Genomic DNA, 111695 nt, shown 5'->3' with positions numbered 1-111695 from the left:
GCAAGGACCTGTGGGGCCTCAAGGAGGCGGAACGGCGCGCGCTCGTCGGGTCGAACGTCGGCATGATCTTCCAGGACCCGGCCACGGCGCTCAACCGGCGCCTGCCCGTCCGGCAGGTGCTGCGCGATCCGCTCAACGTGCACCGCCGCGGCACGCCCGCCCAGCGCGACGCCCGCGTACGCGAGCTGATCGACCTGGTCGGGTTGCCGTCCAGCGCCGCCGACGCGCTGCCCAGCCAGCTGTCCGGCGGCCAGCGCCAGCGCGTGGCCGTGGCCAGGGCGCTCGCCCTCGAACCCGAACTGGTCGTGGCCGACGAGCCCACCAGCGCGCTCGACGTGTCCGTCCGCGCCCAGATCCTCAACCTGCTGCTCGACCTCAAGGAACGGCTCGGGCTGGCCCTGGTGTTCGTCTCGCACGACATCCAGACCGTGCGCAGGATGAGCGACCGCGTCGTCACCATGTACCTGGGCCGGATCGTCGAGCAGACGCCCGCGCAGGCCGTGCCGCTGAGCGCCCGGCACCCGTACACGCGGGCGCTGTTCTCCGCCACCCCCGGGCTGATCTCGCCGATCAACCCGATCCCGCTCGTGGGCGCCGTGCCCTCGGCCACCAGGCCGCCGAGCGGCTGCCCGTTCCGCACGCGGTGCTGGCGGGCGGACGACGCCTGCGCGGCGGAGATGCCCGCGGCGCGGACGGACGACGACCATCTGTTCCACTGCCACCATCCGGTGGCGGCAGGAGCGACCGACCTCGAACTGATCCAGGAGCGCCCATGAGGCTTACCGGTGTGATCCCCCCGGTGTGCACCCCCATGACCCCCGACTACCAGGTGGACACCGCGTCGCTCACCCGGCTGGTCGACCACTTGCTGGCCGGGGGAGTGGACGCGCTGTTCGTGCTGGGCTCCTCGTCGGAGGTGGCGTACCTGACGGACGCGCAGCGGCGGGTCGTGCTGGACACCGTGGTGGGGCACGTGGGCGGTCAGGTGCCGGTGCTGGCCGGGGTGATCGACATGACGACGCCGCGGGTGCTCGAACACGCCCGCGTCGCGCGCGAGGCCGGAGTGTCGGGGCTGGTGGCGACCGCGCCGTTCTACACGCGCACCCACCCCGACGAGATCCGCACGCATTTCCGTACGATCGCCGCGCGGGGCGGGCTGCCGGTCTACGCCTATGACCTGCCCGTGTCGGTGCACACCAAGCTGAGCGCCGAGCTGGTGCTCGACCTGGCCGCGGAGGGCGCGCTGGCCGGGGTCAAGGACTCCAGCGGCGACGACGGCGGCCTGCGCGCGGTCATCATGGGCCGTACGGCGCCGTTCAGCGTGCTGACCGGGTCGGAGGTGACCGTGGACTCGGCCCTGTGGATGGGCGCCGACGGAGTGGTGCCCGGGCTGGGCAACGTCGACCCGCACGGCTACGCGGAGCTCTACCGTTGCGCCTCCCGTGGCGACTGGGAGGCGGCCAGGGTCGAGCAGGAGCGCCTGGTCAGGCTGTTCGAGATCGTCCGCGTCGGCGGCTCGCGCATGGGCGGCAGCTCGTCCGGCCTCGGGGCGTTCAAGGCCGCGCTGCACCTGCGCGGCGTCATCGACTGCCCGATCACCGCGCTCCCGCAGACCCCGCTCAACGACGACGAGACCGGCAGGATCGGCAAGCTCCTGGCCGCCGCCGGCCTGCTCTAGCTCCGAGACGGCCGGCCAGACCTGCGGGTCAGGCAGTGCCGGACAGCTGGGCGACGTCCTCCGCGCCGTCCTGGATGAGCTTGGCCGACAGGTCGGACAACGCCCGCCCGACGGCCAGCTCGTCCCCGATCCCGGGTACGGGCCGGTCGACGGGATTGCGCCGGGCGCGTCCCACGCTCTCGTGCCGCTTGCCGTCCGCCGTGAACAGGACCGCCGTGGCCGTGGTCACGGCGTCCTCGTCGTCCTCGTGGATCCAGATCTGCACGTTCCACTGCTTGTCATCCATCGTGGGCACCTCCCTCCGCCCGAGCCCTACCCCCCAGAGGGCCGGACATAAAGTGGCAGGTCAGCGCTCGGCGTGCGCGGCGCGCTCGTTCGGCACGCAGTGCGTCATCTTCAGGCCCTCGACGTCGCGAGGGCCGTTCCTGCCGAGCTTGGCCAGCCGGTCACGGTCCTCGTCGGTGAGGTCCTGGCTCTTCAACGGCTCCAGCTCCGCCACGTCGTCGGGGCTGATGCCCAGCCCCTCGCCGACGCGCAGCCCGAGCTCGTCCTCGGCGAGCAGGAAGTGCCAGACCATGCGCTCCTGGATGCCCCGGTCGCACTGCCGCAGCGCGGAGACGAGATTGTGCACGAGGTCGTCGCGCTCCCACTGCTCCATGAGCAGGTAGCGCTGCCCCGGCTGGACGTAGTCGTTGGCGCGCGGGATGCGCTTGCGGGTGAGCCTCCCCCTGACCTCGGGGCCGACCTCGTCAGGATGCGGGTACTCGGCCTCGCGCAGGCCGCCGCGCAGCGACGGCTCGTAGTTGATGTGCGGGTCCTCGCCCCCGGTGTCGACGAAGTACGTCATCAGCCCGTCGCGCTGGTTGGTGCGGATGGCGGCGTTCCTGGCCTGGTTGACCGGCAGCTGCAGGTAGTTGGGCCCGACGCGGTAGCGCTGGGTGTCGCTGTAGGAGAACGTCCGGCCGATGAGCATCTTGTCGTCGGAGAAGTCGAGCCCGTCCACGAGCACGCCGGTGCCGAACGCGGCCTGCTCGTTCTCGGCGAACTGGTTGTCCACGTTCCTGTCGAGCACCAGCCGGCCGACCGGCATGGCGGGGAACTCGTTCTCCGGCCACACCTTGGTGTCGTCCAGCGGGTCGAAGTCGAGCTCGGGATGCTCGTCGTCGCTCATCAGCTGGACCAGCAGCTCCCATTCCGGGTAGTCGCCGCGCTCGATGGCGTCGTGCAGGTCCTTGGTGGCATGCCCCAGGTCGTTCCCCTGGATGACCGAGGCGTCGGCCTCGGTCATGCTGCGCACGCCCTGCTTGGGCATCCAGTGGTACTTCACCAGGAACGACTCGCCCTGCCGGTTGACCCACTTGTAGGTGTTCACGCCGAACCCCTGCATGTGCCGGTAGCCGGCGGGGATGCCGCGCGGGCTGAACAGGTTGACCAGCATGTGCAGGCTCTCGGGCGTCTGCGACATGAAGTCGAAGATGCGGTTGGGATCCTGCCGGAACGTGACCGGGTCCGGCTTGAGCGAGTGGATCACGTCAGGGAACTTGATGGCGTCCCTGATGAAGAAGACCGCCAGGTTGTTGCCCACAAGATCCCAGTTGCCGTCCTCGGTGTAGAACTTGATCGCGAAACCGCGCGGGTCCCGGGCGGTCTCCGCGGAGTCCCGGCCGCCGATCACGGTGGAGAAGCGCAGGGCGACGTCGGTGCGCCTGCCCGCCTCCTGGAAGAGCTTGGCCCTGGTGAACCGGCTGATCGGCTCGTCGCCGAGCTTGCCGTACGCCTCGAAGAAGCCATAGCTGGTCGTGCCCCTGGCGTGCACCACGCGCTCGGGAATGCGCTCCCGGTCGAAGTGGCTGATCTTCTCCAGGAACTGGTAGTTCTCCAGTGTCGCGGGGCCGCGCGGGCCGATCGTCCGCTGGTTCTGGTTGTCGTAGACCGGGTGTCCCTGCCGGTTGGTGAGCACCTCGCGCTCGTCGTTCGGCCCGGAACCCATGCCGGAAACATCAGTCATCGTCGTTCCTTCCCCCGGACGAGTCCTCCCCGCCTGCCCCCAAGCCCGTAGCGGAAACAGGGAAAGGAATGGCCCCGATGACGCGGGCGCCCGATCCGGCCTGGGGCTGCTCGCTAGGCCCGGTCGTGCCGCATCGGCCCCGCTGACAACCTGCGGCGAGGCGGCGTGATCACCTGCTCACACCGTCGGCGGGCCGCCGCAGCAGGCTCAGGTCGGCCCGCCGTGGCAGGCTCTCCCAGTCGCCCTGCGAGGTCACGGCGAACGCCCCCGCCGCGCACGCCGTGCTGAGCCGCTGCGCGGGCTCCGCCCCGGCCAGCCAGTCCGCCAGCCAGCCGGCCGCGAACGCGTCGCCGGCCCCCACGGAGTCGACCTCGGTCACGGCGTAGGGCTCCGCCCGCCGCTCGACGCCGTCGGACAGCTCCATGGCGCCCTCGGCCCCGAACTTGATCAGCACGTGCCGCGGCCCGAGCTTCGCCAGCGCCCCGGCCAGCTCGGTGGCGCCTTCGACGTCGGCGATCAGCCGGCCCTCGGCCTCGGTCGCGAACAGCACGTCCACGTCGCCGACCGTCTCGCGCAGCCACGCCCCCGCCTCGGCGGGCGTCCACAGCGCCCTGCGGTAGTTGACGTCGAGCGAGACGAGCACCCCCTCGGCCCGGGCTTCGGCGATCGCGTGGTGTACGGCCTCGCGGGCCGAGCCGGAGAGCGCGGGCGTGATCGCTGAGACGTGCAGCACGCGGGCCGACCGGATGAGCTCCGGGTCGAGGTCGGCGGCGCGCAGCCGCGAGCCCGCGCTGTCCTTGCGGTAGTAGCGCACGTCGATGAGGTCGGCCGTGCGCCTGCCCTTGATCATCAGCCCGGTCGGCGCGTCGGGGTCGGCGATGGCCCGCACGTCCACGCCCTCGCCCTGCAGGGTCGAGCGGATCAGGTCGCCGAACTCGTCGGCCCCGACCCTGCCGACCCAGGTCGCGCGGTGGCCGAGCCGGGCGACGCCGATCGCGACGTTCGACTCGGCGCCGCCCAGACCCAGGTCGAAGTCGCGGGCGAAGCGCATCGGCCCCGTGCGGCGGGCGGCGAACAGCGCCATGGTCTCGCCGAAGGTCACCAGCTCGGTCGTCGGTACGGTCGTCGGCCCGGTTTTGCGTTCTGGCACGTGGGCCAACATACCGACAGAACCACCTTTGCAGCACATCGTCCTGACATGCAGGACAGGTCGGCCGGCCCCAGGACGACGTCACGATCGGGAAAGGCCGTCCGCGACCGCGATCGCGTGCTTGTCGTCCGGGGCCAGGAACTCCAGCAGCCGTCGGCCCTCCTCCTCGGCCCCCTCCATGTCGGAGATCGGCTCCCACTGGTGGAGGGTGAGCGTGGAGGTGCCCTTGGCGCGGGTGACCGTCCAGTCGCCGGCCGTGACACCGTCGGCGAGGATGACCCGGGGCAACATGGCGTTCTTGCCCATGAAGCCCTTGATGAAGGCGGCCCCGCGCTCGGTGATGACCCTGGACCGGTCGGCGTGCGACAGGAACAGGTTGTCGAAGTCGTACATCAGGCGGACCGGCGCCGGGGTGTCCTCGGAGGGGCGGGCCGCGCCGGGCAGGTCGTACAGGGTCCTGCCGTTCTCGTCGGTGAACCGCGCCAGGTCCATCGACTCGACCACCTCGCCCAGCCGCGTCAGCCCCGACCACGTCTGCACGTCCATCACCGACGCGGGGCCGAACGCCGCCAGATAGCGCAGCACCAGCTCCGCCGCCGTCATCGGCGGCGCCTCGAAGCCCAGCCAGCACGCGGCCGTCGTGTGGGCGATGGGCCCGCTCCTGCCCCAGAGCCCGCGTGGCGGCACCTGCACCAGCGGCAGCAGCCACCGCACCCCCTGGCCCAGCGCGTGCGGATCGTGCGACGGCCACCGCTCGGCCAGCGCCCGCCCCAGCTCGGCGAACGTCATCGGCCGCGCCTCCAGCAGCTCCCGCCCCGCGGCCGCCAGCTCGTCCAGATCCACCCCTTCCAGCCGCTTGGCGAACGCGCCCTTGCCGTTGCGCTCGCCCACGATCTGCAGCAGGGGCCGCATGGCCAGGCAGTCGCGGGCGGTGACGAGGTGGATGGTCGAGCGCTGCAACGCGATGCGTACGAGCTGGCGCGAGGACAGCAGGCCGGCCGCGTCGTCGGGCTTGAAACCCTCGATGCGGTTCCACAGGCCGGTGTACCAGGTGTGCGGCGTCTGGGCCTGGAGGCCGCCCAGGTGCTCCACCACGTCGATCACGGAACGGCCGGTGCGGCGCAGCAGGAACTGCCTGTCCAGAGTGGCCCTGTTGAGCGCCCTGCGGCTGATGAGGGGATGCATGGCTCCCAAGGTAGGCGCCATTGCGGCCGGTTCCGGACCGCGATTGCCGGTGATGGATGGCAAGGGCCCGCGATGGACCGCAACGGCCGTTCGCTCGGGCGCGGTGCTGTCGTACCGTGTCAGCATCGTGCTGACCTTCCGCGTGCTCGGCCCGCTTGCCGCCCATCTCGACGGCGAGCCGGTCGCGCTGGGCAGGCCCCGCCAGCGTTCCGTGCTCGCCCGCCTGCTGGCCGCCGGTGGCCGGGTGGTGCCGGTCGACCGTCTCATCGACGACCTCTACGCCGACGAGGCGCCGCCCAAGGCGCTCGCGGCCGTCCAGTCGTACGTGTCGAACCTGCGCCGGGCCCTGGAACCGGGCAGGTCGCCCCGAGCGCCCGCCGGCGTGCTCGTCACCCAGCCACCCGGATACGCGCTGCGCCTGGAGGCGGGGGCGGTGGACGCGTGGAGGTTCGAGAGCATCGTGAGCGACCCGGCGGCCGGCCACGAGCGGCTGGCCGAGGCGCTGGCACTCTGGCACGGCCCCGCCTACCAGGAGTTCGCCGGCGCCCACTGGGCCGACGCCGAGGCGGGGCGGCTGGAGGAGCTGCGCCTGTCCACGATCGAACGCCACGCCGACGCGGTCATCCGGCTGGGCCGGGCGGCGGGGGCCGTACCCGATCTCGAACGGCTGGCCGGGGAGCACCCGCTGCGCGAGGCGGTGTGGGCGCTGCTGGCCAGGGCGCTCTACCGCTGCGGCCGGCAAGGTGAGGCGCTCGGCGCGCTGCGCAGGGCCCGCGCCCACCTGGCCGAGGAGCTCGGCGTCGATCCCGGCCCCGAGCTGCGGCGGCTGGAGGAGGACATCCTCGCCCAGGCCGCGCACCTCAGCGAGGCCGCGCCGCCGCCCGCCCCCGCCGCGCGCCCCGCCGCGGTCGCGCAGCCGTACGTCGGCAGGCGCGCCGAACTCGAAGGCGTGACCGCGCTGGACGGCGGCGTCGTCCTGGTCAGCGGGGAGCCAGGCGCCGGCAAGACGGCGTTCATGGAGCAGGTGCGCGACACGCTGGAGGCCAGGGGCTGGACCGTCGGGTGGGGCCGCTGCCCCGAGCACGAGGGCGCACCCGCCGGCTGGGCCTGGGCCGAGCTCCTGCGCGAGCTCGCCGCCCGCTTCCCGCCCGGAGATCCTGAGGCGCTCGCGCCGCTGCTGTCCGACACCCCGGTGCGCGGCGACGTCCCGGGGGCCAGGTTCCGGCTGCACCGGGCGGTCGGCGCGTTCGTCACGTCGATCGGGCGGCCACTGCTGCTCGTGCTCGACGACCTGCACCGGGCCGACGCCGAGACGCTGGCCATGCTCACCCACGTGATCGGCGCCAGCGCCGGGCTGCCGGTCCTGGTCGCGGGCGGCTACCGGCACACCGAGCCGAACGACCACCTCGCCGACGCGCTGGCCGCCATCGCCGCCCGCGAGCCGTACAGGGTGGAGCTCGACGGCCTGGCGGCGCCCGAGGTGGGCGAGCTGATCCGCCTGACCTGCGGCCGTCCGGCGGACGCCGCCACGGTCGCGCAGGTCGCCGAGCGCACCGGCGGCAACCCGTTCTTCGTCAGGGAGACCGCGCGCCTGCTCGACGCGGAGGGCGCGGCCGCGGTGCCCGCGGGCGTGCGTGACGTGCTGCGCCGCCGCGTGGCCAGGCTGCCCGCGCAGGCCCAGACGATCCTGCGGCAGAGCGCGGTCATCGGCCGCGAGAGCGACATCGACGTGCTGACCGCCGTCAGCGGCGCCGACGAGGAGTCCGTGCTGGCGGCCGTCGAGTCGGGGCTGGTCACCGGGCTGCTGACCGAGCCGGAGGCGGGGCGGCTGAGGTTCGCGCACGTGCTCATCCGCGACACCCTCTACGACGACCTGTCCCGCATCCGCAGGGCCCGCCTGCACCTGCGCGTGGCCCGGGCCATCGAGGAGCACGACCCCGGCGACGTGGCCGCGCTCGCCCACCACTACGCCGCCTCAGCCGCCGACCCGGCCAGGGCCGCGCGCTACGCCGGGCTCGCCGCCGAGCAGGCCGAGCGCCGCTTCGCCCACCACGAGGCCGCCGCGCTCTGGCAGCAGGCGCTCGACGCGACCGGCGACCCGCGCCGGCGCCTGGAGCTCACCCTGTCCTTGGTGTCCGCCCTGGCCAACACCGGCCGGCTCGTCACGGCCCGCACCCACAGGGAACGCGCGCTCCGTGACGCGCTGCCGTTGGACGACCCCGACCTGCTGGCCCGGGTGATCGTCTCGTTCGAGGTGCCGACGTTCTGGAGCAGCCGCGAGTACGGCACCCTCGACACCGCCCTGATCGAGGCCGTCGAGCAGGCACTGACCCGGCTGCCGCCCGGCGACGGCACGACCCGCTGCCGGCTGCTCACCACGCTGGCGTTCGAGCTGGAGGGCGAGCCGACCGAACGCGGCTACCTCGCCTCCCAGGAGGCCGTCGCGATGGCCCGCCGCCTCGGCGACCCCGCGCTGCTCGTGCTCGCCCTCAACGGCCGCCTGCACCAGACCTTCCGGTACGGCGGCCACGCGGAACGCGCCCGGATCGGCGGCGAACTGCTGCGCCTGTCGGGCTCCGACGTGACCGTCGAGGTGCTCGGCCACCTCGTCCTCATGCAGGCCGCCATCAACCGCGCCGAGCTCGCCGTCGCCGACCGGCACGCCGCGAGGGCCAGGCAGCTGGCCGACCTTCATGACATGCCGCTGCCCCTCGCCGTGACCGGCTTCTACGACGGCCTGCGCGCCGCGCTCGCCGGTGACTTCGACACCGCCGAATCCCGCTATCGTGCCGCCGCCGAGCTCGCGGGCCGGCTCGGCATGTGGCAGCACGAGGCAGGGCTGCTGCTGCTCAGCAGGTACGCCATGTGCCTGATGCGCGGCGACCTCACGGCGATCCTGCCCGACCTGGAGCCGTTCGCGACGGCGGGGCCGTGGCGCGAACAGTGGCTGGAGCTGTACGCGCTCGCGCTCTGCCACGCGGGCCGGGCCGGCGAGGCTCGCGCTCTCGTGCCCGCCGAGCCGCCTCCCGTCCGGCGCGACTACTTCTGGCACCTGCTGACCGCCGTCCGGGGACTGCTCGGTGTCGCCCTGGGTGACCGAGGGCGGGCGCAGGGGGCGTACGACGCGCTGCTGCCGCTCTCGGCCGAGCCCGTGGGGAGCACCGGCTACCTGGCTGTCTGGCCCACCGCTCAGGTGCTCGGCGACCTGGCCGCCTTCCTGGGGCGCCCGCAGGAACCCCACTACCGGGAAGCGCTGGAGGTCGGTGAACGGGCGAACGTCCGGCTCTGGATGGACGCCGCCCGCGCACGGTTGACCCCGCCCCGCTGATGAGCGAAATGGGCGAACTCGTGGTGAAACGCTAAGATCGGATCACCATCGGGGGGAGCGTCATGACTGAGGTGCGGCCGAAAACCCTGCTCGCCATGGGGCGGCAGGTGGCGGGACGGCTCTTCACGGGGCAGGCGCGCGACCGGCTGACCGCCATCGCCGACACCGACCCCGGCCTGGTCGCCGACGACTTCGCCGACCCGGCCGTGGCCGGCGCGCTGGCCGAGGCCGAGGTGCTCTGCACGAGCTGGTGGTGCCCGCCGATCACCGGCGACGTGCTGGCCAGGGCGCCGCGGCTGCGGGCGATCGTACACGCGGCGGGCAGCGTGAAACACCACGTCACCGAGGCGTGCTGGGAGCGCGGCATCCTCGTCTCCTCCGCGGCGGCGGCCAACGCCGAACCCGTCGCCGAATACACGCTGGCCTCGATCCTGTTCGCCAACAAGCGCGTGCTGGACATCGCCAGGCTCTACCGCGAGCAGCGGACGTCCCTCGACCTGGAGGGCCTCTTCCCCGGGTTCGGCAACTACCGGCGCACGATCGGCATCGTCGGCGCCTCCTGGATCGGCCGGCGGGTCATCGAGCTGCTGCGGCCGTTCGACCTCGACGTGCTCGTCGCCGACCCCTACCTGACGGAGGACCTGGGCGTGCCGCACGTCGAGCTCGACGAGCTGTTCGAGCGGTGCGACGTGATCAGCCTGCACGCGCCCGCGCTCCCCGAGACCAGGCACCTCGTCGACGCCGCCCGCCTCGCGCGGATGCGTGACGGCGCCACCCTGATCAACACCGCCCGCGGCGCGCTCGTCGACCACGACGCGCTCGTCGCCGAGCTGTCCGGCGGCCGGCTGTACGCGGTGATCGACGTGACCGAGCCCGAGGTGCCGCCCGCCGGCTCACCCCTCTACGACCTGCCCAACGTGCTGCTCACGCCGCACATCGCCGGCTCGCTCGGCGGCGAGCTGGGGCGCATCGCCGACCTGGCGATGGACGAGCTCGCCAGATACGCCCAGGGCCTGCCCTTCCAGTACGGGGTCGAGGCGGACGCGCTGGCCACGAGTGCCTGACAGCGGGAGGATAATCTGCTCCTCATGCACAAAGGCGCTCAGGATGTTCCCTGACGACTAACCGAAGGCCGCGCGCTCGCGCCTGGCGTACCGTCCTCTGACCAGGGCGACCAGCACCCGCAGCGGCGCGCCCGCGCCCGCCAGCAGCCGCTCCGCCTCGTCCTCGGTGGCGTGGCGCAGCAGCCACGGAGCCGTGAAGCACAGCTGCCCGAACGACGCCCGCTTGGCGACCTGCCTCTCCGTCCAGGCGTAGGCCTCGTAAGGCACGAACCTGGAGATGATCGGGAAAAGGTCGGACTCCTCCTCCGCGATGTGCTCGTCCAGGAACTCGACCAGCTCGGCCAGGGCGCGCTTCAGCACGTGGCGGTCGCCGTGCAGCGCGGCGCGGCAGCGGTCGAGCACGGGGCCGAGCGCCTGGTGGTCGTCGGTGTACGGGCTGAGGTCCACGGCGTGGCCGGCCGTGCGCTCCACGATCGGCCACAACAGGTCGTCCTCGTTGGCGTGGTGGTGGTGCACCTCGGTCAGAACCGAGGCCGCGTACGCGCGGGCGGCCCGGTTCCTGGCGCCGGTGAGCGGGGCGGTCCCGCCCAGCACGTCGATGAGCCGCCGCAGGTCGGCGAGCATGGCGCGGTGGATGACGTACATCGACGTGAGGTCGGGTTCGCGCTCCCCGTCCTGGCGGGGGGCGACGGCTGGGATTCGCACGGTGTCCATGCGGCCAGCATGGGCGGGACCGCTTTGCGTTCTCTGGTCGCCGGCTTGTCGCCCGAGTCAGCAGATGTCTCTGTAGCCGCTCTCCGGGATGAGGCGGCTCCACTCAGCCTCGCTCAGCGGGCCGTCGGCCCTGGCGCACACCTCCTGCGCCGTGAGCGCGGGGTCGACCGGGGTCTCGCGTACGGTGCCATCGAGTGCCACCCCGCGCAGCCGCCTGCCGTCCTGGCTGAACGCCGGTCCGGCGGCCCACGATCCCAGCTCGCCCACCTCGCGCAGCGCCCGCACGTCCCAGAGCGACGTGCGGGCGGCGTCGATCGCCAGCAGGTCGCCCTTCGGCGAGAAGCGCAACTCGTCCACGGGTGTCGTGCCGGCGCCGATGGTGCCGCGCGGCTCGCGTTCGTGCACGTCCCAGAGGAGCACCCGGCCGCCGTCCAGCCCGAACGCCAGCGTGCGGCCGTCGGGGGAGAAGGCGAGCGCGGTCGGCGTGGTCCGGGCGTTCCGCGCCGCCGCGAGGTCGAGCGGGGTGATCCCGCCGGTACGGAGGTCGAGAAGGTTGGCGCCCGCGGCCAGCGTCGAGCCGTCGGGGGAGAAGGCCAGCGCCAGGTCTCCCGCGCCCTCGTACACCTTGATCCGCCGCCCCTCGCGCACGTCCCACGTCTCCAGGGTGCTGCCGCGGGCGGTGGCCAGCGTGCCGCCGTCGGGGGAGAGCGCCACGGCGAGTACGTCGCCGCCCGCGTCGATGGAGGTCACCTGCCTGGCGCCGGCCACCTCCCACACGGTCACCGGGTCGCCCGTGACGGCGAGCAGGCGCCCGCCCGCGTCGAAGGCCAGGTCGCCGGCGGCGGCGATCCGGCCGAGCGTCCTGCCCGCGACGGTGTCGGTGAGCTCGATCGTGTCGCCGACCTCCTTGGCCGCGAACCGGCCGTTGCCGCTGAAGGTGGCGGTGTGGCCCGCGTCGGAGGGGGCGGGGAGACCTGCGACGTCCAGCGAGACGACCGAGCCGGTGCCGCTCAGGTAACGCAGGCTGCGCCCGTCCGCGGAGAACGCCAGGCCCTGCCCGGGGGCCTTGAGCGGGTAGGAGCCGGAGACACGGCGTTCGGCCACGTTCCAGACCCGCACCTCGCCGGAGCCCGGCAGGGCCAGCAGGCGGCCGTCCGGGCTGAAGACGGGCGGTCCGTCCAGCGGGCCGTCCACCGTGCCCAGGGTCAGGGTGCCGGTCTCGGTCGGTGCCCGCTGCTCCTCCGCACGGAACATCTCCGCGCCGTTCTCGGGGCTGGGACTCTTGACCCCGTCGACACCGCCAGGCCTCGTGCCTTCCTCGCCGGGCACCTCCACCTGCGAGAACCGCACGCTGTCCGCACCCGGTCGCCCCTCCGGGGAGGTTCGTACGCCGCCGCCGCCGGGAAGGGCGCCGGTGGAGGGACGTCCGTCGCCCGTGGCCGGCGGGTTCTCAACCGAGGAGGGCGGGGTGGAGGGCGCGCCGGCGGGTGAGGAGGAATGCAGGGCGGAGGGGCGCGAGGAAGGCGGAGTGGAAGGCCGGGCGGAAGGCACGGGGGACGGCGGGGCTGTGGCGGTGGTCAGCGGCCCGGAGGGCTGGGAGCGCGGCGTGCGGGCGGCGGCGCGGGCGGCGGCGACGAGCGTGACACCCTCGCGCCCCGCCACGGCCAGCGTGGTCCCGTCAGGGCTGAACGCGAGGGCGGGCGCCGCGGCGCCCGGGCCGGTGAGCGGCTGGACCTCGATCGTCCCCGTCCGGGTCTTCGGCGCCAGCTCCCAGAGCTCGACCCGCCCGTCCAGCCGGGAGAACGCCGCCCTGGACCCGTCACGGGCGAGCGCCACCGTGCGGTCGGCGACGTCGAACAGCACCTGCGTCCCCCGGTAGACCCGCGTCCTGCCGGCCCTGGTGATCGCGAACGTGGCGGCCGGGGACGGCGGCCGGCCGGTCGTCACGTCGAACGGGCGCCCACCCGCCCCCTCCGCGTAGCGCCCGTCGTCGCTCAGCGTCACGCTCCCCGCGGGAAGCCGGTACGAGGCGAGCCGCCGCCCCCGAGCCATGTCCCAGACGGTGACCGTGCCGGTGTCCCACCGGATCAGCTCGTCGCCGCGCAGCAGGTAGCGGGCCCGCAGGTCGGCGGCCGGGTCGGTGAACACGCCCAGCTCCGGCTGGACGAGCGAGGCCTGCAGCGCGGCCCGCGCCTCGAAGACGGGTGACAACCGCCAGGCGGCCACGCTGAGCCGCATCGCCGTGCGCGGGTCGCTCGACCGCATCGCCTCGGCCCTGGCGGCCACGGCCCGCGCGTCGGCGTCGAGGAGCCGGTCGCGCAGGTCGTACTGGCCGTACACGGACACCACGGACATCATCACCGCCGCGGCCAGCAGCGCGCCGAGCGTCGCCACGGAGGGGGTGAGGAGCTTCCTGCGCTGTTTGGACAGGGCCACGCTGTCGTTGATGAAGTCGCGTTCGAGCTGGTTGAGCCGCAGGTGGCGGCGCTTGGTCGCGGCCCAGCCGAGCGCCGAGTCGAGGGTCTCGCCGCGCAGGAGCCGGCTTCGGCCCCGCTGGTGCTCCGACCACTGCCGGGCGGCCAGCCGGATCCGGCGGTGCACGTGCATGCTCTCGCGCTCGTCCGCGGCCCAGCCGCGCAGCCTGGGCCAGGCGCGGTAGAGCGCGGCGCTGGCCGGGGCCACCCGGTCGTCGCTGAGGGCCACGAGCTTGCCCATGGACGTCTCGACCGGCGCCACGCGCATGCTCCGGCGTACCAGCAGGCCGGCGTCCATGAGGGAGCCGAGCACGTCGCCCTCGTCGTGCGGGTTGTCGCCGTCGAGCAGGCGCAGCAGCAGCCCGGGCACCTCCTCCTGCTGCCGGGGCGTGAGCGACTGGTAGACCTCCTCGGCCACCTCGCCGAGCGAGCGCGCACGCGCGTGGCCTTCCGGGGGCCGCAGCACCTCTCCGGCCCCGATCAGCAGCTCGGCCGCCGCCGGCCGGTCGGCGGGATCCTTGGCCAGGGCCCGTCCCACCAGGCCGCGCAGGGGCTCGGGCAGGCCGCTCAGGTCGGGGTCGAAGGTGAGCAGCCGGTGCATGATGCCGCCCAGGCTCTCGCCGCGGAACGGATCTCGCCCGGTGGCCGCGTACACCACCACCGCGCCCCAGGCGAACACGTCGGCAGGCGCGCCCGCCTCCTCCCCGGTCAGGACCTCAGGAGCGAGGTAGGTGCACGTCTCGCCCACCGGCCGGCAGGCGGGCAGGCCGAGCTCGATCACCTTGGGACCCCCGGCGGCCAGGAGCACGCTCTCCGGGTTGATCCCCTGGTGCGTCAGCTTCGCCTCGTGCAGCGCGTCGATCGCGGCCCCCAGCGAGCCGGCCAGTGCCAGCAGCTCGTCGCGTTCGTACGGCCCGTGCAGGGCGATCGCCTGCCGCAGGTCGGGCCCGTCGACGAACTCGCTCACCACATAGGGGACACCGCCGTCGACCCCCGCGTCGACCACCTCGGCCAGGTGGCGGCAGGTCACCCGCTCGAACCGGCGCCCCGCCTCGCCCCGCGACTCGGGCTCCGCCTCGCCGCGCGGCACCGTGACGGCGAACCTGCGCCCGTCGTCGTCGTAGGCGTCGTAGACGACGCCGCGCCCGCCCGCGCCGAGCCTGGCGGCCAGCCAGTAGCCGCCAAGCCTCTCGGGGTCACCAGGCACCAAGCGCATCGTCACTGATGCTTAGATGCACGACACCGTCCAATGGTTGTCCGAAATGACGCGACAGGTCCCCCGCGCGCCTCGGGGGACCCATGCGTCATGATCATTATGCCAGGCTTCCGGATCTTGCCTGCCATCCGGGGCGGAGTATCGCCATGATCACGCAGTCGTGCCATGTGCCGCCCCACAACAGGGAGTCACGTTTCACGCCCTCCTCCACGAAGCCGATCTTCTTGTAGACGTGTCGTGCCCGGTCGTTGAAAGCGTAGACCTCCAGCTCGATCCGGTGCAGCGGGGTCGTGCCGAAGGCGTGCCCGAGGACCAGCTCGATGGCCTCCGTGCCGTAGCCCCTGCCGAACGCCCGGGGGCCGATCAGCGCGATGCGCAGGTTGCAGGACAGGTTGGCGGGGTCGAGCGCGTTGAGGACCACCTCGCCCGCGTAACCGTCGCCGGTCATGATCGCCAGGTCGAGCCGGTCGGCGTGCTGCGCCCGGCTCGCGCACCACCGGCGGGCGCCCTCGAAGTCGAACTCGCCGTGCGAGCCCGTCAGCCGCCGCACCTCCGGGTCGCGAACCAGCTCATACAGGCCTTCTGCGTGCTCGGGACCGACCGGGCGCAGCGTCACGCGCGCACCCTCAAGCACGGGTTTCTCGGCGAACATCTCCCTTGCCTATCGGTCGCGATCACCGGCGGGCAAACCCATTTCCCGCACCACCTTGTCGCGCACCTGCTCGGGGCTGAGCTCGCTGACGTCGCAGACCGTGCTCGCCACCTCACGGAAATAGCCCTCGCGGCGGGCCCGCATGGCCGCCGGGTCGAAGTCGGGACGGTGATCGCTCGAACGCATCCGCTCGGCCAGCACCTTGTCGGGGGCGTCGACCCAGACCACGAACGCGGCCCGCATGGCCGCCCGGACCTCGGGGTCCTCGACCGTGCTCGCCGCCGCCGCGATCACCTTGGGCGGGCCGGCCAGTTCGAGCAGCACGTGCTCGGCCTCGTAGAGGTGCAGCGCGGCCGCGCCCTCGCGGGCGGCGATCTGCGCGGCGGTGCCGCCGTACCTTGACTTCAGGAACGGATCGCTGTCGCTGAACCCCAGCCCCAGCGCCTCGGCGATCAGCACGCCCGCCGTCGTCTTGCCCGATCCCATGAGCCCGATCACCACGACTGGTTTGTTTTTCGACATGTGGATAGAGGTCCTTCTTGTTAAGGAGGTAAATCAGATGACCATCGCCGGAAGCATCATCCTCATCATGCTCGGTGCGATCCTCACCTGGGCCGTCGAGTTCGACCTCGCCGGCCTCGACATCAACGTAGTGGGTCTGGTCCTCATGCTCGGAGGCCTGGTCGGACTCGGGTTCGGCATCTACCGGATCCGCGTCACCCGCCGGGCGGTCGGCCCCATCGACGAGCCGGTCCACCGTCACGAGATCTACGAGGAGCCCGAGACCAGAAGGACGACCGTGTACGAGGAGCGGCGTCACTACAACGACCCACCGCTGTAGGAGGTGAAGCGACATGCCAGCAGTCGAAGAACTGCCGTCGACCATCAGGCGCTCGCCGAAGAAGGCGCAGAACACGTGGATCAAGGCGCACGACTCGGCAGTGCAGGAGTACGGCGAGGGGCGGCGCGCCCACATGACGGCGTTCGCGGCGCTGAAGCACTCCTTCGAGAAGGTCGGCGACCACTGGGAGCCGAAGTCGAAGAAGGGTCCTTCCGACAAGGGCGCCACGGACCGGTCCGGCAGGACGGCCGAGGGCGTCGACGCCAACGCCAGCAAGGAACACCTGCAGGGCGTGGCCGCCAAGCTGGGCGTGCGCGGCCGGTCGAAGATGACCAAGCAGGAGCTGGTGTCGGCCATCAAGAAGGCCAACAGGAAGGCCACGGCGAAGGCTCGCTGACCGGCACCGGAGGCGGCCGGCTCGTCACGAGGCCGGCGGGAGAGCGAGGCGGCACCGCGCCACCCCCTCGACCGCCGGCCTTTCCATGCCCCACACCTGCTCGCACGTCCGAGCGTCCGGACGTGCGAGCAGCTCGAGCTGAGCGGGTCACAGCAGCCGCTTGACGGCCTCCACGATCGCGCGGCGGTCGATGCGGGCGTCGGCGAGCTGCTCCTCCGGCTTTGCGGACCCCGGCAGCTCGGTCACGGCCAGCTTCACCACGCGCGGCCCGAGCTCGCTGACGGCGTCCAGCACCGCGTCGCCCAGCCCGCCTTCGAGCCGGTGGTCCTCCACCGTGATCAGGTTGCCCGTGGTGGTGGCCGCCTCCACCAGCACCGCCGAGTCGACCGGCTTGACCGAGTACAGATCGATCACTCCCACGGGGACCCCTGCCGTCTCCAGCTCTCCGGCCGCCGCCAGCGCCTCGTGCACGGTCACCCCGGCGGCCACGATCGTGGCCCGGTCGCCGCTCGACTGCCGCAGCACCCGTGACCCGCCCACGGGGAACCGCTCGCCCGGCGGATAGATCACGGGCGTGCTGCCGCGCGTGGTCCTCAGGTAGGACACGCCCTCGACACCGGCCATCTCGGCGATCAGCGAGGCCGTCTGGTTGGCGTCGCACGGGTAGAGCACGGTGCTGCCGTACAGGGCCCGCATCATGGCCAGGTCCTCCAACCCCATCTGCGAGGGGCCGTCCTCGCCGATCGACACCCCGGCGTGCGACCCGATCAGCCGGATCGACGCCCGGCTGACCCCGGCCATCCTGATGAAGTCGTGCGCCCTGGTCAGGAACGCCGCGAACGTGGCGGCGTACGGGATCCATCCGCGGATCTGCATCCCGACGGCGGCGGCGACGAGCTGCTGCTCGGCGATGAACATCTCGAAGAACCGCTCGGGGAAGCGCTGCGCGAAGGCCTCGGTCTTGGTGGAGTCGGCCACCTCGCCGTCCAGCGCCACGACCTCGCCGCGGGCCGCGCCGAGCGCCGCCAGCGCCTCCCCGTACGCCGTCCGCGTCGCGACCTGCTCGCCCACCTCGTACGCGGGCAGCTCCAGCGGGCCGGAGCCGAACCGGTACGGCTCGGCCGCGTCCGGCCTGCGCACGGTGACGCGTACGTCCCGCGGCCCGCCCAGCTCGTCGACGGCCTTATCGGCGTCCTTGAGCGGCTTGCCGTGGGCGCCCTCGCGGTTCTCGACCTCCAGCACGCCTTCGCCCTTGCGGGTCTTGGCCAGGATGACGGTGGGGCGCCTGCGCGTCTTGCAGGCGTCCTGAAGAGCGAAGTCGATCTCGCCGGGGTCGTGCCCGTCGATCTCGATCGTGTGCCAGCCGAACGCCGCGAAGCGACGGGTGTACGCGCCCGTGTCCCACCCGTGCCGGGTGGGTCCCCTCTGGCCGAGCCTGTTGACATCGACGATCGCGGTCAGGTTGGCCAGGCCCTCGCCGCCCGCGTGCTCGGCGGCCTCCCAGATGGACCCCTCGGCGAGCTCGCTGTCGCCGCAGAGCACCCACACCCGGTACGGCATCCGTTCCAGCCGCCCGGCCATCGCCACCCCGACGCCTACCGGCAGCCCCTGCCCGAGCGAGCCGGTGGCCACGTCCACCCAGGGCAGCCGCGGTGTCGGGTGCCCTTCCAGCCGGCTGCCGCGCCGCCTGAACGTCAGGAGCTCCTCGTCACCGATGGCACCGGCCGCCTTGTAGAGCGAGTACAGCAGGGGAGAGGCGTGCCCTTTGGACAGGATCACGTGGTCGTTGGCCGGGTTGTCCGGCCGGTCGAAGTCGTAGCGGAGGTGTCTCGCGAACAACACGGCCATCAGGTCGGCCGCGGACATGGATGACGTGGGATGTCCCGAGCCCGCCGCGGCGGCGGCGCGGACGGAGTCGACGCGCAGCTGTGCCGCCAGCTCCGCCAGGAACTGCAGATCGTGTTCGGCCATCATGACCTCCTGGAGAGTTTCGGCCCGCCCTACCCCCGCCGGCCCGCTCAAAGCGGGCGGCCCCCGTCGTGTGTGGCGCTGTCGCGGACGGTCAGCGCCGCAGGCGCCGGCCGAGGGCGGCGAGGGCGCCGGCGGCCGTGCCCGCGGCCAGCGTGAGCAGGACCGGGCGGCGGTGCCAGGAGAGCCAGACCTGGGGACTGTGCGCGTGGGAGCGCTGGTCGAAGGTGCCGTGGGCGCCGTAGTCCGTCGTCTCGTCGGCCGGGTCCCAGAGGTTGGACACGTCGCTGGGGGGTTTCTCGTCCGTCTGCTGCGAGCTCACTCCCGTTCGCGCCAGATAGCGGTCCACCAGGGCCGGAGCCACGCGCTGGGCCAGGAGGGTGGCCGCGGTGCTCATTCCCACCCAGTACTCCTTGCGCTCCGGGTGCTCGGCGGCGTACACGATCGCCCGCGCCGCGACCTCGGGCTGGTAGATCGGGGGGACCGGCTGGGGATGGCGGCGGAGTTTGGACAGCACCCACTCGAACTGGGGGGTGTTGACGGCGGGCAACTGGACGAGCGTGACCTGGATGTCGCTCCCGTCCCCCAGCAGCTCCGTGCGGACCGATTCCGAGAAGCCCTTGATCGCGTGTTTCGCGCCGCAGTAGGCGGACTGCAGCGGGATGCCGCGCTGGGAGAGCGCCGAGCCCGTCTGGACGATGGCGCCGGTGCCGCGCGACCGCATCAGGTCGAGGGCCACCTTGGTGCCCCAGACGTAGCCGAGGTAGGTGACGGCCGTCGTACGGCTGAACTCCTCGGGGGAGATGTCCTTAAATTTCGCGAAGACGGAGGAGAAAGCGGTGTTGATCCACACCGAGATCGGGCCCATCTCCGCCTCGATCTTCTCGGCGGCCTTGCGCACCTCGTCATAGTCCGCCACGTCCGCCTCGTAGACCTGCCCACTGCCTCCCTCGACCCCCACGTCCACCGCGGCCGCGCCCAGCCCGGCCGTGCCCCTGGCGATCAGGGCCACCCTGGCCCCCCGCCGTCCGAGCTCGCGGGCGACCGCGCGCCCGACCCCGCCACTCGCGCCCGTCACCACCACTACTCGCCCGCTCAACCGCGCCATGTCGAGATCAGCCCGCCTCTCCGTCGCTCCGCTGCTTCTGGCGGCGTACGGCCAGCGTGATGTCGACCACCGTGAGCACCGCCAGCACGGCTGCGATGCCCGTCATGACCGGGGCGCCCGCGATGAGCCCGAGCACCGCGACCGCGAACAGGAACACCAGCAGGAACGAGCCCACCCTGATGTGCACCACGTCGCGCGGGGTGGCGGGCACCATGGCGTGACCTCTGCTGGACTTCTCCTCGTGCCACTCTCCATGTTCAGACATGCCGCTCACCTGCCCGTCCCGTTTGCGAGGTAACGTCCTGGGTAGTCGTGCCCGGTGCCCGAGCCCGACCCGAACGTGGATTCGCGACCCCGCGCCGGCGGTCCCGACCTGCGGACCAGCGACCAGAACGAGCCGGGGATCGTACGACGGCGGTGCGGCCGGGGGTTCTCCTACGTGGCCCCGGACGGCCGGCCGGTGCGCGACCGCGCCACGGTGGAGCGGATCAAGTCGCTGGCCATCCCGCCGGCCTGGAAAGACGTGTGGATCTGCGCTTCACCCGACGGGCACCTCCAGGCGGTCGGCACGGACGCGGCAGGGCGCAGGCAGTACCGCTACCACGACGTGTGGCGCGAGCAGCAGGACCGGGAGAAGTTCGACCGGGTGCTGGAGGTGGCCGAGCGGCTGCCCGCGTTCAGGAAGGCCGTGGACGACCAGCTCCAGGGCCGCGGCCTGACCCGGCAGCGGGTGCTGGCCGCCGCCGCCCGCCTGCTCGACATCGGCTTCTTCCGCATCGGCGGCGAGAGCTACGACACCTACGGGCTGGCCACGCTCAGGATGGAGCACGTCACCTGCACCCGCGGCGTCGTCGTCTGCTCCTACCCGGCCAAGGGCGACATCGCCCGCGAGGTCGAGCTGGCCGATCCCGGGGCGTGCCGGGTGCTCAGGTCGCTCAAGGCGCTCGGGGAGGACGGTGAGTTGCTGCGCTACCGGAACGCGGGCGGCTGGAGCGACATCAGGAGCGAGGACATCAACGACTACCTGCGCGAGACCATCGGGTACGAGGTCACGGCCAAGGACTTCCGCACCTGGCACGCCACGGTGCTGGCCGCCGTGGGGCTGGCGGTGTCCAGGCCGGCTGTCGCGGAGGGGCGGACGAAGAAGCAGAAGGCGATCGTGCGGGTCATGCGCGAGGTCGCCGAGTACCTGGGCAACACCCCCACCGTGGCGCGCGCCTCGTACGTGGATCCGCGCGTGGTCGAGGCGTACGAGCGGGACAGGACCATCACGGCGGTGCTGACCGAGCTCGGGGCGGACGCCGACTTCGGGCAGCTGGCCACGGCGGGCACTGTGGAACGGGCGGTTATAGACCTAATTCGTGCCGTTTGATGGGTTTATACCCGGGAATGCGGCGACAGGGAAGGAGGCAGTGATGGAGGCTCCGCAGTATGTCGCGGCCCGCGTCCAGCAGGCGCTGGCCGAGGACGGGCGCACCAACGAGCTGGGCATCCGCGTGGACATCAGAGGCGACCAGCTGTTCCTGCGCGGTCAGGTGAGCGAGGCCGAGCAGCGCACGCGGCTCGGCCAGGTGGCGCACGAGACCGCGCCCGAGCTCCGCGTGCACAACGAGATCAACATCGTGGACGCCACCGAGCCAGGAGAGGATGAGCATCTTGACTGACCTGCGCATCGCCGCAGTGGGCGACATTCACCTGGGCGAGGACGGCAGGGGCCACTACCGGCGCAGGCTGGAGGGCATCGAGGAGCGCGCCGACGTGTTCATGCTCGCGGGCGACCTCACCAGGCACGGCACGCTGCAGGAGGGCAAGGTGGTGGCCGACGAGCTGCGCGACCTGCCGATCCCGGCCGTCGCCGTGCTCGGCAACCACGACTACCACTCCGACCTGCAGGACGAGATCGCGGATGAGCTCCGCGACGCCGGGGTGATCGTGCTCGACGACGACGGCGTCGTGCTCCAGTGCGGTGACACGAAGCTGGGGATCGTCGGCGGGAAGGGCTTCGGCGGCGGGTTCGCCGGCAAGTGCGCCAGCGAGTTCGGCGAGCGCGAGATCAAGAACTTCGTCGCCCACACCCGCCACATCGCCGAGGCGTGGAAGGTCGCGCTGAAGGAGATCGTGGCCGACGAGCGCGTGGTGCTGTCGCACTACTCGCCCGTCAAGGAGACTCTGGAGGGCGAGCCGCCGGAGATCTACCCCTTCCTCGGCAGCTATCTCCTGGCGGAGGCCGTCGACACGGCCGGCGCGGATCTGATCCTCCACGGGCACGCGCACAAGGGCAGCCCGAAGGGCATGACGCCGGGCGGCATCCGGGTGCGTAACGTGGCCCTGCCGGTGCTCGGCCGGGCGTACGGCGTTTACTGCCTTGAATACGAGAACGGGTTCTGACCCGCAGGTTGAAGGCCACCGCCCGGCAGGACGAGTTGAGCCCGGTGAGGTGCCGCCGGTGGCCCTGCTTGGGGGCGGTGGAGACGCTGCGCAGTCCGCTGCGGAGGCCCAGCTCGGTGGCCTCACGACGGCTGCCGGCGACCACCGAGCGGGCGGTTTCCGTCAGCGATGTAGAACTTTCCGGGTGTGATGACGGACCGGGGTTGGAATGAACAGTCTGGACTCAGTTTCTCCGCGCACATAGAACGTACGCGTACTCCGATTGTTTGTTGCGTTATTCCGGCAAGGAGAACCGCTGGGCCATTCTCGGGGATCGGCCCAGCGGCCGGGTCGAGCGGGGAGCCATGCGGGTGGCGCCCCTAGACATTGAAGATGCTGACACCGCCGGGCCCGACCAGGAAACCGAGCACGATGAGCACGATCCCCCAGAGGAGGTCGCGGCGGGCCAGGATCACATAGATCCCGGAGATGACGAGAATTACCGCGATGATCCAGAGCAAAGTAGCCATGACTCCGCCTCTGCCCTGAGGGGTGGCCGCTTAACATCTTTTTCCGCTCGGAGGCGAGAAGGAGAAACATCGGGCGGCGCCTTTATCGCCGCGTCATTCATGAGGCGGCGAACGGCGCCCGGAGCGGGCTGGTGACGAGGTCCTTCGCCAGCCGCCGCGACACCTTGTGCGTGCGGGCCGCCCAGGGCGTACTCGCATGAGAGGCCCCATAACACAAACGCCTAGTGGAGGATCGTGTGGGTAGCCCGAAACCATGAGCAGCCACGGTCACGCGGTCACGGACGCGATCCTCGACACCCTCAAGCGCGCCAGCTCCGGGCTGAAGGACGCCGGAGTGAAATTCGCGCTGGCCGGCGGCTGCGCCGCCTACGCCAGAGGGGCCGCGCCGTCACTGCACGACGTGGACTTCGTGGTCACCGAACACGACGTGCCCGCCGCCCTGGAGGCGCTGCGCGGGCTGGGCTTCCAGACGGCCAAGCCGCCGGAGGACTGGCTGGTCAAGGCGTACGACGAGGGCCGCCTGGTGGATCTGATCTTCCGGGTGTCGGACCTGGCGATCACCGACGAGCTGCTCGACAGGGCCGAGCCGCTGAAGGCGTCGGCGGTGATCGTTCCCGTGCTGGAGGCCACCGACCTGGTGATCTCGTGGCTGCTGCCGCTGTCGGAGCACGCCTGCGACTACGGCGCGCTGCTGTCGCAGGTGCGCGCGCTGCGCGAGCAGGTCGACTGGCCGCGGGTCGCGGCCGTGATCGAGGACTCGCCGTACGCGATGACGTTCCTCACCCTGCTGGAGCGGCTCGGCGTGCTGGAAGGGCCGGTCGTGCCGTCGGGCGACCCCAAGTGGCCCTGACGGTCTCTTGTGACGCGCTCAGCCGCGCCGGGTGGCGGCGGTGACGCGCTTGAGGATGCGGTCCCACTCCGTGCCGAACGGGTTGTCCTGGACGAGGTAGGTCCACGTCGCCGTGGGCCGCCGCAGATCGGGCTCGGGCGCCTCGAACGACTCCAGCGAGCGCCGCTCCACCTCGGCCAGCAGCGATTTGTACTCGGCCACGGCCTCCCTGTGGAACTCGTCGACCGGGCTCATCCGGCCCAGCGCCCGCAGGTGGATGCCCTCGCGCAGGTCGGTCAGGAACGCCAGGTGCTCGGTCCAGCAGCGGTCGATCGCGTGCAGGACGATCTGGCGGGCCGTCTCGTCACGGGTGTCCTCGGGCAGCGACTCCCAGCGCTCGGAGTCGGCCTTCGCCAGCGCCTTGGAGGCGGCGTCGCCGTGCAGGACCTTGTCGCGCCACTCGAGGATGAGCTCGCGCTGGTGCTCCAGCAGGCGGGTGTAGCGCCACGTGTTGCGGTGGATCTCCAGGTTGACGCCCTCGGCGACGCGCTGGGCGTGGCCGACGAGGTAGGCACCGCGCCGGTGGCGGACGATGCCGTCGGGGTCGGCCGCGGGCGGCCGCTCGTCGGGGACGAACTGGGTGATCAGATCGTCCTGCATGCTGACGAAGAAGACCGATCCGCCCGGGTCGCCCTGGCGGCCCGCCCGGCCGCGCAGCTGGTCGTCGAGCCGGCTGCTGGCGTGGCGGCCTGAGCCGACCACGTAGAGGCCGCCCAGCTCGGCCACGCCCTCGCCGAGACGGATGTCGGTGCCGCGGCCGGCCATCTGGGTGGAGACCGTGATGGCGTCGCGCTCGCCGGCCTTGGCGATGATCGCGGCCTCTTCCGCGTCGTTCTTGGCGTTGAGCACCACCGGCTCCAGGCTGCGGCGCTGGAGGAGCTTGGCCAGGTTTTCCGACTCGGCCACGTCGAGCGTGCCGATGAGAATCGGCCGGCCGGTGGCGTGCACCTCCTGGATCTCCTCGACCAGGGCGGCGTCCTTGTCGGGCACGGTCGGGTAGATGCGGTCGGGCTCGTCGGTCCTGACACACGGCCGGTTGGGCGGGATCACCGCGACCTTGAGGCTGTAGAACTCGCCGAGCTGCTCGCTGACGGCCACGGCCGTGCCGGTCATGCCGCAGATCTGCGGATAGCGGCGGATGAGGCCCTGCACGGTGATCGAGTCGAGGATCTCGCCCTTCTCGCTCGGCGGCAGCGCCTCCTTGGCCTCCACGGCCGCCTGCAGGCCGTCGGGCCAGCGCTGGAGCAGCGCCACCCGGCCGCGCGAAGGGTTGATGAGCTGCACCTTGCCGTCGCGCACGATGTAGTCGACGTCGCGGGCGAGCAGGGCATGGGCGTGCAGGGCCAGGTTGAGCTCGATGAGGGTGCCGGGCTCGTGCTCGTCGTAGAGCTCGACGCCCAGCAGGTTTTCCACGCTGTCGGCGCCCTTGGGCGTCAGGTAGACGTTGCGCGCCTGCTCGTCGATCTCGTAGTGGTAGCCGCGTACGAGCTGCCTGACCAGCGCCGCCATCTCCGGCACCGCGTTGCCGGGGTCGGCCGCGCCGGCCATGACCAGCGGCACGCGGGCCTCGTCGACGAGCACGGAGTCGGCCTCGTCGACCAGCGCCACCTCGGGTGCGGGCACGATCGGCTCGGCGGCGTCGGTGCGCAGCCGGTCGCGCAGCACGTCGAACCCGATCTCGCTGACCGGGCCATAGGTGACGTCCTTGGCGTACGCCTCGCGCCGCTCCTCAGGCGTGGAGTTCTGGCCGATCCAGCCCACGCTGACGCCGAGCGCGGCGTAGAACGGCCCCATCCACTCGGCGTCGCGCCGGGCGAGATAGTCGTTGACGGAGATCACGTGGACGCGCTTGCCCTGCAACGCGTAGCCGGCCGCGGCCATGGCGCCGGAGAGCGTCTTGCCCTCGCCGGTCGCCATCTCCGCGACCTTGCCGTCGAGCAGGGCCAGCGTGCCCAGCAGTTGCACGTCGTAAGGGCGCAGCCCCAGCTCGCGATCCGCGGCCTCGCGCACGATGGCACAGAACCCGGCCAGATCGTCCATCTCCGGCTTGGGCAGCTCGTCGAGCTCGCCGATCTTGGCGGCTCGCGCTCCGGCGGCCTTGACGATCTTCTGGTAGGGGGCCAGAGGAACTCCGCCCGGGCGATCCAGCAGGTTCCTCAGCATTCCCGAGATTGACGCCACAGTTCCTCCAACGCACGCTTCGCCGAGACCGTTCCCTCGGCCAAGGGGTGGGAGCGGAGCGACGATACGGCAAGCGCCGCCGTACCGGACCTTAACTCATCCGGCGGCCTGTACCGTCACAACGCTCCCGCCCGAGTCACCCCGCTTCGGCCCGGAGAGCGAGCACTGTCACCGCGGCCAGCAACAGGGCACAGCCGGTCCAGGCGAGTGGCGTGAGCCGCTCCCCGAACAGCGCCACGCCTAGCAGCGCCGCGCCCACGGCCTCGCCGAGCGAGATGATGGCGACCGTGGTGGCCCGCAGCGCGGTCAGCGCCACGAAGTACAGCCCGTACGCGAGCGCCGTCGGCACCGCGCCGAGATAGACGAGCAGTGCCAGCGACGGCCAGCTCGGGTCCGGCACCACGCCGTCCGCCAGGGCGAACGGCGCCAGGCACACCGCGGCCACGGCGAACCCGCCGATGGCGGTGGTCCGCGGGTCGCGGTCATTGTGCCGCCGTGACAACAACGTCACCCCGGCGTACCCGGTGGCGGAGGCCAGCGCGAAGGCGACCCCGGCGACCGGGGAGCCCGCTGAGGGAGTCGCGGCGTGGTTCGCGGGCTCCACCGTGAGCAGGACGAGCCCGGCCAGCGCGGCGGCCAGTGCGAGGAGCGCGCCGCGGCCGAGCCGCTCGCGCAGGAAGAGCCGGCTGCCCACGGCCGTGAGGACGGGCGTCGCGCCCATCGTCACCACGGTCGCGACGGCCACGCCCGAGTGGGCGATCGCGGCGAAGTAGGCGGTCTGGTAGACGGCCATGCCGGCCCCGACCGGCAGCACGCGCCAGTCGAGGTGGTCGGCGAGGACGAAACGGCGGACGATCAGCAACAGGAACGCGGCGCCGAGAAGGTGACGCCACAGGGACACGCCGACGGGGCCGAGCTGGCCGGTCTGGAAGAGCAGGGAGCCCGCGGCGCCGCCGGTGCCCCAGGCGGTCGCGGCCATGGACACGTAGAAGGCGCCCCGCCGCGCGGAGACATGGGTCATGACAGATCGCTCCAGATGGAGTGGTGGAAAGGGGCCCGGTGTGCGGGCAGCACCCACCCACGGATCTGTCAGACCCGGGAAAGTGTCAGGAGAGCCGCCCGCTAGCGGGCGGGCGGGGGAGAGCAGATGAGCATGCGTCGCGGCATGGGGATCACCTTACCGTCAGCGACGGTCACCCGGGTCACGAGGAGTCACGGCTTGCGGGCGACGCCGCCCAGGAGCAGTTCCTCCCACGGCGCGAGCGGCCCGGGGACGCGCTCGTCGGGGTGCCACTCGGGGAAGTGCACGACCCCCGGCTCCACCAGCACGAGGCCGTCGAAGAACGCGGTGATGGCCGCGCGGTCGCGGAAGAAGCCGGCGCCCATGGTGGCCTGCAACATCACCTCGAGCGCCTTGGCCTTGGGGTTGGCGGAGGCGAGCATGTTGGAGGCGGCGAGGTAGCTGCCCGGCGCCAGCGCCGACATGTACCTCCTGACCAGGGCGTGGGGGTCCTCCTTGTCGGAGAAGAGGTGCAGCAGCCCGATCGCCATGATCGCCGTCGGCCGGGACAGGTCGACGAGGCCGCGCAACACCGGGTGGCCGAGCACGGCGTCGAGGTCGCGGGCGTCGGCGGTGATGGCGCCCGCGTGGGGGTTGGCGCCCAGCAGGGCCCGCGCGTGCGGCTCCACCATGGGGTCGACGTCGACGTAGACGACCTTGCACGCGCGGTCGGCGAACTGGGCGACCTCGTGGGTGTTCTCGATCGTGGGCAGCCCGGCGCCCAGGTCGACGATCTGCCTGATGCCGGCCTCGCGGACCAGGAAGTCGACCACCCTGCCGATGAAGGCGCGGTTGCACCAGACGAGGTCGACCACCTCGGGCACCGTGTCCTTCAGCTTGCGGGCCACCGAGCGGTCGGCGGCGAAGTTCTCCATGCCGCCGAGCAGCGCGTCGTGCACGCGCGCCACGCTCGGCCGCCGGGGATCCACTCCGGGCGGAGCCCACTCCGGCTCGTCGGTCTCGCTCATCCGGCCCCCTTCACTCTCCGTGACGGGGATCGTATCCGCACCCGGAGCCCGGATGCCCGGCGTGCCGGCCGGTTGTCAGAAGAGTCAGCTCACCCTGTCCGACGTCGGGCGGGACGTCTCGCGCTGGGCGTGCCTGGGGACGTGAGCGGACGCGCCACCTGACAACATGGCCTTCAACCTGGGCGCGAGCGGCCGCTCGACGAACCTGTACACCAGGTACGCGGCGCCGAGCATGACCACGATCAGCCCGCACAGCAGCACGTACTTGTTGACGGAGTCGCCCACCCTGGTGAAGATCACGAAGCCGACGTGCGCGTGCAGCAGGTAGAGCGGGTACGTCAGCGCGCCGGCCGTCACCAGCCACGGCCTGCCCAGCCCCCGGGTGGCGCGCAGCGCGATGAGCGTCATGACGAGGAAGAGCAGCACGACCACGGCGATGATCACGGCGTGCGAGTACGTCACGGAGTACCGTTCACCGACGGCATCGGCGTACCCGATGGCCCGGTAGATGGCGTTGCCCAGGCAGATCGGCACCAGCAGGGCGATCTGCACGTTCAGCCCGAACTTGTAGAGCATGAACAGCGCCATGCCGGCGATGAAGTAGTGGGAGAACTCCGACTGCACGACCAGGTCGGCGATCCCCGGCAGCAGCCCCGCCTGCACCAGGAAGGTCAGCCCCAGCCAGGCCCAGAGCCCCATCATGACCCGGGTCCGCGTCATGCCGATGAAGGTGAAGGCCAGGATGAGGAAGTAGAACCGCATCTCGGCCCAGAGCGTCCAGTAGACGACGTCCACGTTCGCGATGTTCGGCACCGACTGGAACATCGTCAGGTTCGCCAGCACCTGCGGCAGGCTCACCTCGAACACGCCCTGTCCCAGCGTCACGGTCACCACGCTGGTGACGGCGATGCCCACCCAGTACGCGGGATAGAGCCGCACGAAGCGCGAGACCACGAACGCGCGCGGGCTCCTGCCCCATGCGCTCATCAACACCACGAAGCCGCTGACCAGGAAGAAGAGGTCCACGCCCAGGTAGCCGTACTTGGACCAGGCGCTCTCCGCGGCGAAGACGACCGGGCTGTGGTCGCCGGCCCAGCCGGAGAACGTGTAGTGGAACAGCACGACGCAGAGCGCCGCCAGTAGCCGGAGGCCGTCGATCTCGTAGAGACGGTCTGAGCTAGTTGGCATTCTTATCACCCTTCTTGTCCTAGAAGAGGGTGTCGTAGACCGCTTGCTGACCGATGAATGATCGCTAGCTGTTAACCGCTTTGTTACCGGTTTACGGAGTCTCTGTTCGTAGCGGATGAGGGCAGGAGCGCGACGTGCACGATGCGCGAATCCGGGCGCGGCCCTTCGCCGTACCTGACACAAGGTGGCAGGTACGGCTGGAACGCTCGGCCCATGACGACGAAAGCGAAGCTCCTGGCGGTCACCATCGACTGCGCGGAGCCCAAGAAGCTGGCCGCGTTCTACCACGAGGTCACGGGGCTGGACATCCAGTACTCCGAGGACGAGTACGCGGCCGTGGGCGACGGCACCACGAACATCTACTTCGGCAGGAACCCCGACCGCGAGCCGGCCGCGTGGCCTGGCCCGGCCAAGCAGTTCCACCTGGACTTCCGGGTGGCGGACGTGGAGAAGGCGGTCGGCGAGTACATCGCGCTGGGCGCGACCAGGCCCGACTTCCAGCCGGGCGTCACCGAGGAGGGCACGGGCTGGGTCGTCCTCCAGGACCCGGAGGGCCACCTTTTCTGTGTCTGCCCCGAGCGCTCCTAGCGCGGGCCGGCAGGGCCTGACCGGCCTCAAGAATGAGCCACAAGTTCGTGCTGTTCAGGATGGGTTCAGGTGGATTTATCAGCCTAAAGGTGGATTCTAGAAGCTCGCTGGACTCCTAAGCTGGAGCAATGCCTCTGAAAGGACGCCTGCCCCTGCGCGGGCCGCGATGACCTGGGTCGGCCTGCTGATCGCTCTGGCCGGCGCGCTGGGCTACGCGCTCGGCGCCGCGCTGCAGCAGTACGAAGCCGTCTCCGAGGGCGCCTCGCTCAGGCTGGTGCGGCGCCCTCGCTGGTGGATCGGCGGCATCATCGGCTTCACCGGCGCGTGCCTGCACGCGGTGGCGCTCAGCTTCGCCCCGCTGGTCGCCGTCCAGCCGATCAGCGTCGCCACCCTGGTGTTCGCGGTGCCGCTGGCGGCGTTCCTGTACGGCCGCCGGCCGTACCGCGCGGAGATCTTAGGATCGATCGCCGTGGCGGTGGGCCTGCTCTGGCTCATGATGCTGGTGCCTGAGCACAACGTGCCGCCGCACCTGAGCGACGGCGCGGCCATCGGGTTCATCGCCGTGATCGGGGTGGTCACCCTGGTCACGCAGTTGATGGCGCGCCGGGCGCACGGCGCGGCCAGGGCGGCGCTGCTCTCGGTGGGCGCGGGGGCCGTCACCGCGAGCGTGTCCACGTTCGTCCGCGTGGTCGGCGGCGGCCTGCAGGGCGACTGGGGGCGGCTGGTCCACTGGTTCACCCTCGCCGTGCCCCTGCTGCTGGTCTGCGCGGTGGTGCTGCTCCAGCGCTCGTACGCGGTCGGCTACTTCGGCATCGCCTACGCGGGCGTGCAGGTCGTCGACCCCATCACCTCCGTGCTCGCGGGGGCGATCCTGCTCGGCGAGCCGCTGCCCACGTCCCCGGCCACGGCGATCCCCGCCCTGCTGGCCGGCGCGCTGACCATCGGCGGCACGATCACGCTCGGCCGCCTGGCCCCCGACCACCGCCCGGCACCGGCGGACAGTGCCGCGGACGGCGAAGCGGCCTCCCTCCCCGTGTCGGCGACGTCGGACGCGAACTGAGGCGTGGCCCTCGCGCGGCCCTCCCGGCGGGCGGCCACCCGCATTGGTCAAACGGTTGAATTGTCATGGCCTGCAGGGTTACGGTGCATCGGCGATGACCTTTGTGGTCTGTCACATTGCATTGCCCCGGAACGAGCGGAGTGCACGAGCATGCCGAGAAGAGCGATGGGTGTCCTGATCGCGTCCGTCCTGGTGGTCACGGCGGCCGGAGCGCCGGCGTCGGCGGAGCCCGGCTTACCCGGCCAGACCGTTGTCTACGTGGCCAAGGACGGCACAGAAGGCGCCACCGGTACGAAATCCGATCCGTTCGCGACGGTCGAGCAGGCCCGCGACGCGCTGGCGGGACGGACGAGCGCGCGGCGGCCCGGCGTCGTCCACATCAGGCAGGGCGTCTACCAGACGTCCAGGACCATCCAGCTCAGCGGCGCTGAGCACTCCCACGTCACCTATGCCGCATACCCGGGCGAGCAGGTCGAGTTCGCCGGCGTCACCACCCTCGCCCCCGGCGACTTCCGCAAGCTGAGCGACGTGCCGGACGAGGCCAAGTGGTCGTCGAAGGCGCGCGTCCCCGACGCGGTGGCCGGCCAGGTCTACGTCTACGACCTGGGCGCGAAGGGCGTCCCCGCCGGGGTGATCATGAAGAACGGGTTCAACTGGAAACCCCAGCCGTTCGCCCCCGAACTGATCACCGACGACGCGACCCAGACCCTGGCCCAATACCCGAACGGCGACGAGAAGCTCGACAGCGCCGCCATCACCGTCAAGGAGGCGCCGAAGGGCGCCAGGGACTACTTCTCGGACAAGACCGAGGACGGCACCACCATGCCGTACGAGGACATGCTCAAGCTGCCGGGGCCCGTCTACACCGCCGTCGACGCCACGCTCAAGGAGCGTTCCGCCGCCTGGGCGCCATCGCAGGGCCAGGAGGCCGACAACACCGTCCACGAGACCGACGGCTGGCTCTCCGGCTATTTCGGCAACAACTACGCCAACGACCGCGTCCGCATCGCCTCCGTGGACCCCGGTGCGGCGGAGCTGCGCACGACGTACCCCACGATGTACGCCGCCACCGACAAGTGGACGTCGTTCGTCGCCCAGAACGTGCTCAGCGAGCTCGACACCGAGGGTGAGTACTACATCGACCGCTGGAACGACGCCGGCACCCTCTACTACTACCCGCCGGGCGGGACCGTCGAGGGCAAGGAGATCAGCCTGACCTCCTTCGACGCGCCCTTCTTCCAACTGGAGAACGTGCGCGGAGTGACGCTCAAGGGCCTGAAGCTGAACGGCACCACCGGCACCGCCGTACGGCTGCTCGACGCGGAGTCATGCACCGTCGACGGCCTGGAGATCCTCAACGCCAGCATGGACGCGGTCGCGATCGGCGAGGCCAACGACGCCATCACGGCCGTCGCCGAATACCGCACCAGCCGCGGCGGCCACCGCAACAAGGTGATCAACAGCCGGCTGCACGACCTCGGCGGCGGCGGGGTGTTCACGGCCGGCGGCGACCGCGACTCGCTGGAGCGCGGCGACCACGTCGTGGAGCACAACGAGATCTACGACTTCTCCAAGCTCGCCACCTACACCCCCGCCGGCTACATGTACGGCGTCGGCAACACCTTCCGCTACAACCACGTCCACGACGCGCCCCACATGGCGATCCAGATCATGGGCAACGACATGGAGATCAGCCACAACAGGTTCGAGCGGCTGGTGACGCACGCCTCGGACCAGGGGGTGATCTACGCGGGCCGCGACTACACGTACCTGAACAACGTGGTGGCGTACAACCTGTTCAGGGACATCGGCGCGGACGGCAACCAGGCCGTCTACATGGACGACGGCATGTCGGGCATGGTCGTGCGCCACAACGTCTTCGACAACGTCCAGCACGGCCTGTTCTTCCAGGCCGGCCATAGCAACGTCGCCTCCGACAACGTGTTCAAGGACGTGACCTACCTCGGGCACGACAAGCTCTACCACGAGGACGACCTGCCGGTGCCGAACTCGAAGGTCGTGGTCGAGCGCTTCAACGACATGCTGAAGCCCGGCGACGGCAGCGGCTTCACGAACACCAGGGAGAACATCGAGAAGTGGTACCGCCACTACGGCAAGCAGTATCCGAACATCCGTGACTGGTACGTCCCGTCGAAGGCGAACGGCGAGCTCTGCACCTCGATCGACACCACCGAGTGCACCGAGGCGTACGTGTGGACCGACCCCGACTCCCTGTACGTGCCCGCGCACAACGTGCTGACCCGGTCGGTCAGCATCGCGACGGGCGACTTCGCCTACACCGACGACGCCGGCGGGCTGAACGTCAAGACCTTCAACCCGGACTTCGACTCGTACAACGTCAAGAGGGACAGCGCCGCCGCGTTCGCCTTCGACCCCGCCACGGGGAAGTTCGACGCCAGGTCCACGCCGCTCAACTCGGCCGAGGGCTTCGGCCCGAAGTGGGTGCGCGAGTGGAACAGGAATTTCACCCTGGGCGGCATCGGGCCCCGGTGACGAGCCCGGCAACCGGCTCGTGACGGGCTCATGACGGGCCTGGCGATCGGCGCCCGCCTCAGCCGTCGGACGGGACGCTCGGTGCGTTCCTCCGGCCGGTCGCCGCGGGCGGGCGCCAGCCGAGCACGTCGTGCATGGAGCGCAACATCAGGTCAGGGCTGAGCCGGGCGGCCGTGGACATCCCGAGGTCGCGCAGCCGCACGGCCAGCGGATGGCGGAGCCTGGTCATCCGGTTGATGGTCATGGACTGGCGGACGACCTTCCACGTGCGCTCGAGGCGGGCGGCGGTGTAGGCGGGGAGCACCTCCTCGACCGCCGGGGAGCCGCCCGCCAGGCGGGCCAGGACGACGGCGTCCTCGATCGCCTGGCAGGCCCCCTGGCCGAGGTTGGGCGTCATGGGGTGGGCGGCGTCGCCGACGAACGCGACCCTGCCGCCGTGCAGGGCGGGCAGCGGCGTGCCGAACGAGAAGATGTCGTTACGGATGATCTTCGCGGGGTCGACTGCCCGCAGCAGCGAGGGGATCGGCTCGTGCCAGCCGCCGAACCTGCGCAGCAGTTCCTCCCGCTCGTCCGCGTGGACGGCTCCGGCGGGGGACACGTCGGTCGCGTACACGTACACGGTGTCCTCGGCGTGTCCGGCCTTCCCGATGTCCCCGGCTTCTCCCGCCAGCAGGTGGACCCCTATCAGGAGCCCCTTGCCCCAGGTCTCCGTGCTCTGGACGGGCAGATCGGACCTGGGTATGAGGGCGCGCCAGGCTGTCACGCCGGAGTACACCGGGCCGGGATGGCCGGGGAAGAGTGCCCCGCGGGTCGCCGAGTGGATGCCGTCGGCGGCCACGACCAGGTCGGCCTCCAGGTCGCCCTCCCCGGTGCGGACGACACCGCCGGCGGCGTCCACGTCCGAGACGGTGACGCCGAGCCGCAGGTGGGCCGCGCCCAGGGCGTCGGCGAGCACGTCCATCAGCGCGGCCCGCAACAGGACCACCATCGAGTCCCCGTACCGCGCGAGCGCGTTGTCCTCCGTGGTGTGCACGAGCCACCGCCCATCGGGGCGGCGGATGCCCACCTGCCCCTCGAACCTGCCGAGTTCGCGGATGCGATCGCCCAGGTCGAGCGTGTCGAGCGCCTTCAACGCGTTGGGCGCCATCGCCAGCCCCGACCCCACGGGGGCGAGGTGGGCGGCCCGTTCGAGCACGGTCACGTCCCACCCCTCGCGGCGGAGCGCCACCCCGGCGGTCAGCCCGCCGACACCCCCGCCGATCACCACGGCCTTCGGCATGTCCCTGCCTCCTTCACACTACGTCTGTAGTTTCTTCATACTACGCCCGTAGTCTGGCGGTTGTAGGATCGGGTCCCGTGAAACGCTCAGAGCTGGTCGCGGACACGGCCATCACGCTGCTGGCCGAGCGCGGCATGCGCGGCCTCACCCATCGGGCCGTCGACGAGGCGGCCGGGCTGCCGCCGGGGTCGACGTCCAACCTCGCCCGCACGCGCGCCGCCCTGCTGGAGCTGACCCTGTCCCGGCTCACCGAGCTGGAGATGCGCGCACTCGGCCCGGCTTACACGACCGCCAAGAACGGCGCACAGGCGGGCGCACAGGCGGGCGCGCAGGCGGGCGCGCAGGCGGGCGCGCAGGCGGGTATGGCGGACCGCGTGGCCGAGGGGCTGCACATCCAGATCAACGACCGCAGGCGCACGCTGGCCCGCTACGAGCTGGCCCTGGAGGCGACGCGGCGGCCGGAGTTGCGCGAGATCTACGACGCGGCGGGCAGCCGCTTCCGCGACCCGGCGGTGGCGCTGCTGGCCGCCCAGGGCTCCCGCGATCCGGTCCGGCACGCCCGCCGGCTCGTGGCCTTCAGCGAAGGGCTCATGTTCGACGCGATCGTGGGGGCGGGCGGCACGCCCACCTTCGAAGAGCTCCGGCAGGCCATCGAGGATTTCCTGGCCGGCATGCTCGGCCGGCCGTCCAGGGGCCTGTGAGGGTCGCGAGGCCGTAAGGGTCTAGGGGCCTGTGAGGGTCACGAGGCCGTAGCCGCCGGACAGGACGGCCGTCAGGACGGGATGAGCCTGCTCGTCGACGTCGAGCCGGGCGCCGACGGCCGCCAGCGCCGCGTGTACGGCCTGGGCGTCCTGATGGCCGCCCGCCAGCGACACCAGCTCGACCGCGGGCAGCCCCTGCCCGGCCGGATGCGGGGTGTCGCCCCACTCGATGAGGAACGGCACAAGCCCGTCGTACCCGGCCCGCTCCGGCGGCGTGAGCCGCCAGCTGAGCAGGTCACCGGAAGGGGTGCGCCGCGACATGTCCAGCGGGTCTCCAGGGTCGTAGCCGCGGGCCCGCGCCCTGGCCGTGACCGCGTCGATGTCCTCGACGGCCACCGCCCAGCCGACCAGCGCCGCCGCTTCCAGCTCGTCGATGCCGAACGGCCGTGGCGCGGCCGGGGCCTCCTGCCCGGGGTCGGGCCCGATGATCTCCAGGTAACTCGTGCCGCCCAGGCCGAGCAGCCGGTTGCGCGTCCCGAATCCGGGGTGCCGCCCGCCGTCCGCGGGGCGTACGCCGAGCAGCCGTTCCAGCTCGGCGGCGGTGGACTCCAGGTCTGGGGTGGCGTAGACGAGGTGATCGAGGCTCATGGGTGCAATTGTGCGTGACGGCAGGTCACTGGCAGGTCAGGCGCCGCCTTCCCGCGGCGTGCCCAGGCGGGCCCGGTGGTGCGGCCACTCGTCGTCGAGGATGCCGAAACAGACCGTGTCGCGCCAGGTGCCGTCGGGCCTCCTGCGGTGGCGGCGCAGCGTGCCCTCGTGCACGCCGCCGATGCGTCTGATGGCGTTCTGCGACCGGAGGTTGAGCACGTCGGTCTTGAGCAGGACCCGGTTGTGGCCGAGCGCGAAGGCGTGGTCGATGAGCAGGATCTTGCACGCGGTGTTCACGGCCGTGCGCCAGACCGCGCGGCCGTACCACGTCCAGCCGATCTCGACGCTCTCGTCGAAGCCCGGCACGTCGCCGTAGGTGGTCCAGCCCACCGCGCGTCCGCTCTCCTTGTGCACCACCGCCAGAGGGACGTGCCGGTCGTCGTCGATCAGGTGGCGGGCCACCTTCGCGAGCTCGGCCTCGGTGCGTGGCGTGCCGGCGGGCAGCCAGCGCCAGACCTCGTCGTCCCCGCCGCCGGCGGCGAACAGGTCGGGCACGTGCCCCATGGCCAGCGGCTCCAGCCGGACGACGGCGTTCTCGAGCACCACGGGCTCGGGCAGCTTGGAGGTCATGGCGGCAACCCTACGGAGGGTCAGGCGGTCGCGGTGATGGCCACCTGTGCCTTTTTACGGGGGACCACTGTCGACAGTCATACCGGCCGGTCGGTAGGCTCACGGCATGGACTTCGCTTACGACACCGTCACCGAGGACCTGCGCGAGCGACTGCTGCGCTTCATGGACGAATGCGTCTATCCCGCCGAGCCCGCTTTCGAGGAGCAGGCGGCGACCAGCGGCTGGAGCGCGCCGCCGCTGATGGCCGACCTCAAGGACGAGGCCAGGAAGCGCGGCCTGTGGAATCTGTTCCTGCCCGGCGAGCACGGCGCCGGGCTGACGAACCTCCAGTACGCGCCCCTGGCGGAGATCATGGGCCGGAGTCCCACGCTCGCCCCGACGGCCACCAACTGCGCCGCGCCCGACACCGGCAACATGGAAGTGTTGTCCATGTTCGGCAGCGAATGGCAGCGCAAGGAGTGGCTGCGGCCGCTGCTCGACGGCGAGATCCGCTCGGCGTTCGCGATGACGGAGCCCGACGTGGCCTCCTCCGACGCCACGAACATCGCCACCTCGATCGTCCGCGACGGCGACGAGTACGTCATCAACGGCCGCAAGTGGTTCATCTCGGGGGCGATGAACCCCGACTGCAAGATCTTCATCGTCATGGGCAAGACGAACCCCGACGCGCCCAAACACCGCCGGCAGAGCATGATCCTCGTGCCCCGAGACACCCCCGGAGCGCACATCAAGCGGGGCATGCACGTGTTCGGCTACACCGACGCCGACCACGGCGGCCACGCCGAGATCGTGTTCGAGGACGTCCGCGTCCCGGCGGAGCACCTGATCGGCGAGGAGGGCGGCGGCTTCGCCATCGCCCAGGCCCGGCTCGGCCCCGGCCGCATCCACCACTGCATGCGCCTGATCGGCATGGCCGAACGAGCCGTCGAGCTGATGTGCAGGCGGGCGCTGGCCAGGAGCACGTTCGGCAAGCCCGTCGCCCAGCAGGGCGTCGTCCAGGACTGGATCGCCGAGTCGCGCATCAGGATCGAGCAGCTGCGCCTGCTCGTGCTCAAGACGGCCTGGCTCATGGACACGGTGGGCAACCAGGGAGCCCACACCGAGATCCAGGCCATCAAGATCTCCACCCCGATCACCGTGGAGTGGATCCTGGACAAGGCCGTCCAGGTGCACGGCGCGGGCGGCGTGTCCCAGGACTTCCCGCTGGCCGCGCTCTGGGCGCACGCGCGCTCGCTGCGCCTGGCGGACGGCCCCGACGAGGTGCACAAGAGGTCACTGGCCTATCGCGAGCTGAAGAGGTGGATGTGAACGAGGCGGAGATCAAGGAGCGCGTGGCCGCGTTCGTGCGCGCGCACGACCCGGGCGGTGACCGGCTGGAGTTCCTGCGGGCCAGGTACGACGCCGGGCTGGCCTGGGTGTGGTTCCCCGAAGGGCACGGCGGGCTGGGGGCGTCTCGGGAGCTGCAGCAGGTCGTGGAGCGGGAGCTGGCGCACACCCCGCAGATCAACGGCGGCATCCAGGGCATCGGCCTCGGGATGGCGGCCCCGACGATCCTGGCGTTCGGCACGGACGAGCAGAAGCGGCGTTTCCTGCGGCCGCTGTGGACGGGGGAGGAGATCTGGTGCCAGCTCTTCAGCGAGCCCGGCGCCGGGTCCGACCTGGCCACGCTGGCGACCCGGGCGGTCAGGGACGGCGACGAGTGGGTGATCGACGGCCAGAAGGTGTGGACGTCCGGCGCCCACCACTCCCGCTGGGCCATCCTCGTCACCCGTACCGACCCTGACGTGCCGAAGCACCGCGGCATGACGTACTTCATCTGCGACATGCACGCGCCGGGCGTCGAGGTGCGGCCGCTGCGGCAGATCACCGGCGAGGCCGAGTTCAACGAGGTGTTCCTGACCGGCGTCCGGCTCCCCGACGAGCTGCGGCTCGGCGCGGTCGGCGACGGCTGGCGGGTCGCGCAGACCACGCTGATGAACGAGCGCGTCGCCATCGGCGGCGCGCCCGCGCGGCGCGGCGGCGGCATGGTGGCCCCCGTGCTCGACGCCTGGCGCGAGCGCCCCGAGCTGCGCAGCCACGACCTGCACCAGCGGTTGTTGTCGCTCTGGGTGGAGGCCGAGGTGACCCGGCTGTCGGGAGCGCGCCTGCGCGAGCAGCTCGCCGCCGGGCAGCCCGGGCCTGAGGGCTCGGGCATGAAGTTGTCGTTCGCCAAGCTCAACCAGGCGCTGACCGGGTTCGACGTCGAGTTCCGGCGCGATCTCGGCTACGACGACTGGACGTTCCGGCGTTCCGAGGACGTCGACTTCTACGGCCGCGGCCCCGGCTACCGCTATCTGCGGGCCAAGGGCAACTCGATCGAGGGCGGCACCTCCGAGATCCTGCGCAACATCATCTCGGAACGGGTGCTCGGCCTGCCCTCCGAACCCCGCATCGACAAGGACGTGCCCTGGAAGGACCTGCCGCGATGAGCCGCGACCGGATGACGCTGCTGTACACGGACGTCGAGGAGGAGCTGCGGGCCGCCGTGCGGGGGGTGCTCGCCGACCGGTGCCCGCCCGCCGCGGTGCTCAAGCGCGCCGAGTCCGAGCCCTACGACCTGGACCTGTGGAAGACGCTGGCGGGGGAGATCGGGGTGGCCGGGCTGCTCATCCCAGAGGAGCTGGGGGGCGCGGGCGCGTCGGCCAGCGAGGCGGCCGTCGTGCTGGAGGAGCTGGGCAGGGGAGTGGCGCAGGTGCCGTTCCTCACCAGTGCGGTGCTGGCCACGCGGGCGCTGCTCCCGACCCGTGACGCCCTGCTCGGCGAGCTGGCCGAGGGCAGGCGGACGGCCGCGCTGGCGGTGTCGTTCGCCGCGTCCCCCTACCGGCCGGAGCGGGGTGCGTCGCTGAGCGTGGACGGCGCGGGCCGGGTGTCCGGCAGCGTCACCGGCGTGGCGGGGGCGGACGTGGCGGACGTGCTGCTGGCGCCCGTGGACGGCGACCTGTACGCCGTGGAGGGAGCCGCAGCCGAGGCAAGCGCGGCGGAGGGAGGCGCGGCGGAGGGAAGCGCGGTCACGGGAGGCGCGGTCGAGGTCGTGCCCTCGCTCGACCTGACGAGGCCGGTCGCCACCGTGACGTTCGACCGGGCGAGCGCCCGCCGGGTGGGGGCGTGCGACCTGGCCGGGGTGCTGCGGTTCGGGGCGGGGCTGCTGGCGTCGGAGCAGCTCGGCGTGGCCGAGTGGTGCCTGGACACGACGCTCGCCCACGTCAAGGAGCGCCACCAGTTCGCCCGGCCGGTCGGCTCGTTCCAGGCGATCAAGCACCGGCTCGCGGACCTGTGGCTGGACGTGATCAGGGCCAGAGCCGCCGCGAGGAGCGCCGCCGCCGACACCTCGGCCGTCACCGTGGCCGTGGCCCAGTCGTGGAACTCCGGCGTGGCGGTGCATGCGGCGGAGGAGGCCGTGCAACTGCACGGCGGGATCGGGATGACCTGGGAGCACCCCCTCCACTTGTACCTCAAGCGCGCCAAGGCGAGCGAGATCGCGCTCGGGACGCCGGGCGACCACCGGGAGGCGCTGGCCTCACTGATCGACGTCCCCGGCCCCGAGTGAGGTGAGCAGCAGGTCGGCGAAGTGCTTGCCCACCTGGGCGCCGGTCAGCGGGCCGTCCGCGTGGAACCAGGTGCCCAGGTGGTGCACGGAGCCGAAGAAGTAGTCGACGACCAGCTCGGCGGGGACGCGGTCGCTGAAGACGCCCGTGCGCTGCCCCTCCGCGACGAGGTCGCGGAACCGCTCGTGGTAGCGGCGGCGCTCGGCGCGTACGGTCTTGCGCGTCTCGGGGGCGAGCAGGTGCATCGAGCGAAAGAAGATCTTGGAGTCGTCGAGGTTGGCGGTCGTGGTCTCGACGACGTCGGCTGCGGCCCGGTGCAGGCGCTGCTTCAGCGTGCCGGGGCCGTCGGCGATCTGCGCCAGCCGGTCGGTCTGCATGCGGAGCACCCGGCCGTAGATCTCGTGCAGCAGGTCGTCCTTGGAGTCGAAGTAGTGGTACATCGCACCTTTGGTGACGCCGGCCGCCACGACGATCTCCTGTACGGAGGTGCCCTCGAAGCCTCGATCGGCGAACAGCCTGGTCGCCTCGGCGAGGATCCGCTGCCTGACCGGTTCTTCTCTCACGTGGTCCCCCTTGGTCACCCGCCATAGCATACCGACTGGTCGGTTGAGCTCATTGGGTGGTCTTGCAGGTACTAATTCCGTCACCTTAGGCTCGCCTTGGTTGGGAGCGGGTATCTCTTGACCGGCGAGGGATCTTCGGCGTGGCAGATCCTGCAAGACACCTACTCATTTCGGGGAGTTTGCCGTGCCAGGTGGCTCTATCTACGTGAAGCAGGACGAAAAGTACACAGGCTCATCCCCGCAATGGTGGTACGAGAAGTTCTGGCGCGAGGACGCCCAGAACCGGCGCAGGTCCCGGTACATCAAGGCCGGGGTGGGGCTTGTGATCGGCGTCGCGCTGGCGCTCAGATTCGACCTCACCGCCCTCTCACCGCTGTTCGGCCTGCTCCTCGCCGGCCTGGTGGCCGGGGGAGACTGGTTCTTCCACTGGCGCTCCTTCCACGCCACAGCGGTCTGGCGCGGAGCGCGGCGCGGAGAGGCGATCACCAGCAGGCACCTGCGCAGGTCGCTCCGCCGCCAGGGCTACAACGTCCTCGACGGTCGTGCCATCCGCGGGAAGGCCTCCATCGACCACCTGGTGATCGGCCCGGGAGGCGTCTGGGTCGTCGACAACGAGTCGTGGAGTCCCGACACCGAGATCGCCTGCTACGCGGGGCGGCTCTTCTTCGGCGAGAAATACGGCTCCAAGACGGCCAAGCCGCTGGTGGAGGCCGCCGAGGCGTTCGCCGAGCTGCTCAACCGCGAGACGGGCATCGCGGTGACCATCACGCCCCTGCTCGCCGTCCACTGCGGCCTGCTGCCCAAGGGCGGCATGGTCCACGCGGAAGGGCTCACGCTGCTCAAACCCCGCCTGGCCGGCAAGCTGATCAGGTCGGCCGAGGGCGGCGTGCTCACCGGCGAGCAGATAGAGGTGCTCACCCGCACGGCGGCCAGGGAGCTCCAGCGCGTCTGAAGGTCAGGCCAGCGTCTCGACGAACGCGGTGAGCTGGGCGACGTTGCGGCACTCGTGCATCGGCACGACCTGCCCGTAGTCGCTCGCCAGCGAGTCGCCCGTGTCCCACTGCCGGCGCGGCTCGGGGTTGAGCCAGTAGGCGTGGCGCGCGCGGGACACGAGGGACGCCAGCACGTCCAGGGCCGGCGGCTGGTAGTTGGAGCGAGCGTCGCCGAGGATCAGCAGCGAGGTCTTCGGGCCGATCGCGTCGCCGTACCGCTCGGCGAAGCGCTCCAGCGCGTGCCCGTAGTTGGTGCGGCCGAAACGCACCATGTCGGCCTCGTCCGCCAGCCTGGCCATGGCCTCGACGACGTCGGAGCCGGGGGCGAAGAAGCGGGTGATCTCGTCCACCGTGTCCACGAAGCCGAACGCCCGCACCTTGGCGAACTGCTCCCTGAGCGCGTACGTGAGCAGCAGCGTGAAGTGCGCGAACGACGAGACCGAGTCGCTGGTGTCGCAGAGGATGACCAGTTCGGGCCTGTGCGGGCGCGGGGGTTTGAGATGGACGGCCAGTGGCACGCCGCCGCTCTGCAACGAGGCGCGCATCGTCCTGCGGAAGTCGAGCCGGCCGCGCCTGCCCTTCCTGTGCTTGATCGTCAGGCGCGCGGCCAGGCGCCGGGCCAGCGGATGCACCTCCCGGCGCAGCCTGGCCAGGTCGGCCCTCGTGATGCGCAGGAAGTCGATCTGGTCGAGCGGCGGGCGTACGGCGGAGCGGGCGATGCGCTCGATGCCGGAGTCCTCGGCGATCCGGCGGCGCACGTCGGTGGCCACCGCCTCCTCGAAGCGCCGCAGCCCGTCGCCGACCCGCTGCCGCAGGGTCTTCTCGGCCAGACCGCCGCGCTCGTCGTCGCGCAGCCCGGCGCGGAGGATGCCGGCCATCAGCGTCTCGGGCGACAGGGCGCGCATGACGCTGTAGGAGAACCAGTTCTGCCGCCCCGGACCGGACTCCTGGCGGCCGAACCGCCCGACCATGGCCTGGGCGAACGCGCGCAGCTCCGGGTCGGAGCCGCCGGTCAGCAGCTCGGCCAGGTGCTCGCGCAGCTCGGCGACCGTGGCCGTGTCCGGGTCGGCCGGGCCGCCGGGCCGCGCGGCCCGCAGCCCGGTCGTGGACGCCGGGAACCACAGGTCGAACAGCACGTCGAACCCCGGCCGGTAGGCGGGCTTCTTGACCAGCGTGGCCGCGTACGCGGCGCGCAGCGACTCGCGGTCGCCCAGCTCGATCGCCCGCAGGGCGCCGGCGGCGTCCAGCCCCTCCGCCACCGAGACCGGCACCCCTGCCTCGCGCAGCGCGTGCACGAAGCCCACGTGCCGGTCGACCAGCGACTCGCGGTCAGGCATCCGGCAGCCCCAGCTCCTTGACCGCCCTGGTCTGGTCGGAGGCGTGCTTGAGCACCACGCCCAGCGTTCCGGCGACCGTGGCCTCGTCCAGCTCCGCCCGCCCGAGGGCCAGCAGCGTGTTGGCCCAGTCGACGGTCTCGGCCACCGACGGCGCCTTCTTCAGCTCCAGCGCCCTGAGCGTGGCGACCGTCCTGGCCAGTTGCTCGGCGAGTCCGGCCCGCAGGCCGGGGACCTGGGCGAGCACGATGTCCCGCTCCCGCTCGGGGGTGGGGTATTCGATGTGCAGGTAGAGGCAGCGCCGCTTGAGCGCCTCCGACAACTCGCGGGTCGCGTTGGACGTCAGCACCACGTACGGCCGCCGCGTCGCGGAGATGGTGCCCAGCTCGGGGATCGTCACCTGGAAGTCCGACAGCAGCTCCAGCAGCAGCCCCTCGACCTCGACGTCCGCCTTGTCGGTCTCGTCGATGAGCAGCACGGTGGGCTCCGCGGACCTGATCGCCTTCAGCAGGGGCCGCTCCAGCAGGAACTCCTCGGTGAAGATGTCGTCGTCGGCGCTGGTCGCCTGGATCCTGAGCAGTTGCTTCTTGTAGTTCCACTCGTAGAGCGCCCTGGCCTCGTCGAGGCCTTCGTAGCACTGGAGCCTGATCAGCCCGGCGCCGGTGGCCTGCGCCACCGCCTTGGCCAGCTGCGTCTTGCCCACGCCTGCAGGCCCTTCGACCAGCAGCGGCTTGCCCAGCGCCGCGGCCAGGAACACCGACGTGGAGATGGCGTCGTCGGAGAGGTAGTCCACGGCGGCGAGCCGCTCCGTCACGTCGGCGGGCGAGTCGAACATCGATGCTCCTGTCTCGAGGCCGAACTTTATTCTAGCGGCTCGGGTCCGGCTGATACCGATTCGACCAGGATGCGGATCACCGGTATATTCCTCTCTGCCAGCGCCGCTAGCTCAGTTGGTCAGAGCAGCTGACTCTTAATCAGCGGGTCCGGGGTTCGAGTCCCTGGCGGCGCACCGCACAGAAACCCCAGCTCGATGCGCCGAGCTGGGGTTTCTCGGTTTGCACCCGTAGGGCGTCGGGCCCGGCTCCGGCTGATCAGATGATCTTCGGTACGCGCCACATCGGCCGGACGGCGGGGCCGTCGGGCAGCAGGATCGGGTCTCCGTACGGCACGAACCCGTGGCGCTCGTACAGCCGCAGGTTCGCCTGTCCGCTCGCCTCCAGGTAGGCGGGCAGACCGGCCGCGTCGGCGCGTGCCAGACCGCGGGCGAGCAGCGCGGAACCGGCGCCCTGCCCTTGGCGGGCGGGGTGAACGCCGAGGAACTGCAGGTACAGGTGGTCGCGGTCGCTCGGGTGCCGGGCGGTCGTGAGCTCCAGATACTGCCCCAGGCGGACGGGCAGTTCCGGCGGCAGCCCGCCGGTCGCGGGGCCGGGCGTGGAGCCGCTGGCGGACCAGGGCAGCCAGACGGCGGCGGCCACCTCGTCCTGGACCTCCAGACCTCCGGCTGCGGCGGACTCGGCAACCACGAAGGCGAACATCCGGGCGGAGATTTCCGGGGTGAGCCAGCGGATGACGGGGTCGGCGGCGAAAGCGGCGGTGAGCACGCGAACGGCCGCGCACGTCTCCGCGTCCCCTACCGGTGCCCGGTCACGACGAAGGCCGCTGCCCGGGTCGCCCGGTGGTGTGGCGCGGCCGGTCACTCGCCCTCCATCGGCGGGGTCATCGCCGCCGCGGCGGCGGCCGCGGTCTCAAGGAGACGGCAGCGCTCGTCCGGCCCGATGTACCGTCCGGCGGCCACGACCGCGTGGATCCGCCGGGTGTTGCCGATGTCGGCCAGCGGATCGGCGTCCAGGACCAGCAGGTCGGCCAGCCTGCCCGGCTCGACCGTCCCCGAGATCCGCTCGCGCCCGAGGAACCTGGCGGGTTCGAGCGTCGCGGCCTGCAGGGCGCGCATCGTGCTCAGCCCGGAGCCGACCAGCAGCTCGAGCTCGTCGTGCAGAGCGAAGCCCGGGAACAGGCCCGGGGTCACCGCGTCCGTCCCGGCCAGCACGCGCACGCCCGCCTCGTCCATGGCCGCGACCGCCGCCCGCCGATGGTCGAACAACCTGCGCCGCTTGGTCACCTCGTCCGAACTACGCCCGCCGCCGTGGAAGATCTGGTCTCGGACGAACGCCCACATGTCGGAGGTGCCGGGGGCCATGTAAGCGAGCCGCTGGTCGTCCAGCCGGATTCCCTCGGCCAGGTCGACCGCGGCGTGCATGATGAGCGTCGGGCAGTAGGCGACGTCCTCGGCGACGAACCGCTCGAACAGCGCCGTGGCGGATGCCCGGCTGTAGCGGTTGACCGACTCCCATTCCACTTCGTTGACCTGCTTGAACCAGTTCGCGTAGTGGAAACCGGGTTCGGGGGAGATACGGGCCATCGCGGCCTCCATCCGCTCCATGTCGTCGGCGGTGGCGGGCCACAGGCCGTGGACGTGCTCGAAGGACCGCTGGCCCGCGCCGACCTGCTCGTTGAGCGGGATCAGGTCGGACCGGTGGCCGACCACCGGGATGTCCTGTTTGGCCGCCTCGTTCAGCAGCGCGAAGTAGGGCTCTCTTTCCAGCCGGGAGTACGCCTTGACGAAGTCCGCTCCGCCGTCCTTGGCCTCGCCGACGGCGCGCCGGGCCTCCTGCTCGGTGGTGACCGAGATGATCGGCGCGTCTTCGAACAGTTCCTCCCACAGGGCGGGGGAGCCGTCCACGATCGGGCTGGCGATGATCGAACGAGGCCCGAGCATCTGGCCCGCCGCCGTCCGCCGCCGCCATTCGTGCAGGTGAGGCTGTCCCCACATCTCGCGTACCGTGGTCACGCCGTTGGCGATGTAGAGGGCGGGAAACTGCCGTTCGTCGTCGCCGCCCTCGCTGTGCACGTGCATGTCGGTCAGCCCCGGCAGCACATAACGCCCGGTAAGATCATGAATTTCGGTCCCCGGCGGGATCACGACCCGGGATGCGGGCCCCACCGCCACGATGGTGTCACCGGCCAGCAGGACGGTCTGGTCCGGCAGGGACGGGCCGCCGGTGACGTCGATCACGGTGACATGGGCGAGTGCCATGGGTACGTCGGTGAATGTCATGTGTACACCGTATGGATCGGCACGTTCGCAGGCTCGATCACCTGGTGCACTTCTCCAACCGTACTGCTGGCTGGGCGCTGAACGGCGGCTCGCCGGGTTACCCGCGCCCTCTTCCGAACTAGTACAGTTGAGCCGTGGCAGCGGTGCAGGATGATCAACGACCGGCGCAGCGCGTCGTTCTCGAGCTGCGCCGCAGGATCGCCGACGGCGTCCTGCGGCCCGGTGATCGGGTGCCTTCCACCCGGCAGATCGTGCGCGATTTCGGCGTCGCCATGGCGACCGCGAGCCGCGCCCTGACCCTGCTGAGGGAGGAGGGCCTGATCGTCACGCGGCCCGGCTCGGGCAGTGTGGTCCGGGTCCCGGAGACCCGCGCGCCCGCCGCGCCACGGCTGTCGCCCCGCGACCTGACCAGGGCGAAGATCGTCGCGGTGGCCATCGCGGTCGCCGATCGCGAGGGGATCGAAGCGGTCTCCATGCGTGGTCTCGCGGGCAGGCTGGGAGTGGCGGCCATGTCCCTTTATCACCATGTCGCCGGCCGTGACGAGCTCGAACTCCTGATGATCAACGCGGTGTTCCGGGCGCAGCCGCTGGCCGCCGTCCTTCCCGGGGGATGGCGCGCGCAGCTGGAGGAGATCTACCGGCTGCAGTGGCGGCTCTACCGCCGTCACCCGTGGCTGGCCGGGCTGCTGTCGCTGACGCGACCGCCGTTCGTCCCTGAGGCCATGATGCACAGCGAGCGGACGTTCGCGGCGCTCGCCCAGCTCGGCCTGCCGCCGGACGAGCGCAAGCGCGCGGCCCTCGCGCTCCCCGCGCTGGTGCGCGGGCTCGCCTTGACGGCAGCGGATGAGGTACGCGCGGAGCGCGAGACACGCATGCGCACGACCGACTGGTGGGCGGCCATGGAGAACGAGGCCAGGATGAAGTTCCGGTCGGGGAGCTTTCCCCATCTCGCGTCCGTGGAGCAGACCGTGCTCGCCGAAGACCTGGAGGTCGTGTTCGAGCATTCGCTCATGCGCTATCTCGACGGGTTGGCGGGGCTCGCCGAGCAGAAATGACCGGGCTCCAGCAGTGAGCCGGCTCAACGCGCCCGGTCACCGATGCCCGATGCCCATCGGGCCAGATCGGCTGCCCGGTCAGCACACGCGCCATCCCCGCCGCGCGCACGCGTCGATTGAGTTCGGCGGACAGGGCCGAGTCCTGTGAATAGAGGATCACCTCCTGCGAACGGTAGGTCTCCCTGGCCGGGTCCAGGACTTCCCGCCAGGCACGCGTCCGGATGGCGGCCGACCGGTTGAGCAGAGAGTGCCGTGCCTCCGGTCTGATCTCGACCAGGCCGACGCCCGTGACCTGGGGTCCCCACCGCTGCTGGGTGGTTACCGCTGGGCGTTGGACCTCGCCAAGACCGTCGTCGCCATCACGCAGGGGCCAACGACGCGTTGCGCGAGCGGATCGTGGACGCTACGGCAAGGGAACGTGGAGGCTCCGACATGGCCCACAGAGCGGCGATGGGTGAGGCTTTCCCCCAGATTTAGCCGTTTCGATCAAAGTAGGGATTCCATGCCCATCCTCCTCCGCCGTTTCACCGCCACGGCGATCACCGCGCTCGCCGTGACCGGCTTCGTGGGTGTCCCCGCCCAGGCCGCGGCACCCACCAAGACGGTCACCGTGGGCTGTAGTGTCCGGTACGGGTTCGCCACGTACACCGGCCGCGTCAAGATCTTCTACAAGGGGTCGACCTGGAGCAACTCCACGGTGACCCGCATGCAGTACTGGTTGCCGCCAACCAAGCGCTACCGCAACAACATCAAGGTCGTGGACTTCGGCAAGCGGGGGAACACCGGGCCAGTGATCGATGACGGGACGGTGGACAGCTACGGATCCGACTGGAAACCCCTGCTCATCCGGAGTTACCAGCGCCGCGTCGGCAAGGTCCGTGTGGAGTTCATCTTCGACCGCAAGGGTAAGGACCCGCGCTGCTCGAGGACGTTCTGACCGCCGGTCCGACCACGCCGAAGACCCTCGGACAACGGATCGTCATGAAGTGAGTCCTCGAACAACCGGTCATCGCGGCGCCAGCGAGAGTCCCGACCGCCTGGCGCCCTCATGCGTCCCGGCCGCTTCGTGCTCTCACCAGGGTGTCGGCGGGTGCCGGGAGGTCCGCCGGCAAGCGCCGTGCCACAGGCAGCATGGCCAGGCAGCCGGCGAGGCCGCACCCGCCCACGATCAGGGCCGGGTTGCCGGCGAGGTCGGTGAGTGCGCCCGCCAGGGTGGTGGCCAGCCCGATGCCGGCCATCATCCCGGCGGCGGCGACGCCGAAGGCCCGGGCCCGGTGGGAATCGGGCACCTCCCGTACGAAGCGGGCGTTGAGCGCGATCTGATACGCCGTGCCGTACCCGCTCAGGGCCAGCAACCCGAGCACCACCGGCAGGGGCGGGCCGGCGGCGATCGGCACGAGGGCGAGGCACGACAGCAGCGCCATCGGGCGGACCTGCCGCCAGCGCGCGGCCGGCGGGGTGAAGCGGCCGTAGATGATCGCCCCGATCATGCAGCCGAGCGGCATGGCCGACAGCAGCAGCCCGACGGTCGCGTCACCGCCGCCGGCCCACTGCGCGTAGGCGGTCATCAGCCCTTCCGGTGCCGTGGCGAAGGCCGCCCCCGCCCACCCGAGCAGGAGATACGCCCGCAACCGGGGGGCGCGGGTGACGAGGCGGAAGCCGTCGGCCGTCGACCGGAGTACGGTGGGCGGCCCCACCCGTGCCGGGGCCGGGCGGCGGATGAGATGACGGGCGAGGAGAAGCGCCGAGATGGCGAAGGTGGCGGCGTCGATGAGCAGCACCTCGCGCGCGGAGAAGACCGCCAGCAGCAGCCCGCCGCCGGCGAAGCCGAGCACCTGAGCGATCTGGGCGGTCAAGCTGCTGATGCCGGCGGCGACGACGTACCTGTCGCCGTCGAGCACCTCTGGCATGGTCGCCGAGCGAGCGGCCTGGGCGGGCGGGGCGAGCAGCGCGGACACGAACAACACGGTGATCAACACGGCGACCGGGAGACCCGGGATCACCAGCAACGCGATCAGGCACATGCGGGCCGCATCGCTGACGATCATCACGGTACGCCGGGGAAAGCGGTCGGCCAGAGCCGACAGCACGGGTCCGAGGACCACCCACGGCAGATAACCGATACCGAAGGCGACCGCCGCCAGGAACGCGGAGCCGGTGCCGGTGAACACGAGAGCCGCGACCGCGACCTTCGTGAGCTGGTCGCCGATCAGCGAAAGCAAGTGGGCGGCGAACAGAGCACGGAACTCCCGGAGCCGGAAGATCTCTCGATAGGTGGCGGTCGTTGTGTCTGTCGGCATTCTCTTCCCCGGATCAAATGCAGCCGAGGTGGGCCCGCGCACCTCCGCACGCGGGCTCACCGGTCACCCTTCGATCGAATCAATACCAGGTGTTTGCTCGACGTGCCTTCACGTGAATCACCCCCGTCCTTCTCCGCTTGAAACGCTCGGTCTTTGGCTAGGCTATTGAATCTGACACTCGAAACGATGTCGTGGAGTCCACGCTTTTTGGCGATGCGTCCACAGGAAAGGCGGATATGAGCGGGGAAGCGGAGCGGGTGCGGTCGCATCCTGCGGACTGGTTCGAGGTGTGGCGCGAGCAAATGAGCAAGGGTGCGGGATTGGAGGTGGCCAGCGAATTCGCCGACGGCTTCCGGGTCAGCGGGCAGGAAACGCCCCTCGGTGCCGTGGACCTTCAGGTGAAGTCGTTCCGGTCGGCAGCGGCCCGGCGGCTGCGGGGCGTCACGATCGACGATCGCACGTATCAGATCGTCCTGCCCTTACGCGGGAGCCTGCGCGCCTGGTGGGACGGGCGAGAAGCCGAGGTCGGCGCCGGAGACCTCTACGTGCACGACATGGCGCGGGCCGATCGATACGAGTTCAGCGCACCCCACGAGCACGGGTTGTTCGAGATGGCGGTGATCGCGTTTCCGAAAATCCTCCTGCCTCGCAACGCGCGGCACGAGCAGGTGCTCGGGCAGCGCATGTCGGGCACGGAGGGAACCGGTGCGCTGCTGAAAGGCTTCATCGCCGAACTCGCCAACGGAAAAGGCGAATTCAGCACGTCAGAGAGAGCCCGGCTGGGTATGGTTCTCGTCGACCTGGCCACGGTCCTTCTCTCCTGCCCGGGCGGCGAGGAGACAATCGACCCACGGGCTCGGGACAGATATTCCCTGACCCTGCAGGTTCAGCGGTTCATTCAGGTCAATCTCGCCGACGCCGAACTTTCGCCGAGGTCGGTCGCCGCCGCGCATCACATCTCGGTCAGTTATCTGCACAAGCTTTTCCAGGAGCAGGAAACATCGGTCGCCGCATGGATAAAGATGCGCCGGCTGGAGCGGGTGCGCCGCGATCTGGCTGATCCGTCGCTGGCCGAGGTCCCCATTCACGGAATCGCCGCCCGGTGGGGATTTCCGGACGCGGCCGGTTTCAGCCGTTCGTTTCGCGCGGCGTACGGCATGCCCGCCAAGGACTTCCGGGCTCAGGCGCTGAACGGCGGCGCCTGACCGCCGGTCGTCAAGCGGCCGCCGGGCCCCTTCGCCAGCGGGCCGCGGCGGTCCTGACGATCGTGGGCACCAGCCCGCGCACCCCCAGCGCCTGAATCCCGGAAAGCGGACTCCAGTAGTCACGCCAGGTGACGATCTCCCCGTCCCGCGCGCGCAGCACCTGGATGTAGGGCATCCGGTACGGCTTGCCGGAGCTCACCACCCGCCCATGCCCTTCGTACTCGGCGACGACGACCTCCGGATCGCCGGTCTCATGGACGTAGAGCCCGTGAAAGCCGGTCAGTTCCAGCGGAGTGGAGGTGATCGAGGTGAGGTAGCGCCGGATCTCCTCCCGGCCCCGCAGGAACTTGGGCACCCCGGGTGGCGCGAAGGGCAGTTCGTGTGTCCCGTCGGCCGCGAACATGTCGGCGAAGCCGTTCAGGTCCTTGGCGAGGAAGAGCCGCTGCGCGCGTTCGAGGATCGCCTTGGGGAGGGTGTCGGGCGTTGGCATGGTGGGTCCCGTCGTTGAGTCTACGGTCGTTGACTGAACTGATGCTAGCGCGAGCCGGCGTATTGGGTCAACGACTGTAGACTCAAGCTTCATGTCCGACAACCGTCCTCACCTGTCCCGGGCCGAGCAGCGCAGACAGACCGAGAACCGGATTCTGGCCGCCGCTCGCCAACTCTTCGCCACCCTCGGATATGACCGCACCACGATCAGAGGAATCGCCGCCGCCGCGGAGGCCGACCCCGGGCTGGTGATGCGCTACTTCGGCTCGAAGGACGCGCTGTTCGCCCGGGTCGCCGAGGTCGCGCCCGACCAGCCGGTGGCCGGGACGCCGGAAGAGGTCGCCGAACTCCTGCTGGCCGCCATGGCGGACAAACTGGAGTCCGACGCCCCGGGCGCCCTGGCGATGCTGCGTTCCATGCTCACGCACCCGGACGCCAGCGACGAGGTGCGCGCCGCGATCGCGGAGCAGCAGCGGCAGGTGGCCGCCGCACTCTCCGCCGACGACGCGGTTCTTCGCGCCGGGCTCATCGGCGCCCTCACCATCGGGGTCCTGCTGAGCCGCCACCTCCTCCAGTTGGAAGGGGTGAGGGACGCCGGAGCGGCGGAGATCGTCAGCGTGCTGCGGCCCGCCGTACACGCCATCACCCAGGGCGCGGCCGAACGAGATCCGCGGCCCCGTCACTGATCGCCGGATCCGTCAGGTGACGGGGAGGCCGAGCAGAGTGGCGCTGTCTCGCCGGTGAGCGCCACCCACCTCCTGGTCGCGGGCCAGTTCGGACGGCCGCGAACCAGGGAGGCGGCCTCCGCGCGCAGCGCGAGGCACGGAGTAGAGCCAGGCCATCGGATCCCGTCACTCGGAAAGCGATCCGGATGCGGCACGGGCGGGACGCCTGCCCAGGACGAAGGCGCCGCCCCGGGCGTGGAAGACACCCATAGCCAGCACGCCTGCCGCGCCGGCGGCGAGCGCGGGGATCGGGTGGCTGCCGAGCTGGGCCGTGATCACCAGGGTGGTGGCCATCACGTACATGGCCCAGCCCGCCACGAGATTCACCAGCGGGCTGGTGCCGAAAAGGGTCGGAAATGGTTCCTTGGTGATGCCCTTGACGAAATGGGGTGTGGCGTTGGCGGCCAGGACGCCGACCAGGAAGCTGAGCAGAATCGTCTGCGTCACGGCACTCTCCTTGAAACTGGCTAGATCAGACTTCGGACGGTGAGGTCGACTGCCAGGATGTCGGCCGGGCGCGGCGGCGTCCATGCCGGGAAGTCGCCCGCCCTTGACCCCGCGTCCACAGGACGCGAGGCGGGGCCCACTCCGCCGGAACGCCGTCCCGATGGCGATGCGAATGAGTGGGTCTGCGGGCCGTCGCCGAAGTCGCCACGGTCCTTGGTCGTCGTGCACCTTGCGCTACGTCGGCCCGCGGCGGGCGGACTGAGCGTCCGCGTCTTAGGCGAGGAGTTTGTCGGGAGTGATGGGAAGCCTTCGCACGCGTTCGCCGGTTGCGTTGTAGACGGCGTTGGCGAAGGCCGCGGCGGCCCCGACCGTACCGAGTTCGCCGATGCCCCGGGCTCCCGTCGGGCTGAGCCTGGTGTCGGGGTAGTCCAGGAAGTGCACGTCGATCGGCACCGTGTCGGCGTTGACCGGGAGGAGATAGTCGGCGAGGTCGGCGTTGGAGATCCGGCCGGTGTCACCCTCGACCCTGCCGGCCGTTCTCGTAGCGCACGCCGTCCGCCCCGCGCAACGGCGAGCCATCGGCGGTGACGGCGTGCTCCACCAGCTTGGCGATCGCCGTCTCCGCTGCGGCCAGGATCGCGGGCGTCACGGCGATACGGGTCGCCGATGACCCCGAACGGCTGCCCGCACTGGTCGCCGAGTGCTTCGCCAGGCTCCAAGGCGTCAGCACACACGACTGACCGGCCACCGCCCAGGACCGTCCCCTGGCGACCTGGCCGTCTACGGCAGGCGCAGGCCGCGCAGCCGCGTCCACGACAGCAGCACGTGCACCCGGTCCGGCAGGTCCAGCTTGGTCAGGATGCTCGACACGTGCACCTTCACGGTGTATCGGCTGATGACGAGCCGACGGGCGATCTCGTCGTTGGACAGACCCTCGGCGAGCAGCTCACACACCTGCCGCTCGCGGTCGGTGAGCCGATCGGCCGCCGCCAGCAGCGCTCTGTCGGCGTCGGTGGGCAGCGTGGGCTGCAACGCCTCGATCATCCGGGTCGTCGCCTCCGGCGCCAGCACCGACTGGCCGGCGGCGACGATCCTGATGCCGTCGCGGATGCGCTCGCCCGGCGCGTCCTTGAGCAGGAAGCCGCTGGCTCCGGCCTGCAGCCCCGCGTAGACGTAGCTGTCCAGGTCGTACGTCGTGAGAATGAGCACCCGGCTGTGCCCGCCGGCGATGCGGCGGGTGGCTTCGATGCCGTCCATGCCGGGCAGCCGGATGTCCATGAGCACCACGTCCGGACGGTGCTCCGCGACGGCGGCCACGGCGGCGGCACCGTCACCCACAGCGGCCACCACGGTCAGGTCGTCCGCGGCCCCGACCAGGCGGACCAGCGCCTCGCGAAGCAACTGCTCGTCGTCGCAGACCAGGACGCGGATGGCGGTCATGACACCTCCCGCAGCGGCAGCGTCGCGCACACCTCGAACATCTCGCGCCCCGAGCTCACCTCTACGGTGCCGCCGAGGAGCCCGACGCGTTCGCGCATGCCGATCAGCCCCACCCCGCTCGGCCCGCCCGCGGGGGCCTCGGCGGGGACGGCGTTGACGACCGTGACCCTCAGGTGGGTGGCGGTGTAGTCGAGCGACACCCGTACGTCCACGGGCCCGGCGTGCTTGGTGACGTTGGTCAGCGCCTCCTGGACGACGCGGTAGGCGGCCAGCTCGATGCTGGTGTGGACGCGCCGTACGTCGCCGGAGCGGATCAGCGTCGCCCGTGGCCCGCCCGGCGGGATGGCCGCCACCAGAACGTCGAGCTGGTCCAACTGCGGAGGAGGGGCGAGCGGATCGTGCCCAGGAGGCGCCTGCCTGAGCACGCCGAGCAGCCGCCGCAACTCGGCCAGGGACTCCCGGCCGGTACGGGCCACCCGCCGCAGCGTCTCCTCCATGTCGTCACGGGTGTCCGCGCCGGCCTCCGCGTCCAGCACCATGGTGGTGACCGAGTGGTTGAGAATGTCGTGCAGCTCCCTGGCCAGCAGTGTCCGCTCGCGCTCCGCCGCGCGTCGCTCGGCCAGCTCACGTTCGGCCTCCAGCCGCCGCGAGCGGGCCTGCAACTCGTGGATGCGGTCACGGCGGCGCCCGTCCACACGCCCTATGGCCCAGAACCCGACGACGAGCACCGCCGCCACCGCGTACACGGCCACCACCCGCAGTGGGTCACCGAGTGACACCAGCGTGACCGGCAACCCGATGCCCAGCAGCGCCAGCACCGCCGCGACGCCGAGTATCCGGTGGCCACCCCGGCCCCACGCCCCGAGACGGGACGCGGCGACCAGTGGCGCCACCAGGACGGGCATCTTGACGAGAATCAGCGCCAGCTCCAGGACGACGCTCACGCCCAGCGCGGAGAGTGGAAAGCGGCGCGACACCATCAGCGCCGCCGACTGCGCGCCCGCCAGCGCCAGTTGCACGCCCGGCTCGTCACCGGGCACGACCAGCCAGGCGGCCAGCGGCGGCAGCAGGGCGGGCAGGCCGTCGCTCAGCCACTCCAGCCTGGTTTCGCGCTGCGCCGGATCGCTCTCGTACGCGCCCAGCCCGCTGCCACCAGCACCACCACCGGCGCCCACGGCAGCAGCGCGATCGTCCAGCTCACCCCGAGCGGCGGGCCCGGCTGGGCGATCGCCTGGACCGGCAGGACTCCCGTCGAGGTCGCGCCCGCTCTCTCCACGGCGAACTCGAACCGCCATGTGCCCTCCTCAGGCAGTGAGACGACGTCCAGCCCCCAGACCTGCTCCGCGCGGGGATGCCGCGGCAGCACGATGGCATCGCCGCGGCGCTGCAGGACGATGCCCTTCAGCCCTCTGCGGTCGCCGCTGGGCGACACGGTCGTGACCAGGCCTGTGCGCCCGTCGATGCCGCCCGCCGGTTCGAAGGTGAAGTCGAGGGACTGCAGGGCGCGGACCGGCCACTCCGTGAACCCTACGGTGATCGGGGTCCCGTCGCTCATGGAGACGGTCTCGGTGTGCACGATCTCCCCTGGGAGCGGGGCGGCGGCGGCCGGTCCCGCGGCGGTCATCACAGCCAGGGCCGCCGCCAGAGCCACCAGGACGCGCCTCATGCCGTCACCGCCTGCGGGACGGAGAAACCGCGCTCGTTGAAACGGCGCAGCAGGACGGCGCACTGCCAGCCCAGCCATCCCGTCCCCGCGCCCAGGGCGGTCGCCGCGGCCAGTGTGATCGGCAGGTTCATCTCCAGAATGCCGAGCACGCCGTAGAAGAGCGCGGTGTTGGTTCCGGCCAGCGCGCCGGCCGCCATCGCGATCCGCACCGGTCGCACCGCGCGCCGGACCGCCCAAGCCGTCATGGCGCCGGCCAGCAGCGCGACGAGCGGATAGGTGACCGGGAACCCGATCAGCGCCTGTGGCATGTTCGCGGCGTAGTCGCGCATCGGCTGGCCGATCGCCTCGGCGTACCACCGGGTGGCGGCCGGGGCGAACAGTGAGAGCCCGCCCTGGACGAGCACGAACGTCAGCCCTGTCGCGGCGGGCCAGTGCCAGGAACGGGTGAGGCCGATGACCAGGCTCAGGATGAGCGCCGCCGCCGCGCTCAGGCCCAGTACGCGGGGCGCCACGCCGGGCAGCCATTCGAAGATGATCTCCGACACCATGCCGAAGGCCGACGTCGAGCCGAGGGTGGCCAGGCCGACGGCCAATGCCAGGCCCCATCGCTCGGCCCGGGTACGCCGCAGCACGGCGAACGCCATGATCATGGCGAAGATCTCGACCTGGATGGACAGCCCGAGCCCGAAATGCGACGGGGTGGTCCCGGCGGCGATGTCGAAGCCGTAAACCTCGTGCCACCACAGGTCGGAGCCCGCGTACAGGAGGTTGCCCGAAGCGCCCAGCCCGCCCACCAGGAACGGCCACGGCGCCCGGAACGTGCGCAACACCGTCACGGAGGGCGTGCTGGTGGGCGCGCCACGTGCCCAGGTGGACTGCAGCACCACGATCAGGCAGGTGAGCCCGATGATGCCGGTGCCGGCGTAGAGGAGCAGGTGTGGGGCGGTCCAGAAGTCGTCGGGCCCGACGTCGCCGTGCCACTGCCCGTCCCAGACCATGCCGGTCAGTAACGTGGCGTAGCCGAGGAGCAGGGACCAGGCGCCGGTGACCTCCCGGCGGGGAATGTGCGGACGTTCGGATGACATGGGGAGTCACTCCTAAGCTGCGACCAATGTGTTGACTTTGATGACCTCGGTGCCCGAGGCGCCGTGCACGCGGATGCCGATCTCCCATGGGCCCGTCATGGTGAACAGTTCGCCGCGGGCCACATAGCGGCCCGGACCGTCGGACCGGGCCTGGAGCTCCGGTGTGGTGTGCCCCATGTGCGGCATCACCGCGAAGATCGAGACTTCCGCCGGGGACGCCGGGTGGAGCTCGACGCGCACGTCGAGGGGGCCAGGACGGGGTTCCAGGCGCACCACGACGGCGTGGTGGCTGCCCCGGCCGCGCAACTCGGCCGGTCCGGGAGCGGGACTCCCGTGGAGGATCCAGGCGATCCCTGCCGCGATCAGCAGCACGGGCAGGACGATGTACAGGCGGCGCCTCATCGGCCGCTCCCTTCCTCGGCGACCTCGATGACGTGGGGCACGGTGACGATCCGGTAGTCCTGGGCGTACTGGATCCAGACCAGGTAGCGGCCCGGCCGGGGAAAGCTGAAGACGAACTCGAGCCGTGGCCCGTAGCGGGCGACCGACTCGTCCGGCACCCGGGCGGCGGTGGCGTCGGCCATGGAGCGGGCCTCATGGACGTGGCCGAGGTAGCCGCCGTCATGGCTGCGCAGGATCAGATGGCCGGCCATGCCGAGCCATGGCCGCAGTGCGGGGGCGCCGGTGTCAAGCGTGAGGCGGAGTGGCCGTCCGGCTACGGGACGCGCGGGCTCGGTCACCGGCTGCGCACCGGTGGAAGCGGTCACCGGCCTCTCTCCCCGATCGCGGTGATCCGGGCCGGGTACGGTGAACGCGCCCGAAACGAGCTGGCCGCCCGCACCGGCCCGTTCGAACTCGACGTACACGAGGTGCCGCCCCGGCTGCTCCGCGCGCAGCCGCACCTCATATACGCCCGGCGCGGTCCTGATCGGGTGCACGTGCCGGAAGAAGCGGCCGTCGTCGCTGGTCACAACGAGGTGTGTCAGGGCGGCGTGGTGCTCGGCCAGGTCGTCCGCCGGGGCCCCGGTGGAGCCGTCGAACAACGTCACCCGCAGCCGGTAGGCCGACCGGAGGGCGGGTCGCTCTGGCGCCACCTCCACCAGCGGCTGCGCGTTCGGCCGGGTGAGCGTCTCTGGTGAGGGGGGCCCCTCCGGCGCGAACCAGGGGGAGATCGCTCCGGTGGTGAACGCCACGACGATCGCCACCGCGAACGTCCCCGCGAACGCCACCGCCGCGCCCCTGCGCCGAAGCGCGGCACTCGCCAGCGCGCCGAGCAGCGCCACCGCTCCGCACGCGAAGGCCGCGTACACGACGACCTCCCACCGAGGCGTGCTCGGCACCAGGAGGTCGAACGGCAGCACCGACCGCTCCCCGCCCGCCCGCACCTCCAACTCGTGTGGTCCCACATCCCCGGCGCGCAGGATGGCCGGGTACATACCGGGCCGCCCGCCCTCGACCCGCACGGAGGCCGTGGACGACCCGCCGTCCTCGACGGACCGGACGGCCAGCTCGACCCGCCCGCCCTTCCCGGGGTCGTGCGCGACCACGTCCACCTGCAGCGGAGCCGGTACCCGTATGCTCGCCCGCACCACGACGGTGAGCTCCATGCCGCCGATCGTCTGGGCGAACCGCGCATCGGCCTCGGCGTCCCGGCCGTGCGCGGCCGCGGGGGACGCCCAGGCGAGCAGGGCCACAAGGGCGAGCAAGAGCGGGGTCAGACGGTTGATCACGGCCTCGAGCGTAGGAGCCGGCCCGCATCCGCCACATCGCCCGACGGCACTGACATGCCTAGTTCCACGGAACTACCGACGGCGCCGGATCGATCGTGCTCGAAGACCTCGCTCAGGTGTCGCCGCAGGCCGTTGTGAGTGGCCCCGCAGTTGACAGGCCGTCATTGGCGCAGCTCGACCGCCGGGCATCGCACGCCCGGAGGCGGGGACGCGGTGGGCGTCCCCGCCTGGTCGGTTGGGGGCGGCTACCGCTGGGCGGAGCGTTCGGCCTCGCGCTTGACCTTCTGGATCTGCTCGTCCGTGACGACCAGGTTGCCGAATTCCTTGACCGCCTGGTAGTAGGTCCAGGCGAGCCCGTCACAGGTGGACTTCGACACTCCCGAATAACCGGCGCACACCCGGCGCATGTCGAAGTAGAAGGCGTCGTCTATGCGCGGCTTGTTGGCCGGGAACTGGTTGACGTCCTTGTAATTGCGGTAACCGAAGTCGTGCCGCCTGCACGACATGCGGAAATCGAAGCCGAGCGGCTGGTCGGGGCTGCTCGAGCAGAGGTCGGTGGACCAGTCGAAGGCGTAGTCGGCCCAGGCCGACTGGTTCTCCCACGCGTTGCGCCAGGCGTTGGCGCTCGTGGTGGTGGGCTGGCTGAACGAGGAGAGAGCGGCGAGTTTCTGCTCCAGCGTCACCGCGTGGGCCGGCAGCGCGAATCCGAATAAGGTGAACAGAAGGACGACGGCGGGAGTGACGAGGGCGATTGATCGTCTGACCATGAAAACCTGCTCCAGATGCCCGGGGAGATGGCGAGGTGCGCCTGATGTCCTTACGATGACGCGCGGTTCCGGGAAAATCCGAAGCAGATCTTGCCCAAACTTCCGGGCAGGCTTCGCGCAGCATTGATCTTTACAACGCGGCGCGGTTCTGTCAGCTGTGGAGTCAGCGGGTGACGCGGCGGGACAGCAGCAGCCGCGCCGACCAGCCGGCGGCCCACAGCAGGAGCAGCGCGACGAGCGCGCCGCCCAGCATGATGGTCAGCCCGGCGCCGATGTTGGCCCCGACCGTGCCCGCCGTCACGACCCGCCAGCCGGCTCCCGCGACGGCGCCCGCGACCAGCACCGGAATCAGCGCCGCCCACCACCGGCGGTCGAACCGGCGCCGCCGCGACGCCCGCACCAGCAGCGCCGCCGTCACGCCCGCCACCACCAGCGCCCCCAGGCCGACGGCGCGCTCGGCCCACGGGCCCAGGCCGGGCGGGCTGATCAGGTGGTCGAGGGCCGTGCCGGGCGGTACGTCCGCGCTGAGGTCGCCCACCAGCCACCAGACGGCCACCGGTACGGCCAGCGCGCAGCCCGCGGCTGCCGCGAGAAGGCCCCGTCCTGAGGGCGATGCCGTGTCTCCCATGCGGTAAGTCTTACCGCCATGAGGGCCGGCATACGCCCGGCCTTCAGCGTTCGCTCCCCAGCCGCTGCACCGAGCACCTGACCACGATGTGGGTGCCGAGCGTGATCGGCGGTTCGGCCAGCGGATCCCTGCCCGACAACGCCAGGCGCACGGCGGCCCGGCCCAGCTCGGTGTGCGGCAGATGAACGGTGGTCAGCCCGATGTCCTCGGCGGGCGGCACATCGTCGTAGCCGACGATCGACACGTCCTCGGGGACGCGCAACCCGTGCTCGCGCAGTGCCTTGACGGCGCCGGCGGCGATGAGGTCGGTGGCGGCGAAGACCGCGGTGAAGTCGCGCGGCCCCTCGGCCAGCCGTCGCTTCATCGTCACGTAGCCGCTGCGCCGGTCGAAGTCGCCGCACATCTCCAGCGCGGGGTCGGCCGTGACCCCGTGATCGGCGAGGGCCGCGCGATAGCCCGCGACCCGGGTGTCCGACGTGGTGTTGCCGGGGCGGATCCCCAGGTAGAGGATGCGGCGGTGCCCGGCGGACAGCAGGTGCGCGGTGATCGCGTGGGCCCCGCCGGTGTTGTCGAAGTCGACCGTGAAGGCCGGCACCCCGTCACCGAGCGGGGGCCGGCCGCACAACACCAGGCGGGAGCCGGAGGCCGCCAGCCCGTGCGCGTAGCGCGTCATGCGTTCGCGGTAGTCGTCGTCGAGCACCACGCCGCCCACCAGGATCACCGCCTCGGCCCGCTGCTCGCGCATGGTCTGGACGAAGGCCGGCTCGCGTTCGGGATCGCTGCCCGTGGTGCAGATGAGTGACAGGCGGCCCTCGGCGGCGGCCTGCTCCTCCACCCCCTGGGCGATGTAGGCGTAGTAGGGCGAGTCGACCGAGTGGATGACGATGGCCACCGCGCCGGGCGAGGCCACGGACAGCGCTCTGGCCTGGGCGTTGGGCACGTAGTCGAGCTCGCGCACCGCGCGCAGCACCTTGCGCCTGGTGCTCGGGTGCACCGGATAGTCACCGGCCAGCGCGCGCGAGACGGTCGCCACCGAGACCCCCGCGTGCGCGGCGACGTCGCGGATGGTGACGCGTCTAGCCGGTCCAGACAACGCGTGCTCCCACGGATCCATGCCGGCGGTAGGCGGGCTCGCGTCCGAGCCGGACTTCGACCCGCGAGCCGGCGGCGTCATTCCACGAGACCTGCTCGCCGTGCACCGCGATTTCCGGGCTCTCGGTGGAGGGGGCCCGCCCCAGCCGCACCGCCGAGACGAAGATCGCCGTGCGACCGCCCGGGTGGGCGCCGACGAGGTAGGGGGTCGCGGAGTGGGCGCCGAACGCGTTCTCGTCGTGGCGGAGGGCGGCGGCGGCCGTATCCCAGCCGTGCAGCCCGGCGATCTCGCTGACCAGTTCCTTTCCCGAGGTGGTGGTCACCGAAGCGGTGAGCCCGCCCGGCATGACCGTGCACGGTTCGTCGGCGGCGACGGCGTGCCCGCCGTCGCGGACCACGCTGCCCGCGGGGGCGCTCACCCGGTGCACGCGTACTTCCCAGGGCCCGTCGAGCACGGACGCGGTCTCCACGACCACCTCCCCGTCGGCGTAGCGGGACGCGGCGAAGCCGTCGGCGACGCCGATGCGCTCGATCCGGCGGCGGCGGGTGGCCCGCCCGTCGGGCAGCAGCACGGTGAGGTGGTTGTCGATGTTCTCGGCCCGGCCGCCGGGGCCGGTCTCGGGCGCGGCGTGGGTGGAGTAGCCGAGCTTGGCGTAGTGGGGGTCGTCCCTGGCGGTGTCGGGGTCGTTGCCGTCGCTGCCGTGGTTGACCAGGCGGGTGATCCCGTCGCTGCGGTGCAGCAGCCAGCCGGGCGCGGGCAGGGCCAGGCTGAGCTCGCCCGCGTCGGGGTCGACGGCCGGTGCGGTCCACACCGGGTGGTCGGGGCCGAGCAGCAACCCCAGGAAACCCTTGCTCGCCCAGTAGGGGGAGGCGGGCCCCGAGTAGCCCTGGGTCACGGGCAGGAAGGGGCGGTGCCAGCCCAGGCTGAGCACGCCGCGTTCGTCGGGAACGCCGTGGGCGGCGAAGTGGTCGAGTGTGCGGCCCGCCATCAGGCGGGTGGCGCCCGCCTCGATCGGGGAGGCGTCGAAGAGCGCGCCGAGCCAGAGCGGGGCCAGGCTCGCCATCCGGTAGGTGAGCGAACGCCCCTGGTGCATGGGAGCGCCGTCGGGGGCGAACAGGTGCCGGTAGCCGTCGAGGAACGTGCGGAGCCGGTCGCGGTGGACCGTCGCGTCGGCGCCCGACATCCTGGTCCACAACAGCGTGTAGAGGTGAATCGCCCAGCCGCAGTAGTAGTCGTAGTTCTGGCCGGCGCCGTCGGTGTACCAGCCGTCGCCGACGTACCAGCGCTCCACGTCCGCGAGGTGCCGGTCGATCTCGTCCTGGTCGTACGGACCGCCGACCCCGGCGAGGAACTGCTCGACGATCACCTTGAACAGCACCCAGTTGCACGGCCAGGCGTGCTTGCCGACGATCCCGCCCAGCCAGGCGACCACCCGCTCCTGGACCCCGGGGTCGAGCCGGTCGAAGAGCATCGGCCGGGTCTCGTGCAGTGCGATCGCGATCGAGGCGGCCTCGACGATGGTCTGGTGGCCGTCGGCGATGGGCAGCCAGGCGAATTCGTGGCCGGGGTCGGTGCCGCCTGCCAGCCCTTCGGCGTAGCGCTCCAGCAGGGCCGCTGGAGCGGCGGCCGGGTCGCCGGCGAGGCGGAACGCGGCGAGCAGGAAGGTGCGCGCGAACCCTTCGAGCCCGTCGGACTCGGGCCCTGACCTGCTGGTGCGGCCGGGCAGGCGGTACTGCGCGAAACCCGGAGTGGCGTACGGCGTCACCGCGTCCAGCAGCCCGTCCGCGACGTTGACCCAGTGCTCGCGAGGATGGTCAGCGCGCATGACGACTCCCTGGTAACGGGTTACTGTAAATGTCGCGCCGAAGATACGTACCCACCGCGATGACCGTCAAGACTCGGTGTGTAACCGGTTACTACGGTCCGTCCGCGTGGGCGCGGGCGCGCCACAGGAGATAGACGAAGTACGGCGTGCCGATCAGCGCCGTGACGAGCCCCGCCGGCACCTGCGCGGGGGCGATGACCGTACGCCCCAGCGTGTCGGCGAGACTCACCAGCAGCGCGCCGAGCAGCGCCGCCACCGGCAGGACCCTGGTGTGGCGGGCGCCCACCATGGCCCGGGCGGCGTGCGGGGCCACCAGGCCGACGAAGGCGACCACGCCGACCGCCGACACCGCCGTGGCGGTGAGCAGCACGGCGCCCGCCAGCGCGGCCAGCCGTACGGGCTCCAGGGGGACGCCCAGGATGCGCGGGCTGTCCTCGTCCAAAGAGAGCAGGTCGAGGTCCCGGCGTAGCCAGGCCAGCAGCGGCACGGCCAGCAGCAGCGCCAGCGCGACGGGGATCAACTGCGTCGGCACGCGGCCGTACGTGGAGCCGGACAGCCAGGTCAGGGCCAGGGCGGTGTTCCACGGGTCGGCCTTGACGATGATCAGCACGGTGAGGCTCGTACCGGCGTACTGCACGGCGATCCCGATGAGGACGAGCCGGTCGGAGCTCAGGCCGCCACGCCACGCCAGCCCGTAGACCAGGCCGAAGGCGATCAGCGCGCCCAGGCCCGCCGCGCCGGTCATGGCCCAGATCCCGGCCACCGGAGCCATGGTCAGCAGCGAGATCGCGCCGACGCCCGCCCCGGCCGTGACACCCAGCACGCCCGGCTCGGCGAGCGGGTTGCGGCACACCGCCTGCACGGCGGTGCCCGCCACGGCCAGCGCCGCCCCCGCCAGCACGGCGGCCAGGACTCGCGGGTAACGCTGGTCGAGCACGAACGTCAGGGCCCGGCCCGTACGGCCCTGCAGCCAGTTGAGCACGTCACCGGTCAGCAGCCACCGGTCACCGGCCAGCAGGCCCAGGACCAGCGCCCCGGCCAGCAACGCGGCGAACGTGCCGGCCACGGCCAGGAAGGCCGCGCGCGACCGGGTGGCGCCGATGCCCGGGGCCGGAGGGCGGCGGGTCGGTCCCGCGTCCCGGTAGCGGCGCGCCAGCCACACCATCGCGCCCGCGCCGAGCAGCGTGGTCACGACGCCGGGCGGCACCTCCACCCCGGCCTGCGCGCCCAGCACGGCACGGAGCGCGATGTCGGAGCCGAGCACGATGAGCACGCCGGCCAGCCCCGACAGGGGGAGCATCGACCTGTTCCTGTGCAGCCCGGGGATCGACCGGGGCAGCAGCCGGACGATCACCGGGGCGCAGAGGCCCACGAATCCGATGGGCCCCGCCACGGTCACGGCGGCGGCCGCCAGCACGATGGCCAGCAGCGTGAGCCACAACCGCAGGCGCCGCACGTTCACGCCGAGCACCGAGGCGGTGTCGTCGCCGAGGCCGAGGACGTCCAGCCGCGGCCCGGCCAGCATCGCCGCCACCATCGCCACCGCGATCACGGGGCCGAGCTGGGTGACGGCGCGCAGGTCGCTCTGCACGAGAGAGCCGCTGCCCCAGGCGTACAACCCGGTGGTCTCCTCCTCGAAGAGGATCATCACGAGGTTGGTGAGCGAGCTCAACGCCAGCGCCGTGGCGGTGCCGGCCAGGATCAGCCGGGTCGTGCCGCTGCGCCCGCCCGCCGACATGGCCATCACCAGGGCGGCCGCGGCCAGGCCGCCGAACAGGGCGAGCCCGCCGGACACCGGCAGCGGCAGCGTCAGGCCGAACGCGGCGGCCGTGGCGATGGCGAGGTGGGCGCCGGAGCTGACGGCCAGCGTGTCCGGGGAGGCCATCGGGTTGCGGGCGACCGACTGCAGCAGCGAGCCGGCCACGCCCAGCGCGCAGCCGACGGTGACGCCGGCCAGCAGCCGGGGCAGCCGCGAGGCCAGCAGGACGCGGGCGGCCTCCTCGCTGCCGCCGAAGGGCCCGTTGAAGAGCAGGGCCAGGAGATCGAGCGCGCCCACCGACGAGGTGCCCTGCGTCACGTGCACGGCGGCCACCAGGACGGTGGCGGCCACGGCGAGCAGGAAGACCCCGGCGGTCCCCAGCCGCCGCAGGGGCGTGGCGGGAGGCGCCGGGGCCAGGACGGGGACGCTCAACCCGCGTACGCCTTCACCAGTGCCTCGGCGTACTGTCGGCACGACAGCGGCCCGCCGAAGGTCCAGATGCCGTCGGGCAGCTTGGTGACCTGCCCCTTGGCCACGAACGGCAGCGACTTCCAGATGGCGTTGCCCTCCAGGCCGTCGGTGAACACGTCCACGCCGTCGGAGGCGTTGTAGAAGAAGCGGATGTCCGGGTCCTTGAGCGAGGACAGGCCCTCGACGTCGGTGGCGCCGAGCCCCCACACCTCGTCGACCTTGCCGGTCCAGGCGTTCTTCAGCCCGAGGCGGATGGCGACCTGGGAGACGAGCGAGCCCTCGCCGAACGGGCGGATCGAGATCGTGCTGCCCTGCTTCCACCCGTCGGCCATGACGAACGGCTTGCCAGCGGCGCCGGCGGCGGCGATCTTCTCCTTGGCGGCGGTCATCGCGGCGTCGAAGTCGGCCATGAGCTTGCCGGCCTCGTCCGTCCTGCCGACCGCGGTCGCGATCCTGTCGAGGTCGTCGCGCATGCGCTTGAGGTTGTCCTTGGCGTCGCTGCCCTCGAACGCCAGCACCGGCACGAACTTCTCCAGTTGGCTCACCAGCGCCGAGTCGCGTGCGATCTCCATGACGACCAGGTCGGGCTGGAGCGCGCTGATGGAGTCGACGCTGGGCTCCTGCCGGCTGCCGACGTCCTTGACCGAGGCGTCGAGCTTGATCGAGGTGTTCCAGGTGGCGTAGCCCTTCACGTCGGCCACCCCCACGGGCATGACGCCGAGGGAGGCCAGCATCTCGGTCTCGCCCCATTCCAGGCTGACCACCCTGGTTGCCGGGCGGTCGAGGGTGACCTGCCTGCCGCGGTCGTCGGTGACGGTCACGGCGGCGGCGGTCGAGCCGCCGGGAGAGGGGGCCTGCTCGGTGACGGGCGCCTCGGTGGTGCCGCAGGCGCCGAGGGTCACGATCGCGGCGAGCGCCGTCAACGCGCTGCGCAGTGAGGTCATGGTCGTTCCTGTCATGTCGTGGCGGGGACGTTCCTGGTGTGCCGGCCGATCGGCCGGGCGCTCACCGTCCCCGTCCTGGGGTTGTGGCTGACCTCGATGCGGATGCCGTACGTGTCGCTGAGCAGGTCCTCGGTGAGGACCTGCGCGGGCGGGCCGTCGGCGAGGACCCGGCCCTCCCGCAGGAGCACGAGGTGGTCGGCGATCTCTGCGGCCTGGTTGAGGTCGTGCAGCACGACGCCGATCGCCACGCCGTGCTCGTCGGCCAGGTCGCGGACGAGCTCCAGCAGCTCCACCTGGTAGCGCAGGTCGAGGAACGTGGTGGGCTCGTCGAGCAGCAGCACGCCGGTGTCCTGCGCCAGGCAGGTGGCCAGCCATACGCGCTGCAGCTCGCCGCCGGACAGCTCGTCGACGGGGCGCTCGGCCATCGCCGTCACCCCTGTCAGCTCCATGGCCCGGCGGACGGCCTCGGAGCCGCCGGGGTCGCCGGCCCTCCACCGCCCCCTGTACGGGTGGCGGCCGTACCCGACGACGTCGCGGACCTGCACGCCGCCAGGGGTGGGGCGGCTCTGCGCCAGGAGCGTCACCCGCCGCGCGAAGTCGCGGGCCGACAGGGCGAGCGCGGAGGCGCCGTCGCCCAGTGTCACGGTGCCGCGGTCGGGACGGTGCAGCCGGGCCAGGGCGCGCAGCAGCGTGGACTTGCCGCTGCCGTTCGGCCCCACCAGCGCGGTGACGTGGCCGGGCCGCAGCACGATGCGGCCGTCCTCGACCACGGTGGTTCCGTGGTAGCTGAGGCACAGCTCCGCCCCGCGCAGAGAGATCTCCTCGGTCATGAGGATAAGGTTAGGCTAACCTTGCCAAATAATCACCATGTCGCACGTGTGGATTCATGGGCTGTTCGGCGAACGCCGGGCGGGCCTGCGCAACCACAGGCCGCCCGTGGCGGCGAGGACGACCAGCAACCCCGTGGCCACCAGCACCCGCCCGTCCGGCCCCGCCACGCCGCCGCCCCCGGTCGCCACGCCACCCGTCGGGAGCTCGGTCACCGTCTCGGTCGTGGTGGAGGCCGGGCTGGTGGTCGTGTCCTCAGGGGTTGAGGCGCCGGGGTCGGGCGTCTCCGAGCCGGTGGTCTCGTCAGGGCCGGGACTGGTGGACTCTCCGGTGACGGTGAGCGGATATTCCCGCAGTGACTCCTCGTCGTTGACCTCGCACTCGATCACGCGCTCCTGCGGAGTGGGGCCGAAGTTGACGGCGGCGGCGTGCACCGTGCCCGTGCCCGGGAAATTCGCGGTGGTCTTCATCTCGACGGCCGTCGCGGGCAGTGTGATCGGCTGCCCCGGAGTGACCGTGCCGAGCTGGCCGACTCCCGTGGCGGAGGTCAGCCTGTCGATCCCGTCGATGCCGGCGTAGGCGTACATCTTGAGCTGGCCGGCCGTGGCCGTCGTGGGGGCGAGCAGTCTCGCGGAGCCGACGTAGGAGCCGCGCCAGCCGATCGTCATCTGCGTGCCCACCGTGGCGTCCGTGGGCACCGTCAGCTCGATGTCGAGGCTGATCTGCTGTCGCATGCCCGTCGCGACGGTTTCGCACGTGTACGCCACCGTGTCGGCGTGCGCCGCCGAGGGCAGGGCGGTGTACGCGAGGGCCAGGGCCATGGCCGGGACGGCCAGTCGAACGCGCAAGGCGGCTCCTTGAGGCAGATGGTGCGCAAGCGGAGACGGGGCGCGACGGCATTTGGTTGACAGATGTGTCCGCATCGGGACAACGCGAGCGCTTCTTGGCCTGGCTGCTCCATGGCTGATTCATGACATGTCCGAACTTCGCCATGCCGAAAAGTCCGATGACCAGCACACTTGTGTCACATTAGACCAGTTGAAATGACACACATGTGGAGGAAAGCGATGTGGCCTGGTCGATGGGCCCCAGTTCGGCGATGGGCCGCGGTGGCGGCCGCTCTGGCGGTGAGCATGACACCGGTGCCGGGAGCGCGGGCAGACTCCGTACCGGAGCTCTTACCGGCCGCCGACCCGCGAAGTTACGACGTCACGCTGATCACCGGTGACAAGGTGCACGTCACCGTCGGCGAGGACGGCCGGCAGCGGGCGAGCGTGACCCCGCGGGACCCGGCGCGCACCGGCTTCCGCATGGTGGACCACGGCGGCGAGTTGTCCGTGCTGCCCACCGACGTGGCGGCCCTCGTGCCGGAGAAGCTCGATCCCGCGCTGTTCAACGTGACCTCGCTGGCCGCCCAGGGCTACACCGACCAGCAGACCGACTCCATCCCGCTGATCGTGCGGCAGGGCGCGGGTGCCGCGCCCTTGGCCGGGCTGACGGCCGTCACCCGGCTGGAGAGCATCGGCGCGACAGGGGTCAAGCTCGCCAAGAAGGACGCCGCCACATTCTCGACCGGCCTGGTCACCGGCGCCGGTCTGGCCGGTGGCGTGGACAAGATCTGGCTGGACCGCAAGATCACCGCACGGCCGGTCACCAGCGCGTCCACCGCCGGGGCGGCGGCGAAGGCAGCGGGCGACGGCGATGGCGCCGGCACCACCGTCGCCGTCCTCGACAGCGGAATCGACGCCGGCCACCCCGACCTGGCGGGCAAGGTCGCGGGCGCGCGCGACTTCACCTACGACGGCGACGGGGCCGACCGGTACGGCAGCGGCACGGCCATGGCGGGCGTCATCGCGGGCAGCGGCGCGTCGTCCGGAGGCGCGTACACGGGCGTCGCTCCCGGCGCGCGGCTGCTCAACGGCAAGATCATCGATGGCTACGGCAGCGGGCTGGCCTCCTGGGCCATCGAGGGCATGGAGTGGGCGTCGGGGGAGGCGGGCGCCGAGGTCGTGACGATGGCGGTGAGCGTCCCCGGCAAGGGCGGCCCGCTCACCGACGCCGTCAACGAGCTGACCGACAGGAACGGCACACTCTTCGTCATGAGCACGGGCGACCGGGGCTGCGAGACCTGCGTCGACAGTCCCGCGGACGCCCCGGCCGCGCTCACGATCGGCGCCGTGGACGACAAGGGCGAGCTCGCGGACTTCTCCGGCTACGGGCCGGTGGGCCTGCACCGCGCGGTCAAGCCCGAGCTGAGCGCGCCCGGGGTCGGCGTGGTCTCGACCCGCGCGGCGAACCTTCAGCCCACCGAGCCCGTCGGCGACCACTATGCGCGCTTCTCCGGCACCGCCTTCTCCGCGTCGTACGCCGCGGGCGCCGCCGCGCTGCTGCGCCAGGCCAGGCAGGGCATCACCGCTCCCGAGGTCAGGTCCGCGCTCGTGGGCGGCTCGCAAGCGCTGCCCGGGGTGCCCGTGGACAAGGGCGGAGCGGGCCGGCTCGACGTGGCCGGGGCGCTCGCGCGCACGGTGCTGGCCGGCGACGCGGTGCTCGACTTCGGGCTCACGACGGCCGGTGCCGGCGACCCGGTGACGCGTACGGTCTCCTACCGCAACTTCGGCGCGGAACCCGTCACGGTCGCCCTCGACGCCGGCGCCCCGTTCACGCTCTCCGCGAAGGAGCTCACCCTGCCCGCAGGCGGCAAGGGCCAGGTGGACGTCACGCTCGACCCCGCCAAGACACCGGCGGGCTGGGCCCGCGCGGAGCTCGTCGCGACGCCCGCCGGCGGCGCCGCACTGCGGACGCTGCTGACCGGCAACGTCGAGGTCAAGCGGGTCGAGCTCCGGGTGTCCGCCGTCGCGCGGGACGGCCGTCCTGGCAGGATGCTGCCCAGCGTGGTCGACCTGGGCAGCGGCGACCTCTACGGCCGCGAGCTGCCGAGCGACTCCGACAGGCGGTGCGAGACGGACGCCGGGTACTGCTGGCTCGTCCCGCCGGGCACGTACTCGATCGCCGGCATCGTCAGCACCCTGCGTCCGGGAGCCACCAGCGAAGGCCGCGGAGACGTCGTCAACCAGAGCTTCGCCGGCTATCCGGAGATGGAGGTCACTCGCGACACCGACGTCGTGCTCGACGCGCGCAAGGCGGTCGCGGTGAAGATCGACACGCCCGACCACCGCACCGCGCGGAACCGCGGCGCGGCCACCAAGCTCGTCTACACCAGGCAGCCGGTGAAGGGGCCCAGGTACACCGAGAGCGTCCTCGTGGACGGCCGCCTTGAGGAGAGCTACTACCTGCAGCCCACCGAAAAGGTGACCAAGGGCGAGTTCGCCGTGGCCACGCGGTGGCGGCTGGAGGAGCCCGTGCTCACCATGCGGACGCCCGGCATCGACCTCCACCCCGTATACGTCGACCCGGTCCACTTCAGCAACCGGTCCACGCAGTACCCGCGGCTCGACGGGACCGCGGTGCTGGCGGTCGCCGACGCCGGCGACGGCAGCGCGACGGCGCTCAAGGGCCGCGACCTGCGCGGCAGGCTGGCGCTCATCCGCCGCACGCCCGGCACCCCCGTCTCGGCCCTCGCCAACGCCGCGGGGGCGGCCGGCGCCCGCATGGTGGCGATCTACGGTGACACGCACCTGAACTGGGACGAGAGCCCGCTCACCGTCCCGACGGTGACGCTCGCGGAGGCGGAGGGCACACGGCTGGCCGAGCAGGCGAGCCGCCGGCCGGTCCACATCGTCGCGAAGGGCGTCGTGGCCAGCCCCTACGTCTACGAGCTGTACCTGAGCGAGCAGGGCCAGGTCAGGAAGCGGCCGTCGTACGTGGCCAGGAAACGCTCGCTGGCCCGCGTGGACACGGCCTTCCACAGCCAGCTGACCGACGACGTCGCCCTCTCGGAGGTCAAGTACGGCTGGATGCCGTGGGAGACGTTCACGTGGGACTTGGTCAGGACGGTGGCCAAGGCGCCGCGCGTCCGGATCGACTACCTGAGCCCCGCCCCCGGCGTGAAGTGGCACATCGGAACCGACATGCCGGAACGGTCGTACAACTCGATCTTTCCCGAGGAGCAGCAGGGCGTGATGACCGTCAGGGACACCGTGCGCGGCTACCAGGCGGGCAAGCGGATCGAGCGCGCGTGGCTGAAGCAGCCGGTGGCGCCCGGGTTCCCGGCGGACTCGCCCACGCAGCGGCAGGGCGACACGCTCACCGTCGACATGCACGCCTTCGTCGACGCCGAGGGGAACACCGGGGCCCAGCAGACCGACCCGTTCCCGCACGGCTACCTGTCGGACTGGCGCATCTACAAGGGCGACGAGCTGCTCGGCAGGACGGCGACCGGCGGCTCCGGCCGGATCCTGCTGCCGCCGGAGCGGGCCGGCTACCGCGTGGAGTACACCGTGGAGAACCGCTCGACCTGGGCGCGCCTGTCCACCAGGACGAGGACGGTGTGGACGTTCGACTCGGAGCACGCCGAGGGCGATCCCGTCGTGCTGCCGCTGCTGGCCGTCGCGTACGACGTGCCCGTTGACCTGCGCAACAGCACCGCCTCCGCCAGGCTCGGTCTGACCGTCTCCCACCAGGAGGGCGCGCAGGGCAGCGCCATCGAGAAGGTGACCCTCGAGACGTCGTCCGACGATGGCAGGACCTGGCGCCCCGCCCGCCGGCTGCGCGACAAGGGCGACGGCACGTACGAGGCCACCATCGAACGGCCCCGGCCGGGTGCGGTGTCATTGCGCGTCACGGCCTCCGACGCCGCCGGCTCCACGGTGACGCAGGAGGTGATCCGGGCGTACGGAACCCGCTGACCCGAAAAACATCGTCTCTGGCGTTGACGACGATTCCTGCTCCAGGGTACCGTCTGTCTCTGTCAGAGACGATGTTCTGCCCGCCCGGGTGCCACTTCCCGGCGTGGTAGTAATGAGATCCGCGCAGGAGGCAGGAAAGACAGAGTTGGCACCATGACCGAGCACTACCTGGGCGTTCTCGGCATCGCCGAGGCGCTGGGAGTGACCCGGCACGCGGTGCACAAATGGCGCTCCCGCCATCCGGCCGGCTCCGATCACCCGTTCCCCGAGCCCGACGTCGAGATCGACGGGGCTCCCGGCTGGCGTCCCGACCGGGTGGGGGCGATCGTCCGATGGCGCGAGGGCCTGCCCGGCCGGGGCGCGGGCGGCGGCCGTCCGTCCGCGGCTCGCCAGGACTACCTCAATGCCGCCCTGGCGCAGGGCCTCGACCGCGACGAGGCCCTGCGCGCGCTCGCCGCATTCGTCGCGGAGTTCCCCGAGATGACCGAGCCGGAGGTCTGCGCCTGGCTCATGGAGAAGTGGCGCCGCTAGCCTGCCGGATCCACCGGCGATCCCAAGGAGATCCTCGACGGCCCACCCGCCGGCGACCGGCACGTGATCCACACCGACGGAAGGCGATGACGCATGCCCGACATCAGCGGGGAGACCGCACCGGGATTCGAAGCAGTACGTACGGCCTTCGCCCGCAACCTGGCCGACCACGAGGAGATCGGCGCCGCGGTCGCCGTCTACCTGCACGGCAGGAAGGTCGTCGACCTGTGGGGCGGCCTGGCCGACCCCGACGAGGGCCGTCGCTGGGAGCGCGACACCCTGCAGGTCGTGTACTCCACCACCAAGGCGATCACCGCCGCCTGCGCGCTCCTGCTGGCGCAGCGGGGCGAGCTGGACCTCGACGCGCCCGTCGCGCGGTACTGGCCGGAGTTCGCGGCGCGGGGCAAGGACCGCGTCCCGGTGCGCTGGCTGCTCACCCACCAGGCCGGCCTGCCCGCCATCGACCAGCCGATCACCCCGGCCGAGGCGATCGCCTGGGAGCCCATGGTGGAGGCGCTGGCCGCCCAGCGGCCCTTCTGGGAGCCGGGCACGGAACACGGCTATCACGGGCTCACGTACGGATGGCTCGTCGGAGAGGTCGTCCGCCGGGTGAGCGGCCGCACCATCGGCGCCTTCCTCGCGGAGGAGATCGCCGGCCCGCTCGGCCTGGACCTGTGGATCGGGCTCCCGGAGAGCGAGCTGCCCCGGGTCAGCCGGATCGTGACGTCCGTGCCCGCCTCAGCGGACCTGGCCGGGGTCGACCTGGACGCCCTGCCCGAACCCGTCCGCGAGATGATGCGGGCCTTCACCGATCCGACGTCGCTGACGATGCGCTCGATGTCCGTGGTCTCGCCCCCGCTCGACCACAACGACCCCCGCGAGCAGCAGGCCGAGATGCCCTCGACCAACGGCATCTGCACGGCCCGCGCGCTGGCCCGCTTCTACGCCGCCCTCATCGGCGAGGTCGACGGCCACCGCATCCTCAGCCCCGCCACCCTGGCCGCGGCGACCGCCGAACAGGTCGCCGGCCTCGACCGCATCCTGCGCATGCCCGTCAGGATAGGCACCGGCTTCGGCCTGCCGACCCCTGACGCGTTCTTCTACACCCCCACGACCTTCGGGTTCCCCGGTCTCGGCGGCTCGCTCGGCTTCGCCGACCCGCGGAGCGGGCTCGCGTTCGGCTACGTGATGAACCATGTCAAGGAGGACGGCGAGAACCGGCGAGCCGCCACCCTGGTGGAGGCGGTCAGGAGCGCGATGACCGCCTAGCGGTGCGCCGCGGCCTGGGAAACGGCTTTGCCGCGGATCTTCGAACGTATGACAATGGCCGCCCGGAGAGCGGCGACCATCGGAGATTCGTTATGTCCTCACAAGAGCGTGACGGTGCCGACGCGGACGCTGCGGAGGAGTCGCCGGCGGCGTTCGGGGCGCTGTTGCGGGGCTGGCGTGAGCGGGCGCTGCTGACCCAGGAAGAGCTGGCCGCACGGGCGGGCCTCAACGCCCGCACCATCCGCCGGCTGGAAGCCGGAGACCTGCGACGGCCACGCGGCACGTCGGTGCGGTTGCTGGCCGAGGCGCTGGGCCTGGACGACGCGGAGCGGGCGACGCTGACGCACGCCGCGAGAGGTGCCGGGGAGAGCGCGGAGCCGGCGACGCTGACGCACGCCGCGAGAAGTGCTCCGGCGAGTCCGGGCCCCGTGCGGGTGCCGCCGCGGCACCTGCCCGCCGACGTGGTGGCGTTCACCGGGCGGGAGCGGGAACTGGCCGCTCTCGACGGCGTCGGCGACCTGGGCACGGCGGGCACGGTGGTGATCACCGCCATCGACGGCATGGCGGGCGTGGGCAAGACGGCGCTGGCCGTACACGCCGCGCACCAGCTCGCCGCCCGGTTCCCCGACGGCGACCTCTTCATCGACCTGCACGGATACACGCACGGCATGGTCCCGGTCGATCCGGCCGAGGCGCTGGCCAGGGTTCTCGCGGTGCTGGGCGTGCCCGGGGAGTCCATTCCCCAGCACGCCGACGACCGGGCGGCCCTGTACCGGAGCGTGCTGGCGGACCGGAAGATGCTGATCGTGCTGGACAACGCCGCCGACGAGGCGCAGGTACGCCCGCTGCTGCCCGGTTCGGGTGGCTGCCTGGTTCTGATCACCAGCCGGCGGCGGCTGATCGGCCTGGACGACGTGCGTACGGTGTCGGTCGACGTGTTGCCGCCGGCCGAGGCGGTCGCGCTGCTGACGCGTACCGCCGGCCACGAGCGAGTCGCGGGCGAGCCGCCGCAGGCGCTGGCGGAGCTGGTCCGGAGGTGCGGGCGGTTGCCCCTGGCGATCCGGCTGGCCGCTGCCCGGCTCAAGGCGCATCCGACGTGGAGCGTGGGGCATCTGCTGGCACGGCTGGAGGAGCATCACCGCCGGCTGAGCGAGCTGCACGCCGGGGAGCGCAGTGTCACCGCGGCGCTCGATCTCTCCTGTCGAGGGCTGGAGATCGCCGAGCGGCGCGCGTACCGGCTGCTGGGGTTGCACGCCGGCACCGACATCGCCCCGGACGCGGCGGCCGCGCTGCTGGCCACCTCAGTCGTGCAGGCGACCGGCCTGCTGGACCGGCTGCTTGAGGGAAACCTGCTGCAGGAGCCGGTGCCCGGCCGGTACCGGTTCCATGACCTCATCCGCGCTCATGCCGCCGCCCTGGCCGGTGAGGAACCGGAGGCAGAGCGGCGTGCCTCGGTCACCCGGCTGCTCGACCACTACAGCCGGGCCGCCACGGCGGCCATGGACCGCCTCTACCCCTACGAGGCCGACATGAGGCCGCGCCTTCCGCCGGGTGACAGCCCTCTGCCCGCGATGGACGACGCAGAAGAATGGCTGGAGGCGGAGCTGCCCAACCTGCTGGCCCTCGCCCAGCACGCGGCCGAACACGGCTACCTGCACCACATCCGGCACCTGTCGGCCACCCTGCACCGGTGCCTGCGCATCCGCGGCCGCAACCCGGAAGCCGAAACCCTCAGCGCACGCGCGCTGGCAGCCGCCCGCGCCGCCGCCGACCACACGGGAGAGATGGAGGCTCTCATCGCGCTCGGCGAGATCCGCCACCGGCAGAGCCGCTACGAAACCGCGATCGAGGACAACGTGCGTGCCCTGGACATCGCCCGCGCCACAGGGCATCGCTCCGGCGAACTGCGGGCACTCAACTCCCTGGGGCTGCTCCGCGCCGTCCACGGCGAGCACAGCAGATCGATCGAGAACTTCGCGCAGGCGCTCGCCATCGCCCGCGCGACCGGCCACCGCAGCGGCCAGCTGGACGCGTTGATCGGCGCCGGCCACATCCACCGGATGGTGGGACAGCACGGCGAAGCAGCCGGCTCCCTCGCCGAGGCCCTGGACATCGCCCGGGAGACCGGCCACCGCACCGGCGAGGTGCGCACGCTGCTCGCGCTCGGTCACCTCCACCTCGGCCGCGGCGAGTACGACGCGGCCACCGACCGCTTCACCCGGGCCCTCGACCTGGCCAACGGCACCGAGCACCGGCTCGGCCAGCTCGACGGCTGGATCTCGCTGGGCGACATGCACCGCATCGGCGGGCGATACGAGCAGGCCCATGCCTGCTACGAGCACGCCCTCGACCTCGCACGCGAGCTCGGCAACCGCAACTGGCAGTTCGAGGCCATCCACGGCACGGGCCGGCTGCGGCACGAGCAGGGCCATCACGACCAGGCGCTCGGCCACCACCAGGAGGCGCTGCGGCTGGCCACGGACCTGGGCCAGCCGGGCGACCAGACCCGCGCCCACGACGGCCTCGCCCACGCCCACGCCGCGCTGCACCAGTACGACGACGCTCGCCACCACTGGACGCAGGCGCTGGCCATCCTGAGCAAGCTCGGCACCGACCACACCGACGAGCCAGGCGTCGACGCCGACAACATCCGCACCCATCTCGCCGCTCTCGGGACGGGCGGTTCCGAGCTCCGTCGCGACCCCTGACGCGGGCGTCCGGCGTTCATCGGCGGCGGGGCGTGTAGGGCGGGAACGCGGTCCTGTCGTCGAGGTCGAGGTCAGTGTCGGGCCAGCGGCGGCGGAGCAGGGCGGCCAACCGGCGGGCCCAGCCGGCCAGGTGGGGCAGGCTGCGGTGCTCGTCGGCGGTACGTGCGGCGGCCTCCAAGGTGGCGACGAGCTGGACGCGGCTCCCGTCGCCCGGCGGGCGCGCCTCGACCCTGGCGAGGCGTTCCAGCCGGAGCAGGACGTACGAGAAGCAGGCGGCGGCCAGGCCGAAGCCGTAGCGCCGGTCGTCCTCCGCCTCGGGCACGCCGGCGGCCAGGGCCCGGCGGTAGCCCTCGGCGAAGGCGGCGTCCACCGACACCCAGCCGGGACCTGGGACGTGCAGGCAGACGGCGTCGTGCAGCGCATGCGTGTAGCCGGCGAACTCGAAGTCGATGAGGCGGGCGTCCGGATCGCCCGTCGCGTGCACGAGAACGTTGTTCGCCTCGGGGTCGCCGTTGCTCAGCGCCAGGAACGGGCCCGGCTGCTCCAGCTCCTCCAGCGCGGCGGCGAGCTCCCGCTCCGCCCCGCCCTCGACCGGCACGCCGAGGCGGGCCGCATGCCTGCGTCCCTCCTCGCGAAACCCGGGGAACCTCTCGGCGTCGCCGGCAGGCCCGAGAGCGCGTCTGCGCACGCCGTAAAGTGCGGACCCGCCCGCTGTGGCGGCGCTGAGCTCGCCGCGGATGCGGGCGAAGGCGGCCAACCCTTCCGCATGGGCGGTGGCGCCCTCCGCACGCAGCAGCCCGTCCAGCGCCGTACGCGGAGCCAGGTCCTCCAGCACGACGAGCTCCGCGTCGAGGTCGGCGGCGATCACCCGCGGTGCCAGGCCGGACGCCAGGTCGTCGGAGAGGAACCGCAGCGCGGCCACCTCGGTGCGCAGCCGCTGCGACGTCGCGAGGCGGGCCGCGCCCGGGTGCGGGCGCATCCACTTGACGATCACCCGCTCCCCGCCCTCCAGGTGTGCCCGCGCGATGGCGTACGGCTCCAGCCGCCGCCACCCGGCCACGGCCACAGGGCCGGACCGGTGACGGGACAACAGGGACTCAACCTGTGCGACGATCACATCCACGGTCACCGGCGCCAGCCTACGGGGCCTCGCCCGGCCGCCGAAAGATACCCTTCTCTGGACAGGCTGTTCGACCACACCGCCATGGAGCCGGGGGACCGACTGACGATGAGCGCGGAACAGGATTTCCAGCAGGTCGGCGCTGAGCTGGCCGACCTGGGGGTACGGATCTCCAGGATGATGGGGAACCCCTCGCTCAAAGATCAGGCGGGGAAGGTGTTCGCGAGCCTGCAGCGCGACGGCGCGATGGTGTTCCGGCTGGTCAGGGACACCCCTGAACACGCGGCCGCGCTCCAGCTGGCCGGTGCGTCCCTTTTCGACCCCATGGGGCAGGGCAGGGTGATGAAGGACTGGGTGGTCGTGCCCCACTCCGCGGCCGAGAAATGGACAGACCTGGCCGAGGCCGCCCTCAGCCGCCCACGCTGATCCGGACGCGCGAGGAAGTGCCCGCCGGGTGAACTCACCGGGCCCGGATGCCGCTCGTCACGGAACGATCGTCCGGCCCTGCGCGGTGCCCTCCACGGCCGAGACGTAGGCGCGGGCCACCTCGGCGACCGGCGTCCCACCCGCGCCGTCGAGGCCCATGCCTTCCAGGGTCTCCTTGATCCAGCCGGGGGCGATCACATTGATCCGCAGCCCGCGGGGCAGCTCGCTCGCCGCGTTCCGTACGAATCCCTCAAGCCCGGCGTTGACCAGCGCGCCCAGCGATCCGTCGGCGAGCGGGGCGGCGAACGTGCCTCCGGTGAGGGTGATGGACCCGCCGTCACGCAGGCGACCCAGCGCCCGCCTGGCGAGCGCGACCTGTCCCAGCAGCTTTCCCGCTGTTCCGGCGGCGAACTCCTCGTCCGTCACCGTCTCCAACCGCACCAGCGGCCCGCTGACCGCGCAGCACACCACGGCGTCGGCGTCGGGCACCGTCTCGAAGAGCGCGTCCAGCGACTTCCCGTCTTCGAGGTCCACCCGTACCGGCCCCCGCCGCGAGGCCGCGACGACCTCGTGGCGAGGGCTCAGGGCGGCCTCTACGGCTCGGCCCACGGTCCCCGACGCTCCGATCACGATCACTTTCATGTGATCCATGATGGCTCGTGAGCGTCTGTCACGCGTTGATGACCTCCTCCCTGTACTGGTCGTGCAGCGGGTCGCCGGTGGAGCCCATCCACGCGTCCATGGCGGCGCGCTGGCGTGCCAGCGCCTCGGGCGCGCCCCCGTCGGCGAGGTTGTTCAGCGCGTGGGGGTCGTTCGCGAGGTCGTACAGCTCCTCCCGGACGCGGAGCAGGTAGAACTGGGCACGCGCGGCGACCGCGGGGTCCGTCGAGTCACGCATCGCGGGCCAGGTGAGGCCCTGCATGTTCTCCGCCCGGTACCTCAGGCTGCCGTCGGACCAGGCGTTCCAGATGTAGCTCCAGCGCTCGTCGTGGACGCCGCGCATGTCGTAGCGCTGGTCCGAGCTGGACTCGTGGAAGACGGTGTTGACGCGGTCGCGCCCTGACTGGCTGCCGCCCTTCAGCAGCGAGGTGAGGTCGCGACCGTCCAGCCCCTCGGGGACGGTGGCGCCCGCGGCCAGGCACAGGGTGGGGAAGAGGTCCATCGTGGACACGAAATGCTCGTCGTCGATGCGGCCCGCGCCGGTCACCCCGGGCCACCTGACGATCAGCGGGGTACGCGTGCACTGCTCGTAGACGTTGGCCTTGCCGAACGGCACCGCCATGCCGTTGTCCGACATGAAGATCACGATCGTGTCGCCGGCCAGCCCGGACGCGTCGAGCGCGGCCAGGACCGCGGCCAGCGTGTCGTCGGCGCGCCGGGCGCTGCTCATGTACTCCGCGACCTCCTGGCGGATCTCGGGCAGGTCGGGCAGGTACCCGGGCACCTCCGCATCGTCGGGGCCGTACACCTTGGACGGCTTGGCGATGCTGGCCAGCTGTTCCTCATTGAACCTGTTCTGCTCGGCGGTGCTGCCGCTGAAGGGCCGGTGCGGGTCCTCGGAGTTGGCCATCAGGAAGAACGGCTTCCCTTCCGACTTGGCCCGGTCGAACAGCTCCGTCGCGTGCCGCGCGTAGTCGGCGGGGTTGCGCCCCATGCCCAGCTGCTCGTCCGGGATGACGCTCAGATCCCAGGCGAACCGATCATCCGGGCCGAGGTGGGCGACCTTGCCCAGGATGCCCGTCAGGTAGTTCAGCGGGCGGAGCAGCTCGTTCAGGATCGGCACGCCGTCGGCGATGTCCTCGAAGCCCTCGGCGCCGTTGCGGTGGGGGAAACGGCCGGTCATCAGCGCGGACCTGCTCGGCTGGCAGATGGCGATCGGCACGTGCGCGCGGTGGAAGGCGACGCCCTCGCCGGCCAGCCGGTCGATGTTCGGCGTGAGGTCGGCCCGGCCGCCGAAGCAGCCGGGCGAGCCCCCGTGCATGTCGTCGACGGTGAAGAGCAGGATGTTCGGCGACGCCGCGTTGCGGGCCCGCGGGGTGTCGCTCCAGGCGGCCCGCACGCCGAGGCCCGCCGCGACGGCCCCCGCGCCCGCCCCGGCCAGCAACGTACGCCGTGAAAGGGGTGTGTTCATACGTGTGATCTACCGGTCGGCGCGTTACGTTTCCGTTTCCGGCCGGGACGCCCGATGGGCGGGACGCACAGGTCGACCCCTACTACGCTCCCATGGAAGGGCATCATTGGGGGCGGAGGGATTCGTGACGGTCAACGGGGCGAGCCAGGCGGTGGAGGAGGCCGCACCCGCGGCGGGAGACGCGGTCGGGCGGGTGCTGGGCACCCAGGCGGCCTCGCCGCTGTCGTTCTGGGTGGGCCTGGAGCCGGGCAAGGTCGTCCAGCTCGACGACGTGGTGGTGACCAGGCGCGACGTGCCCGGCTACGGCCCGGTGCTGGTCGCGGGCGTGGTGACGACCGTCGAGGCCCGGCACGAGGGCGCCGCCTACGACTCCGACGTCTTCCTCATCGCCGATGGCGCGTTGCCCGCGGCCGTGGTCGAGGTGGCCGAGGTGCGGGTGACCAGGGTCGAGCCCGAGGTGTTCGTGCCGCCGCTGCCCGGCGCCAAGGTCCATCTCGCCGGGTCCGACGACCGCGAGCAGGCGCTCTACTTCGACGTGATGGACCGGCGCATCCCGATCGGGATGGGGCGCGACGGCCGGCCGATGTACGCCAACTTCGACTTCCTCGACGGCACCCGCGGCGCCCACGTGTCGATCTCCGGCGTGTCCGGCGTGGCCACCAAGACCTCCTTCGCCACGTTCCTGCTCTACTCGATCTTCAACTCGGGCGTCCTCGACGCCGAGTCGGCCAACACCAAGGCGCTGATCTTCTCCGTCAAGGGGGAGGACCTGCTCTTCCTCGACCACGACAACCTCCGGCTCGACGACGACGCCCGCGCCGTCTACGCCCGGCTCGGGCTGCCCGCGCGGCCGTTCGGCAGCGTGCACGTCTTCGCCCCGCCGCGTCCCGGCGACGCCAACGGCGTGCCCCACGTCTCGGCCCGCACCCAGGGCGTGAGCTCCTTCTACTGGACGCTGGTCGAGTTCTGCGAGGAGGAGCTGCTGCGGTTCGTCTTCGCCGACGCCGACGACGAGCGGGCCGGCTACTCGCTGCTGGTCGGGCAGGTCGCGGCCCGGCTGAAGGCGTGGGCGGAGCCGGTGGGCGACGGCGGCGCCGTCATGGTGCAGGGCACCGCCGCCCGCACGTTCGCCGACCTGGTCGAGCTGCTGTCCGACCAGTTGCAGGACGAGGGCACGCGCCAGCAGTGGACCGGCGCGCAGACCCCGCTCGGCACCGTCAACGCCTTCCTGCGCCGGCTGCGCAGCGCGGTGCGCCCGCTGTCGCCGATCGTCCGGGGCGACCTGCCGTTCTACCGCAACCACACCGTCAGCACCTCCGACGCCCAGGTCTCGATCGTCGACCTGCACAACCTGCCGGAACGGGCGCAGCGGTTCGTCGTGGGCGTGGTGCTGCGCGGCGAGTTCCAGCGCAAGGAGTCGTCCGGCACCGCGAAGCCCCTGCTGTTCGTCGTGCTCGACGAGCTGAACAAATACGCGCCGCGCGAGGGCGACTCCCCGATCAAGGAGATCCTGCTCGACGTGGCCGAGCGGGGCCGCTCGCTCGGCGTCATCCTCATCGGCGCCCAGCAGACGGCCTCCGAGGTGGAGCGCCGCATCGTCTCCAACAGCGCCGTACGCGTCGCGGGCCGCCTCGACCCGGCCGAGGCCGCCAGGTCGGAGTACGGCTGGCTGCCCCCGGCCGTCCGCGAGCGCGCCACGATCGCCAAGCCGGGCACCATGTTCGTCGCCCAGCCGGAGATCCCGGTGCCGCTGGCCGTCGCCTTCCCCTTCCCCGCGTGGGCGACCCGGCCCGCGGAGGCGGCGGCCCCGGCCGCGAAGGCCTCAGGCGATCCGTTCCAGGGGCTGCCCGGCGTCGAAGAAGACATCCCGCCCTTCTGACCACAGGTGATGACGTGAAGATCCTGCACACCGCGGACTGGCACGTGGGCAAGGTGCTCAAGGGCCGTTCCCGCCTCGACGAGCACCGCGCCGTGCTGCGCGAGCTGGTCGCCGCCGCCCGCGACCACGACGTGGACGCCGTCATCGTGGCGGGCGACCTCTTCGACACCTCCGCGCCCACGCCCGAGGCGCAGGCGCTGGTGCTGAACGCTCTCATGGCCCTGCGCGGCGACGGCCGCGACGTGGTGGTGCTGGCGGGCAACCACGACAACCCGCAGCTGCTGGAGGTCTACCGGCCGGTGCTCGGCAAGCTGGGCCTGCACGTCATCGGCAGCTTCCGCCGCCCCGACGCGGGCGGAACGCTGGCCTTCACCGCCCGCTCGGGCGAGCCGGTGCGGCTGGCCGTGCTGCCCTTCCTGTCGCACCGCTACGTCGTACGCGCCGCCGAGGTGCTGGCCGGCACGGCCGCCGAGCACAACCGCGACTACGCCGCCCGCATCGCCGAACTGATCGGCGCGCTGACGGCCGGCTTCCACGGCGACACGGTCAACCTGGTCACCACGCACGGCACGCTGCCCGGCGGCGCGTTCGGCGGCGGGGAGCGGCAGGCCCAGTCGATCTTCTCCTACTACTTCGAGCCGACCGCCTTCCCGCCGTCCACCCAGTACGCCGCCCTCGGCCACCTGCACCGCCGCCAGCAGATCCCGGGGCCGTGCCCGATCTGGTACAGCGGCTCGCCCCTCGCCGTCGACTTCGGCGAGGAGGGCAACACCCCCGGCGCGCTGCTGGTGGAGGTCTCGCCCGGCCGCCCGGCCGTGGTGCGGGAGCTGGCCTTCGGCTCGGCCCGCAGGCTGCGTACGGTGCGCGGCACGCTGGACCAGCTGGAGGGCCTGGAACAGGGCGACGACTGGCTCAAGGTGATCGTCGAGGAGAAACCCCGCGTGGGACTGGCCGACGACGTCCGCGAGCTGCTTCCGGGGGCCGTCGACGTCATGCTGGACGAACGGTTCAGGCCGGTGCCGGCCACGCGCAGGACCGGCTCGGCCGACCGTGGCGCCGGCGAGTTGTTCCGCGAATATCTCACCGCCACCGGGCGGCACGACGACCAGGTGGCCGCGCTGTTCGACCGGCTGCACGACGAGGTGACCAGCTGATGCGCCCGCTGCTGCTCCAGCTCGACCACTTCGGCAGCTTCCGCGAGCCGGTGAGCGTCGACTTCTCCGACACCGAGTATTTCGCGCTGGTCGGCCCGACCGGCGCGGGCAAGAGCACGATCATCGACGCGATCTGCTTCGCCCTCTACGGCACCGTGCCGCGCTGGGGCAAGGAGAACGTCATCGCCCACGCCCTGGCGCCCTCGGTGTCCTCGGGGAAGGTGGCGCTGGTCTTCGAGAGCGGCGGCCGGCGCTACGGCGTGGTCAGGGCGATGGTGCGCGACAGCAAGGGCGCGGTGCGTACCAAAGAGGCCAGGATCGACGAGCTCGACCCCTCGGCCCTGCTCGACCAGGCCTACGACGCGGTGGTCAGGCCCCTGGCCGAGGGCGAGAACGTCACCCCCGAGGCGCAGCGGGTGACCGGGCTGGAATACCGGTTCTTCACCCAGTGCGTGGTGCTGCCGCAGGGCCGCTTCGCGGAGTTCCTGCACGCCGCGCCCCGCGAGCGGCAGGACCTCCTGGTGCAACTGCTCGACGCCGACGTCTACGAGCTCATCAGGCAGCGGGCCGTGCAGGAGGAGGAGCAGGCCAAGCGCGACGCCGCCTTCGCCCGCGACCAGCTCGGCAAGCTGTCGGGCGCCACGGCGGAGGCCGAGCAGGAGCTGGCCGACCGGCTGGCGGCGCTGCGGCGCCTGGCCGAGACCATCGGCGCCGACCTCGACCTGCTGCGGGCCCGCGAGGCCGACATCCGGCGGGCCGAGCAGGAGCGCGCAGCCGTGGCCGAACGCCGGTCGGTGCTGGCGTCGCTGCGGATGCCGGACGCGGTGCCGACGCTGGCCTCGGCCCGGCGGGCCGCCGCCGAGTCGGTGGAGGCGCTGGCCGCCGAGGTCGCGACGCTGGAGGCCGACGACCACGAGGCGTACGAAGCGCTGGCCGCGCTCGGCGACCGCGGGGCGCCCCGGGCGGCGCTGGCCGCCCTGGACGCCCGCGAACGGCACGCCGCGCAGGCCGCCCGCGCCCGCGCGGAGGCGGTGGCCGCGGCGGAGCCGCTGCCCGGCCTGGCCGCCGAGCGGAAGGCCGCGGAGCAGGCGCTGGCCGCCGCCGAGACCCAGCGCGAACGCCTGCGCGACGCCCACGCCGCCGCGCACCTCGCGCCCCGGCTGGCCGTGGGCGAGCCCTGCCCGGTCTGCCGGCACCCGGTCGCCGAGCTGCCCCGCCACGAGCCGCCCGCCGACATCCGCACCGCCGACCGCGCCCTCGCCGGAGCCCGCGACCGGGCCGAGCGCGCCACATCCGCCCACGCCAGGGCCGAGGCGTCGGCGTCGATGCTGGCCGGGCAGGCCGACCGGCTGGAGTCCGAGCTCGCCGCGCTGCCCGCGCCCGGCGACCGGGCCGAGCTCGAAGGGCGGCTGGCCGCGATCGGCAAGGCCGAGGAGGTCGCGGCCCAGGCCCGCAACGCCTTCCGCGCCGCCCGGGGCAGGCTCGACCGCGCCCGCAAGGAAGCCGAGCAGGTCGAGCGGCAGGCCGAGTCCGCCTGGCGCACCCTCGAGTCCGCCCGCGACCGGCTGCTCGTCTCCGGCGGACACGACGACCGGCCGCCGCCGCTCACCCGCGACGACCTGCACCGGGCCTGGACCGACCTGCTCGGCTGGCGCGACCGGGCCGCGCAGGCCGCCCAGGCGGCGCTCGCGGCCTGCGACGAGCAGCTCGCCCAGGCCGGCGACACCCTGGCGCGCGAGCGCCGCAAGGTGTCGGAACGCCTGGCCGAGCACGGCGTCGTCCCGCCGCGCGACGCCTCGCCCGACCAGCTCGGCGCCGCCGTCGCCGGGGCCGCCGCGCGCGTGGAGAGCGCGCTCGACCGCGTCAGGGACGACCGCAGACGCGCCGCCGACCTGGAGGAGCAGATCACCAAAAAGGAGCACGAGGCCAAGGTCGCCCACGAGCTGGCCCTGCGCCTGCGCGCCAACGCCTTCGAACGATGGTTGTGCGCCGAGGCTCTGGCGGTCCTGGTCGCGTCGGCGTCCGAGACGCTCCGCGAGCTGTCCGACGGCCAGTACGAGCTGACGCTCAGCGACAAGACCGGCGACATCGAGGTCGTCGACTTCGGCGAGGCGGGCATGCGGCGCAGCGCCCGTACGCTGTCCGGCGGAGAGACCTTCCAGGCCGCGCTCGCCCTGGCCCTGGCGCTGTCCGGGGCGGTCGCCAGAGGGCTCGACTCGATCTTCCTCGACGAGGGCTTCGGCACGCTCGACCCGGCCACCCTCGACACGGTGGCCACCACCCTCGAACGCCTGGCCGCCGGCCAGGACCGCATGATCGGCGTCGTCACCCACGTCCCCGCGCTGGCCGAACGAGTGCCGGTACGCTTCGAGGTCAGGCGCGACGCCAAGGGCTCCCACGTGCGGAAGGCGGCCACGTGACCGGTTTCACCGTCGACCCGTGGGATCCCGGCTACGCCGCGGCCCTCGCCGTCGAGGCCCTGTCCGAGCTGGGCTCCACCAGCGCCGAGCTGGTGCTCGACGTCGAACGCCCGGCCGCCGACTGGAAACCCGTCACGCCGGGGCCCGACGCCGACCCGCCGCGCACCCTGCTGGTCGCCGACGGCGTCCGCAGGATCGACGCCCGCGTGTGGGTGCACGACCCCGGCTCGCCGATGCCCGTGCCCGGCATCGCCGCCTCCTACGCCGCGGGCATCGTCAGGTGCGGGCAGGACGGCGCCGACCTGGCGGAGATCCAGGTCAACCGTACGCTGATCTCCGCGTCGCCGGACACTCCCGAGGTGAAGACCGGCCACGCCCTCTACCGCGCCGGCAAGGCCGCCGACTCCAGCTTCGAGGAGCTGTCGCTGGCGCTGCAGCGCCAGGTCACGCAGCTGGAGGTCGACCTCGCCGTGCGCCACCGGTCCGCGAGCGACGACCTGCTGCTGGTGGACGGACCGCTACGGGGCCGCACCCACCTGCCGCGCACGGTCGGCTACATCAAGACCCACCACACCGCCTACCTGCCGCCGCCGCAGTCGGCGGTGGTCGCCGCGCTCGCGCCGGGGCAGCGTACGCCGGTGTTCCTCATGGGCACGAGCTGGCGGCGGCACGCCTGGTACGTACGCCTGCCCGTCAGATCGACCGCCCCCTGGGCGGGCGTGGCGCGCTGCGAGGCCGGCGCCGACCTCGACCCCGCGCAGGTGGTGCGGCTCGCCGACGCGCTCACCCTGGCCCTGCCACCGCTGGCCGGGGTCGACTACAAGGACCCGCGCGCGCCCCAGAACCTGGTGCCGATCGGCGGCCTGGAGAAGCTGCTCCGCCACCACCTGGGCGACGCGCGCCTGCTCTACCGCGCGTTGCGCAACGCCGCCCGCGGTTAGCCCTGCTCTTCGAGCGGCTGCTCAGTCGGCCGCGAACACCTGCGCGTCGTCGGCGAACGCCTTGAACTCCAGGGCGTTGCCCGCCGGGTCGAGCAGGAACATCGTCCACTGCTCGCCGGGCAGCCCCTCGAACCGCAGGTACGGCTCGATGACGAAGGCGGTGCCGGCCGCGCGGAACCGGTCCGCCAGCTGCTGAAATTCCGGAATCGTCAGGATCAGCCCGAAGTGCGGGACCGGCACGTCGTGGCCGTCCACCGGGTTGTGCACCCGCTCCGAACGCGCGGGCGCCAGGTGCGTGACGAACTGGTGGCCGTGCAGGTTCCAGTCGATCCAGATGTCGGAGCTGCGGCCCTGGGCGCAGCCGATGAGCTCGCCGTAGAAGTGGCGGGCGTTGTCCAGGTCGTCGACGGGCACGGCCAGGTGGAAGCGGGGAATCATGGGCATCGGGAACGCCTGCCTTCCGATAGTGGCACGATCACACGCCCACCCTGCCCCTCCGCCGCCCCTTGACGCCAGCGCCCGCCTACCAGCCCTCGTCGAAATCGCAGATCTTCACCGTGGCGCTCTTCCTGGTGCGCGTCGGCTCGACCACCTCGAAGACGACGCTGTACGTGCCCTCCTTCTTCCACACGATCGACGGCAGAAGCGGCTTCGACGACGCGTTGCCCACCTTCGCGCCCTGGCTCTGGCCGTTGAGCAGCCACCGGTAACTGTAGGAGCCGGTCGCCGACACCTTCGCCCAGATGTTCATGTCGTAGCGCCAGCAGTCTCCGATCCGGATGCCCTCGTAGTCGAACGACACCGAGGTCACCCCGCCCGCCTGCCTCGTCCTGGTGGGTTTCGCGGTGGTGGGCCGGGCGGACGGCTTCGGCGTGGTCCTCGTGCTCTTCGCAGGCGTCGGCGTGGTCCGGGTCCTGGTCCTGGTGGGTTTCGGGGTCTTCCTGCCGGGGCGCCGGCCGGCCGACGGGTCCAGCGGCCTGGGCGACTGCTTCGTGTCCGCGACCGTACGCGAGCCGGTGGGGGAGGAGGGCGCGGCGACGGGGGCGGTGGTGGCGCCGGCGTCGCCGGGCGGCGTGGGAAGCACGACCCAGGCGGCCGCCAGCCCGCCCGTCACGACCAGCGCGGTCGCGCCGGCGAGCAGGGCCATGCCGAGCCGGTTACGGGACACCGGGCGGGTGGGACCGGTCCGGCCGTGCGGGCCCTCCGGCGACGGCCACCCGCGCCTTCCCGCCGGAGGCGGCGCGACCGGCGGACCACCGGCAAAGGGGGCCCGGGCCGGGCCGCCGGGGAAGGGCGCCTGGGACGGGTCACCAGGGAAGGGAGCTTGGGACGAGCCGCCGGGAAAGGGCGCCAGGGACGGGATCGGGCCGCTGACGGGAGAGTGCCGCTCGTCAGGGGCGGACGCCCTGGCCTGGGGCCGGCCGCTGATGAGCTGGAACAGTACGTCCTGCATGGCCGGCCGGGCGGCCGGATCCTTGGCCAGGCAGCCGTACACGATCGAGCGCAGCGGCTCGGGCACGTCACCGAGGTTCGGCTCGTCGTACTGGATCCTTCTGAGCACCGCGGGCAGCGAGTCGTTGCCGAACGGCGGCGCGCCCGTGGCGGCGTACACGATGACCGAACCCCAGGCGAACACGTCGGCGGCGGGCCCGGCGACCGCGCCGAGGAACTGCTCGGGCGCCATGTACGCGGGCGTCCCCACGATGCTGCTGGTGCGCGTCACCGCGGCGTCCATGGCACGGGCGATGCCGAAGTCGATGACGCGCGGGCCGTCCCGTCCGAGCAGGACGTTCGCCGGTTTGAAGTCGCGGTGCACGACGCCGGCCCGGTGGATGGCGGCCAGCGCGGTGGCCGTGGCGACCGCCAGCCGCTGCAGGTCGGCACCCGTGTGGAGGCCGGCCCGCTGGAGCGAGGGCCCTTCGACGTACTCGGTCACGATGTACGGCCGCGCGCCCAGCGAGGCGTCCAGGACCTGCGCGATGCAGAACGGCTCCACCCGCCGCGCCGCCGCGATCTCCTTGGCGAAGCGGCCGTCGCCTGGCACGCCCTCCCGCAGCACCTTGATCGCGACCCGCGTCCCGTCGGGGGCCGTGCCGAGGTAGACCACTCCCTGGCCGCCCTCGCCGATCTGCCTGACGACCCGGTACGGGCCGATGGCCTCCGGCGTCACCAGGTTTCCAGCGCGCAGACGCTGAACGACATGCTCTTGCGCGCCGAGGACGGCGAGCTGACCTTCAGGGTCACGGTGTGGCGTCCCGCGGGCAGGTTCCACTGCCTGGCGGTCACGAACGCGGTGTAGTCGTCCTCGGGCACCCAGGACTTGCCGCTCTCCTTGGTTTTGCCGTCGACCAGCCACGCGTAGGAGACCCACACCTCGCGCCTGGTCGACTCCACGTAAGTCTGGACGTGCACCGGCGGCATGTAGCAGCCTCCGGACTCTGACTGGCCGGGGCCGCCGATCAGCTCGAGCGCGAGAATGCTGGCCGTGGCGTTCGTGACCGGCTTCTTGGTGGTACGGGTGCGGGACGGCGTCGGCCGCGCCGTGGTCCGCTCGGGCGTCGCCGTGGGCGTGTGCTTGGGAGTGCCGACGGGCTTGGTCGTACGGCGGGCGGGGGGCTTGGTCTTCTTGGGGGTGCGCTTCGGGGTGGTCGACGGCGTGGGCTTCGCGGTGGGGGTGGTGGTGCTGGGGGTGGGCGCGGCGACCGGCTTCTCCTCCCGCGTACCCCATCCCGGGGCGACCCAGACGATCCCGCCGATCAGCGCCGCTACGACGACACCCGAGACACCCGCCACCAGGGGCACCGCCAGCCCTCTACGGCCACCAGCCCTCCGCACGCCCGGCCCGCCCGGGTGCGGCCCGCCCGGGTGCGGTCCGGCCGGCATGCCTCCGTGCTGCGCGGCCCTTCCCGGCAGGGGACCGCTCCCAGGCCGGCCGGCTCCTGGCACGTGTGCTGGACCGGCCCCCGGCACGTGCGGGGGCAGGTGCATCGGGCCGGAGCCGCCCGCGTGCGGCACGGGCGGGTTGTTCCCGCTCAGCAGCCGCAGCAGCACCTCACGCATGGTCGGCCGGGCCCGCGGATCCTTGGCCAGGCAGTCGTACACGACTGAGCGCAGCGGATGCGGCAGGTCGCCGAGCTGCGGCTCGTTGTTCAGGATCCGGTTGATGATCGCGGGCAGGGTGTCCTGCCCGAACGGCGGCGTGTCCGTGGCCGCCCACACCATCACCGACGCCCAGGCGAACACGTCAGCCGGCGGCCCCACCGGCTGTCCCGCCAGCTGCTCGGGCGCCATGTACGCGGGCGTCCCCACGATGCCGCTGGTGTGGGTGGCCGCGTCGTCCATGGCGCGGGCGATGCCGAAGTCGATGACGCGGGGGCCGCCTGGGCCGAGCAGCACGTTCGCGGGCTTGAAGTCGCGGTGCACGACGCCCGCCGCGTGGATGGCGGCCAGCGCGGTGGCCGTGGCGACCGCCAGCCGCTGCAGATCGGCCCCGGCGTGCCGGCCGGCCTCGTGCAGCGACGGGCCCTCGACGTACTCCGTCACGATGTACGGCCGCCGCCCCAGCGAGGCGTCCAGCACCTGCGCGATGCAGAACGGCTCCACCCGCCGCGCGTTCTCGATCTCCTTGGCGAACCTGTCGTCGAACCCGGCCCTCGAACGCAGCACCTTGACCGCCACCCGCGTGCCGTCAGGAGCCTGCCCGAGGTAGACGGTCCCCTGCCCGCCCGAGCCCAGCCGGCCGAGCAAGAGGTATGCCCCTACCGCCGTCGGGTCGTCCTCCCGCAGCGGTTCGACGTGCGCCATGAGAGAAATGACTCCTGAGACGGGTGCGGTAGATCTTTACGTACGATACCCACACGAAAGAAGTTTTGTAGCGAAGTTACTGGCCTGTAGGAAATCGCCGCCGCAGCCAGGAAATTCGGTCGCGGAGCCGCGTACGGGCGCCTATCGTGACAGCGCCGAACACGGACCAAGGAGGCCCGCCATGCACCGCGACGAGATGTCCTTTTGAGCCCACCAGCAAGCGCCGCCGGGGGTTCCCTCTAGCGAGACGCACGTCAAGCGCGGCGACCGGCGCGTCGGCCGCGACAAGGAGCTGATCGAGAAGCTCGGCGGCAAAGACCCGTGCCCCTGCGGCTCAGGGCGGCGCTTTCCGCCGCTGCTGCCGTCCGACCGGCCGCTATGACGACACGCTCGGCGACTACTACGTCCGCGACCGCCCGTAGAGCCACGACGGCGGCGGGACGCCGAGTTTTGTCGGTGGGGCCTGGCATGTCGACTCAATCGGCGGATGTCGGGCGGGCCCACGGCGGGCGGCTGTGTCGGGCGGCTGCGATCGCTCTGGGAGTAGGCCGTTCGATCGCCTTGGGGACCTGTTCCAGCGGCCCCTCCAACTCCGTCGCCCACTGACGGGGCGCAGCGGTCTGATCACGTCGACCGGCAGCCGAAGAGCTCGGCCACCGCATCGTCGGACAGCCGGGAGATCGCCCGCGCGGCAGCATCGATGGCGGACTGCTCCGCCGCTGCGGCGCGGTTGAGCTCCGCGTGTGCGGCCCGCCTCAGCGCTTCGCCCGCCCGGGCCTGCAACAGCTCGACATCGGCCGCGCGGTAATAGCGAACCACGAGAGTGCGGCCGTATTTCCTGACCTCCTCGACGGCGACAGGTGTCAGGCTGGTGTCGACAGCCAGCCTCACTTCCCAGACCGCGAGCCCGACTTCTTCGCGCACCCTTTGCAACCCCCAGCCACGCGCCATGTCCGTTACCTTTCCGGTCAGAGTGGTCGCGGAAAGTGTGCCGGACGGTTACGACACTTTTACGGTCCGTGGCGGGGGCGGGGGAGGGAGGCGATCACGACCAGGCCGCCGCCCTCGCGCGGCCGTGCCCGCACCTCGCCGCCGTGCGCGAGCGCCACCGACCGCACGATCGACAGGCCCAGCCCGGCGCTCTTCCCCGTGACGGTCCGTTCGGCCCCGTGCCGGTGGAAGGGCTTGAAGAGCAGGGGGACGTCGTACGGCGGCACGCTCGGCCCGGTGTTGCTGACCTCCACCTCGACCTTCCCGTCCGACACGGTACGGCTCACCACCCGCACCCATCCGGTGCCGTCGTCGAGGTTGTATCGGATGCCGTTCTCCACGAGGTTGTGCACGAGCCGTTCGAGCAGCAGCGCGTCCCCGGTGGTGGGGGCCTGCTCGGCGACCTCGTACATGGTGACCTTGGCTTCGAAGGCGTCGGACGAGGTGTGGGCGACCACGTGGGTCACCACGTCGGCCAGGTCGACCGGCGACCGGTCCGCGATGTGCTGGTCCGATCTGGCCAGCAGCAGCAGTCCGGAGATGAGGCGTTCGTGGCGGGCGTTGATCTCCAGCAGGCTCTCGCCCAGTTCCTTGACGTCGGGCGTGGCCGTACGCCGGTGCATGGCCAGCTCGACCAGGGCCCGGTTCAGGGTCAGGGGGGTGCGCAGCTCGTGGGAGGCGTTCGCGACGAACCTGCGCTGCCCGTCGAAGGAGTGGTCGAGCCGCTCGACCATGGTGTCGAAGGTGTCGGCGAGCTCCTTGACCTCGTCGTCGGGCCCGTCCAGGGAGATCCGTTCGTGCAGGCCGCGCTCGGCCATCGGGGCGGCGGCGATCCTGCGCGCCGTGGCGGTCACCTGGTGCAGCGGCGTCAGCACCCGGCCCGCCACCACCCATCCAAGCGTCACCGCGGCGGCGCCGACCACGATCAGCGCGATCGCTCCCTGGGTGATCAGCGACGTGACGGCGACGCCGCGCAACTCCATCTCCTGCTGCTCTATGAATTCCCTCGCGGCCTCGCCCGAGAGTTCGACCCCGTCGCGGAGAAGGAAGGTTTTCTTGAGCTTGCCGGGCTCCGGCGTGAACCGGCTCTCGAAGTACTGGTTGAGCTGCTGGTCGAACAGGAGATAGGTGACGCCGAGCAGCGTCAGCCCGGCGACCATGAACAGGGCGCCGTAGACGAGGGTGAGCCGCAGCCGGAGCGTCGGCTGCGGGCGTGGCAGGCGCGGGAAGATCATGCGATGCGATACCCCACTCCGGGCACGGTCTCCACGACGGGCGGGTCGGCGAGTTTGCGGCGCAGTTTCAGGATGGTGAGCCGGACCGCGCCGGTGAAGGGGTCGGCGTGCTCGTCCCACGCCTTCTCCAGCAGCTGCTCGGCGGAGACGACGGCCCCGTTCGCCCGCATCAGCTCGGCCAGGACGGCGAACTCCTTCTTCGACAACGGCACGAACCGCCCCTTCCTGTACACCTCCCGCCGCGCCGGGTCGAGCGTGATCCCGGCCCGCCGCAGCACGGGCGGCGTCGCGGGGCGGGAGCGCCGGCCCAGCGCCAGCACGCGGGCGGCCAGCTCGGGGAAGGCGAACGGTTTCGGTAAGTAGTCGTCGGCGCCGATGGACAGCCCGGTCACCCGGTCGTCGAGTTGCGCGGCGGCCGTCAGCATCAGCACCCGCGCGTCGGATTCCGACGCCACGAGCTGTTTGCACACGTCGTCGCCGTGCACGCGCGGCAGGTCGCGGTCCAGCACGACGACGTCGTAGTCGTTGACCGCGATGCGCTCCAGCGCGCTTTCGCCGTCGTGGGCCAGGTCGACCGCGTGGGTCTCGTCGCGCAGCCATTCGGCGATCGCGTCGGCGAGGATGCGCTCGTCTTCCACCACCAGTACTCGCATGGCGTACCTCAGGCCCTTTCATCCGATTACCGAGGCCGATTGTGGCGCAGGCGATATTCGCTCGAAGTAAGCCGAAAGGGAAACGCTGCGGAAACAGCGGGCTCTGTTGCATCTCCCCCGACGACAGTTCGATGGAGGAGAGCTATGCGAGGACGAGTCCTCAGCGCGCTGGCCGTGGCGCCGATCGCGTTCACCCTGGCCCTGACCGGATGCGGATCAAGCAGCGACGGCGGATCCGATGTGGCGTCGGTGAGCGGCGGCACCGGCAACCAGGCAGCGGCCACCAGCAAGCCCAGCGTGGATCCGCAGGAGCAAGGCCTGAAGTTCGCGCAGTGCATGCGCGAGAACGGCGTGGAGGTCCCCGACCCGGAGCCCGGCAAGGGCGTCAGGATGAAGCTGGAAGCGAAGGGCCCGGAGGATCGGGAGCGGGTCGAGAAGGCCCAGGAGGCCTGCAAGGAGTTCGCCCCGAGCGGGCAGAAGTCGGGCCAGGGCGACCCCAAGATGGGCGAGAACCTGCGCAAGCTCGCGCAGTGCATGCGTGACAACGGCGTCGAGAACTACCCCGACCCCGAGGGCGGCATGATGCGCATCACGGGTGAGGTCGGCAAGGACCCCGACTTCAAGGACGCGCAGGCCAAGTGCCAGAAGGAGTCCGCCGACGCCGGTATGGGAGATTCCTGATGACTCCGGCGACGGACCGGGCCACGCCCCTCGACGGGAAGGGGGAGCCCGATGCGACGTCCTCGCGCCGCCGCCGCGGCGGCCGGGGCAAGCTGGTCGCCGGCCTGCTGGTCGCCGTGGCCGTCGCCGGCGGCGGGTTGATCGCGGTGAACGGCGCCGGCCTGCTGGACGGGAAGGCCGGGCCGACGCAGCCGGCCGGCGCGCTGCCCCCGGCCACCACCGAGGTGACCGAGCAGACCCTGAACGACACCACGGACGCCGACGGCGAGCTGGGCTACGGCCCCGTGACCACGGCGGTGAGCAGGAGACCTGGCACGATCACCTGGCTGCCCGACAGCGGCCGGCAGGTCACCCGCGGCAAGTCCCTCTACCGGGTCGACAACGAGCCGGTCATGCTCATGTACGGCAAGACGCCCGCGTACCGCGACCTGAAGGCCGGCCTGGAGGGCGACGACGTCGAGGCGTTGGAACGCAACCTCAGCAAGCTCGGCTACGACGGCTTCACCGTCGACGACGAGTACACCTACGACACGGCCGAGGCCGTCATGGAGTGGCAGCAGGATCGGGGGCTGGACGAGACCGGAGTGGTCGAGCTGGGCCGGATCGTCTTCGCGCCCGGCAAGGTGCGGGTGGAGAGTCTGGAGACCGAGGAGGGCCAGCCGACCGCGCCCGGGCAGAAGGTGCTGACCTACACCGGCACGTCCAAGGTGATCACGGTCGAGCTGGACGCCGAGGACCAGCGGATGGCCAAGAAGGGCTCCAAGGTGGAGGTCACGCTGCCTGACGGCAAGAGCGTGGACGGCAAGGTGACCGAGGTCGCCACCGTCATCCAGCCCGGCGAGAGCCAGGACGCCGAGCCGGAGACCCGGCTGGAGGCGCTCGTCTCGATCGGCGACTCGAAGGCCGCCAAGGGCCTCGACAAGGCGGCGGTGGACGTGACGTTCACGGCCTCCAAGCGCGAGGACGTCCTGACCGTGCCGGTCGCGGCGCTCGTGGCGCTGCAGGAGGGCGGGTTCGGCCTCGAGGTCATCGAGGGAGGCAGGTCCCGGTACGTCGCGGTGGAGACGGGGTTGTTCGCCGGGGGCCGGGTCGAGGTCAGCGGCGACGGACTCGCCGAGGGCATGACCGTGGGGATGCCGACGTCATGACGTACCCCATGATCGAGCTGACGGACGTGTCCAGGACCTATCCCGGCGGCGTGGCGGCGCTGCGGTCGGTGTCGCTGCGGATCCGGCACGGCGAGCTGGCCGCCATCGTCGGGCCGTCGGGCTCGGGGAAGTCGACCATGCTCAACGTCGTCGGCACCCTCGACCGGCCCACCTCGGGGACCGTCCACATCGACGGTTACGACGTCTCGACGTTGTCGGACGGGCAGCTGTCGGCGTTGCGAGCCACCACGATCGGCTTCGTCTTCCAGTCGTTCCACCTCGCCGCGAAGATCCCCGCGCTGGACAACGTGGCCGACGGGCTCGTCTACACGGGCCTGAGCAGGCAGGAGCGGCGCCGCCGCGGGGCGGCCGCGCTGGAGCGGGTGGGGCTGGGACACCGGATGGACCACGAGCCGCACGAGTTGTCCGGCGGTGAACGGCAGCGCGTGGCCATCGCCAGGGCCGTGGCGGGCGACCCGCCGCTGGTGCTGGCCGACGAACCCACCGGGGCGCTGGACTCGGTGTCGGGGACGGGGGTGATGGAACTGCTGCACGAGCTGAACGCGAGCGGCACGACCATTTTGATCATCACGCACGACCGGGAGATCGCGGCCGGCCTGCCCAGGCAGGTGCGGATGCGCGACGGCCGGATCGTCTCCGACTCCGCCGCCGCCCCGCACGGCGAGCCCTGGCCCCGGCACGCCGGATCAGGGGTGGCGTGATGGCGGGCATCGAGGTGGCGCGGCTCAAACCGTCGCCGGCCAGGATGCGGCCGGGCGACGTCCTGCGGGTCGGCGCGGTCGGTCTGCGCACGCGACCGCTGCGGGCGTTCCTGTCGGCGCTGGGCATCGCGATCGGCATCGCCGCCATGGTCGGCGTCGTCGGGCTCTCGTCATCGTCGGGCGCCGAGCTCGACCGTACGCTGTCGGCGCTCGGAACCAACCTGCTCACCGTGTCGTCGGGCACCACGCTCATGGGCGAGGCGGCGCAGATGCCGAAGGACGCGGAGGTGATGATCGAACGCATCGGCCCCGTCGAGCGGGCGTCGTCGGTCGGGAAGGTCTCCGAGGCCAAGGTGTACCGGTCGGAGCAGATCCCCGAGGCACAGACGGGCGGCATCAGCGCGTACGCCGCGAGCCTCGACCTGCCCGCCACGGTGGGCGCGACCCTGAGCAGCGGCACGTGGCTGAACGCGGCCACCGAACGTTACCCCGCCGCCGTGCTCGGCTCCGTCACCGCCCAGCGGCTCGGCATCGGCGCCGCGGGAGCGGACACCCAGATCGTCGTCGGCGGCGTGCGGTTCACGGTCGTCGGCATCCTGAACCCGGTGGCGCTCGCCACCGACCTGGACAGCGGTGTCCTGATCGGCTGGCCGGTGGCGGAGTCGAGGCTGGACTTCGACGGCCACCCGACCACGCTCTACACCCGGTCGGAGGAGGCCAAGCTGGAGTCGGTACGGCAGGTGCTGGCCGGCACGGCCAACCCCGAGGCGCCGAACGAGATGGACGTCTCGCGCCCGTCCGACGCGCTGGCCGCCAAGCAGGCGACCAGCCAGGCGTTCGCCAACCTCCTGCTGGGCGTCGGCGCGGTGGCCCTGCTCGTCGGGGGCGTCGGCGTGGCCAACACCATGGTCATCTCGGTCCTCGAACGCCGTGCGGAGATCGGCCTGCGGCGGTCCCTGGGCGCCACGCGCGGCCAGATCCGCACGCAGTTCCTCGCCGAGTCGCTGCTGCTGTCCGCGATGGGCGGGAGCGGCGGGATCCTGCTCGGCATGGGCGTCACCATGGGGTACGCGCTCTACAGCGGCTGGCCGTCCGTGGTGCCGGCCTGGGCCACGGTGGGCGGCCTGGTGGCCACCCTGCTCATCGGCGCCGTGGCCGGCCTCTACCCGGCCATCCGCGCCTCCCGCCTCTCACCGACGGAGGCCCTGTCCACCCCGTGACCTGCCCATCCCTGTGAGCGGCCGGCACGGCTGGAGCGGCGTTCACCGGAGGGCCGGGCACGGCGCGGGTGGCGGGGCCGGCGCGCGTCAGGGGCGCCAGCGGCGCAGCCCGGTGTCCTGCTCGTACGGCTGCGCGTCCGGGTAGGTGACCAGCTCCACCACGCTGCCCCAGGGGGTGCGGCAGTGGACGAACCGGTTGCGCCCGCCCGACTCCGGTCCCGGCAGCGGCACCGGCTCGCCCATCGGCGACCCCCCGGCCTCGATCACCCGCTGGACCGCCGCGTCCACGTCGTCCACGTACAGGGCGACGTGCTGCCACCCCAGATCGCACATGAGGACCGGGTCGGCCTGCCGCGGCCCGCCGAACTCGAACAGCTCGATCCCGGGCCCGTTGGGCAGCCGCAGCATGCGGATCGCCACCTCGACCGTCCCCTGGGGCACCCCGAGGCGCCGCTCGACCGCCCACCCTCCCTTCGGTCCCCGCTCCTTGGGCAGGGTGTCGTAGAGCACCTCGGCCCCGAACGCGCGGGCGAAGAACTTCGTCGCCTCGTCGAGGTCGGGCACCGTCACCCCGACGTGGTCGATGCCGTGCACGGTCATGGACTGTCTCCCCTCACCGCCGCCGAGCCGCCGCCGGGCCGCCGCCGGGCCGCCGCCGGGCCGCCGCCGGGCCGCTGCCGGGCCGCTGCCGGGCCGCTGCCGGGCCGCTGCCGGGCCGCTGCCGGGCCGCTGCCGGGCCGCTGCCGGGCCGCTGCCGATCCGTCGTCGATCCGTCGTCGATCCGTCGTCGAGCCATCGTTGTCCTGCCGTCGTCGCGCCGTCCTCTCTCGCGCCGGCGTCACCGGCCGCGGAGCTTGGAGATCAGCCCCAGGTCCTCCGCGCAGCGGCCGAGCCCGAGCGCCACGGACTCCAGCGGCCGTTCCGCCCTGCTCACCGGAATGCCCAGCGCCGCCCGCAACCGCCGGCCGAGCCCGCGCAGCAGCGCGCCGCCGCCCACCACCACCGCGCCGCGGTCGGCGAGATCCACGGAGATCTCGGGCGGGCACTGTTCGACGGTCTCGATCGCGGCCCGCACGATGGACTCGATCGGCTGCCTGGTCGCCTCGTAGATCCGCTGCACGGGCAGCGGCACCGAGCGCTCGCGGCCGGTGTCGCTCTCGCGTCCGCGCACCGTGACCTGCCGGTACAGCGGCTTCCACGCGGTGCCGGCGCGCCGCTTGGCCGACTCGGCCTCCTCCTCGTCGAGTTGCAGGCCGTGGTCGCGTTCGACCTGGCGGATGATGGCCCGGTTCATGCCGTCGCCTCCGCCGGGGACCGTGGCGGCCGCGATCACGGAGCCGTGGGAGAGCACGGCGATCCGGGTGGTGTCGCGCCCGATGTCGATCACCATGCGCCCGGCGCAGTCCTTGACCGGCAGGCCGACGCCCAGCGCCGCCGCCAGCGCGTGCGGGATCAGCAGGATCCCCCTGGCCTCCGCCTCGAACGCGATGTCGCGCAGCGCCGCGCGCTCGATCGGGGTGGAGTTGTTCGGCAGCGCCAGCACGACGCGCGGCCTGGAGAACGGATGCCCGTGCACCTTGCGCAGGAAGTATCGGATCAGGTGCCGGGCGAGTTCGTCGTCGACCGGGAGGCCGCCGCTGACCGGCCAGCGTGTCTCTCCCCGCTCGCCCTGGGCGGCCTCGGCGCCGTATCCGACGACCCGGCCCGTGCGGCTGTCCAGCATGACGGCGGAGGGTTCGTCGAGCACGATGCCCTTGCCCTTGACGTAGATCCGGGTGCTCGCGGCACCCAGATCCATCGCCAGGTCATGACCGAACACGTTCATCACGGCACGTCCATAATGGCGCCTGGGGCGTCGACCAACATGCGGGGTGTATTTCCTGGGGCACTCCAACACAACACCAGGAACCGAACGGTCTCCCTTTACCCGGCGGCGTACGATTCGGTCGTGCTCGACTACGATCTTGAAGCCGCACATTACGACGAGACCCGTGGCGGTCTGCCGCGGGCCGAAGCCGCCGCCGAGGCGGTGCGCGCTCTGCTGCCCGGGGGCACGCTGCTCGACGTCGCGTGCGGCACCGGGCTGGTGAGCAGGGAACTGGCCGGGCGTGGCCTGCGGGTGCTCGGCGTGGACGCCTCCGCCGGCATGGCGCGGGTCGCCGCGGGGCGCGTGCACGTGGTCCTGGGTGACGGCCGCGCGTTACCCGTACGCGACGGGTCGGTCGACGCGGTCACCACGATCTGGCTGCTGCACCTGCTCGGCGACGCCCGTCCGGTGATCGCCGAGGCCGCGCGCGTGGTGCGGCCGGGCGGGGTGTACGTCACGACGGTCGACAAGCGCGCCGCCCACGGGTCCGGAGGCCGGCGCCGTCCCGCCGACGACCGGGAACTGGTCGTGGCGGAGGCGGTCCGGCACGGTCTGCGCCAGGCCGGCGAGACCACGTTCGTGGGTCACGGGCAGGGGCGGGACGGGCCGGACCCGGTGTTCCGGCTGCTGGCGTTCACCCGCGACGGGTGACAGGGCGAGGTCGGTTTCGCATCGAAAGCGACGCCGTGCGAAGCTGTGGTTGTCCCCAACACCGTGGAGGTCCTCATGGCGGAATCACCGGAGCCGGAAGTCAGCGAAACTCCCGAGGACGAGATGAAGCGCAAGTTCCGCGAAGCGCTGGAGCGCAAGCGCAACCAGCACGCGGGCTCCGGCGCTGGTGGCAGGGGCGTCGACCCATCGAAGATTCACGGGGCGCACGGCCCGGCTGCGAGTAAGAGATCGTTCAGGCGCAAGAGCGGCGGCTGAGCCGGAAGGACTGAGGGGGTACGGCATGCCGTACCCCCTTTCGTATTCCCGGGCTAGGTAGATCTTTGCCCGGTTCATGGCGAATCGTTTGCGTATGTCCGATTCGCTGCTAGAGTTGCCGCCATTACCAGCCGGTGACCTGGCCCTTACCCAAGAGAGGGCCTCCGGCTGGCGCCGAATCCCGACTCGATCGGGAACCGGGGACCCACCTCACTGGGGTGAATCCGGCTCGTGCCGGTAGGGCATCTCCACGCCCGAACCCGTCAGCTAACCCGGCAGGTGTGATGGAGAGGACATAACGCATGTATTACCGCGCCGTACCCCCGAATCGCGTAGCGCCGGCCGCCGCCTGAGCGGCCCCCCTTCCCCCTTTTCTTTCCCTCGCCCGATGTAGTCGCTCGAGCGTGCCGCAGCGCCGCGCCCTCTTGCCGGCGTGCCTCCCCCTCGTCCCCTCGCGAAGGACTTCACATTTTCATGTCTCCCCGTTTTGGCCTGCGTTCCCTTGCCCTGCTCACCGCCTCCGCCGTCGGCTCGATGAGCGTCGCCTGCACCGCGGCACACGCCGATCCAGGGTCCGAGAAGAAGGCCCTGTACAAGGGCTCCACCACGGCGTCGTACTTCTGGGACGACGGCTCGGGCAGGGCCGGCGACACCGGCCTGCCCGCCAGTGGCAAGCCGATGCAGAAGGGCATGGCCGCCAGCCCGAGCTGGCCGCTGCTGACCGAGGGGTACGTGATCTACAAGGGCAAGAAGATGCCCTTCTTCGTCGGGGACAGAGGGCCGGGGGAGCCCTCCAGTCGCGGCATCATGCTGGATCTCGACGCCAAGACGTTCGCCGACCTGACCGGCGGCACCTTCAACCCCCGCTCGCTGATGGTCAACGGCAACGGCGGCAAGGGGCACATCAAGATCGACTACGTCATCACCAAGTGGGGTGACGGCCTGGGCAAGAAGGGGCGGCCGGTGCCCTTCTCGACCGGCGCCTACGCCCGGCGAGGCTGACTTTACGAACGCGGCGCCAGAATGTCATTCTGGTCACCGTGACCCTCCGCGTAGCCGCGAACGGCATCGACATCGCCTACGAAAGCATCGGCTCCCCCGACGGGCGGCCCCTGCTCCTCATCATGGGGCTCGGCGCGCAGCTCACCCACTGGGACGACGGGTTCTGCGAGCTCCTGGTGGAACAGGGGCACCACGTCGTCCGGTTCGACAACCGCGACGCGGGCCTGTCGACCCACCTCCACGACCTGGGCGCTCCCACGACGGGGGCGCCTTCGGCGTACCTGCTGGACGACCTGGCCGACGACACCGCGGGCTTCATGGACGCCATCGGCTGGCCGGCCGCCCACGTGGTCGGCGCCTCCATGGGCGGGATGATCGCCCAGTCCCTGGCCATCCGGCATCCGGCACGGGTGCTGACCCTGACCTCGATCATGTCGACGCCCGGCCCCACGGTCGCTCCGCCGACGGAGGCCGCGTTCGCGGCCCTGACCGCCCGCCCCGCCGCCGACCGCGCGGCCGTCATGGCGCAGGCGCTGGAGACGTACGCGGTGATCGGCTCACCCGGCTACGCGATGGACCGGGAGCGGGTCGTCCAGAGAGCCGGGCGCGCGTTCGACCGCTGCTTCGACCCGGCGGGCACGGGCCGGCAGCTGGCCGCGATCATGGCTTCGGGCGACCGTACGGACCTGCTGGCGAGCCTCACCATGCCGGCGCTGGTGCTGCACGGGGAGGACGACCCGCTCGTCCCGGTCGAGGGCGGCCGGGCCACGGCGGCGGCCATTCCCGGCGCCCGGCTGGTGACTTATCCGGGCATGGGCCATGACCTGCCCGAGCCGCTCTGGCCGGAGATCGCCCGCGAGATCGCCAAGCTGACCGCCGCCTGACTACGCGGCCGCTCCCGGGCTGCGCGGCCGCTCCCGGGCTGCGCGGCCGCTCCCGAGTTGCGCGGACCGCTCCCGGTGCCGGAGGATCTCGGCCACGTGGGTCTCGGCCCACGTGGCCACCGCCGCGATCGGGTCGTGCAGGGAGCGGCCGAGGTCGGTCAGCCCGTACTCCAGTCCTCGCCGGGGGTCTGGGCGTCCTCGTCGGGGAGCAGCGCCTTCTCGTCGGGCTTGTGCACGAGCACGTTGTCCACGTACGACTTCACGGCCGTGGCCAGCCCCACGTCGGCGTTCGCGCCCTCCGACAGGAACCAGCGATGGTCGAGGATCTCGTGGAAGAGCTGCGCGGGCTCCAGCTTCCCGCGCAGCCCGGCGGGGATCGCCTCGACCGTGGGCTGGAACACCTCCGCCAGCCACCGGTGCGCCACGATGGCCTCGTCCTCGTGCCGCAGGCCCCTGGCGACCCGGAATCCGTCGAGGTCGTTGAGCAGTCGCCGCGCCTGGTTCTCCTCCACGTCGAGCCCGGTCAGCCTGAGCAGCCGCCGCTGGTGGTGCCCCGCGTCCACGACCTTGGGGCGTACGATCAGCCGTCCGGTGCCGACCTTGCGCCGCACCATCATCTCGGCCACGTCGAAGCCGAGCAGGTTGAGCCGTCTGATCCGCTGCTCCACCCGGTGCCAGTCGACCTCCTCGATGATCTCGCTCTGGGTGATCTCGTCCCACAGGCGGTGGTAGCGGGCGACGATGTCCTCGGCGGTGTCCATGGGGTCGATCGAGGGGTGCAGCAGGCCGCCGGCCTCCAGGTCGAGCATCTCGCCGAAGATGTTCGTGTGCGCCACGTCGATGTCGCCGCGCCGCTGCCCCTCGCTGATCATCGGGTGCATCTCGCCGGTCTCGGCGTCCACGAGGTAGGCCGCGAACGCCCCCGCGTCCCTGCGGAACAACGTGTTGGACAGCGAGCAGTCGCCCCAGTAGAAGCCGTTCAGGTGCAGCCTGACCAGCAGCACGGCCAGCGCGTCCAGCAGGCGGGTGAGCGTGTCGGGGCGCAGGGTGCCCGACATGACCGCGCGGTAGGGGAGCGAGTACTGCAGGTGCCTGGTGATCAGTGCCGCGTCGAGCCCGTTCTCGCGGCCGGTGACGTACGCGACGGGCTCCACGGAGGGGGCGTCGAGCCGGGCGAGGTCCCACAACAGCTGGTATTCGCGCTTGGCGTACCGCTCGCTGATCTCCTTGATCGCGTACACCTTGCCGGACAGCCTGGCGAACCGCACCACGTGGCGCGAGATGCCGCGGGGCAGATCGACCAGGTGACGCTGCGGCCAGTCTTGGAGGGGCACCTCCCAGGGGAGGCGGATCAGGTCAGGGTCGCCTAGCGCGCCGGTGATCTGCAGGGGCATTTCATCAGGATATGGTGCACCGGTGGACGAGTTTCTCAAGTGGTACTTTTCCGACCGTCCCGTCATCGCCAGCACATTGGGGGCGGACGGCTACGATCACACCCTCGGCGATTTCACCGCCACCGCCTGGACCGCCCGCGAGCAGGAGGAGGTCCGCTGGCACGACCGCCTGTCGGCACTCGAGACCACGTCGCTCGACGACACGATCGACAGAGATCTGGTCCTCTCGCAGCTGAGAGGCTCGATCGCGCTCGCGTCCTGGCCCGCATGGCGGCGCGACCCCGCCACCTACCTGTCCGCGATCTTCGCCTCGATGTTCGCGCCGTTCCAGCACCGCCTCAAGCCGGAGCCCGAGCTGGTGACGGCCGCCGTCTCCCGTCTCGCCGAGGTGCCCGGCGTGCTGGCCGCCTGCCGCGCCAACCTGGACCCCGACCTGGCGGCCCCGCTGCTCGTGCAGCGCGGGCTCGGCCAGGCCCGCACCGGCCGCAACTTCCTCACCCGCACGATCCCGTCCATGGTCCAGGACGAGGGCCTGCGCGCGACGCTGGCCGAGGCCGCCGAGCCCGCCGCACGGGCGTTCGACGAGCTCGTCACCTTCCTGGAAGGCTTCGAGTGCGGCGGCAGCTGGCGGATGGGGGAGAAGCTCTACTCCACGCTGCTGCGCGAGCGCGAGATGCTCGCGTACGGCGCCGCCGAGCTGCACGAGAAGGGCAAGGCCGCCTGGGCGGAGCTGGACGCGCGGATGCGCCAGGTCGCGCTCGGGGTCAACGGCACCGAGGACTGGCGGGCGGCCATGGAGTCCCTCATGGACGACCACCCGCCGACGCTGGCCGACATGCGCGCCGAATACGAGGCGGAGACCCGGCGGGCCCGCGCGTTCGTCAGGGAGCACGACCTGGTCACGTTCGCCGACGGCGAGGAGTGCCACGTGCTGCCGTCGGCCGAGTACACGCGGCCCGTCCTGTCCGTCGCCCACTACCTGTCGCCGCCGCCGCTGAGCGCCTCACGCACGGGCGTCTTCTTCGTCCCCTACACGCCCGACGACTTCACCCCCGAGCAGGTACGCCAGCGCCTGCGCACCAACTCGCGGGCCCAGATGCCGTCGATCGCCGTCCACGAGGCCTACCCGGGGCACCACTGGCATCTGTCGTACATGGCGGGCAATCCGCGCGCGGTCAGGAAGGTCTTCCGCACCCCGTACTTCACCGAGGGCTGGGCCCTGTACGTCGAGAAGGTCCTGCACGAGCAGGGCTACTTCGACACCCCCGCCACCGAGCTGGCCCACCTCGACTGCCGGATCTTCCGCGCCGCCCGGATCGTGGTGGACACCGCGCTGCACTGCGAGGACATGTCCGTCGAGGAGGCCGAGACGTTCATGGCCACGAAGGCGTCGCTTTCGCCGGGGACCGCCCAGGGCGAGGTGAACCGCTACTGCGCCTGGCCCACGCAGGCGCCGTCCTACCTCACGGGCGCGATCGAGATCGACCGGATCCGGGAGTCGTTCCGCGGCACGCCGAAGGAGTTCCACGACCGGATCGCCGGGTCCGGGGGCCTGCCCCTGGGCCTGGCCGAGCAGGCCGCGCTCGCCTGACCGCCACCGGCCGTGCGGCCGGGTGGCCCGGCCGGGCGGGTCAGGGGCGGCGGGGGAAGGCCGGCGGGTTGAGGGCGCGGTCCACGACGGCGGCGAGCTGCTCGTCCGTGAGGATGGCCGGCTTGCCGACGCCGAGCCCTCTGACGTACACCTCGCACAACCACTCCAGCAGGCGGGTCGCCTCGAACGCCTGCTCCAGCGTCGGCCCGATGGTCACCCCGCCGTGGTTGGCCATCAGGGCCGCCTGCTTGCCCTCCAGCGCCGCCCGTACGTTGGCGGCCAGCTCGGGGGTGCCGTACGTGGCGTATTCGGCGACCTTGACCACGCCGCCGAGCGCCAGTGCGTTGTAGTGCACCGGCGGCAGCTCCGTCATCGTGGTGGCCACGACCGTTCCGAACACGGAGTGCGTGTGCACCACGGCCAGCGCGTCCGTGGCCTCGTAGACGGCCAGGTGCATGGGGGTCTCGCTGGACGGCTGGGCGTCGCCTTCGACGAGGTGGCCCGAGACGTCCACGATCGGGCACAACTCGGGCGTCAGCCGGTCGAGCGCCACCCCTGAGGGCGTGACCGCCACCAGGTCGCCCTGGCGCACGCTCAGGTTGCCCGAGGTGCCGATGACCAGGCCGAGCTCGACGGCCCGCCGTCCGTACTCGCACAGCTGCTCGCGGAGGCTCATGTGCGTCGAATGTAGCGGGTCGTCCGAAAAGCGGCAATTAGCGGCGGTCGAGGGCGCCCAGCATGATGCGTTCCGCGCCCTCCCGGGTGATCCGGCCGGGGTAGAGCAGCAGGTGCAGGCTGAGGCCGTCCACCAGGGCGAGCAGGTGCTCGGTGAGGTCGTCCAGGTCCTCGTCCAGGTCCTCGTCCAGGTCCTCGTCCAGGTCCTCGTCCAGGTCCTCGTCCAGGTCCTCGTCCAGGTCCTCGTCCAGGTCCTCGTCCAGGTCCTCGTCCAGGTCCTCGTCCAGGTCCCGGGCCAGCTCGCCGGCCGCGCGGGCCTGCCCGAGCAGGTGGCGTACGGCGGCGCGCAGCTCGGCCGCCTCCGCCCGCTGGACCTCGGCCAGGCGTTCCGAGGTCAGGCTGCGGCTCCAGAAGCTGACCTCGAGCCGGGTCTCCCGGCCGCGCTCGTCGTCCAGCGGCAGGTTGTCGAGCAGCAGCTCGCGCAGCGCGGCCAGCCCCGTCGCGCCCTCGACCTTGGCGGTCAGCCGGGCGCGGATGCGCTGGTGCGACTGGCGCAGCGCCGACAGCAGGATCTCGTCCTTGTCGGCGAAGTAGTGGGCGAGGACCCCGTTGGAGTAGCCGGCCTCCTTGGCGATGGCCCGCGTGGTGGCGGCGTCGATGCCGTCCCTGACGATCACCCGGCCGGCCGCCGCCATGACCTCGCGCCTGCGTTCGTCGTGGTCGACGATTTTCGGCATCGGGCTGCCCCTCTCGTAGGCGTACCTCACCATATTGACTTTTTATTCGGACGTCTGTCTATTTAGACCATGACCGTCGCCACCGTCGGCGTGCACATCGTCGACATCCTCGCCAGGCCCGTCGAGCACATCCCCGACGGCCAGGACACCGTGCTGGTCGACCAGATCCGCCTCACCGCCGCGGGCGCCGCCGCGGGAACGGCGGTCGACCTGGTCAAGCTGGGCAACTCCGTGGTCACCATGGGCGCCGTCGGCGACGACGAGCTGGGCGACCTCCTGCTGGCGGTGCTCACCAAGCGCGGCGTGGACGTCTCGCGCCTCGTACGCAGGGCGGGGGAGCAGACCGCCGCGTCGATCCTGCCCATCAGGCCCGACGGCGGCCGGCCCAGCTTCCACGTGCCCGGCGCGAACCTCGGGGTGACGTACGCCGACCTGGACGCCGACGTGCTGAGGGGCGCGCGGGCGATCCACCTCGGCGGGATGGACGTCACGTTCGGCCTCGGCGACCCGGCCTTCTTCGCGCTCCTGGACGAGGCACGCGCGGCCGGGACGATCGTCACGATGGACCTGCTGTCGGAGATGCCCGACCTGCTGGGCATGGCCACGGCGTTCCTGCCCCACGTGGACTACGTCCTGCCCAACGAGTCGCAGGCCCTCCTCATGACGGGCGCCACCGACGTCACGGCGGCCGCGGACGCCCTGCTGGCCCGCGGCCCACTCGGCGTGCTCGTCACCCTCGGCGCGGCGGGCAGCCTCGTCGTGACGGCGGACGGCGCGGAGCGGGTGCCCGCGATCAAGGCGGAGGTGGCCGACACGACCGGCTGCGGCGACGCCTACTGCGCCGGCTTCCTCACAGGCCTGCTGCACGGCCGGGACGTGCCGGCCGCCGCCCGCTGGGGCACGGCCGCCGCCGCCCGCGTGGCCACCGGCCTCGGCTCGGACGCCGGCCTCACCGACCTCGGATCCACCCTCAGTCTCCTCTAAGGACCCCCTCAGCCTCCTCCAAGGACTACAAGATGACCGACGCAGAACTCCGCCGCAGGGCCTCGAAGGTCGTCCCCGGCGGCATGTACGGCCACCTCAACGCCGCCCTGTTCGCCCCAGGCTTCCCGCAGTTCTTCGAACGCGGCGAGGGCTGCCGGCAGTGGGACGTCGACGGCAGGGAGTACATCGACTTCATGTGCAGCTGGGGCCCCGTCGTGCTCGGGCACCGGCACCCCCGCGTGGAGGAGGCCGCCGCCCGCCAGGCCGCGCTCGGCGACTGCCTCAACGGGCCCGGGCCGATCATGGTGGAGCTGGCCGAGCTGCTGGTGGACACCGTGCCGAGCGCCGACTGGGCGATGTTCTCCAAGAACGGCACCGACGCCACCACGCAGGCGCTCATGGTCGCCAGGGCCGCCACCGGGCGGACGAAGGTGCTGATGGCCCACGGCGCCTACCACGGGGCCGACCCCTGGTGCACGCCGTCACCCGCGGGCACGACGCCGAACGAGCGGGCCGACCTGGTGGAGTTCACCTACAACTCGCTGGAGTCGCTGGAGTCGGCGGCGGCGACCGTGGAAAGGGACGTGGCGGCGATCATCGTCACCCCCTTCAAGCACGACTCGTTCGAGGACCAGGAGCTGGTGGAGCCGGCCTTCGCCCGCGGCGCCCGCGCCCTGGCGGACCGCCTCGGGGCAGCCCTGGTGATCGACGACGTGCGCGCCGGGTTCCGCGTCGACCTGCGCGGCTCGTGGGAGCCGTACGGGGTGCGCCCCGACCTGACGGCCTGGTCCAAGGCGATGGCCAACGGCTACCCGATCGCCGCCGTGACCGGCACGGACGCGCTGCGCGGGCCGGCGCAGACGTTGTACTCGACGGGGTCGTTCTGGTTCTCGGCGGTCGCGATGGCGGCGGCCAAGGCCACCATCGAGACCCTGCGCGACACGGACGGCATCGCCGCCATGGAGAGGGTCGGCGCGCAACTGCGCGAGGGGCTCTACGCGCAGGCCAAGTCGCACGGGTTCACCGTGAACCAGACGGGACCGGTGACGATCCCGTGGCTCAGCTTCGACGGCGACGCCGACCTGTCCGTGGCGATGTACTGGAGCGACGCCTGCCTGCGGCACGGCGTCTACCTGCACCCGTGGCACAACTGGTTCATGTCGGCGGCGCACACGGAGGGCGACGTCGCCAAGGCTCTGGAAGGCACGGACCGGGCGTTCGCGGAAACCCGCGCCCACGTCGGCTGACGGCGCCGCACAACCTGGCACCGGTTCCCCCAACACGGTATGTGATCGGCCGGTCACTCGTTAGAGTGGGTGCCTCTCGGAGCCCTCATGCCGGAGGGGCTCGAACCATGGGGGTCTCATGCGCGTGTCCAAACTTCCGCTCGTCCTGCTCGCCGTCGCCTGTGCCGGAGCCTGCGCCGGGCCGCCCGCCCCTGTGCAGAACGCGGCCGGTCCCGAGGTCGCCAAGAGCCCGGAAAGCGCGATCACGTTGTCCGGTTCCGGCGAGTTCACCGACGGCGACACCTCGGCCATCGCCTACGACCGCAAGCTCGCCCCGAAGGGCGCCCAGGCCAGCGTCACCGTCGAGTCGTCAGGAGACGAGACCACGACCTCGCTCGTCGCGGAGGGTCTGCAGCCCGACCGGCGCTACGGCGTCCACCTGCACACCAAGCCGTGCGGGAAGAAGCCCGACGACTCCGGTCCGCACTTCCAGCACAACCCGGGCAAGATCAATCCGGAGAGCGAGGTCTGGCTCGACATCCGCACCGACGACGAGGGGGCGGGCCGCTCGACGGCCCGCAACGACTGGGCGCTCGACCCCGACAAGCTGCCGGCCTCGCTGGTCATCCACTCCAAGCCGACCACGCCCAAGGGGCCCGAGGTCGGCATGGCGGGTGACCGCGTCGCCTGCCTCACGCTCGGGAAAGTGTGACACGTCCCGGTTCCTCCCTCGGCCCGCCTCCCGAACGTTCAGGAGGCGGGCCGACGCGTGTGCGGGCCGCTTTTCCGTAGGGTGACGAGTCCTTGGCGGAGTCATGCGCGTCGTAGCATTACACGCTCGACACGGTCGATTACGTTCGGTGATGGAACCGGCGAGTCGTACCCTCTCACCCGCCCGCCGGCACACACCGCATGCCCATGCGGTCGGCTCACGGGCCGTGCTCCTGCGGCGACCCGACCTGGGCCCGACGGTGGGCGTGAAGAGCGCGTCAGGCCCCCTGGTTCCTGTCCGAGCCGGTCACAGCCACCAGGCTTCCCGTTAACACAGGAGTCCACATGCGATTCACCTCCAAAGTCTGCACGGTCGTCGCCCTGGCGGGGGCGGCTCTCGGGCCCGTCGCCACTCCCGCCGTCGCGGCCCCCGTCACCTGCTCGGCTGCCGCGTTGAAGCGCGCGATCGAGAGGGTCAACACCGTCGGCGGGACTCTTGACCTGCAGGCCGGTTGCGTCTATCGCTTGGCGCAGGCCGACAACGGCGCCAACGGACTGCCGGTGATCAGGGCGGATGTCACGGTCAACGGCAACGGAGCGACCATCGAAAGGGCGGCGTACGCCTCGGCCTTCCGCATCTTCCAGGTGAAGCGCGGCGGCAAGCTCACCCTCAACCGAGTCACTCTCCGTAACGGCCGGGTCGACGGCGCGAACGGCGGCGCGGTCCTCGTCGACCCCGGGGGTGCCCTGACGTTGCAGGACAGCGTCATCACCGGCAGCTCCGCCGCCAAGGGAGGCGCCGTCTACACCCAGGGCAGCATCTCGGTCAGGAACTCCCAGATCGTCGGCAACACCGCGACCGAGGTCGGCAACAGCATCGGAACGGGCTCCAGCGCCGCCGTCATCGTGTCCAACTCCACCGTGGCCGACCAGGAGGGTCCCTCCGTCAACCTCGGCAACACCGTCGAAATGGGAGACCTCTTCGACGGAGACGGCTTCCTGTAAGCCGCCCGCCTGCGCGAAGGGACCGGGGCCTCACACGCATGGCGCGTGAGGCCCCGGTCCGGCTCTGCGGCCGCGTGCTCAGGAGCCGTTGGCCAGGGGGAAGGCGCCGCGGGCCAGGGCGGTCAGCTCGCCGCCCAGCTTCCCGTCATCGAACGCCGCCTTCGGGTTGACCGCCATCGAGGTCACGACGTACGTCTTCCCGGCGGAGGTGCGAGCCAGGAAGCTCTGGTCGTGCACGCCCGGCTCCGAGCCGCCCTTGTACCACACCGTCGGCCACTGCTTCGGGTCGAGCCCGAGCGCGGCGGGCTCGACCGACATCGCCTTGTCGACGTGCTTGTCGTCCATCTTGATCAGCTGGGCGTGGGCACGGCAGATGTCGGAGGGTGAGGCGAAGTACTCGATCGTGTCCAGCTCACGCGGCTTGGTCCAGGCCTTGACGCGGGTCAGCGGGACCTTGGCGACGACCTTCTCCAGGTAGTCCCGCTTCTTCGCGGTGCTCAGCGACAGGTACCTCTTGGCGTGGCGGGGGTAGTCGGCGCCCTTGAGCGCGAACAGTTCGCGCGTCTTGAGCAGCGGGAAGTTGCGCTTGTCTGTGGCGCCCCAGGCGCGCATGGTGCGCTCGACCGCCTTGCGACCCACCTTGTGCATCAGCAGGTCGGTTGCCGTGTTGTCGCTGATGGAGATCATCAGCTTGGCGGCCTCCATCACGGTGACCTTGCTGCCGTCGGGCCGGTCCTGGAGCTCGCCGCTGGGCAGGCTCTTCAGCTCGGGGGTGATGGTGAGCTTGGTGTCCCAGCCGAACGCGCCGGCCTTGATGCGCTGTGCCACGGTGCCGAGCACGTACAGCTTGAAGATCGAGCCCAGCGGGCGCTTCTTGCCGCGGGCGATGGCGTGCACGGGGCGGCAGTCGCCGTTCTTGGCCACCTCGGCCGCGACGAAGCCTGCCTGCGGCGCCGCCTTTTTCAGCCGCTCGTCCAGTTCTGCCCAGCTCTTGGGGGCGGGCGCACGGAACAGCAGGCCGTTGATCAGCCCCGCGGTGTCCACCGACAGCGAGATCTCATGTCTCCACTCGCCCTCGGTCCCCAGGGCGATCAGCACGTTCTCCTTCGACGTCGTGACCTTCTCCAGCCGCAGACCCTTGTAGTTCGCCAGGACCTGGTTGATGACGTCGGCCGGGGTTCCCTTGAGGAAGTCGGCGGCGAAGTGCTCGGCGATCTCCGTCTTCGGGATCGGCGGGGTGGCCATCGCGTCGAGCAACCAGGCCAGCTGCTTCCCCGCGGGCGTGTCGGGGATCCTGGGAACGGCGACGGCGGCCGCCGACACGGTGGCCGGGGCGCTCGCCGCCCCCGCGGGGGCGGGCTGGCTCACGCAGGCCGTCATGGAGACCGCGACCGCGGCAGTCGCCAGAACCCGGGTGGGCTTCGACGGGACATTCATGAGGGGCTCCTTCGACCTCGACTTTCGCGTATCACCAGCGAACCGGAGCGCGGGGGTCGCGGGCCACCAAGTGGACCGCCGTTCTCGCAGGTGGGGCTGTCCGTAGGAAATATGCGGTTAACCTCATAGACGCCCTCCCGATCCCCCATGACGATGGAGGCTTATGACATCCAGGCTGGTGGCCGGGCTGCTAGCGGTGGCCTCGGCCGCGGGGATCGTGGTGGGCATGTCGCTGGTGGGAGGCTGGCCCTCCTCACTGGTGGCAGTGGTATCCACCATGATCGTCCTGCTGCTGCCCGCCGTGGGCTGGTTGCTGGCGTTCAGACGTCCGGAGATCCGCTACGGCTGGGTCCTGCTCGCGGCCGGCCTGTCGCTGGGGGCCGGCACGCTCGGCGTGGGGCTGACCGCTTCCGGCGCCCCCGCGGGATTGTTCACCTACGTGTCCACCGTCGGGTACGCGCTGTTCTACGGGCTGACCTGGATCTTCGTCCCGCTGTTGTTCCCCGACGGCCGGCTGCCCTCGAGGCGCTGGCGGGCCGTCCCGTGGATCTCGGGCATCGCGATCGCCGTGCACGGCATCGGTACGGCGCTGGCAGGGGTGGATCCCAGCAGGCCGGCGATGACGTCCTTGCCGGCTGACCGGCTGGTCGCGGCGGCGGCGGGCGGCTTCGGGCAGTTCGTCACGTGGGTCATCGCGGGGGTCGTGTTCTGCAGCCTGGTGCTCCGCTGGCGGCGCAGCGAGCCGCCCGAGCGCGCGCAGTACGCGTGCATGGTGGCGGGCGTCGCCGCGACCGCGGCGGGCGGCGTGCTGACGCTGCTCTTCCTCCTCGGGCTGAGCACGCCGACCCTCACGGCGATCGCCGGGCTGGCGCTGGTCGGCTCGCTTCCCGCCGCCATCGGGGTGGCGATCGTGCGGCACCGGTTGCTCGACATCCGGTTCGGCATCAGGGGGTCGCGCCTGCACCTGGTGTTCGACGTGCGGCCGA

At 71.8% G+C, this 111695-nt stretch carries 104 protein-coding genes, 1 tRNA gene and 1 riboswitch (2 of these 106 only partly in view); of the genes, 47 read left to right on the top strand and 58 right to left on the bottom strand.

Annotation, left to right across the window (positions count from 1 at the left end):
• On the top strand, positions 1-776 hold the 3' portion of the coding sequence (locus ABGB01_RS24700; protein WP_347775916.1) for an ABC transporter ATP-binding protein. The gene continues 214 nt to the left of window position 1, outside the view; only the last 776 of its 990 coding nucleotides appear in the window; the start codon falls outside the window, past its left edge; the stop codon is at positions 774-776.
• Positions 773-1678, top strand: coding sequence for a dihydrodipicolinate synthase family protein (locus ABGB01_RS24695; protein WP_347775915.1), 906 nt, complete (start codon positions 773-775; stop codon positions 1676-1678). Before ABGB01_RS24700 ends, ABGB01_RS24695 begins: the two co-directional genes overlap by 4 nt.
• Positions 1679-1706: 28 nt before the next feature.
• On the opposite strand, the gene ABGB01_RS24690 is transcribed toward ABGB01_RS24695, so the two are convergent.
• The 4 genes from ABGB01_RS24690 to ABGB01_RS24675 all read right to left on the bottom strand — a co-directional run bounded on the left by ABGB01_RS24690 (position 1707) and on the right by ABGB01_RS24675 (position 6021).
• Positions 1707-1964, bottom strand: coding sequence for a DUF1876 domain-containing protein (locus tag ABGB01_RS24690; protein WP_347775914.1), 258 nt, complete (start codon positions 1962-1964; stop codon positions 1707-1709).
• Between the two features lie 60 nt (positions 1965-2024).
• Positions 2025-3686: a catalase gene (locus ABGB01_RS24685; RefSeq protein ID WP_347775913.1), complete on the bottom strand. Its 1662-nt coding sequence runs from the start codon at positions 3684-3686 to the stop codon at positions 2025-2027.
• 169 nt (positions 3687-3855) lie between these two features.
• Positions 3856-4836 carry a sugar kinase gene (locus tag ABGB01_RS24680; protein ID WP_347775912.1) on the bottom strand — a complete coding sequence of 327 codons (981 nt, stop codon included), beginning with the start codon at positions 4834-4836 and terminating at the stop codon, positions 3856-3858.
• A gap of 81 nt (positions 4837-4917) precedes the next feature.
• The gene (locus tag ABGB01_RS24675) at positions 4918-6021 is read right to left on the bottom strand and encodes a winged helix DNA-binding domain-containing protein (RefSeq protein WP_347775911.1); all 1104 of its coding nucleotides are present in this window, start codon (positions 6019-6021) and stop codon (positions 4918-4920) included.
• 103 nt (positions 6022-6124) lie between these two features.
• On the opposite strand from ABGB01_RS24675, the gene ABGB01_RS24670 reads away from it, so the two are divergent.
• A complete protein-coding gene (locus ABGB01_RS24670) occupies positions 6125-9349 on the top strand; it encodes a BTAD domain-containing putative transcriptional regulator (RefSeq protein ID WP_347775910.1) in 3225 nt (1074 codons plus the stop codon).
• A 62-nt stretch (positions 9350-9411) separates the two neighbouring features.
• The gene (locus ABGB01_RS24665; protein WP_347775909.1) at positions 9412-10413 is read left to right on the top strand and encodes a hydroxyacid dehydrogenase; all 1002 of its coding nucleotides are present in this window, start codon (positions 9412-9414) and stop codon (positions 10411-10413) included.
• A 57-nt stretch (positions 10414-10470) separates the two neighbouring features.
• Here ABGB01_RS24665 and ABGB01_RS24660 read toward each other — a convergent pair whose 3' ends face one another.
• The 4 genes from ABGB01_RS24660 to ABGB01_RS24645 all read right to left on the bottom strand — a co-directional run bounded on the left by ABGB01_RS24660 (position 10471) and on the right by ABGB01_RS24645 (position 15991).
• Entirely contained in the window at positions 10471-11127 is a 657-nt protein-coding gene (locus ABGB01_RS24660) for a hemerythrin domain-containing protein (protein ID WP_347775908.1), read from the bottom strand.
• A 57-nt stretch (positions 11128-11184) separates the two neighbouring features.
• On the bottom strand, positions 11185-14817 hold the full coding sequence (locus ABGB01_RS24655; RefSeq protein ID WP_347775907.1) for a serine/threonine-protein kinase: 3633 nt from the start codon (positions 14815-14817) through the stop codon (positions 11185-11187).
• 97 nt (positions 14818-14914) lie between these two features.
• Positions 14915-15433: a GNAT family protein gene (locus ABGB01_RS24650; RefSeq protein ID WP_347775906.1), complete on the bottom strand. Its 519-nt coding sequence runs from the start codon at positions 15431-15433 to the stop codon at positions 14915-14917.
• 45 nt (positions 15434-15478) lie between these two features.
• A complete protein-coding gene (locus ABGB01_RS24645; protein ID WP_347775905.1) occupies positions 15479-15991 on the bottom strand; it encodes a shikimate kinase in 513 nt (170 codons plus the stop codon).
• Between the two features lie 37 nt (positions 15992-16028).
• Between ABGB01_RS24645 and ABGB01_RS24640 the strand changes: the two genes are divergently transcribed.
• Together ABGB01_RS24640 and ABGB01_RS24635 are read left to right on the top strand one after the other, a co-directional pair.
• Entirely contained in the window at positions 16029-16310 is a 282-nt protein-coding gene (locus ABGB01_RS24640; protein ID WP_347775904.1) for a hypothetical protein, read from the top strand.
• A 13-nt stretch (positions 16311-16323) separates the two neighbouring features.
• On the top strand, positions 16324-16707 hold the full coding sequence (locus ABGB01_RS24635) for a ChaB family protein (RefSeq protein ID WP_347647050.1): 384 nt from the start codon (positions 16324-16326) through the stop codon (positions 16705-16707).
• Positions 16708-16854: 147 nt separating this feature from the next.
• Here the strand turns inward: ABGB01_RS24635 and ABGB01_RS24630 are convergent, their stop codons facing one another.
• From ABGB01_RS24630 to ABGB01_RS24620, 3 genes are all read right to left on the bottom strand, one after another.
• Complete coding sequence (locus ABGB01_RS24630; protein WP_347775903.1) at positions 16855-18678, bottom strand: transketolase; 1824 nt, start codon at positions 18676-18678, stop codon at positions 16855-16857.
• A 91-nt stretch (positions 18679-18769) separates the two neighbouring features.
• Entirely contained in the window at positions 18770-19783 is a 1014-nt protein-coding gene (locus tag ABGB01_RS24625) for an SDR family oxidoreductase (RefSeq protein ID WP_347775902.1), read from the bottom strand.
• A gap of 7 nt (positions 19784-19790) precedes the next feature.
• Positions 19791-20048: a hypothetical protein gene (locus ABGB01_RS24620; RefSeq protein ID WP_347775901.1), complete on the bottom strand. Its 258-nt coding sequence runs from the start codon at positions 20046-20048 to the stop codon at positions 19791-19793.
• A gap of 54 nt (positions 20049-20102) precedes the next feature.
• On the opposite strand from ABGB01_RS24620, the gene ABGB01_RS24615 reads away from it, so the two are divergent.
• From ABGB01_RS24615 to ABGB01_RS24605, 3 genes are read left to right on the top strand one after another with little or no spacing between them, the layout of a single operon-like run.
• Positions 20103-21155, top strand: coding sequence for a DNA topoisomerase IB (locus tag ABGB01_RS24615; protein WP_347775900.1), 1053 nt, complete (start codon positions 20103-20105; stop codon positions 21153-21155).
• Positions 21156-21198: 43 nt separating this feature from the next.
• Positions 21199-21447 (top strand): BON domain-containing protein, encoded by a 249-nt coding sequence (locus ABGB01_RS24610; protein WP_347647055.1) that lies wholly within the window; start codon positions 21199-21201, stop codon positions 21445-21447.
• Positions 21431-22171 (top strand): metallophosphoesterase, encoded by a 741-nt coding sequence (locus ABGB01_RS24605; protein ID WP_347775899.1) that lies wholly within the window; start codon positions 21431-21433, stop codon positions 22169-22171. The genes ABGB01_RS24610 and ABGB01_RS24605 overlap by 17 nt, the downstream gene beginning before the upstream one ends.
• 359 nt (positions 22172-22530) lie before the next feature.
• Here ABGB01_RS24605 and ABGB01_RS24600 read toward each other — a convergent pair whose 3' ends face one another.
• Positions 22531-22680 (bottom strand): GPGG-motif small membrane protein, encoded by a 150-nt coding sequence (locus ABGB01_RS24600; protein WP_165959640.1) that lies wholly within the window; start codon positions 22678-22680, stop codon positions 22531-22533.
• Positions 22681-22933: 253 nt separating this feature from the next.
• Between ABGB01_RS24600 and ABGB01_RS24595 the strand changes: the two genes are divergently transcribed.
• Positions 22934-23530 (top strand): nucleotidyltransferase, encoded by a 597-nt coding sequence (locus tag ABGB01_RS24595; RefSeq protein WP_347647063.1) that lies wholly within the window; start codon positions 22934-22936, stop codon positions 23528-23530.
• Between the two features lie 18 nt (positions 23531-23548).
• Here the strand turns inward: ABGB01_RS24595 and secA2 are convergent, their stop codons facing one another.
• From secA2 to ABGB01_RS24575, 4 genes are all read right to left on the bottom strand, one after another.
• Positions 23549-25732, bottom strand: coding sequence for an accessory Sec system translocase SecA2 (secA2, locus tag ABGB01_RS24590; RefSeq protein ID WP_347775898.1), 2184 nt, complete (start codon positions 25730-25732; stop codon positions 23549-23551).
• Positions 25733-25886: 154 nt separating this feature from the next.
• Positions 25887-26771: an EamA family transporter gene (locus ABGB01_RS24585; protein WP_347775897.1), complete on the bottom strand. Its 885-nt coding sequence runs from the start codon at positions 26769-26771 to the stop codon at positions 25887-25889.
• Between the two features lie 191 nt (positions 26772-26962).
• Positions 26963-27778, bottom strand: coding sequence for an SAM-dependent methyltransferase (locus ABGB01_RS24580; RefSeq protein ID WP_347775896.1), 816 nt, complete (start codon positions 27776-27778; stop codon positions 26963-26965).
• An 84-nt stretch (positions 27779-27862) separates the two neighbouring features.
• Positions 27863-28966, bottom strand: a complete 1104-nt coding sequence (locus ABGB01_RS24575; protein WP_347775895.1) for an acyltransferase — start codon at positions 28964-28966, stop codon at positions 27863-27865.
• Positions 28967-29179: 213 nt separating this feature from the next.
• On the opposite strand from ABGB01_RS24575, the gene ABGB01_RS24570 reads away from it, so the two are divergent.
• The 3 genes from ABGB01_RS24570 (at position 29180) to ABGB01_RS24560 (ending at position 33128) form a co-directional block, all read left to right on the top strand.
• Entirely contained in the window at positions 29180-29554 is a 375-nt protein-coding gene (locus ABGB01_RS24570; RefSeq protein ID WP_347775894.1) for a VOC family protein, read from the top strand.
• A 166-nt stretch (positions 29555-29720) separates the two neighbouring features.
• A complete protein-coding gene (locus ABGB01_RS24565) occupies positions 29721-30614 on the top strand; it encodes a DMT family transporter (protein WP_347775893.1) in 894 nt (297 codons plus the stop codon).
• 150 nt (positions 30615-30764) lie between these two features.
• Positions 30765-33128, top strand: coding sequence for a right-handed parallel beta-helix repeat-containing protein (locus ABGB01_RS24560; protein WP_347775892.1), 2364 nt, complete (start codon positions 30765-30767; stop codon positions 33126-33128).
• A gap of 58 nt (positions 33129-33186) precedes the next feature.
• Here ABGB01_RS24560 and ABGB01_RS24555 read toward each other — a convergent pair whose 3' ends face one another.
• Positions 33187-34407 carry an FAD-dependent monooxygenase gene (locus ABGB01_RS24555; protein ID WP_347775891.1) on the bottom strand — a complete coding sequence of 407 codons (1221 nt, stop codon included), beginning with the start codon at positions 34405-34407 and terminating at the stop codon, positions 33187-33189.
• Positions 34408-34484: 77 nt separating this feature from the next.
• Here ABGB01_RS24555 and ABGB01_RS24550 point away from each other — a divergent pair, with 77 nt between their 5' ends.
• On the top strand, positions 34485-35108 hold the full coding sequence (locus tag ABGB01_RS24550; protein WP_347775890.1) for a TetR family transcriptional regulator C-terminal domain-containing protein: 624 nt from the start codon (positions 34485-34487) through the stop codon (positions 35106-35108).
• 21 nt (positions 35109-35129) lie between these two features.
• Here ABGB01_RS24550 and ABGB01_RS24545 read toward each other — a convergent pair whose 3' ends face one another.
• Both ABGB01_RS24545 and ABGB01_RS24540 read right to left on the bottom strand, forming a co-directional pair.
• Entirely contained in the window at positions 35130-35756 is a 627-nt protein-coding gene (locus ABGB01_RS24545) for a VOC family protein (protein WP_347775889.1), read from the bottom strand.
• A 36-nt stretch (positions 35757-35792) separates the two neighbouring features.
• Positions 35793-36386, bottom strand: coding sequence for a GNAT family protein (locus tag ABGB01_RS24540; RefSeq protein WP_347775888.1), 594 nt, complete (start codon positions 36384-36386; stop codon positions 35793-35795).
• Between the two features lie 106 nt (positions 36387-36492).
• Here ABGB01_RS24540 and ABGB01_RS24535 point away from each other — a divergent pair, with 106 nt between their 5' ends.
• The 3 genes from ABGB01_RS24535 to ABGB01_RS24525 are packed head-to-tail and all read left to right on the top strand — an operon-like array spanning position 36493 to position 39973.
• Positions 36493-37695 carry an acyl-CoA dehydrogenase family protein gene (locus ABGB01_RS24535; protein ID WP_347775887.1) on the top strand — a complete coding sequence of 401 codons (1203 nt, stop codon included), beginning with the start codon at positions 36493-36495 and terminating at the stop codon, positions 37693-37695.
• The gene (locus ABGB01_RS24530; RefSeq protein ID WP_347775886.1) at positions 37692-38855 is read left to right on the top strand and encodes an acyl-CoA dehydrogenase family protein; all 1164 of its coding nucleotides are present in this window, start codon (positions 37692-37694) and stop codon (positions 38853-38855) included. Before ABGB01_RS24535 ends, ABGB01_RS24530 begins: the two co-directional genes overlap by 4 nt.
• Positions 38852-39973: an acyl-CoA dehydrogenase family protein gene (locus ABGB01_RS24525; protein WP_347775885.1), complete on the top strand. Its 1122-nt coding sequence runs from the start codon at positions 38852-38854 to the stop codon at positions 39971-39973. Before ABGB01_RS24530 ends, ABGB01_RS24525 begins: the two co-directional genes overlap by 4 nt.
• Here ABGB01_RS24525 and ABGB01_RS24520 read toward each other — a convergent pair.
• Positions 39944-40534 (bottom strand): TetR/AcrR family transcriptional regulator, encoded by a 591-nt coding sequence (locus ABGB01_RS24520; protein WP_347775884.1) that lies wholly within the window; start codon positions 40532-40534, stop codon positions 39944-39946. The two genes, ABGB01_RS24525 and ABGB01_RS24520, sit on opposite strands and share 30 nt — an antisense overlap.
• A gap of 205 nt (positions 40535-40739) precedes the next feature.
• On the opposite strand from ABGB01_RS24520, the gene ABGB01_RS24515 reads away from it, so the two are divergent.
• Positions 40740-41486: a nuclease-related domain-containing protein gene (locus ABGB01_RS24515; RefSeq protein ID WP_347775883.1), complete on the top strand. Its 747-nt coding sequence runs from the start codon at positions 40740-40742 to the stop codon at positions 41484-41486.
• A 3-nt stretch (positions 41487-41489) separates the two neighbouring features.
• Here the strand turns inward: ABGB01_RS24515 and ABGB01_RS24510 are convergent, their stop codons facing one another.
• Positions 41490-42863 carry a VWA domain-containing protein gene (locus tag ABGB01_RS24510; RefSeq protein ID WP_347775882.1) on the bottom strand — a complete coding sequence of 458 codons (1374 nt, stop codon included), beginning with the start codon at positions 42861-42863 and terminating at the stop codon, positions 41490-41492.
• Positions 42856-43695, bottom strand: coding sequence for a MoxR family ATPase (locus tag ABGB01_RS24505; protein ID WP_347775881.1), 840 nt, complete (start codon positions 43693-43695; stop codon positions 42856-42858). Before ABGB01_RS24505 ends, ABGB01_RS24510 begins: the two co-directional genes overlap by 8 nt.
• Before the next feature lie 100 nt (positions 43696-43795).
• Here ABGB01_RS24505 and ABGB01_RS24500 point away from each other — a divergent pair.
• Positions 43796-43869 (top strand) — tRNA-Lys (locus ABGB01_RS24500).
• A gap of 82 nt (positions 43870-43951) precedes the next feature.
• Here ABGB01_RS24500 and ABGB01_RS24495 read toward each other — a convergent pair.
• Positions 43952-44557, bottom strand: a complete 606-nt coding sequence (locus tag ABGB01_RS24495) for a GNAT family N-acetyltransferase (protein WP_347775880.1) — start codon at positions 44555-44557, stop codon at positions 43952-43954.
• The gene (locus ABGB01_RS24490; RefSeq protein WP_347775879.1) at positions 44554-45975 is read right to left on the bottom strand and encodes an amidohydrolase family protein; all 1422 of its coding nucleotides are present in this window, start codon (positions 45973-45975) and stop codon (positions 44554-44556) included. The genes ABGB01_RS24495 and ABGB01_RS24490 overlap by 4 nt, the downstream gene beginning before the upstream one ends.
• A 134-nt stretch (positions 45976-46109) precedes the next feature.
• Between ABGB01_RS24490 and ABGB01_RS24485 the strand changes: the two genes are divergently transcribed.
• Together ABGB01_RS24485 and ABGB01_RS24480 are read left to right on the top strand one after the other, a co-directional pair.
• Entirely contained in the window at positions 46110-47030 is a 921-nt protein-coding gene (locus ABGB01_RS24485; RefSeq protein WP_347618682.1) for a GntR family transcriptional regulator, read from the top strand.
• A 502-nt stretch (positions 47031-47532) separates the two neighbouring features.
• Positions 47533-47967, top strand: a complete 435-nt coding sequence (locus ABGB01_RS24480) for a hypothetical protein (protein ID WP_347618683.1) — start codon at positions 47533-47535, stop codon at positions 47965-47967.
• Between the two features lie 109 nt (positions 47968-48076).
• Here the strand turns inward: ABGB01_RS24480 and ABGB01_RS24475 are convergent, their stop codons facing one another.
• Positions 48077-49330, bottom strand: a complete 1254-nt coding sequence (locus ABGB01_RS24475) for an MFS transporter (RefSeq protein WP_347618684.1) — start codon at positions 49328-49330, stop codon at positions 48077-48079.
• Between the two features lie 191 nt (positions 49331-49521).
• Between ABGB01_RS24475 and ABGB01_RS24470 the strand changes: the two genes are divergently transcribed.
• The gene (locus ABGB01_RS24470; protein WP_347775878.1) at positions 49522-50535 is read left to right on the top strand and encodes a helix-turn-helix domain-containing protein; all 1014 of its coding nucleotides are present in this window, start codon (positions 49522-49524) and stop codon (positions 50533-50535) included.
• 10 nt (positions 50536-50545) lie between these two features.
• Here ABGB01_RS24470 and ABGB01_RS24465 read toward each other — a convergent pair whose 3' ends face one another.
• Entirely contained in the window at positions 50546-51025 is a 480-nt protein-coding gene (locus ABGB01_RS24465; protein WP_347775877.1) for a nuclear transport factor 2 family protein, read from the bottom strand.
• A 91-nt stretch (positions 51026-51116) separates the two neighbouring features.
• Between ABGB01_RS24465 and ABGB01_RS24460 the strand changes: the two genes are divergently transcribed.
• Positions 51117-51710 (top strand): TetR family transcriptional regulator, encoded by a 594-nt coding sequence (locus tag ABGB01_RS24460; RefSeq protein ID WP_347775876.1) that lies wholly within the window; start codon positions 51117-51119, stop codon positions 51708-51710.
• Between the two features lie 165 nt (positions 51711-51875).
• On the opposite strand, the gene ABGB01_RS24455 is transcribed toward ABGB01_RS24460, so the two are convergent.
• Together ABGB01_RS24455 and ABGB01_RS24450 are read right to left on the bottom strand one after the other, a co-directional pair.
• Positions 51876-52196, bottom strand: coding sequence for a hypothetical protein (locus ABGB01_RS24455; protein WP_347775875.1), 321 nt, complete (start codon positions 52194-52196; stop codon positions 51876-51878).
• A gap of 273 nt (positions 52197-52469) precedes the next feature.
• On the bottom strand, positions 52470-52775 hold the full coding sequence (locus ABGB01_RS24450; RefSeq protein WP_347775874.1) for a hypothetical protein: 306 nt from the start codon (positions 52773-52775) through the stop codon (positions 52470-52472).
• Between the two features lie 5 nt (positions 52776-52780).
• On the opposite strand from ABGB01_RS24450, the gene ABGB01_RS24445 reads away from it, so the two are divergent.
• Complete coding sequence (locus ABGB01_RS24445; RefSeq protein WP_347775873.1) at positions 52781-52936, top strand: hypothetical protein; 156 nt, start codon at positions 52781-52783, stop codon at positions 52934-52936.
• A gap of 40 nt (positions 52937-52976) precedes the next feature.
• On the opposite strand, the gene ABGB01_RS24440 is transcribed toward ABGB01_RS24445, so the two are convergent.
• The 14 genes from ABGB01_RS24440 to ABGB01_RS24375 all read right to left on the bottom strand — a co-directional run bounded on the left by ABGB01_RS24440 (position 52977) and on the right by ABGB01_RS24375 (position 67280).
• Positions 52977-53636 carry a response regulator transcription factor gene (locus ABGB01_RS24440; protein ID WP_347775872.1) on the bottom strand — a complete coding sequence of 220 codons (660 nt, stop codon included), beginning with the start codon at positions 53634-53636 and terminating at the stop codon, positions 52977-52979.
• Entirely contained in the window at positions 53633-54811 is a 1179-nt protein-coding gene (locus ABGB01_RS24435; protein ID WP_347775871.1) for a histidine kinase, read from the bottom strand. The genes ABGB01_RS24440 and ABGB01_RS24435 overlap by 4 nt, the downstream gene beginning before the upstream one ends.
• Positions 54724-55302 (bottom strand): hypothetical protein, encoded by a 579-nt coding sequence (locus ABGB01_RS24430; RefSeq protein WP_347775870.1) that lies wholly within the window; start codon positions 55300-55302, stop codon positions 54724-54726. The genes ABGB01_RS24435 and ABGB01_RS24430 overlap by 88 nt, the downstream gene beginning before the upstream one ends.
• On the bottom strand, positions 55299-56387 hold the full coding sequence (locus ABGB01_RS24425) for a hypothetical protein (RefSeq protein ID WP_347775869.1): 1089 nt from the start codon (positions 56385-56387) through the stop codon (positions 55299-55301). Before ABGB01_RS24425 ends, ABGB01_RS24430 begins: the two co-directional genes overlap by 4 nt.
• 12 nt (positions 56388-56399) lie before the next feature.
• A complete protein-coding gene (locus ABGB01_RS24420) occupies positions 56400-56789 on the bottom strand; it encodes a hypothetical protein (protein ID WP_347775868.1) in 390 nt (129 codons plus the stop codon).
• Positions 56786-58117: a hypothetical protein gene (locus tag ABGB01_RS24415; RefSeq protein WP_347775867.1), complete on the bottom strand. Its 1332-nt coding sequence runs from the start codon at positions 58115-58117 to the stop codon at positions 56786-56788. The genes ABGB01_RS24420 and ABGB01_RS24415 overlap by 4 nt, the downstream gene beginning before the upstream one ends.
• A 245-nt stretch (positions 58118-58362) precedes the next feature.
• On the bottom strand, positions 58363-58884 hold the full coding sequence (locus tag ABGB01_RS24410) for a phospholipase (RefSeq protein WP_347775866.1): 522 nt from the start codon (positions 58882-58884) through the stop codon (positions 58363-58365).
• A 163-nt stretch (positions 58885-59047) separates the two neighbouring features.
• Positions 59048-59512: a hypothetical protein gene (locus ABGB01_RS24405; protein WP_347775865.1), complete on the bottom strand. Its 465-nt coding sequence runs from the start codon at positions 59510-59512 to the stop codon at positions 59048-59050.
• A 43-nt stretch (positions 59513-59555) separates the two neighbouring features.
• Positions 59556-60605: a LacI family DNA-binding transcriptional regulator gene (locus tag ABGB01_RS24400; protein ID WP_347775864.1), complete on the bottom strand. Its 1050-nt coding sequence runs from the start codon at positions 60603-60605 to the stop codon at positions 59556-59558.
• Complete coding sequence (locus ABGB01_RS24395; RefSeq protein ID WP_347775863.1) at positions 60589-62430, bottom strand: DUF2264 domain-containing protein; 1842 nt, start codon at positions 62428-62430, stop codon at positions 60589-60591. The genes ABGB01_RS24400 and ABGB01_RS24395 overlap by 17 nt, the downstream gene beginning before the upstream one ends.
• 91 nt (positions 62431-62521) lie before the next feature.
• Complete coding sequence (locus ABGB01_RS24390) at positions 62522-64621, bottom strand: iron ABC transporter permease (RefSeq protein ID WP_347775862.1); 2100 nt, start codon at positions 64619-64621, stop codon at positions 62522-62524.
• Positions 64618-65604 (bottom strand): iron-siderophore ABC transporter substrate-binding protein, encoded by a 987-nt coding sequence (locus ABGB01_RS24385; RefSeq protein WP_347775861.1) that lies wholly within the window; start codon positions 65602-65604, stop codon positions 64618-64620. Before ABGB01_RS24385 ends, ABGB01_RS24390 begins: the two co-directional genes overlap by 4 nt.
• A gap of 11 nt (positions 65605-65615) precedes the next feature.
• The gene (locus ABGB01_RS24380) at positions 65616-66434 is read right to left on the bottom strand and encodes an ABC transporter ATP-binding protein (protein ID WP_347775860.1); all 819 of its coding nucleotides are present in this window, start codon (positions 66432-66434) and stop codon (positions 65616-65618) included.
• 54 nt (positions 66435-66488) lie between these two features.
• A complete protein-coding gene (locus ABGB01_RS24375; protein ID WP_347775859.1) occupies positions 66489-67280 on the bottom strand; it encodes a hypothetical protein in 792 nt (263 codons plus the stop codon).
• A 285-nt stretch (positions 67281-67565) separates the two neighbouring features.
• On the opposite strand from ABGB01_RS24375, the gene ABGB01_RS24370 reads away from it, so the two are divergent.
• The 4 genes from ABGB01_RS24370 (at position 67566) to ABGB01_RS24355 (ending at position 75745) form a co-directional block, all read left to right on the top strand.
• The gene (locus ABGB01_RS24370; protein ID WP_347775950.1) at positions 67566-71237 is read left to right on the top strand and encodes a S8 family serine peptidase; all 3672 of its coding nucleotides are present in this window, start codon (positions 67566-67568) and stop codon (positions 71235-71237) included.
• A 153-nt stretch (positions 71238-71390) separates the two neighbouring features.
• Complete coding sequence (locus tag ABGB01_RS24365) at positions 71391-71768, top strand: hypothetical protein (RefSeq protein WP_347775858.1); 378 nt, start codon at positions 71391-71393, stop codon at positions 71766-71768.
• 93 nt (positions 71769-71861) lie between these two features.
• Positions 71862-73037, top strand: coding sequence for a serine hydrolase domain-containing protein (locus ABGB01_RS24360; RefSeq protein ID WP_347775857.1), 1176 nt, complete (start codon positions 71862-71864; stop codon positions 73035-73037).
• Positions 73038-73129: 92 nt separating this feature from the next.
• Positions 73130-75745: a tetratricopeptide repeat protein gene (locus tag ABGB01_RS24355; protein WP_347775856.1), complete on the top strand. Its 2616-nt coding sequence runs from the start codon at positions 73130-73132 to the stop codon at positions 75743-75745.
• A 16-nt stretch (positions 75746-75761) separates the two neighbouring features.
• Here ABGB01_RS24355 and ABGB01_RS24350 read toward each other — a convergent pair whose 3' ends face one another.
• Positions 75762-76874 carry a hypothetical protein gene (locus ABGB01_RS24350; RefSeq protein WP_347775855.1) on the bottom strand — a complete coding sequence of 371 codons (1113 nt, stop codon included), beginning with the start codon at positions 76872-76874 and terminating at the stop codon, positions 75762-75764.
• Positions 76875-76973: 99 nt separating this feature from the next.
• On the opposite strand from ABGB01_RS24350, the gene ABGB01_RS24345 reads away from it, so the two are divergent.
• Positions 76974-77291: a hypothetical protein gene (locus ABGB01_RS24345; RefSeq protein ID WP_347775854.1), complete on the top strand. Its 318-nt coding sequence runs from the start codon at positions 76974-76976 to the stop codon at positions 77289-77291.
• A 57-nt stretch (positions 77292-77348) separates the two neighbouring features.
• Here the strand turns inward: ABGB01_RS24345 and ABGB01_RS24340 are convergent, their stop codons facing one another.
• Together ABGB01_RS24340 and ABGB01_RS24335 are read right to left on the bottom strand one after the other, a co-directional pair.
• A complete protein-coding gene (locus ABGB01_RS24340) occupies positions 77349-77933 on the bottom strand; it encodes a short chain dehydrogenase (RefSeq protein WP_347775853.1) in 585 nt (194 codons plus the stop codon).
• A gap of 28 nt (positions 77934-77961) precedes the next feature.
• A complete protein-coding gene (locus ABGB01_RS24335; RefSeq protein WP_347775852.1) occupies positions 77962-79422 on the bottom strand; it encodes a sulfatase in 1461 nt (486 codons plus the stop codon).
• 124 nt (positions 79423-79546) lie between these two features.
• Here ABGB01_RS24335 and ABGB01_RS24330 point away from each other — a divergent pair, with 124 nt between their 5' ends.
• The 4 genes from ABGB01_RS24330 to ABGB01_RS24315 are packed head-to-tail and all read left to right on the top strand — an operon-like array spanning position 79547 to position 85816.
• Positions 79547-81301, top strand: coding sequence for an ATP-binding protein (locus tag ABGB01_RS24330; protein WP_347618723.1), 1755 nt, complete (start codon positions 79547-79549; stop codon positions 81299-81301).
• Positions 81302-81315: 14 nt separating this feature from the next.
• Positions 81316-82455 carry an exonuclease SbcCD subunit D gene (locus ABGB01_RS24325; protein WP_347775851.1) on the top strand — a complete coding sequence of 380 codons (1140 nt, stop codon included), beginning with the start codon at positions 81316-81318 and terminating at the stop codon, positions 82453-82455.
• Complete coding sequence (locus ABGB01_RS24320) at positions 82455-84875, top strand: SMC family ATPase (protein WP_347775850.1); 2421 nt, start codon at positions 82455-82457, stop codon at positions 84873-84875. The genes ABGB01_RS24325 and ABGB01_RS24320 overlap by 1 nt, the downstream gene beginning before the upstream one ends.
• Positions 84872-85816 carry a hypothetical protein gene (locus ABGB01_RS24315; RefSeq protein WP_347775849.1) on the top strand — a complete coding sequence of 315 codons (945 nt, stop codon included), beginning with the start codon at positions 84872-84874 and terminating at the stop codon, positions 85814-85816. Before ABGB01_RS24320 ends, ABGB01_RS24315 begins: the two co-directional genes overlap by 4 nt.
• 21 nt (positions 85817-85837) lie before the next feature.
• On the opposite strand, the gene ABGB01_RS24310 is transcribed toward ABGB01_RS24315, so the two are convergent.
• The 6 genes from ABGB01_RS24310 to ABGB01_RS24285 form a co-directional block, all read right to left on the bottom strand.
• Positions 85838-86260, bottom strand: a complete 423-nt coding sequence (locus ABGB01_RS24310; protein WP_347775848.1) for a VOC family protein — start codon at positions 86258-86260, stop codon at positions 85838-85840.
• A gap of 79 nt (positions 86261-86339) precedes the next feature.
• On the bottom strand, positions 86340-87986 hold the full coding sequence (locus ABGB01_RS24305) for a protein kinase (protein WP_347775847.1): 1647 nt from the start codon (positions 87984-87986) through the stop codon (positions 86340-86342).
• Positions 87983-89620, bottom strand: a complete 1638-nt coding sequence (locus ABGB01_RS24300; RefSeq protein WP_347775846.1) for a serine/threonine-protein kinase — start codon at positions 89618-89620, stop codon at positions 87983-87985. The genes ABGB01_RS24305 and ABGB01_RS24300 overlap by 4 nt, the downstream gene beginning before the upstream one ends.
• 624 nt (positions 89621-90244) lie before the next feature.
• On the bottom strand, positions 90245-90571 hold the full coding sequence (locus ABGB01_RS24295; RefSeq protein ID WP_347775845.1) for a hypothetical protein: 327 nt from the start codon (positions 90569-90571) through the stop codon (positions 90245-90247).
• A gap of 59 nt (positions 90572-90630) precedes the next feature.
• The gene (locus tag ABGB01_RS24290) at positions 90631-91845 is read right to left on the bottom strand and encodes an ATP-binding protein (RefSeq protein ID WP_347775844.1); all 1215 of its coding nucleotides are present in this window, start codon (positions 91843-91845) and stop codon (positions 90631-90633) included.
• Positions 91842-92498 (bottom strand): response regulator transcription factor, encoded by a 657-nt coding sequence (locus tag ABGB01_RS24285; RefSeq protein WP_347618732.1) that lies wholly within the window; start codon positions 92496-92498, stop codon positions 91842-91844. The genes ABGB01_RS24290 and ABGB01_RS24285 overlap by 4 nt, the downstream gene beginning before the upstream one ends.
• A gap of 144 nt (positions 92499-92642) precedes the next feature.
• Here ABGB01_RS24285 and ABGB01_RS24280 point away from each other — a divergent pair, with 144 nt between their 5' ends.
• Genes ABGB01_RS24280 through ABGB01_RS24265 form a run of 4 tightly spaced genes read left to right on the top strand, consistent with a single transcriptional unit; the run spans position 92643 to position 96269 of the window.
• Positions 92643-93179 carry a hypothetical protein gene (locus tag ABGB01_RS24280; RefSeq protein WP_347775843.1) on the top strand — a complete coding sequence of 179 codons (537 nt, stop codon included), beginning with the start codon at positions 92643-92645 and terminating at the stop codon, positions 93177-93179.
• Positions 93179-94327 carry a peptidoglycan-binding protein gene (locus tag ABGB01_RS24275; protein ID WP_347775842.1) on the top strand — a complete coding sequence of 383 codons (1149 nt, stop codon included), beginning with the start codon at positions 93179-93181 and terminating at the stop codon, positions 94325-94327. Before ABGB01_RS24280 ends, ABGB01_RS24275 begins: the two co-directional genes overlap by 1 nt.
• The gene (locus tag ABGB01_RS24270; protein ID WP_347775841.1) at positions 94324-95049 is read left to right on the top strand and encodes an ABC transporter ATP-binding protein; all 726 of its coding nucleotides are present in this window, start codon (positions 94324-94326) and stop codon (positions 95047-95049) included. The genes ABGB01_RS24275 and ABGB01_RS24270 overlap by 4 nt, the downstream gene beginning before the upstream one ends.
• Entirely contained in the window at positions 95049-96269 is a 1221-nt protein-coding gene (locus ABGB01_RS24265) for an ABC transporter permease (protein WP_347775840.1), read from the top strand. The genes ABGB01_RS24270 and ABGB01_RS24265 overlap by 1 nt, the downstream gene beginning before the upstream one ends.
• An 87-nt stretch (positions 96270-96356) precedes the next feature.
• Here ABGB01_RS24265 and ABGB01_RS24260 read toward each other — a convergent pair whose 3' ends face one another.
• Genes ABGB01_RS24260 through ABGB01_RS24250 form a run of 3 tightly spaced genes read right to left on the bottom strand, consistent with a single transcriptional unit; the run spans position 96357 to position 98094 of the window.
• Positions 96357-96869 carry a VOC family protein gene (locus ABGB01_RS24260; protein ID WP_347647139.1) on the bottom strand — a complete coding sequence of 171 codons (513 nt, stop codon included), beginning with the start codon at positions 96867-96869 and terminating at the stop codon, positions 96357-96359.
• Between the two features lie 13 nt (positions 96870-96882).
• A complete protein-coding gene (locus tag ABGB01_RS24255; RefSeq protein WP_347775839.1) occupies positions 96883-97065 on the bottom strand; it encodes a hypothetical protein in 183 nt (60 codons plus the stop codon).
• Positions 97066-97107: 42 nt separating this feature from the next.
• Positions 97108-98094 (bottom strand): rod shape-determining protein, encoded by a 987-nt coding sequence (locus ABGB01_RS24250; protein ID WP_347775838.1) that lies wholly within the window; start codon positions 98092-98094, stop codon positions 97108-97110.
• A gap of 123 nt (positions 98095-98217) precedes the next feature.
• Here ABGB01_RS24250 and ABGB01_RS24245 point away from each other — a divergent pair, with 123 nt between their 5' ends.
• From ABGB01_RS24245 to ABGB01_RS24230, 4 genes are all read left to right on the top strand, one after another.
• Positions 98218-98787: a class I SAM-dependent methyltransferase gene (locus tag ABGB01_RS24245; RefSeq protein ID WP_347775837.1), complete on the top strand. Its 570-nt coding sequence runs from the start codon at positions 98218-98220 to the stop codon at positions 98785-98787.
• Positions 98788-98862: 75 nt separating this feature from the next.
• Complete coding sequence (locus ABGB01_RS24240; protein WP_132601313.1) at positions 98863-99063, top strand: DUF5302 domain-containing protein; 201 nt, start codon at positions 98863-98865, stop codon at positions 99061-99063.
• 162 nt (positions 99064-99225) lie between these two features.
• Positions 99226-99360: riboswitch (cyclic di-AMP (ydaO/yuaA leader) on the top strand.
• A gap of 177 nt (positions 99361-99537) precedes the next feature.
• Positions 99538-100065 (top strand): hypothetical protein, encoded by a 528-nt coding sequence (locus ABGB01_RS24235; protein ID WP_347775836.1) that lies wholly within the window; start codon positions 99538-99540, stop codon positions 100063-100065.
• A gap of 38 nt (positions 100066-100103) precedes the next feature.
• Complete coding sequence (locus ABGB01_RS24230) at positions 100104-100949, top strand: alpha/beta hydrolase (RefSeq protein ID WP_347775835.1); 846 nt, start codon at positions 100104-100106, stop codon at positions 100947-100949.
• A gap of 158 nt (positions 100950-101107) precedes the next feature.
• On the opposite strand, the gene ABGB01_RS24225 is transcribed toward ABGB01_RS24230, so the two are convergent.
• Positions 101108-102343: a DUF4032 domain-containing protein gene (locus tag ABGB01_RS24225; RefSeq protein WP_347775834.1), complete on the bottom strand. Its 1236-nt coding sequence runs from the start codon at positions 102341-102343 to the stop codon at positions 101108-101110.
• Positions 102344-102365: 22 nt separating this feature from the next.
• Here ABGB01_RS24225 and ABGB01_RS24220 point away from each other — a divergent pair, with 22 nt between their 5' ends.
• Positions 102366-103934: a DUF885 domain-containing protein gene (locus tag ABGB01_RS24220; protein WP_347775833.1), complete on the top strand. Its 1569-nt coding sequence runs from the start codon at positions 102366-102368 to the stop codon at positions 103932-103934.
• Positions 103935-103974: 40 nt separating this feature from the next.
• Here ABGB01_RS24220 and ABGB01_RS24215 read toward each other — a convergent pair whose 3' ends face one another.
• Entirely contained in the window at positions 103975-104610 is a 636-nt protein-coding gene (locus ABGB01_RS24215) for a class II aldolase/adducin family protein (RefSeq protein WP_347775832.1), read from the bottom strand.
• 37 nt (positions 104611-104647) lie between these two features.
• Positions 104648-105346, bottom strand: a complete 699-nt coding sequence (locus ABGB01_RS24210) for a TetR family transcriptional regulator C-terminal domain-containing protein (RefSeq protein WP_347775831.1) — start codon at positions 105344-105346, stop codon at positions 104648-104650.
• Positions 105347-105415: 69 nt separating this feature from the next.
• Between ABGB01_RS24210 and ABGB01_RS24205 the strand changes: the two genes are divergently transcribed.
• The 4 genes from ABGB01_RS24205 to ABGB01_RS24190 all read left to right on the top strand — a co-directional run bounded on the left by ABGB01_RS24205 (position 105416) and on the right by ABGB01_RS24190 (position 109272).
• Positions 105416-106330 carry a carbohydrate kinase family protein gene (locus ABGB01_RS24205; protein WP_347775830.1) on the top strand — a complete coding sequence of 305 codons (915 nt, stop codon included), beginning with the start codon at positions 105416-105418 and terminating at the stop codon, positions 106328-106330.
• A gap of 32 nt (positions 106331-106362) precedes the next feature.
• Positions 106363-107577 (top strand): aminotransferase class III-fold pyridoxal phosphate-dependent enzyme, encoded by a 1215-nt coding sequence (locus tag ABGB01_RS24200; RefSeq protein WP_347775829.1) that lies wholly within the window; start codon positions 106363-106365, stop codon positions 107575-107577.
• A gap of 118 nt (positions 107578-107695) precedes the next feature.
• Positions 107696-108268 carry a superoxide dismutase family protein gene (locus ABGB01_RS24195; RefSeq protein ID WP_347775828.1) on the top strand — a complete coding sequence of 191 codons (573 nt, stop codon included), beginning with the start codon at positions 107696-107698 and terminating at the stop codon, positions 108266-108268.
• Positions 108269-108612: 344 nt separating this feature from the next.
• Positions 108613-109272: a right-handed parallel beta-helix repeat-containing protein gene (locus ABGB01_RS24190; RefSeq protein ID WP_347775827.1), complete on the top strand. Its 660-nt coding sequence runs from the start codon at positions 108613-108615 to the stop codon at positions 109270-109272.
• Positions 109273-109350: 78 nt separating this feature from the next.
• On the opposite strand, the gene ABGB01_RS24185 is transcribed toward ABGB01_RS24190, so the two are convergent.
• Positions 109351-110709, bottom strand: coding sequence for a serine hydrolase (locus tag ABGB01_RS24185; protein WP_347775826.1), 1359 nt, complete (start codon positions 110707-110709; stop codon positions 109351-109353).
• Between the two features lie 163 nt (positions 110710-110872).
• Here ABGB01_RS24185 and ABGB01_RS24180 point away from each other — a divergent pair, with 163 nt between their 5' ends.
• A protein-coding gene (locus tag ABGB01_RS24180) for a sensor histidine kinase (RefSeq protein WP_347775825.1) crosses the window boundary here: on the top strand, positions 110873-111695 show its 5' portion. 917 nt of this gene lie beyond the right edge of the window; 823 of the gene's 1740 nt are visible here — the first part of the coding sequence; its start codon is at positions 110873-110875; its stop codon lies beyond the right edge, outside the window.

The organism is Nonomuraea sp. B5E05 (genome assembly GCF_039880665.1).
Taxonomy (GTDB): domain Bacteria; phylum Actinomycetota; class Actinomycetes; order Streptosporangiales; family Streptosporangiaceae; genus Nonomuraea.
Note: the sequence above shows the minus strand (reverse complement) of the source record. Positions and strands in the feature narration are given on the sequence as shown.

Excerpts from the sequence above, each read along its gene's own strand:
- ABGB01_RS24695 (WP_347775915.1), top strand. The coding sequence starts at position 773 with ATGAGGCTTACCGGTGTGATCCCCCCGGTGTGCACCCCCATGACCCCC.
- ABGB01_RS24690 (WP_347775914.1), bottom strand. The coding sequence starts at position 1,964 with ATGGATGACAAGCAGTGGAACGTGCAGATCTGGATCCACGAGGACGAC.
- ABGB01_RS24685 (WP_347775913.1), bottom strand. The coding sequence starts at position 3,686 with ATGACTGATGTTTCCGGCATGGGTTCCGGGCCGAACGACGAGCGCGAG.
- ABGB01_RS24675 (WP_347775911.1), bottom strand. The coding sequence starts at position 6,021 with ATGCATCCCCTCATCAGCCGCAGGGCGCTCAACAGGGCCACTCTGGAC.
- ABGB01_RS24665 (WP_347775909.1), top strand. The coding sequence starts at position 9,412 with ATGACTGAGGTGCGGCCGAAAACCCTGCTCGCCATGGGGCGGCAGGTG.
- ABGB01_RS24660 (WP_347775908.1), bottom strand. The coding sequence starts at position 11,127 with ATGGACACCGTGCGAATCCCAGCCGTCGCCCCCCGCCAGGACGGGGAG.
- ABGB01_RS24655 (WP_347775907.1), bottom strand. The coding sequence starts at position 14,817 with ATGCGCTTGGTGCCTGGTGACCCCGAGAGGCTTGGCGGCTACTGGCTG.
- ABGB01_RS24645 (WP_347775905.1), bottom strand. The coding sequence starts at position 15,991 with ATGTCGAAAAACAAACCAGTCGTGGTGATCGGGCTCATGGGATCGGGC.
- ABGB01_RS24640 (WP_347775904.1), top strand. The coding sequence starts at position 16,029 with ATGACCATCGCCGGAAGCATCATCCTCATCATGCTCGGTGCGATCCTC.
- ABGB01_RS24635 (WP_347647050.1), top strand. The coding sequence starts at position 16,324 with ATGCCAGCAGTCGAAGAACTGCCGTCGACCATCAGGCGCTCGCCGAAG.
- ABGB01_RS24630 (WP_347775903.1), bottom strand. The coding sequence starts at position 18,678 with ATGGCCGAACACGATCTGCAGTTCCTGGCGGAGCTGGCGGCACAGCTG.
- ABGB01_RS24625 (WP_347775902.1), bottom strand. The coding sequence starts at position 19,783 with ATGGCGCGGTTGAGCGGGCGAGTAGTGGTGGTGACGGGCGCGAGTGGC.
- ABGB01_RS24620 (WP_347775901.1), bottom strand. The coding sequence starts at position 20,048 with ATGTCTGAACATGGAGAGTGGCACGAGGAGAAGTCCAGCAGAGGTCAC.
- ABGB01_RS24610 (WP_347647055.1), top strand. The coding sequence starts at position 21,199 with ATGGAGGCTCCGCAGTATGTCGCGGCCCGCGTCCAGCAGGCGCTGGCC.
- ABGB01_RS24605 (WP_347775899.1), top strand. The coding sequence starts at position 21,431 with ATGAGCATCTTGACTGACCTGCGCATCGCCGCAGTGGGCGACATTCAC.
- ABGB01_RS24600 (WP_165959640.1), bottom strand. The coding sequence starts at position 22,680 with ATGGCTACTTTGCTCTGGATCATCGCGGTAATTCTCGTCATCTCCGGG.
- ABGB01_RS24595 (WP_347647063.1), top strand. The coding sequence starts at position 22,934 with ATGAGCAGCCACGGTCACGCGGTCACGGACGCGATCCTCGACACCCTC.
- secA2 (WP_347775898.1), bottom strand. The coding sequence starts at position 25,732 with ATGCTGAGGAACCTGCTGGATCGCCCGGGCGGAGTTCCTCTGGCCCCC.
- ABGB01_RS24585 (WP_347775897.1), bottom strand. The coding sequence starts at position 26,771 with ATGACCCATGTCTCCGCGCGGCGGGGCGCCTTCTACGTGTCCATGGCC.
- ABGB01_RS24580 (WP_347775896.1), bottom strand. The coding sequence starts at position 27,778 with ATGAGCGAGACCGACGAGCCGGAGTGGGCTCCGCCCGGAGTGGATCCC.
- ABGB01_RS24575 (WP_347775895.1), bottom strand. The coding sequence starts at position 28,966 with ATGCCAACTAGCTCAGACCGTCTCTACGAGATCGACGGCCTCCGGCTA.
- ABGB01_RS24570 (WP_347775894.1), top strand. The coding sequence starts at position 29,180 with ATGACGACGAAAGCGAAGCTCCTGGCGGTCACCATCGACTGCGCGGAG.
- ABGB01_RS24565 (WP_347775893.1), top strand. The coding sequence starts at position 29,721 with ATGACCTGGGTCGGCCTGCTGATCGCTCTGGCCGGCGCGCTGGGCTAC.
- ABGB01_RS24560 (WP_347775892.1), top strand. The coding sequence starts at position 30,765 with ATGCCGAGAAGAGCGATGGGTGTCCTGATCGCGTCCGTCCTGGTGGTC.
- ABGB01_RS24555 (WP_347775891.1), bottom strand. The coding sequence starts at position 34,407 with ATGCCGAAGGCCGTGGTGATCGGCGGGGGTGTCGGCGGGCTGACCGCC.
- ABGB01_RS24545 (WP_347775889.1), bottom strand. The coding sequence starts at position 35,756 with ATGAGCCTCGATCACCTCGTCTACGCCACCCCAGACCTGGAGTCCACC.
- ABGB01_RS24540 (WP_347775888.1), bottom strand. The coding sequence starts at position 36,386 with ATGACCTCCAAGCTGCCCGAGCCCGTGGTGCTCGAGAACGCCGTCGTC.
- ABGB01_RS24535 (WP_347775887.1), top strand. The coding sequence starts at position 36,493 with ATGGACTTCGCTTACGACACCGTCACCGAGGACCTGCGCGAGCGACTG.
- ABGB01_RS24525 (WP_347775885.1), top strand. The coding sequence starts at position 38,852 with ATGAGCCGCGACCGGATGACGCTGCTGTACACGGACGTCGAGGAGGAG.
- ABGB01_RS24510 (WP_347775882.1), bottom strand. The coding sequence starts at position 42,863 with ATGCCTGACCGCGAGTCGCTGGTCGACCGGCACGTGGGCTTCGTGCAC.
- ABGB01_RS24505 (WP_347775881.1), bottom strand. The coding sequence starts at position 43,695 with ATGTTCGACTCGCCCGCCGACGTGACGGAGCGGCTCGCCGCCGTGGAC.
- ABGB01_RS24490 (WP_347775879.1), bottom strand. The coding sequence starts at position 45,975 with ATGACATTCACCGACGTACCCATGGCACTCGCCCATGTCACCGTGATC.
- ABGB01_RS24480 (WP_347618683.1), top strand. The coding sequence starts at position 47,533 with ATGCCCATCCTCCTCCGCCGTTTCACCGCCACGGCGATCACCGCGCTC.
- ABGB01_RS24475 (WP_347618684.1), bottom strand. The coding sequence starts at position 49,330 with ATGCCGACAGACACAACGACCGCCACCTATCGAGAGATCTTCCGGCTC.
- ABGB01_RS24465 (WP_347775877.1), bottom strand. The coding sequence starts at position 51,025 with ATGCCAACGCCCGACACCCTCCCCAAGGCGATCCTCGAACGCGCGCAG.
- ABGB01_RS24460 (WP_347775876.1), top strand. The coding sequence starts at position 51,117 with ATGTCCGACAACCGTCCTCACCTGTCCCGGGCCGAGCAGCGCAGACAG.
- ABGB01_RS24450 (WP_347775874.1), bottom strand. The coding sequence starts at position 52,775 with ATGGCTCGCCGTTGCGCGGGGCGGACGGCGTGCGCTACGAGAACGGCC.
- ABGB01_RS24440 (WP_347775872.1), bottom strand. The coding sequence starts at position 53,636 with ATGACCGCCATCCGCGTCCTGGTCTGCGACGACGAGCAGTTGCTTCGC.
- ABGB01_RS24430 (WP_347775870.1), bottom strand. The coding sequence starts at position 55,302 with ATGAGGCGCGTCCTGGTGGCTCTGGCGGCGGCCCTGGCTGTGATGACC.
- ABGB01_RS24425 (WP_347775869.1), bottom strand. The coding sequence starts at position 56,387 with ATGTCATCCGAACGTCCGCACATTCCCCGCCGGGAGGTCACCGGCGCC.
- ABGB01_RS24420 (WP_347775868.1), bottom strand. The coding sequence starts at position 56,789 with ATGAGGCGCCGCCTGTACATCGTCCTGCCCGTGCTGCTGATCGCGGCA.
- ABGB01_RS24410 (WP_347775866.1), bottom strand. The coding sequence starts at position 58,884 with ATGGTCAGACGATCAATCGCCCTCGTCACTCCCGCCGTCGTCCTTCTG.
- ABGB01_RS24405 (WP_347775865.1), bottom strand. The coding sequence starts at position 59,512 with ATGGGAGACACGGCATCGCCCTCAGGACGGGGCCTTCTCGCGGCAGCC.
- ABGB01_RS24395 (WP_347775863.1), bottom strand. The coding sequence starts at position 62,430 with ATGCGCGCTGACCATCCTCGCGAGCACTGGGTCAACGTCGCGGACGGG.
- ABGB01_RS24385 (WP_347775861.1), bottom strand. The coding sequence starts at position 65,604 with ATGACCTCACTGCGCAGCGCGTTGACGGCGCTCGCCGCGATCGTGACC.
- ABGB01_RS24380 (WP_347775860.1), bottom strand. The coding sequence starts at position 66,434 with ATGACCGAGGAGATCTCTCTGCGCGGGGCGGAGCTGTGCCTCAGCTAC.
- ABGB01_RS24370 (WP_347775950.1), top strand. The coding sequence starts at position 67,566 with ATGACACCGGTGCCGGGAGCGCGGGCAGACTCCGTACCGGAGCTCTTA.
- ABGB01_RS24365 (WP_347775858.1), top strand. The coding sequence starts at position 71,391 with ATGACCGAGCACTACCTGGGCGTTCTCGGCATCGCCGAGGCGCTGGGA.
- ABGB01_RS24360 (WP_347775857.1), top strand. The coding sequence starts at position 71,862 with ATGCCCGACATCAGCGGGGAGACCGCACCGGGATTCGAAGCAGTACGT.
- ABGB01_RS24355 (WP_347775856.1), top strand. The coding sequence starts at position 73,130 with ATGTCCTCACAAGAGCGTGACGGTGCCGACGCGGACGCTGCGGAGGAG.
- ABGB01_RS24345 (WP_347775854.1), top strand. The coding sequence starts at position 76,974 with ATGAGCGCGGAACAGGATTTCCAGCAGGTCGGCGCTGAGCTGGCCGAC.
- ABGB01_RS24340 (WP_347775853.1), bottom strand. The coding sequence starts at position 77,933 with ATGAAAGTGATCGTGATCGGAGCGTCGGGGACCGTGGGCCGAGCCGTA.
- ABGB01_RS24335 (WP_347775852.1), bottom strand. The coding sequence starts at position 79,422 with ATGAACACACCCCTTTCACGGCGTACGTTGCTGGCCGGGGCGGGCGCG.
- ABGB01_RS24320 (WP_347775850.1), top strand. The coding sequence starts at position 82,455 with ATGCGCCCGCTGCTGCTCCAGCTCGACCACTTCGGCAGCTTCCGCGAG.
- ABGB01_RS24310 (WP_347775848.1), bottom strand. The coding sequence starts at position 86,260 with ATGCCCATGATTCCCCGCTTCCACCTGGCCGTGCCCGTCGACGACCTG.
- ABGB01_RS24300 (WP_347775846.1), bottom strand. The coding sequence starts at position 89,620 with ATGGCGCACGTCGAACCGCTGCGGGAGGACGACCCGACGGCGGTAGGG.
- ABGB01_RS24295 (WP_347775845.1), bottom strand. The coding sequence starts at position 90,571 with ATGGCGCGTGGCTGGGGGTTGCAAAGGGTGCGCGAAGAAGTCGGGCTC.
- ABGB01_RS24290 (WP_347775844.1), bottom strand. The coding sequence starts at position 91,845 with ATGATCTTCCCGCGCCTGCCACGCCCGCAGCCGACGCTCCGGCTGCGG.
- ABGB01_RS24285 (WP_347618732.1), bottom strand. The coding sequence starts at position 92,498 with ATGCGAGTACTGGTGGTGGAAGACGAGCGCATCCTCGCCGACGCGATC.
- ABGB01_RS24280 (WP_347775843.1), top strand. The coding sequence starts at position 92,643 with ATGCGAGGACGAGTCCTCAGCGCGCTGGCCGTGGCGCCGATCGCGTTC.
- ABGB01_RS24275 (WP_347775842.1), top strand. The coding sequence starts at position 93,179 with ATGACTCCGGCGACGGACCGGGCCACGCCCCTCGACGGGAAGGGGGAG.
- ABGB01_RS24270 (WP_347775841.1), top strand. The coding sequence starts at position 94,324 with ATGACGTACCCCATGATCGAGCTGACGGACGTGTCCAGGACCTATCCC.
- ABGB01_RS24265 (WP_347775840.1), top strand. The coding sequence starts at position 95,049 with ATGGCGGGCATCGAGGTGGCGCGGCTCAAACCGTCGCCGGCCAGGATG.
- ABGB01_RS24260 (WP_347647139.1), bottom strand. The coding sequence starts at position 96,869 with ATGACCGTGCACGGCATCGACCACGTCGGGGTGACGGTGCCCGACCTC.
- ABGB01_RS24255 (WP_347775839.1), bottom strand. The coding sequence starts at position 97,065 with ATGGCTCGACGACGGATCGACGACGGATCGACGACGGATCGGCAGCGG.
- ABGB01_RS24250 (WP_347775838.1), bottom strand. The coding sequence starts at position 98,094 with ATGAACGTGTTCGGTCATGACCTGGCGATGGATCTGGGTGCCGCGAGC.
- ABGB01_RS24240 (WP_132601313.1), top strand. The coding sequence starts at position 98,863 with ATGGCGGAATCACCGGAGCCGGAAGTCAGCGAAACTCCCGAGGACGAG.
- ABGB01_RS24235 (WP_347775836.1), top strand. The coding sequence starts at position 99,538 with ATGTCTCCCCGTTTTGGCCTGCGTTCCCTTGCCCTGCTCACCGCCTCC.
- ABGB01_RS24225 (WP_347775834.1), bottom strand. The coding sequence starts at position 102,343 with ATGCCCCTGCAGATCACCGGCGCGCTAGGCGACCCTGACCTGATCCGC.
- ABGB01_RS24215 (WP_347775832.1), bottom strand. The coding sequence starts at position 104,610 with ATGAGCCTCCGCGAGCAGCTGTGCGAGTACGGACGGCGGGCCGTCGAG.
- ABGB01_RS24210 (WP_347775831.1), bottom strand. The coding sequence starts at position 105,346 with ATGCCGAAAATCGTCGACCACGACGAACGCAGGCGCGAGGTCATGGCG.
- ABGB01_RS24205 (WP_347775830.1), top strand. The coding sequence starts at position 105,416 with ATGACCGTCGCCACCGTCGGCGTGCACATCGTCGACATCCTCGCCAGG.
- ABGB01_RS24200 (WP_347775829.1), top strand. The coding sequence starts at position 106,363 with ATGACCGACGCAGAACTCCGCCGCAGGGCCTCGAAGGTCGTCCCCGGC.
- ABGB01_RS24195 (WP_347775828.1), top strand. The coding sequence starts at position 107,696 with ATGCGCGTGTCCAAACTTCCGCTCGTCCTGCTCGCCGTCGCCTGTGCC.
- ABGB01_RS24190 (WP_347775827.1), top strand. The coding sequence starts at position 108,613 with ATGCGATTCACCTCCAAAGTCTGCACGGTCGTCGCCCTGGCGGGGGCG.
- ABGB01_RS24185 (WP_347775826.1), bottom strand. The coding sequence starts at position 110,709 with ATGAATGTCCCGTCGAAGCCCACCCGGGTTCTGGCGACTGCCGCGGTC.